The sequence below is a fragment of the Flagellimonas sp. 389 genome (assembly GCF_018449435.1).
In the GTDB taxonomy this organism is placed as follows: domain Bacteria; phylum Bacteroidota; class Bacteroidia; order Flavobacteriales; family Flavobacteriaceae; genus Flagellimonas.
On record NZ_JAHCMU010000007.1, the window covers coordinates 57,672 to 173,014 of the forward strand.

Sequence of the window (115,343 nt, forward strand, 5' to 3'; positions counted from 1 at the left end):
CTTTAAAACCGAGATTACCGTAAACTTCCCGTAGCTTGTTATTATTTATAACAATCAAAGAATCTACATTGGAACGTAATTTCTCGATTCCCAACTGGGCCTGCTTGTTTCGCATAGCGCCTTCAAACTGAAAGGGAATAGTAACGATACCCACCGTAAGAACATCCATTTCCCTAGCAATCTTTGCAATGACAGGAGCTGCGCCCGTTCCGGTTCCACCGCCCATACCAGCAGTGATAAAAACCATTTTTGTGGTACGCTCCATCATGGTCTTTAGATCCTCCATACTCTCTAGGGCAGCTTGTTCTCCAACTTCTGGATTAGCACCTGCACCAAGTCCTTCGGTAAGGGATACGCCCAATTGGATTTTATTGGGTACAGGACTATTCTGCAAGGCTTGCGAATCTGTATTACAGATTACAAAATCCACTCCATTGATACCGGCCTGAAACATGTGATTGATGGCATTGCTACCACCGCCACCAACGCCTATTACTTTTATTACGCTGCTATTGTTCTTCGGAAGATCAAAAGCTATATTGTCAAATTCGGTGCTCTTACTCATGATTGTTCTTATTACTTATTAGGGTATGCTCTATTTGGGGTCATTATTCTGCATTGTCCAAGAAGTCTTTCAACTTTTCCGACCATTTGTCAAAAATGGATTTTCTATCCTTGGCAGGAATGTTTGCTGATGTGCTGCTCACATGTTCTTGTCCTACCAAAACCTGTTCCTCTTCCTGAATATCTTCCTGTAAAACAGTATCCAAAGATGTAGTTTCCAGTGCATTCATTAAAAGACCAACGGCAGTTGCGTACAACGGACTTGCAATCTCTTCATCTGAATCCCCGGCCAAATGTTCGTTGGGGTATCCAATGCGTGTATCCATTCCGGTAATATATTCGACCAATTGCTTCAAATGTTTCAATTGGCTTCCACCTCCGGTAAGCACGATTCCGGCAATGAGTTTCTTCTTTTGCTCCTCGTGTCCATAATTCTTGATTTCCACATAAACCTGCTCAACGATCTCCACAACTCGGGCATGTATGATTTTTGATAGGTTCTTTAACGTGATTTCTTTTGGCTCCCTGCCTCTTAATCCAGGAATAGAGACAATCTCGTTATCTTTATTTTCTCCTGGCCAGGCCGAACCAAATTTTATTTTCAATAATTCCGCTTGCTTTTCAATGATGGAACAGCCTTCTTTAATATCCTCGGTGATTACATTACCACCAAAAGGTATTACAGATGTGTGACGGATAATACCATCTTTAAAAATGGCCAAATCCGTTGTTCCACCACCTATATCGATCAATGCAACACCTGCCTCTTTCTCTTCTTGGCTCAGTACCGCTTCTGCGGATGCTAAAGGTTCCAAGGTAATGTTGGAAAGGTCCAATCCTGCGCTTTTGATACATCTGCCAATATTCTTGATGGAAGACACTTGTCCGACCACAACATGGAAATTGGCTTCTAAACGGCCACCGTACATTCCTTTGGGCTCTTTGATTTCTGGCTGTCCGTCCACACGATATTCTTGTGGCAGAACATGGATAATCTCCTCACCCGGAAGCATGACCAATTTATAGACCTGGTTGCAAAGCTTTTCCAGATCATCATCATTGATAACTTCTTCTGAATCTGGTCTTGTGATATAATCGCTATGTTGTAAGCTTCTGATATGCTGTCCCGCAATACCAACTACAACGGAACCTATTTTTGTTCCAGAATTAACTTCTGCCTGTTCCACGGCTTGTTGAATTGAGGAAATAGTTTGGGTAATATTGTTGACCACACCACGGTGCACCCCTAAACTCTTGGATTTCCCAGTACCTAGAATCTCTATTTTACCATATTCATTTTCTTTACCGATAATCGCAACGATCTTGGTAGTTCCAATGTCCAATCCAACTGAATAATTACCTTGTTCCATATGTTATATTTTGGTGCAAACCACTTGATTGTCAAATTCTAGACTCACTATTGCATAGTTTTCCAAAGAATTGTCTTTGGCTGCCTTGGCGTAAAACGCCATAAAATTTTTAAACTTCTCATTCAGGTTATCAACTCCCCCCAAATTCACCACAAAATTTTCCAAGCGAAATCTAAGTTGATACTTCCCTTCTTCTTCAATATGTATGCCGATGACATTTTTCCTAAGAAAATCGTCCTCGTTGATATAATTTAAAATCGTGTAAGCATCTTCAAGACTATTACCCGTAATCTTACCTGTAATAATCGGAACCCTAGCCGAATGATTTTTGGACAAAGGCATGCGCTCTCCTAAATCATCCAAATAAAATTTAGAGACTCCCTCTATTCTTCCAATAGGCTTACGCTGAACAATTTTGGATATAAGCTCTCCATTTACAGTGAGATAGACCTGGGCGTTTTTAACCATATCGTTGGACAGAATGACTTCCTCTATGGTATTCAAAACTAATTCTTCTTTCGTCCTATTTTTTAGAGGTCCGTAATTTTGTATTAACAATTTATTAACTGCGGTCTCCGTAATGTATAGACTATTGTCTCCCAAAAAGTTGATAGAAATAGCATTCACCTTCTTATTCTTACTTCGATAATCAGCAAAACCATAGAGTCCCATTATCGCAACGGACAGAAATGATAGTTTTATGTAATTCCAATTAACTCGCATATGCCAATTCTTTTTTAATTTTTGGCACTTCCAATCCAATGTCACCCGCGCCCATTGTCACCAAAATTTTTGTTTTATTTTTTTTTATTTCACTGATTAAATCTGATTTGGGAATCAATTTCTTTTTTGGGTTATCGATTTTGTCCAATAACCATTCTGAGGTAATCCCTTTTATAGGTTCTTCTCGGGCAGGATAAATATCCAGCAGTAGGATAGCATCAAATTGAGACAAGCTGCATGCAAAATCCTCCGCGAAATCCTTAGTTCTTGAAAATAAATGGGGTTGAAAAACTGCTGTCACTTCTTCATTGGGATGCATTTCCCGTATGGCTTGATGAACTGCATTTATCTCTATAGGATGGTGTGCATAATCATCAATAAAAACAAAATCCTCTTCCTTGATTTGATAGGAAAACCTACGTTGTACTCCTTTAAAAGTGCCCAAAGCTTTGGCCAGATCCTTTGCAGCACAACCAGCCTTTTCCGCCATTGCAAAAGCGGCCAATCCATTAAGCAAATTATGCCTTCCAGGCTTATTGAAACGAACCTGTTTCAACACCTCTTTCGGGGTAATTAAATCGAATACATAAGTGCCTTGCTCAATCGAAATATTTTCAATAGAAAAATCAGAGTCATCTTCTATTCCAAAAGTTATGCCTTTAAGCGGCAACTCACTTTTTACAAATAAAACTCCTCCCGACTTTATTTTTTTGGTAAAATCCCTGAACGATTTTTGCAATTCCTCACCTGTCCCATAAATATCCAGATGATCGGCATCCATAGAGGTAATGCAAGCAATATTAGGGGATAGCTGCAAAAACGAACGATCAAACTCATCAGCCTCAACTACCGAATATTCCGTTCCCTCTAGCACAAAATTACTATTGAAATTTTCAGAAATACCCCCTAGGAAAGCTGTAAAGGGGACTTTACATTCTTGAAGCAAATGTGCCAGAATACAAGTGGTCGTAGTTTTTCCATGTGTTCCTGCTACCGCAAAACAAAATGTATCTTTTGTAATTATACCCAATACCTCGGAACGTTTTTTAATTTCATATCCATTCGCTTGGAAATAGTTCAACTCCGCATGTGTTGAAGGTACCGCCGGAGTATACACCACCAACGTATTTTCCTTGTTTTTGAAGTTTTCAGAAATTAAATGTATCGAATCTTCAAAGTGTATCGCAACTCCATTTTCAATAAGCTCATCCGTAATTGGGGAGCTTGTTCTATCATAGCCCGAAACTTCTTTACCAATATGTTTAAAATAACGGGCCAAAGCGGACATACCTATACCACCGATACCTATAAAATAGACGCTATGGATGTCCTTCAGTTTCATTTTAATAATTTTTCAATTTCGTCAGCTATGTGCTCGGTTGCTTTTGGCATGGCCAACTTTTTAATATTTGCGCTCAACTCGTTTTGTGTTACTTCAGTATTCATGAGTTCGGTGAACGTCTCTTCAAATGCTGCATCCAACTGGTTCTCTTTGAGCATTAATGCAGCATTTTCGGCTACTAACGCTTCCGCATTTTTAGTCTGATGGTCTTCCGCAACATTGGGAGATGGGATAAAAATTACCGGTTTGCCTACCAAACATAATTCTGACACCGAACCAGCGCCAGCCCTAGAAATAATGACATCCGCAGCGGTGTAAGCAAAATCCATCCGGTTTACGAACGCCAAGACTTTCACGGAATCAGCATTGCATTTTTTATATTCTTCAAAGTAGAGCTTACCACATTGCCATATAATCTGTACTTTTTGTTCTTTGAAAAAGTCTAGCTCTTTTTCAATCAATTGGTTTACCCTTCTTGCCCCCAAGCTTCCTCCTATGACCAATACGATTCTTTCCTTTGGCTCTAAATCAAAAAAACGGATTGCCTCCTCTTTTTCGACCCTTAAATCCACTAAATCCGAACGCACTGGGTTACCTGTTTTGACCACTTTTTCCTTAGGAAAAAACTTTTCCATTCCATCATAGGCAACACAAATACTTTTGGCTTTATTCGCTAGAAGTTTGTTGGTAATGCCCGCGAAAGAGTTTTGTTCCTGTAGCACATAAGATACCTTGGAACCTGCAGCCACTTTCAACAGTGGTCCACTGGCGAAGCCTCCCGTTCCGATGGCCACGTTTGGCTTAAATTGTCTCAATATTTTTCGTGCTCTCAACAAACTACTTATCAGTTTAAAGGGAAACATCAAATTTTTTAATGTCAGTTTCCTTTGCAATCCACTTATCCACAGGCCTTCTATTTTGTACCCAGCTTGCGGCACTTTTTCCATTTCCATTTTATCCTTTGCCCCAACAAACAAAAATTCGGCATTCGGATGCCTTTTTTTCAGTTCATTGGCAATTGCAATGGCAGGATAAATATGCCCTCCCGTGCCACCTCCAGAAAGTATGAATCTATAGTTGCCCACTCAATACTTCTAAAGGATTACTTTCATCTATGTCATAGGATTCCTCCTCTAAATTCTCTTTCTTATTGCTGGCACTTAGTATAATCCCAATGGCCATACAGGTCATCCAAATGGATGTTCCTCCCATACTGATCAACGGCAAGGGCTGACCTGTAACGGGAAACAATTGCACCACCACTGCCATATTTATAAAGGCTTGAAAAACGATGGGCAGACCCACACCAATCACCAATAATTTTGAAAAAATAGTCTTTGCCGAATTGGCAACGACCACAATACGGAACAGCAGCAACAGATAAAAAAACAACAAAGCACCGCCACCCAACAAACCATATTCTTCTATTATAATGGCAAAAATGAAATCTGATGTACTTTGCGATAGCATGTTTTTAATCACGCTTTTGCCCGCTCCCTTTCCTACGATTCCACCCTCAGCAATGGCGATTTTTGCCAGTGTTAGTTGATGCAAATCATCTTTTCCAGCTTTTTCCGGGCTCCAAAACGTTTCTATTCTAGATTTCCAAGTCCCTGCCCTTGAAGGCAAGACTTCTGGTGTTTTAAACAATACAAAAAGAAACATCCCAGATAGTACAATTCCCGTTGCAACCATTGCGAACAAATACTTTAATGGATATCCGCCCAAAAAACACAGCACTAAAACCAAAAAACAAACAATGGCTGCAGTGGAAAAATTTTCTGGTAAAATGAGCATAACGACCAAGGCCGTAGGTAACCACAACGGCAATATGCTTTCCTTAAAGGTGATGGCAACATCTTTTATCTTGGTCAAATAGCGTGCAATCCATATCATTAAAACAACAGATGCCAAGGTCGATGTTTGAAAATTGACGCCCACAAACGGAATCTTTATCCATCTGTTTGCCGTAACCCCTCCTATTCTGGTCTCTACCGTAAGCGTGTATGCCAAAAGAATCAAAACAATGGGCAGTGCTATAATGGAAAGCCCCTTAAAATAATGTGTAGGAATACGATGTACCGCATAGATGATACCAAACCCTAAAAATAATAGTACCGCGTGCTTGATGAGGTGCCCAAAAGTGGTACCATCATCATTTACATAAACAAGGTTTGTGCTTGCACTGTACACCGGTAAAAATGAGAAAAGCGCCAAAAGGGCCACTACGCCCCAAATAGCTTTATCACCTTTCAAATTTTTAAACACTGCCAACATTCCTATAAATTTTTTATAGCTCTTTTAAATTGATTCCCCCTATCCTCATAGTTTTCAAAAAGGTCAAAACTTGCACATGCGGGAGACAATAAAACCGAATCCCCTCGTTCTGAAATTTTATAAGCAACTTTTACCGCTTCTTCCATGGAGTACGTTTCTACCATTAATTCTATGACATTACCAAAGGCCTCTTTAAGTTTGGAGTTATCCATACCTAGACAGACGATGGCTTTCACTTTTTCCCGTACCATGGGCATTAGTTCTTTGTAATCATTGCCCTTATCAACACCACCTACTATCCAGACGATAGGCTTTTTAATTCCATCCAACGCGTAATACGTTGCGTTGACATTAGTTGCCTTGGAATCGTTGATGTATTCCACATGGTTTATTTTGAGTACTTTCTCCAACCTGTGCGGAACTCCCTGAAAGGTTTGGATACTCTGACGAATGGTCTCCTTCCTAACATTGACCAACATAGCGGCAAGACTTGCTGCCATGGTATTCTTTACATTATGCTGGCCTTCTAGGGCTAAGATATCTTTACTCATTTCCAAGGTTTTATTTTCAATGTTCATTTTTATTGTATCATTTTCGAGCCATGCTCCTTCATCTTGTTTTTCCCTTAATGAAAAGGGCACTAATTTGGATTGAACCGGATGTTTTTCCAACCATGCCGTAATTACGTTATCATCAGCATCGTAAATCAGGTAATCCTTCTCATCTTGATTCATTGCGATACGAAATTTTGAAGCGATATACTTTTCAAACTTGTAATCGTAGCGATCCAGATGATCTGGCGTTATATTGGTTATCATGGCGATATGCGGCTTAAAGTCCACAATTCCGTCCAACTGAAAACTGCTTATTTCCAAAGCATATTCATCATAACTTTGTTCGGCAACCATTTTAGCATAACTATCACCAATATTCCCTGCTACGCCAACATTTAAACCTCCTTGTTCTAACAAGTGATAGGTTAGCATTGTTGTTGTTGTCTTACCGTTGCTCCCTGTAATGCCAATAATCGTTGCATCGGTATATTTTGATGCAAATTCGATTTCGGAAATAACAGGAATTCCATCGGCCACCAATTTCTGCACTAACGGCACATTATCCGGAATACCCGGACTTTTCATGACTACGTCCGCATTTAAAATCTTAGCTTCTGTATGTCCACCTGACTCCCATTCAATCTCAAAATGTTCAAGAACCTTTTTATACTTTTCTTTTATTTCTCCTTTGTCAGAGACAAAGACTTCAAATCCTTTTTTTAGCCCTAAAATGGCCGTGCCTACACCACTTTCTCCACCACCAAGAATCACCAAACGATTCATTTACCTTACTTTTAGGGTCACGATACTTATAATGGCCAACATGATTCCGATAATCCAGAACCGGGTCACTATTTTACTTTCGTGATATAATTTTTTCTGATAATGATGATGTAATGGTGCCATTAGAAATATGCGTTTTCCTTCTCCATATTTCTTTTTTGTATGTTTAAAATATCCTACTTGAAGCATCACCGAAAGTGATTCTGCAAAAAAGATTCCACACAATAGCGGAATCAATAATTCCTTTCTCACAATAATTGCTATTACAGCGATAACCCCTCCAATAGTGAGACTCCCCGTATCTCCCATAAATACCTGTGCAGGATAGGCGTTGTACCATAAAAATCCCACCAAAGCCCCTACAAATGCAGCAATGAACACCAATAACTCTCCTACTCTGGGGATATAAAAAATATCGAGATAATCCGAAAATTGAATGTTACCGGAAACCAATGCAAAAATCCCCAAGGTCAGTACGATTATGGCAGATGACCCTGCCGCAAGACCATCTATTCCATCGGTTAGATTAGCACCGTTCGATACCGCGGTAACAATCAAAATAACTACGGGAATAAAAATCAGCCAAGCATATTTTTCAAGCCCTTCGCCTGCCCAAGAAATCCATTCTGTATAATCCAGCTCGTTATTTTTAAAGAAAGGGACATTGGTTCGTAAAGCCTTGGTTTCTTGTCCAAAAACCGTTTCCACCTTAAAGCTTTCCGTGATTCGGGTCGTGTCCTTTTCTTTTACGGTAACATCGGGATGAAAGTAAAGAACCGCTCCTACTATCAATCCCAAGACAACTTGACCTATAATTTTAAACCTTCCCTTTAGACCTTCTTTGTTTTTCTTGAAGATTTTGATATAGTCATCAATAAATCCTATAATGCCCATCCAAATCGTTGTGACTACAAGCAAAATGATGTAAATATTCATTATATCGGCAAACAATAGCACCGGTAAAAGCGTTGACATTATGATAATTAAACCACCCATTGTAGGCGTTCCCGCTTTTTGCTGCTGCCCTTCCAGACCAAGATTGCGGATACTTTCCCCAATCTGTTTTTTTTGCAAAAACAGAATAATCCGCTTTCCATAGACCATGGCAATCAGCAAGGAAAACAATACGGCCATCCCAGATCTAAACGTCTGGAACTGGAACAGTGATGCCCCAGGCAACTGATATTGATTTTCCAAATATTCGAACAAATAGTATAACATTCCTTTTATTAGATATAAGATTTGAGATATGAGAACTGAATCGTTAAAAATGAGTAGTCAGTCCTGAAGAATAGAATTTCCGAGAGCTGCTTGATCATTTTAATGTTTAACTTCATTCTTTGTTTTTTTTATTTTTCCAAGCTCATCAAAGCTTCTTTTACTTCCTTAAAATCATCAAAATCCACCCGTACACCATTCGTCTCTTGATAGGTCTCATGTCCTTTTCCCGCAACTAGAATGATATCATTGGCCATAGCCAACTTACACGCCGCTTTTATTGCTTGTTTTCTGTTCTCTACGGACAGAACTTTTCTTGTATTTTGTGCTTCTACGCCTTCCTCCATTTCTTCTATGATGACCGATGGAGATTCTGTACGCGGATTGTCCGAGGTAAAAATGGCCTGATCGCTCATTTCTGAAGCGATATGACCCATAACCGGACGCTTAGACCTATCTCTATCACCACCACACCCCACTACGGTGATGACTTTTTCATTTCCAGTCCTCAATGCATTGATAGTTACCAGTACATTTTTAAGTGCGTCCGGAGTATGGGCATAATCAACTATTGCCGTTATCTTTTCTTTGGATATAAAGTATTGAAATCTTCCGTCCACATTTTCGAGCTCACTGATAAGTTGAAGCGTCTCAAGCTTTTCTAGGCCCAGAATATCCGCTGTTGCATAAATTGCGAGGAGATTATATGCGTTAAAGTCCCCAATTAATTTAGACCATAGCTCATTGTCATCAATCTTCAACAACTGCCCATCAAACTGTTTTTCTAAAATCTGTGCCCTGTAATCTGCATAGGACTTAAGCGCATAGGTATATTTTTTGGCCTTGGTGTTCTGGAGCATCACCAATCCATTTTTATCATCAATATTAGTTAGGGCAAAGGCTGTTTTTGGCAAATCATCAAACAGTTTTTTCTTTGTATCCCTATATTCTGCAAATGTTTTATGGTAATCCAAATGATCATGGGAAAGGTTTGTGAAGATTGCTCCTGCAAAGTGTAATCCTTCGGACCTTTTTTGATGAATACCGTGGGAACTTACCTCCATAAAACAGTATTCCACTCCTTCCAAGTTCATATTGGACAAGTGTTGGTTTATGGTAAGTACATCTGGAGTAGTATGGGTAGCCTTATATTCCTTATTGTCTACCAAAACTTTGATAGTAGAAATCAATCCCACTTTAAAACCCGATTTTTTAAAAAGGTTGTATAGCAATGTGCTGACCGTTGTTTTACCATTGGTTCCTGTTATGCCCACCAATTTTAGGTTTTTTGAAGGGTTTTCATAATAATTGGCGGCAATATAGGCTAACGCACTATTGGCATTTGGAACTTTTAAATAGGTGATTCCGTTTACCAATAACTCTGGAAGCTCTTCGCATACGATTGCCTTAGCTCCAAGTTCCACCGCTTTTTGAATGTACTTATGCCCATCCGTAATCAATCCACGAATTGCTACGAACACATCATCCATTTCAACCTTACGAGAGTCAAAATGAACATGGTTGACCATTACGTTTGTATCTCCGCTAACAGCAGAAAGGCTTACACCGTACAATATGTCTTTCAATAATTTCATGAAAGTTCCAGTACTATTTTTTTTACTTTATCAATGGCAGTTCCTTGATCTATGGACTGCTTTTTCACTTTTCCATTTCCTTTTACTTCAACCTGTAACCCCAAATTTTCCAATAATGAAACGGCATCCATACCGCTCATTCCTCTTACGTTGGGCACTTCTGCATGCTTCTTCTGCACCTGCGCATAATAGCGCTCATAGTTTTGGTTCAATGTCTCATCATCAAAAGATTTTCCTTTCACTTCATTGATGATAGGGGAAGTGGCATAAATTTTTTGGGCCATGGATTTAAAAACGGGACCAGATACATCAGCACCATAATATCCAACACTCTTGTCCGGTTCGTGAATCACTACAATACATGAATACTTAGGGTTGTCCGCAGGAAAATATCCTGCAAAAGATGAAATGTAAGCTAGCTTATCGCGGTCTTTGGCCACATAGTTCTTTTGCGTTGTACCGGTTTTACCTGCCATGGAAAAACTCTTGGAATACATGCGATGCCCTGTTCCGTATTCTTTTTCTACAACATCCTTTAATAATTGCTGTGCTTTTTTAACTGTTTCCTTAGAGCAGATAGAAGAATTTAAGATTTCCTTATCAAACTTTTTTATCACTTTACTTCCTTCTCTAACGGACTTGATCAATCTTGGTTTTACCAATTCCCCATCGTTAGCAATAGCATTGTAAAAAGCCAATGTCTGTATGGGAGTAAGGGAGACTTCGTAACCATGAGACATCCATCCCAAAGAAATTCCGGACCATCCCTTGTCCCCGGGATATCTGATTACAGGGTCTCCTTCTCCAATGATAGGCAAATCCAGTTTTTTGTGAAGCCCCATATTCATGAGACGGTTTACAAATTTTCCCGGTTTTTCCTTATAGTTCTCATGAATCATTTTGGCAAAAGCCGTATTTGAAGAAACTGCAAAAGCTTTGGATAGTGATATTTTACCATAGCCGCCCCATTTCGTATCCTTTACGACTCTGTCATAAATTCTATACCTACCTTTTTCGGTATCAATTACGGTACTCGTATCCATGACTTTGTCTTCCAATGCGGCAACCATTGACATTAACTTGAACGTAGAACCAGGCTCGTGGGATTCCCCTACGGCATAGTTCAGCTTTTCATAGTAGTTGCCATTGGAGGTTATACCCAGATTTGAGATTGCCTTTATTTCACCGGTTTCGGTCTCCATGACCACGACGCATCCATGGTCGGCCTTATACTTTTCCAATTGAGCCAAAAGCTCGTGATGGGCAATATCCTGGATGTTGATATCGATGGTGGAAACTACATCTAGCCCATCTTGTGGCTCGACTATATTATCCAGGCCTACTGGTTTCCACTGGCCTTTTGCTATTTTTTGCTTTAGCCGTTTCCCTTCTTTTCCCCGCAGATATTGTTCACCAAAAGCACCGTCCAGACCTACTCTGGTGTAATATCCATTCTCGTCAACTTTTTCATAGCCGATGCTCCTAGCAGCCATTTTTCCCAAGGGATATTCGCGTACTACTCGATGTGTTTCTATAAAACCTCCTTTGTAAGGGCCCAACGAAAACAATGGGAATTGTTTTATGCGGACATAATCCAAATAATCCACATTACGGGCAACTAACTTATACCTGTTATTATTCGCTCTTGCTTTTCTAAAAAGTTGTCGGTAGTACGAAGAGGGCCTGTCAAAAAGTTTACCTAGAGAATCTGAAAGTGCAGCAACGTTGTTCTGAAAGTTTTCTTCTGAAACTGTCTTGGCATCAAAACGTATTTCATATTTGGGTACAGAAGCCGCCAATAAACTCCCATCATCAGAATATAGATTTCCCCTATTGGGCTCAATGGTGAACATTTTTTCCGTTTTGTTCAGGGCAAGCTCTTTATAATCTTCTCCCTTGATCATTTGAATGTCCACAAGCTTTACAATAACACAAATAGAGAAAACAACAAGACACCCCGCCACGAGGTATAGTCTGTTCATTATGTTTTTCTCCGTTATTGCCACTATTCTTCAGATTTTACTTTTATTTTTTGAGGAGGATTTTTTGACGGTACAATTCCCTCGTTGGCCACTATTTCCCTCAATGAGGATTCTAATTTTAATTGTTGTACCGTTGACCTGTGTTCAAAAAATTCACTCTTGAGTTTTCTGACCTCTTCGCTCAACGCTGCAATCTCATGCACTTTTTTATCGGCTCTGTGGCTACTGGAAATCATCATTGCAGCTAGAAAAGAAGCGAAAAATAAAAACATCCAATTCTTGGGGGCATCTCCGCTCACCAAGAATTTTCCTTTCAATATGTCCAACAACCCTTTTTTCATTACTTTGCTCTTTTCAACAACCTATATCCGTTCTGCAATACGGAGTTTTGCACTTCTCGCCCTATTGTTCTTAGCTATCTCATCAGCCGATGGAACAATTAACCCTCCTACTTTCTTGAGCGGCACATCAATATTTCCGTAAAAATCTTTCTCAGCTTCTCCTTCAAATCTCCCAGCTCTTATGAAGCGCTTCACCAATCTATCTTCCAAAGAATGATAACTGATCATACTCAATCTTCCACCTTTGTCCAAAACTTCTGGTGCTTGCAACAAAAATGCTTTCAGCACCTCTATTTCTTGATTTACCTCGATCCTGATTGCCTGATATATCTGGGCCAAGATTTTGTTCTCTTTCATCTTTGGCAAAAAACGCTTTAATACCACTTTCAATTCATCGGTGGTCTTTATGGGGGTTTCTAGCCTAGAGTCAATAATCGTCTTTGCCATGGCATTTGCATTCCGCAATTCACCATATTGAAACAAAACCGATGCTAAATTTTCTTGGGAGTATGTATTCACCACTTTAAACGCGGACAACTCATTGGTTCGGTTCATTCGCATATCCAAATCCGCATTGAAACGGATGGAAAAACCACGTTCTGCTTCATCAAACTGGTGGGAAGAAACTCCAAAATCTGCCAAAATTCCATCAACTTTCCGAATGCCATAGAACTTTAAAAATTGTTTGAGAAACTGAAAATTCTGATGAATCAATTGAAACCTTTCATCTTCAATTGTGTTGGCCAACGCATCTTCATCTTGGTCAAATGCAAACAGCTTACCATCTTTTCCCAGTCTTTTCAATATCTCTTTGGAGTGCCCTCCACCGCCAAAGGTGACATCTACATATACCCCATTTTCTTTTATGTTCAATCCGTCTACCGACTCTTTGAGCAATACCGGATTGTGATATGAGCTAGTCATCATCAGCAAAAATCTCTTCTGCCAAATCCGCATAGTCTTTTTCACTATCCGCCAAGACAGCCTCGTACTTGTCCTTGTTCCAAATTTCTATTTTATCAAAAACAGCATTTAGCACTACTTCTTTCCCAATCTCTGCATATTCCACAAGGTTTTTTGGTATCTGCAACCTCCCCGTATCACTATCTATACTTACTTCTTTCATCCCTGCAACAAAGTTTCTCACAAAGGCATCGTACTTTCTATTGATCTTACTTTTCTTAAGCACTTTTTGCATTAAAACATCAAACTCATTTTTTGGATAGAGTTCTAAGCACTGCTGAAAAACAGACCGCTTGATTACAAAACCTTCGTTCATTACGGGCAACAGCTGATTTTTCAAAGAGATAGGCAATATCACCCTTCCTTTGGCATCAGCTTTACAGTCATGTTGTCCTATAATATGTGTCACTAGAAATCAATTGGTTAGTAACTATAACTCAAATATATAGATTTTATTTCCACATTTCTCCACTTAAAAACACATTTGTTAATAAATTCTCCACTTTTGACTTAAAAAGTAAGTTTTTACCTTAAAAAATAGCCCAACTGTTCTTTTGGGTAGCGCAGCCAACTTTTGCAGACTTCGTAAAATCCTGATTTTTTGACGAAACAAACCTAAAATCCGTGTGGTATGAATTGCCTATATTTGCCCCTCTTAGTACCAACTAACATTTAGATGGAAGAGCAAATAATTAAAGAGGGCAAATACCGATATATTGAAATAGGTGAAGGTACGCCCATGATAATATTACACGGTCTTATGGGGGGTTTGAGCAATTTCCAAGGTGTCTCCGACTACTTTCCATCCAAAGGGTATAAAATCTTGATACCCGAGCTTCCGATTTATGATATGCCCATGCTGAAAACTACAGTCAAGAATTTTGCAAAGTTTCTTGAGGGCTTTATTGAATTTAAAGGATTGAAAGATGTGATTCTTCTCGGAAACTCGTTAGGAGGGCATATTGGCCTTTTACACACCAAAATGTTCCCAAATATGGTGAAGGCATTGGTAATTACCGGAAGTTCTGGTCTTTACGAAAGTGCAATGGGCGATGGCTACCCTAGGCGAGGTGATTACGAGTTTATTAAAAAGAAAGCTCAAAATGTTTTTTATGATCCGACTGTTGCAACAAAAGAGATTGTGGACGAAGTGTTCGCAACTGTAAACGATCGAATGAAATTGGTAAAGACCCTTGCCATAGCTAAAAGTGCCATTAGACATAACATGTCCAAAGATTTGCCCAAGATGAATACACCTGTATGTATAATCTGGGGCGAAAATGATACCGTAACCCCACCAGACGTAGCTAAAGAATTCCATGAATTACTTCCCGACTCAGATTTATTCTGGATGAAAAAATGTGGTCATGCCCCTATGATGGAACATCCAGAGGACTTTAATAAAATTCTGGAAGCTTGGCTTGAGAAAAGGGAATTCTGATTGTAGATACGAGATATTAGATTTGAGATTTCAGTTCTCAAAAATTTACCCTAAGCCATATAGATTACCAATAATTGACCATTATTTAATTTAAAATCTTGAAGTCCCGAGTTGACGCTTACCATATTTTAGTCGTCACTTTTTTACTTAAACCTGATATTTTTGTAGTGAAGTCTTTTGATATTAATCACAACTAGTAAAAACTCTAACATCTCAAATCTAACTTCTAAGCTCTTGAAACCATGAAAATATCTTCCGCCGAATTTGTAATGAGCAATTCCAATGTTGCAAAATGCCCAAATGAGCCATTGCCAGAATACGCATTTATAGGCCGCTCCAATGTTGGAAAATCTTCTTTGATCAACATGTTAATGGAGCGCAAAAGTTTAGCAAAAACTTCAGGAAGGCCGGGGAAAACCCAGCTCATAAATCACTTTAAAATAAATGGGAATTGGTTTTTGGTAGATTTACCAGGATATGGGTATGCTCGAGTTTCAAAAAAGGATAAAAAGGTTTTCCAGAAATACATCACCGAATATTTTGAGAAACGGAAACAGTTGGTCTGTGGTTTTGTTCTGGTAGATATTAGACTTGACCCACAACCTGTAGACCTGGAATTTATGGAGTGGTTGGGCACACACCAAATTCCTTTTGCCATAATTTTTACCAAAGCGGATAAATTAAAGCCCAATACCATTGAAAAACAGACCAAGACTTACCTTCAAAAGTTATTGGATGGTCTTTGGGAAGAAGCCCCATTGCATTTTGTCACATCTTCTGCAAGTCGCACAGGAAGGGAAGAACTATTGGATTACATCGAAGGCATCAACCAAGAGTTTTTTAAAGCAACCTCAAAATAATTGTCCGCAGTTAAAATTTGAAAAACTCAGGCATTTCGCTCTTTTAAAAGCCGAATCAGACCATGGGCAGTTTTTATGGTATTGAATTCTTCTGTAGGAACTAAAACTTCAAGTCCATTCTCACCTTCAATCAAAACAATGGGAAAGGTAAATTTATACCCAAATTTAGAAGCATACTTTTTGGTAAATTCATCCCTGTGCAAAAATACCATGTCATGCCGACTGTTTTGTCTAAACTTCTTCCATGTTCCATTTTCAGAGACAACCCCGTAAGTTATATCGCATAATTTACAATCGTAAGTAGAAGGTCTAAAAACTTTGTGCATACTGTCCAAGATAGCATTTCGCGCCCCGGAATCAGCATTATAGATAAAAAGGAGTTTTAACGCAGATTTCTTTTTCATAGTGTCACAAAAATACTTTTGTTTTGTCATTATTCAATAAAATAGCTTTTGCAAACAACCAAATGGTACTACAGATGAGACCAATATCTTTATATATATCTATTCTTATTTTGCTGAATTGTTACGGCACTAGTTTTGGACAATCCAAAGAAACCGTCCAATTTTCCGAGGAACTCCAAGAGCTACAAACATATTTTCATATTCCCGGAATTGCCGTACTGGTAGAAAAAAATGGTAAAACTGTATATGAGGATTATCTTGGTTACGCCAATATTGAAAATGAAACCAAGGTAGATTCTACTACACTTTTCCCCATCGCCTCATTGACCAAGATTTTTTCGGGAGTTCTTATCTTTAAACTTGCCGAAGAGGGTAAACTATCTTTAAACGACCCTATCAATAATTATCTCAACAAGAGGTCATTCAATGACTCAATTCAGATAAAACATATCCTATCCCATACATCCCAAGGGAAAATAGGGAAGAACTTTTATTATAGCTATCGTTTTGGGGCACTCACCCCTGTTATCGAAAAAGCATCGGGCCAGTCCTTCCAAGAATTCATGAGTTCCCAGATTTTCAAACCGCTCAATCTTAAAAATACTTCTCTTTTAAAGGACTCTCTTCAAATTGCACAGCACAAACTGGAAATTGCAACTCCTTATATTTTTGATGGCAATATTAAGCCGGGCTTTATTGATTTCGGTTATTCAACTTCAGCAGGAATTGTTTCCAATCTGAAGGATTTATTGATTTTCAGTAACGCTTTGGACAATAATCTTCTGATTTCTGAAGCTTCGAAGAAAACCATGTTATCGACTCCTAGTAAGCATCTACCCTATGGACACGGTATATTCAGTCAAGAGTTTGATGGAAGAAAAATACTTTGGGGCTACGGTCAGTATGATTGCTATTCAAGTTTACTTTTAAAAATTCCTGAGGAAAATCTGACCTTGATCTTACTTGCAAACAATAACTTAATGAGCGACCCTGCTCGATTGATATATGGGGACATAGGCACCTCATTATTTGCTTTGTCGTTTTTAAAGAACTATAGTTATGGACTAACACAAATACCATTATTGGAAAAGACCGAAACTCTTTATAAGAGTGATTTTATAGACTCTTTCTTTATACGGAAAAAATTTATGGCACAAGCGCTATCCGAATCGTTCCTGTCTCGTTTTGACACTGTGCACATAAACAGTAGCGCACGCTTTTTGGAAAAAGTTTTTGAAAAATTTCCAGATTATCTACAGTATTCCGATTTGAATCTTCTCCATAACCTAAGCTTCCTTAAGGATGTATCATTCTATAAGGAAATGGGAGATTTTACCATGTTCGATGATAAAATAATTGCAATTTCGAACAAGCTATTGACACAGGACAAGAGTAACCCCTATGCCAATATGTACTTAGCGACCTTTTATGATAGAAAAGGAAATATGTCAAAAGCCAGATATCATTTTGAAGCTATTGTCAATGCAAAAAACTTCTCTCCATTTTGGTACACTACCGAAGCTAATACATGGTTGAAAGAACACAAATGACATTGAAGGACTTCAACAACTAAAAATCTATTACACATTTAAAAATTTTATCTGTTAGATTCATTAGTTGTCTTTGTTCGTATATTACACCAGATAAATAATACGGTAAATGACCAATAACACTGGAAAACTCACGACAAGAATTTTCATTAAAACACTGATTATCATACACTTGTCATTAATAGCTGGGCCAATTGCATTTGCATGCTTTGCTTACTTTCAAACACAAGATGCAGTAATTGATTTCACCAATACGGATGATTCTTTTCTTCTGATTATTCCCATTTTCGCAATAGGCGCAATTTTCATGGGAAACCTTATTTATAAAAAACTTACTGCAGAAATTTCAAAAATAGCTGGGCTCAAACAAAAACTGATGCGTTTTCAGACAGCATCGCTTATCAAGTTTGCTTCAGTCGAAGCACCTGCACTTTTTTCTGTTGTTGCTTTCTATATGACAGGAAACATGGCTTTTCTATTGATATCCGTTGTTTTGATTTTCTATTTCTTTACGTTAAGACCTACTAAAGTCAAAATTGAAAATTCATTGACATTAAGAGGTGAAGAAAAAAATCAATTCAACAAACTGGACCAACCTATTTCTTAGCGAAATTTATTTCAACTCCAATTTTTCGGCAAAATAATCACAAAAATCTTTCATTGTCGCGGTCATTTTTTCATCTTGGGTAGCTTTCATAAAAGTATCGGACATGGTGACCAAAGTCTGGTGAAAAAAAATTTTCATTTCATCAACTGGCATATCTTTGGTCCATAAATCTATCTTGAGCGATTCCTTGTTTTTACTGTCCCATACCGATAGCATCATCGCCTTTGCTTCTTCATTTTCTATTCCCCCGTCTTGAGCGGACCAGTTCAATTCTTCCGGTACTCTGTTTTCGTCAAGTCCTACAACTAATTTAATTTCTGATGTATGTTCTACTGCCATCTACTTTCTAGGTTTGTAATTTGATTTTTTAAAAATTTCATCTGGGTCCAACTTTAAAAGTTGCTCTAATCTTTTAGTATTCTTGTCCATAAAGGCACGTACAATCTGCCACCCTATGTATCTACCCAACCTTCCCGGAGATTCACTATCCAATTCCAGTTGAAATTTAGAGAATGGTGCCGGGTCTAAAAATTGTCTATCCAATTTAGCATCGGTGCTATAAAGCAGTTCACGCTCTACAAAATAGCGCCAAATCTGCTCTTCGTTGGCCTTGGCCCATTCCATCTCATCTGTAGTATAGCCTATTTTTTGGGCATCAGAAATATTGGGAAGCAATTTGTCCTTAATATATAGTTCTTTACCATAATAAACCATTCTGGACAAGAAACTTCTATTTCTAGGATATTGCACTACTTTTTTGGAGAGCGCACTTGCTATATCAGAAGTCAAATATTGTTTGTCCAATCCAGCGGCAATATACTTTTGTATGCTTTTATAAAAATGATGGTCTTTTCCCAAATAATTATCCAACCCCAATAACAACAACGTGTCCGTAAGAATTACTCTATTGTTATAACCAACATCCGAAGTAACTGTTACCACATTGGGTATCTTAAATTTTGGGAAATAATACTTGATATGCTGAAACAAGGATTCAAGGTCTTCGGTTTCTTGTTCAAAATCGCCAAAGGCCTTATGCACTTCGTCTGATAATTCCGTCTGTATGGTGTCTGATAATTTGGCAATCCATAAACTATCCGGAAACTGTTCGGGAAACAGGTAGGGATACTGTAATTTTAATCTGGGAATATCTTCTGGGACGGCATTAGCAAACTCTCTATCGAATCTATTTACTTTTAAGTCAATAGCAATCTTAGAAATCTCTTCTGCTGTTTTATTTGTCTCTCCACAAGAGAAAAATGTTAGGATTATAAAGAAAAAAGAACAAGTAAATGCTGATAATCCAAAGTATTTTAACAACCTCTTCATTTTTAATACCGTAGCGTTTAAATTTACAGGGCACAAAGGTAATTTATACAATCTAAAAAAAATGCCATGAAAACTGAAAAGGTAATAACATATATTGTGGACTGGTTAAAGGACTACGCCACCAATGCAAATTGCAAGGGTTTTGTAATAGGGGTTTCCGGTGGGATAGATTCTGCGGTTACTTCTACACTTTGCGCCAAAACTGGACTGGAGTTGCTCTGCCTGGAAATGCCCATACACCAAGGTGAAAATCAAATGACCAGAGCGGATAAACATATAGATTGGCTCATAGAAAATTTTCCCAACGTTAAAAGACAACCCGTAAATCTCACTCCAGTGTTTGATGGTTTGGTCGCCGCCCTACCCAAAGTGGCAAATGAGGAAGAACGTTTTATGTCTTTGGCAAATACCCGAGCTAGATTACGTATGACAACATTATACTATTTTGCAGCACTAAACGGTTACTTGGTTGCGGGAACTGGAAACAAGGTTGAAGATTTTGGTGTAGGATTTTATACCAAGTATGGCGACGGCGGAGTAGATTTGAGTCCTATTGCCGATTTACTAAAAACCGAGGTTTATGCCCTAGGAAGTGTATTGGGCGTTAATAAAGATATTATGGATGCAGCCCCAACAGATGGGCTCTGGGGCGACAGTAGAACTGATGAAGACCAGATAGGTGCTTCTTATCCAGAATTGGAATGGGCCATGGAAATGGAAGAGCAGGGAAAAACGATTAAAGATTTTTCTGATAGAGAAAGAGAGGTCTTTGGTATATATAAAAAGTTGAATACCGCAAATAAACATAAGATGATTCCCATACCTATTTGTACCATACCAAGTGACTTAAAATGACCATTCAACGCAAAAAACCCAGTCTAAGACGAAAAAAAACCTAGAAATTCTAAGGTTTTAAGAAAAAAATCACAGTTTTACACTCTCAAATCATTAACTTGCCTCGTCGCGCCAAGTAAGTAATTAAGTACTAAACAAAGTAAAAATCAAATCAAATGATCAAAGTAATAATCGCTGACAATCATCCAATAGTTAGACTTGGCATTAAACAAGTCCTAGAAACCAGTTCAGATATTGAGGTTATTGCCGATGTTTCCGATACTTCGGAACTGTTTGAAACATTGGAGAAAGTCAGCCCAGATGTAGTAATCCTAGAAATGGACATTCCAGAAATAAATGGCATTGCTGCTCTTAGAAAACTAAAACAAGAATTTCCTAACGTTAAATCCTTAATGTTCAGTGGACAATCAGAAGATGTGTATGCATTAAGCACCATACGCGCAGGAGCATTTGGCTATTTATCCAAAACAGCAGATATCGATTACCTTGTATCTGCAGTGAAAAAAGTATCTGAAGGTAGTATGTTCATTACCAATGAATTGGCGCAACGTCTAGCATTTGATGAAGGTACACAGAAGCCAAGAAGATTCTTCAGAAAATTGTCCTCTAGAGAGGTTGAAGTGTTAAAACTTTTGGCAAGTGGAAAAAGGAACAAGGAAGTTGCCGAAGGTCTGAACTTAAATGAAAAGACCGTTAGTACATACAAGGCGCGTTTAATGAAAAAATTGAACGTAGATAATTTAGTTGACTTATTGCAACAAGCGAAAGCTTTGGAATTATATTAAATAACCAACGCAAACTGAAGAAAATCCCGAGCATTTAGTTGTTTGGGATTTTTTATGACAGGACCCGATTTAATTTGGCATTCAACAATTTGTTCAACTGCAAATAGTTCACAATTTCTTCGAGGACTTCAGAATTATCCTCTATACTTCCTTCGGTGCGTTCTTGTAGTTTCTGAATTCTGTTTTTTATCAAATAGCAACGAAGCGTAAGAATGGTCTCCCCTACCAATTGCGCAATACCCTGCCCTTTATCTTTGGGATAGATATCTTTTCGGGCCCAATCATCCAGTTTATACTTTTCCTCTTCCATTAAAATCGAGGATACCTCGCTTACCATTTCTTGGTCCAGACTAGACAGAAAGGTGTTTACAGTAAACTCTTCTGTCTCATTTAAATTCTCAATGAGTCTATAATAAATACTTCTAAACTGTTCGTTCGTTAGTTCAATCTCATCTTCTTGAAGGTCTAAATATACTTTTTCATATACCTTGGCCTCCGTAACCTCGGGTTCCAATACCAAGTCCCCTTTTTCATTCTCTTTAAGTACCAAATCTTCAAACTCTTGTTGCTGGCTCCCATAAAGAAGAAGCATTTCAATGATTTTTCGTTCCAATTCGTATTGAACATCTACCCGTTCTACGACCTGGTCATTTTTTACAACCTGAAAAGCTTTTTGTTCTTGCTTGAGTTTTTTGTTAGCATCTACAACTCCCTTTTTATCAATTTGCGCAAGGGTATTGTATAGCACTTCTTCAGATATCTGCATTATTTTTGCACACTCCTGAATGTAGATTTCCTTTTTTATTTGGTCTGGTATCTTGCTGATGCTATTTACAATATCCCTGACGGTATCAGCACGTTTTATTGGGTCATTAGCAGCTTCTTCTGCCAATAGCGAGGTTTTGAACTGGATAAAATCCTTTGCGTTCTCTTCCAGATAAAGTACCAAGTCCTCATACGTATTGTTTTTGGCAAAACTATCAGGGTCTTCGCCTTCTGGAAAGGTACAGACCTTTACGTTCATCCCCTGTTCCAGAATTAAGTCAATTCCCCTAAGTGAAGCACGCAAACCAGCTGCATCACCATCAAAAAGTACTGTAATATTTTTGGTAAGCCTGTTTATCAACCTAATCTGTTCTGGTGTCAATGCCGTACCACTGGAAGCCACTACGTTTTCGACCCCACGTTGGTACAATTGTATGACATCCGTATATCCCTCAACAAGAAAGCAGTTGTCTTCTTTGGCAATAGCCTGTTTGGCAAAGTAGATACCATAAAGCACTTTGCTCTTGTGATAGATATCGCTCTCTGGAGAGTTTAAATATTTAGCTGCTTTTTTATCATTGGTCAGAATTCGTCCGCCAAAGCCCAATACTCGTCCACTCATGGAATGTATGGGAAACAGTACACGTCCTTTAAAACGGTCGAACTTTCTGGATTCACCACCTGTTTGCTCTTTAACAATGGTCAAACCTGTCTTTTCCAAGAATTCCAGTTGATATCCTTTATCCAATGCTGTTTTGGTAAATGCATCCCACTCATCCAAACCATATCCCAGACCAAATTTCTTTATGGTTTCATCGGTAAACCCCCGTTCTTTAAAATAGGTCAGTCCAATTGCTTTTCCTGGTTGAGATTCCCAAAGGATTTCCGAGAAATATTTTTGGGCGTATTCAGAAACCAGATACATACTTTCCCTTTCATTGGCTTGCTCTTTCTGCTCATTGGTTTGCTCCGTTTCCTCAATTTCTATATTGTACTTTTTGGCGAGATACTTTATTGCTTCAGGGTAGGTAAAATGTTCGTGTTCCATTAAAAAAGCCACCACATTACCGCCTTTCCCACTACTAAAATCCTTCCAAATCTGCTTAACGGGAGATACCATAAAACTTGGGGTTCGCTCATCAGAAAAAGGACTCAGTCCCTTAAAATTGGAACCCGCTTTCTTTAATTGCACAAAATCCCCAATTACCTCCTCTAAACGAGCAGTTTCATATACTTGATCTATGGTGGACTTAGAAATCAATGCTTGAAATTAATTAGCCAGTAAAGGTAGCGAAAAAACAAAATTCTAGCTCAAAAGTGGCATCCGTCAACTGAAAAGGGGCATCCATCAAAACAACTCCTTGGATTTGAATGGATTGAACTACCTTTTTCATGAAAATTGGAGTCCAGAAACCAAAAAACGGGGCGGAACCGAAAAGCCATATGAGTAGGACAACCAACCAAATACACAGATATGAAATGGTATCTAAAAGCACTGAAACAATATGCAGATTTTAAAGGAAGGGCAAGAAGAAAGGAATATTGGATGTTTACCCTGTTCAATATAATTTTTGGCGGAATAGCCATGGCTTTGGATAATGTAACCGGTCTGGCAAAAATGGGAATTGGTCCAATCTATGGCCTATATGCCCTTGCCATGCTTATACCCAGCATTGCCGTTATCGTAAGACGCATGCATGATATTGGAAAAAAAGGATCTATGCTCTTCGTGGCGTTGATTCCCGCAATTGGATCGCTTTGGTTGCTTATCCTTTTGGTAAAGGATGGTGAGCCCACTGAAAACGATTATGGGATCAATCCTAAACTGGCAACTGCTTAATCGATTCATGCATCAACCTCTCTCCCTCCTTTTGCAACACAACCCTAAAACAACAGGAAATGGAATGGTATTTACAAGTTCTAAAAAACTACGCCAATTTTAAAGGTAGGGCCCGTAGGGCAGAATATTGGATGTTTACTTTGTTCTGCTTGTTCTTCAGCCTGTTTGCAATTGCATTGGACAACGTTTTTGAGATTACCATTGCAAATATCGGTTTTGGCCCACTTTATACAGTATATGCCCTAGTGGTTTTTCTCCCTGCCCTTTCAGCTACGGTAAGACGTTTACATGATGTTGGCAAAAGTGGTTGGACCCTTCTGATCCTATTTATTCCTATTGTTGGGGTGCTTTGGGTTTTTATCCAACTTATCGAAAACGGTATTATGGAAGAAAACCAATATGGTCCATGTCCTAAAAAAGATGTTTAAACCATCAAGTGCCCAAATAATTTGGAAAAGTATTAATTTCACTTAAAAATAAGATGATCCTCTTTTTCGGAATCAGACTGGCAAAAAAGAAACTAAAAGTTTACAAAATGTCGTTTGTCCGTATTGTTCCCAAACTGGAACTCTGATGGGAACCTCACAAGCTAACTATATTCACTTATTTTGGATTCCAATTTTTAAAATTGGTACATCTCGCTACGCTGAATGCACACATTGCAAACGCACTTGTTGCAAAGAAGAATTCACCCCTGAAATGGAAAGGGCTTCGCAATCTTAAAACCATGGGACATAGGGAGCGCAGTCGAGACATGAAACCATTCGACTGCGCCAGAACTATATTTTGGTCATAAATCAAACCGAAGGCCCAAAGAAATATTATTCTGTTCTACCGCTGCATTTTTAAATATGGGATTTAAATCATACTTGGCATACAATTGTATGTCATCAAAACCTACATAGGCACTTAATCCATATATTAAATCATTGGTATTATAATCTCTTTTAAGCTTATCCTTAACATCCTCTCCGTTTCGATTGTATTTTAACTTTTGGCGTGTTCCTAGATTAAATCCACCATAGCCGCCTATCCCTATGCGGAGCTTATTTTCGATGGAGTATCGAACACTTTTCTCAGTTTCACGGAAACGCGAAGGCCCAAACTCAAAATGTATGGGAAATACAAGGTTATCCATTCGCAACTTGGATTTATCCAAATCAAATTCAAATTCTTCTAAAGTGGTTTGATTTCCATTTTGGACAAAAATCTGATTGTTATCAGGCTTCAATCCATTAAATTGAAACGAGAAACCATAGTGAAAGCGCAACCAATTGGACCTTGGAAAAACCCGGGTTCGCCATTGCCATCCCATTTCAAAAAAACGACTACCTCCAATTTTATAGGGAGAATCATTTAGGGATTGCCCCTCGATTATGGCATTATTGAATCCAATGGCAAACACAAAATCCGAATAAGTTTTGCGGTCATATTTAATATCTTTTTTCCATTTTCGGGAGTTGAACAAAAAAGCTGGTTCGCCATCAATATTTATAGAAATACCCACACGATCACCATCAATGGAATCCATCTCTATTGCTGTTAGGGTATTGCCTTCATTCCGTTCCAAAAGCAGAATTTGATTGTTTACGATACTTAGTCTGTTTTCTATGTTCAGTGCTCTTTTTTTTGCGGCTTCCTCTTTTAAAATTCTTGCCTCTTCCCTGTTGATATTCCCGTTCTTTAGACGTTTATTAATTTCTTCAACTTCAAATTTTAGCGCTTCTTTCTCTTGCAGTGCAATCTTTTCTTTTCGTGCTTTTAAAGCCTCAATTTTCAATTCATATCGTTCCTGCCCAAAAGCATGCTGGGAAAGTAATGATAGTACTAATGCGGCTAAATACAGTGTAATTGTTCTCATGATTGTTGATGGATTTTTACACCCTTCCAACCTCCCCAATCAATGTATGATTGAAAGGGGAAAACTAGAAAAGGTCTTTTGATTGATGAATATTTTAATTGTTCCTATCGGCGACCGCAGTGCGTAATTTAAAGTACCCTTCTTTGAGCACATCAAAAATTTGGTCTCTAAATGTACCATCGAGCTCATCCTCTACTTCAGTAAGCAAGGCCATGGCATCAATGGTTCCGTCTTCTGCAAATAGTTGTTCCGAAAGAATCTGTCTTTGCGCGGTTCTTAAAAGCGAATCTATTTCTTCATCGCTAACCTCAGTATTTATGGTTTCCAAATATGTTACGCGATCAACGACTTCGTTTATTTTTTGTGCTATTAGGCTGTTCGATTTTTCTAAAAAACTATCTTGAAGGGAGTTTTTGAAAATATCTTCCGTAGCTTTTATTTCTTCTCGCGATACGGAAATTCTTGTTTGTTTTAACGGTTGATTGTCTGCCTTTTTGTCAACTACAGCTATCACTTCAGACTTTTCCAATTGGATTTTCTGGAAACTTTTATTTTCTTTTTCAGATGGAACGACCATTTCTGTAGTGTTAGTCTCTTTCACTATTTGAATTTGATGTTTATCAGGTTCTTCTGAATTTAAAAAGAACAGTGACATCAAAAGAATACCTATTAAACTTGCAGCCACAACATATGGATACCACACTTTTCGCTTCGCCTTTTTATCAACGGTTATCTGCGAAGAAATTTTGTTCCATGCTTGTGGTGAAGGGGAGATTTTCCGCTCTTCTAATTTTTCCTTGATATGTTTTTCCAATTTACCCATAACTCTTTTTTAATCACCAGACTTTGCTTTAGGTGACATCCCTTTTAAAGTCAAACCATCCTGAAGCATTTTTCTGGCCTTGAACAACTGTGATTTAGAAGTGCCAACGCTAATTCCCAGCATCTCCGAAATCTCATGATGCTTGTACCCTTCTATGGCATTTAATAAAAAAACCATTTTATAGCCTTCTGGAAGTTTATCTATCAATTGTTGTACATATTCAACATCTAACAGTGAGGTTTCATTATCCAGTTCTTTGTCTTTTTGCTCATAAACCTCATCATCATAAACTACAAACTGTCTTTTGCGGAGATAAGAAATACTCTCCCTAACCATAATCTTTCTAACCCACCCTTCAAAACTCCCTTTATGTTGAAAAGAGTCCAAATTTTGAAAAACTTTTACAAATCCTTTGATCATGGTATCCTCGGCAAACTGTAGATCTTTAACATACTGTCTGCAAATACCTAACATTTTTGGTGCATGCTTATCGTACATAAACTTCTGTGCTTGTGGGTTTCCAGCACTTGCTTTCTTTATCAAAAGCTTCTCATCAGTATACAAAGAGATAATCTTCAAAAGTGGTTGTCGGTTTGTTTTCTATAAAGATAGACGCACCATTTTTTAAAAAGGTTGCCCAGTGAAGTGTTTTTTTCTAAATATTTCTAGAAATATTTAAAATGAAGCCATATCAATATAGAATGAATCAGTGTTTTACTTGTTGCGATCTACCACATAATTTACCATAAGGGTCAGTGCGTCTTTATACTCAGAATCTGGATAGTTATCCAATAAGGCCAGAGCCTCGTCTTTAAAGGAAAGCATTTTTGTTATCGCATAATCAAGTCCACCCTTATCCTTCACATAGGCAATTACTTCCCTAACTCTTTTTTTATCCTTGTTATGGTTTTTAATAGAATTGACCAGCCAGCGTTTTTTGGTTTCATCGCTATTGTTCAATGCATAAATCAAAGGAAGCGTCATTTTCTGCTCCTTAATGTCAATACCTGTTGGCTTTCCTATTTTTTCTGAGCCATAATCAAATAGGTCATCCTTGATTTGGAATGCCATACCACAAAGCTCCCCAAACTTCCTAAAAGTTTCCACATGCTCTGAATCTGGCTTTACGGAACATGCACCCATACTGCAACAGGCAGCGATTAGGGTAGCTGTTTTTTGACGTATAATTTCATAGTAGACCTCTTCGGTAATATCCAAAAGTCGGGCTTTTTCAATCTGAAGCAATTCTCCTTCGCTCATATCCCTGACCGCATTGGAAATGATATGCAAGAGATCATAATCTTTATTCTCTAACGCTACTAAAACTCCCTTTGAGAAAAGAAAATCACCGACCAAAACCGCTATTTTATTTTTCCAAAGTGCATTTATCGAAAAGAACCCTCTTCTTTTATGGCTATCATCTACAACATCATCATGAACAAGGCTTGCCGTATGTATGAGCTCAATGATGGACGCACCACAGTACGTACGGTCATTAATGGAACCATCATTAATTAATTTGGCAGTAAGAAAAACGAACATGGGACGCATTTGCTTACCCTTTCTATTTACGATGTAGTATGTAATTCGATTGAACAAAGCAACTTTAGAAGACATGGACTTTAAGAACTTTTCTTCGAAAAGTTCCATTTCCCGTTCAATCGGTTCCCTAATTTGCGAAACTACTTTCAATATAGTCGTGCTTTGATAAATTCGGTTTTTAAAACGTTAAAAGTAGGGAAAATGACAGAGTTCGTCGATGGAAGCACAAACTTTTAAGACGGTTTTACAAAACGTTCGCTAATCTGTATCAAAACGAGGGTATAGTTATCAACTTTTATTCGCCAATTGGCCGCAAGCGGCATCGATATCTTTTCCACGAGACCTTCTTACGGTAACGGTTATGCCATTTCTTTCTAAAGTGTTCTTGTACATAGCTATCGCTGCATTGGAAGCTTGCTGGAATTCTCCATCATCTATGGGATTGTACTCTATCAAATTAACTTTTGAAGGTGCGAACTTGCAAAATTTGACCAGAGCTTCCACAGCATCTTTTGTATCGTTGATGCCTTCCCAAACAACATATTCATAGGTTATCCTATTTTTGGTTTTATTGTACCAATATTCTAGGGATTCTCTCAAATCCTTTAATGGAAACGTAGCATTGAACGGCATAATGGAGGTACGAACTTCATCTATCGCTGAATGTAGGGAAACGGCCAGACCAAATTTCACTTCTTCATCCGCCATCTTCTTTATCATTTTAGGAACACCCGAGGTAGAAACAATGATTCGTTTTGGTGACATTCCCAATCCTTCTGGGGACGTTATTTTATCGATGGCCTTAAGCACATTGTTATAATTCATCAAGGGTTCTCCCATACCCATAAAAACAATGTTGCTAAGTGGTCTATCAAAATATAATCGGCTTTCATTATCAATCGCGACTACTTGGTCATAAATCTCATCTGGATTTAAGTTGCGCATTCGTTTTAAACGGGAAGTAGCACAAAATCTACAGTCCAAACTACATCCTACCTGACTTGATACGCATGCAGTAGTTCTGGTATCTGTAGGAATAAGAACGGATTCTACCACTAAATCATCATGTAGCCTTACGGCGTTTTTAATGGTACCATCTGAACTACGCTGCATTTGATCTACCTTGATATGGTTGATCACGAAGTTCTCTTCCAACATGCTTCGGGTTTCCTTAGAGATATTGGTCATGGCATCAAAAGAATGTGCAGACTTTTGCCATAGCCATTCATACACCTGGTTACCGCGAAACGCTTTATCGCCATGGTCTGCAAAAAAAGCCCTTAGCTGTTCTTTCGTGAGTGCTCTTATATCCTTCTTTTTGATTTCCATAAGCTAAAGATAGTCAAGAAAAAATCCCACTTGTTCATAGAAACTAAACAAGTGGGATCAATGTATATTCTTATTTATTCTTAAAGAATCAACATGGCATCTCCGTAGGAATAAAAACGGTAGCCTTCCAATATTGCTTGTTTGTATGCTTTTTTCATAAGATCATGTCCCGTAAATGCAGATATCATCATTAACAATGTGGACTTAGGCAAATGGAAATTGGTCACCATGCAATTGGCAATGCTGAAATCATAAGGAGGGAATATAAATTTATTCGTCCATCCTTCAAAAGTGTTCAGCATATGATCGGATGAAACGGCACTCTCCAATCCTCGCATTACCGTAGTTCCCACAGCACAGATACGTCTTTTGTTTGCTTTGGCATTATTGATAATTTCGGTTGCCTTTTCATCAATGACCAATTCTTCACTATCCATTTTATGCTTGGACAGATCCTCTACCTCAACGGGATTGAATGTTCCCAATCCAACGTGCAAGGTTACTTCTGCAAAATCGACACCTTTGATTTCCAATCTTTTGAGCAAGTGTTTTGAAAAATGCAATCCTGCCGTTGGTGCTGCAACCGCTCCTTCATGTTTTGCATAGATGGTTTGATACCGTTTCTCATCTTCAGGCTCAACATCTCGCTTGATATATTTTGGAAGAGGCGTTTCGCCCAATTCACGTAATTTTCTTCTAAAATCCGTATAAGAACCGTCATAAAGAAAACGCAATGTTCTTCCTCTAGAAGTAGTATTATCGATAACCTCGGCTACCAAACTTTCATCATCACCAAAATAAAGTTTGTTTCCTATCCGTATTTTTCGAGCAGGGTCTACCAAAACATCCCAAAGGCGTTGTTCTTGATTGAGTTCGCGCAATAAGAAAACCTCGATACGCGCACCTGTTTTTTCTTTGTTTCCGTAAAGTCTGGCAGGAAATACTTTAGTATTGTTCAGTGCCATAACGTCACCTTCATCGAAATAATCAATAAGATCCTTGAACATCTTATGCTCAATTTTTCCAGTTTCTCTGTGAATCACCATTAATTTGGATTCATCCCTGTTTTCTGCAGGATATTCTGCCAATAATTCTTTTGGTAATTCAAAGTTGAAGTTTGATAATTTCATGTACGGTTGTTTTGGATTTTTAAAGAGGGCAAATATACAATCTCAACATAGGGGATGTCAAGTAATTTGTTTATTAAATAATGAATTAAAGTTCTTCTATTTCAAGACCAAGTTTTTTTAGGTCTTTCCAGAAGTCGGGATAGGATTTGGAAACTACCATGGCATCATTGATAACCATTGTTGTTTTTAAGCCTAAAGGTCCAAATGCCATCGCCATTCTATGGTCATGATAGGTATCTACGGTAACCCCTGAAGCTATATTTTCTGAAGGAAAAAGTGTAAGGCTTTCGGAATCGGTCTCGACTTTTGCACCAAATTTTGAAAGTTCTGTTTTCAATGCTGCCAAACGATCGGTCTCTTTTATTGGCAGGGTATGCAGTCCGGTCAAATGACAAGCTATTCCCAAACCAAAGCAAGTAACCGAAATTGTTTGCGCAATATCCGGTGCATTGGAAAGATCATAATCAACCTTAGAATTTTGACATTCGGCTATTTTAGAGATTCTAATTTCATTTTGAGAAAATGAGGTCTCAACGCCAAAATCCTTATAGATTTCTGTCAAAACGCTATCTCCTTGCAGTGAATCTTTCTTGTAGGAAGACAACTTGATTTCAGCACCTATTTCGCTCAATGCTGCTATGCTATAAAAATAACTGGCAGAACTCCAATCGGATTCTACCACTAGTGTCGTTTTTTCAACTTGATACTTTGGTTCGACTTTTATTTGGTTTCCTACAAACGAAGTAACAACACCTATCTCGTTTAAAAGTGCCAACGTCATTTTTATATAGGGTACTGAAGTGATTTTTCCTATAAGTTCCAGTTCTAATCCATTTTCCAAACTTGGCGCGATCAATAAGAGTGCCGATATGTATTGACTGCTAACATTTGCAGGTAGGGCTACTTTGTTTTTGATCAACTTTTTTCCCTTTATTCTTAGGGGCGGATAACCTTCTTTGGTTATATATATTATTTCTGCACCTAAATCATTCAATGCTTCCACCAAAACGCCGATAGGCCGTTCCTGCATTCGTTTAGAACCTGTTAGAACCACTTCTTTTCCTTCTTGTGACGCGAAATAGGCGGTTAAAAAACGCATCGCAGTTCCTGCATGATGGATATCCACTTCGCCTGAGACTTTTTCTAGCCCTTTTGCCATGACGGCGCCATCATCCGAATTGGATAGATTTTCAATGGTTATGTTTGGAAATAGTGCCTGTAAGAGTAAAGATCTATTGGTCTCACTTTTAGAGCCTGTAATTTGTATATCAGCTTTGATTACTTTTTTGGATGGATAGGAAAGTTGAAGTTTCAAACGTTCTATGCTTTATGACTTATCTAAAAAACAAAAGCCCAAATATAGTTTATTTAAGCTTTTCGTTGTTTTGGTGCCTATCGTGATCACGCTTTGTTTTTAGGTCCAATTTTTTATCAAAAGCATCTTGCAGATCTATACCGGTTTGGTTTGCCAAACAGAGTACCACAAAAAGTACATCGGCAAGCTCTTCACCTAAATCTTTGGATTTATCTGATTCTTTCTCGCTTTGTTCACCATACCGTCTGGCAATGATTCGCGCCACTTCGCCTACTTCTTCGGTAAGCTGTGCCATATTGGTAAGCTCGTTAAAATAACGGACACCATGGTTCTTGATCCATTCATCAACGGCTTTTTGTGCGTTTTCTATATTCATATTAAACTTTTGATAACACTAATTGCTCAGACTGTTTGGTGACAACTTGATTAAAAAACTCTTTTAGATAAGGATAATATAAAGGAGATATACTTGCACTGTTAATCTCAAAATTTACCATCAAACTAATCTTTCCTCCCAATGTAGAGATATTATATTTGAATACTCCAAGATTATCTGGTAAGCTTATAATTTTGACACTCGGTAAATATTTTACCTGATATCCTTCTGGTATTTTTATGTTGACCATGTAAATCTCTTTAAAAGGATATCCAAAATCGATTGGATATTCTCTTTTCTCTGATTTAAATGGGTTTTCAGAAATACTTAAAAAACTTAAGGGCTTTAAGTAAAAATCATTATTTATAACATCTGCGCCATAATCCTTGTAAAATTCAAATGATTCACTTACCATTCCCTCATAAACGTCTGCATTTTTAACTTCATAATTGTCAATTTCTATATCGGAATAATTACTTTCCATTTCACTAAGATAGATATCCATATCTTGGTTCTTGTAATTTTTTCTAAACCTAAGTGCGCTATGTTTATCATATCTTGATCTACATACTCCTTCTTGGGTTCCATCTTCATTTAGTGCTATATCCAGAGAATACATATTTGAAGATATTCCAGGAGATAAAATGTCTATTTGTTTCCAAACCTTTTTATTATTGTCTATCAGAATACCCTTCCAATTATAATCCTTTAAAGGCAGTATATTGAGATTACTGTATTCTTCCGTTGCATCCATGAAGTATTTTTTATCTCCAACCACGGCATAAGCCAAAACGTAGTTCAACCTATCTATAGTGGGAAATAAAGGAATTAAGTTGTCCTTTGTACTTATAATAACGGGATTAGCATCTATCCCTGCGTATCTAAGCATTGCCACCAACAAGAGATTTACATCGGCCGAGTTTCCTTTTTTCTCTTTCAGAGTTTTTTTCAATCCATTATAAAAATACTTACCATCTATTCCGTTCCACGTAATATTGTTCTTAACATATTCGAATATGGATTTAAGTTTATCCATATCACTTCCTTTTGCATCAATTAAATCATCAATTTCATCATCAAACGAATTCGTTTTATCAAGTTGATTTTTATAATCATCAGAACTCCCTATAGTTTTTGCAACATCACTCCATGAGCGTGAATAACTCTTAAAATATCCAGGATATTCTACAGACACCAACTCAAATAAAACTCCAGACCTATAGTTATAAATATTATCAACATAGCCCTCTTCTTTCATAGCAGGCATATTGTTTACATAATATTCATTCACGACAACTTCCATCCCAATGCGATTATCCAGTTTTTTGTATGTTTTGGGATATACGTTTATGTACCCCTTAAAAGTCTGTTTGTATTCAAACCCTTTCGGCGTTCTAAGTTCTGCCTTCATATACTTTACCGGGATGTCATACTGAAAGCGAAATTCATCTATATTCCAAATAAATGGAGAATTTATCTTATAGGAAAACTCTATAACAGAACCTTCTTTTACATTTGGCAAAGTGAACTTAACCTGGTTATAATAATAACTTGCTTCTGTTTTAAAAATCCCTTCTTTTTGTAATTCGGTTGCTACAATCTTATTATTTTCTAAATTGTAAGTAACCGCTTTAATCTTTCTTACTTGTTCGTTATCGTTTCTATTTTTAAATAGACTTATTTCTTCTGTAGCATAATCAAATCCTGCCTTGTCGTATATCTTTATTCGCTCATGTACCTCCGTAACCAATTCTGCATTTCCATTACTAAGGGTCAAATATGTATTTCTATGCTTGTAAAGTATAGCTGCGCTTGCTGACTTGTCATTTATATATTCTTTTTCCAATAATTCATCTTTGGAAATCTTTCCAAACTTAACTTCTTGTGAAATACTCTTGGTGGCCAAACAAAAAATTAGTAAAACAATAGTTAAATTCTTGAACATGTTATATCTTTTTAGTTAGTATTATTTTAGAATTATCTAATTTGGCTATGTTTCTTCTAAAAATTCTATAAGGATTGTAATCGGATTTTAGATACGTTCCCGATTTGATAAGTAATTTTCTAGTGACCTTTATTATATCTTCCCTTGTTTCAAAATTCAAAGAATATTCTCCAAACTTTGTCTCTATATGGCTATTCTCAGGAAGTGATTCCAACGTATAATTCCCAGGAATCTCTATTTCATACTCATCACAATCCAAAAAACCTCTTGAAATTTCAACTGGAAATACCCTATTTCTATTTCGTCGTGGAATAAATTGGGAATTATTGAAAGGGGTTGCTACAAATATTAAGTTATTGTTAGAGACACTTGCGTATCTGTCCGCCTTTACTTTTAGGCTTTCTTTAAACAAAACACTATCTCTGTTATTTTCAAAAACAAAACTCTTAATTTCTAAATTATTTATGTTTGACCAATAGCTTTTATAGTAATTTTCAATATCCAAATTTGGAAGATTTTCTAATTGAAAATGCTGGTCGTATTGTATTCCATTGGTAATAATTGTAATATCCCCAGAAATATCTCCCCTTTCATTGATAACATAGTTGCTCTTAGTTGTTTGCAAGTTCTGTTCATCTAAATAGCTTTCTGTCTTTACTATTTCCCCTCCATTTGGTTTAATCAATAATACTTTTCTATCATCAGTAAAGCTACCTATAAAGCCAAATGGGTGACTTTGTGATGTACAATCAATCCAAAAATATTTACCCTTGTGTGGTATGGCCAAAATAACGTGGTTACCTTGTCCTAATGAAGCGGTATCTTCTTCAAAATCAATTTTATCTTCACCTGCTTCTACATGAACATAATAAGACTCAACATCTACAGCTTTTAAAAGTGCTTTGGTATAATTTGTAAGCCCCTTACAGTCTCCGTATTTTAACCTATCAACTTCAACAGCACTTATTGGCCTTAAACCTCCAATGCCTACTTGGACACTAATATACCTTGTGTTTTCTTGAATATATCTATAGATTATTTTTGCTTTTTCAAGATTATCGTCTACACCCGCAACCAAATTTTTCATCATTGCAATGGTAGAAGCATTAAGATTATCCTGATCCTTCAACAAATTATTGTTCATCCAAAACCCTGCTTCCTTCCAATTATTTATGGTACCATCAAAACCTTCATAGTGAAAATTAACTGGACATACCATTAATCTTGGCAAAATCTTGTTCATGGAAGGTCTTAAATTCTCATCCTTGATGGCCTTAACATTTTTTAAAACGTAACTGATAGAATTGTTTGTTTCTTTTAAAGAGATACCATATTCTCCAAAGTTTTTCTCAAGTATTATTGGTTTCAGGGCAGTTTCAGCAAATTCTATAGTGTATTCGGTCGATTCTGTACTTACAAAGAAATCATCTAGAAAATACCAAGAAGGAATATTACCCGTATTCTTGGTCTTTGATTGGTAAGAAAATTTTATAGTATACGGATAATCTAATGGAAGATAGTTTGCATAAAGAACCCTAGAGTCAGAGTACAAAGTCCCACCGTCTACGGCGCTAACATCTAAAAAATCTTTTTTCTTGATTTTCTTGATAGATTTTCCTTCTTTATCAAAAATCTCTGCCGATATACGAGTTATATCTATACCGTTATTGTATCCAACCATTGTATTAGTATGCTTATTTCCTTTTTCATTCAGCACAGTAACAATTCTGGTATAATTAGCTTCTAAGCTGTATTTAGATAATAGCTTAACATATATACTATGGTCTCTAATTACAGCATTGGCACCGTAAATTAAATTTTCACTAATGTTTGAAGCAGATAGGGCGTCTTCCTGAGGATATACAATTTGTAATCCTAGAAAAATAAGGAATGAAAGAATTCGCATTAAAACGTAATTGGTTAAATTGGCTCTTACAAAATTCTTACAATTCTTACAAAGAAGAAAACTAAATTAGATGAAATTCTTTTATTCTCGAGCTTTAGTATCGATCAAAATAGTTACCGGACCGTCATTCAACAAATCAACTTTCATATCCGCCCCAAATATTCCAGCACCCACTTTTTTTCCCAACTCCTGCTCAACACACTTTATAAAATTCTCATAAACAGGGATAGCAATTTCTGGCTTTGAAGCTTTAATGTAAGAAGGTCGATTCCCTTTTTTGGTAGCTGCGTGGAGCGTAAATTGACTAACCACAATTATATTTCCATCCACATCCAAAACGGACCGATTCATCACTCCAGCTTCATCATTAAAAATACGAAGGTTCACTATTTTTTTTGATAACCACTCAATGTCCTCTTCCCCATCAGCATCTTCAACACCCAATAAAACCAATAGACCATGTTCAATTTTGGAAATTACTTTGTTATCTACTGTAACGCTTGCCCTAGTTACCCGCTGTACTACCGCCCTCATTGATTATTTATAAACATCAACTCTATAATTTTCATCTTCACCGGTAATCATCTGTACATAACTGCGATATCGACTCCACGATATTTCATCATTTTCCAAAGCCTCTTTTACAGCACATTTGGGTTCATCCAGATGTAAACAGTTATTAAACTTACATTGCGATTTCAGTTTAAAAAACTCTGGAAAATAATCCCCAATTTCATTCTGTTCCATGTCCACTATGCCAAAGCCCTTAATGCCTGGGGTATCTATAATCCTAGCACCAAAAGAAAGGTCGTACATTTCTGCAAAAGTGGTAGTATGCTGCCCTTGCAAGTGCTGTTCGGATATTTCCGCTGTTTTTAGTTCAAGCCCGGGTTCAATAGCATTGATGAGCGTGGACTTTCCAACACCAGAATGCCCAGAAAACATGCTTGTTTTATGTATCATCAATTCTTTGACAATCTCTACGTTCGTTCCAATTGCTGCGGCTATATCTACGCAATGGTATCCAATACTTTTATATAAAGCTACCAAATGTTCGATTTCTTCCATCTCATTCTCATCATAGATATCCATTTTATTGAACAGGATTACTACTGGAATTTCATAGGCTTCTGCGGTTATCAAAAATCGGTCAATAAAACTGGTAAAAGTCTGTGGATTATTTAAGGTAACCAATAAAAAGACTTGGTCTAGATTCGCAGCAATGATATGTGTCTGTTTGGAGAGGTTGACCGATTTTCGGATAATGTAATTCTTTCTATCTTTTATCTCAGTAATTACCGCAACCGTCTCATCACCAATCTCTTCAAGTTCAAACACTACATAATCACCTACAGCGACAGGGTTGGTACTCTTAATACCCTTAATACGGAATTTCCCTTTTATACGACATTCGTAAAAATCGCCTTCCTCCGATTTTACGGTATACCAACTCCCTGTAGATTTATAAATAGTGCCTTTCACAACTTTTTTAACATTTTCAATGCAAAGAAACAATAATACTCCAATTCAAACGTATATATGTGTTACACAGTTAAATCTTTCTAAATAATCAAATTAAAAACATGAAAAAAATCTTAATCATCGCGGTAATTGCGTTAGCCGCAACTCTTGAAACCAGCGCACAAAAATTTAAAGTCATCACTAGTGTTGAATCCATTGTTCCCAACGGATTGGGACGTTCTAGAATCGTAAATGCCCTTGAGGAAAAGGATTATAAAGAGTACACGAGTGTACAGACCGAAGATGACAACACACGTAACAAATCGAAAAGAGGAGAGATTCGAGTAAAGAATTTTGAAGAAACCAAATTATTGAACTTTTACAATATCGGTGGAATTCGTTTTCAGAATATTGCAGCCAACGATGCATTGTTGTCTTCAATGATCAATGACATGGTTGCCAATGGTTGGGAACTGGCTTTTGTCACTAGTGCTGTTGAAAGTGAAGGTGGAAAAGGTGATGGTAAAGGTATTTTTATTACAAGATATATTTTTAAAAAGTAAAGAACTTTTTTTTAATAATAAATAGGCCACTTGATGAAGTGGCCTATTTTTTTTAGCACTAATCCATAATGTAGACCCTTCCGCCTACAAAGGTATTTTTATACACTTTTTTGGGATTGCCATAAACATTTACGTCACCACCTGCTTTTACTTTAATATCGATTTGTTCAGAGGCAAATACCTCTGCTTCACCACCTGCGGAAATCTTTATATCAGTACTGGAAGTTCGGAGTTCACGTCCTTCAAAAATACCGCCTGTGTTTAGTACCACGGTCTGATTTTTTGCCAAGCCCGATGCCTCGACAATACCTCCCGTCACTGCTCTTATATCTGCATAATCCACATCCATTCCAATATGTATCTTGGCGCCTTCCTGTGCTCGAAGTTCGATTTTACTCTTTTTCACCATTTCGTTACACGTAATTTTAGCACCTTCATTGCCATCTATAATGTTTAAATCTGTATAGTAAACTTCGATAAGCGTATCTTCCCCCATAAACTTTTTATCCAATTGCATTCTTAGTTTTAGCACGCCCTTTTTGTTCATCCATTTAATGTCATCCACGTTCCTTCCTTTTATAACAATTCTATTGTCATCGGATTGAATGAGATTTACTTCAATCAAATCAAAAACCTTGATTTCATTAAAATCCCCAACTTCCGTATCGATCATACGTTGGGAAAAAATATTGGCAGAAATAAAAAGGACACAAAGCGTAAATATTTTTTTCATGATAGTATTATTTTCTGTTTACAAAGATGAGCAGTTTATAAAATTGTTACAGTTTTCTGAATAAAAAAAGTCATTTAAAACCTAGGGATACAAACCCATGGTTCTAGATGACCTTTAAAATATTTCACAAGCGTATGGCTACTTGTTGATAATCTTTTCCTGATGGTTAATTGATTCTTGGTGAATCGCCTTGAACATCCGCAAAACAAATTCTTCGCTCAATCCTTGGGATTCCCCTTCAAGAATCATTTTGCCCAGTATAGCATTCCATCTGTTGGATTGTAGTACAGCTACATTCCTTTGTTTTTTGAGCTTTCCAATACCATCAGAAACTTTCATACGTTTTCCCAAGGTATCTATCAGCTGATTGTCGATAACATCTATTTGCGCTCTTAGATTGTTCAACTTGCTATTGTATTCTGCCTCTTCATCGGTCTCTTTTCTAATACGAAGGTCATTCATAATCTGAACCAATGTTTGCGGAGTTACTTGTTGTGCGGCATCGCTCCATGCATTATCTGGATCATAATGCGTCTCGATCATCAGTCCATCAAAATTCAAATCCAAAGCAGTTTGGGATACGTCAAAAATCATATCACGTTTCCCTGTTATATGGCTTGGGTCATTGATTATGGGCAAATCTGGAAACTTGGACTGTAGTTCAATTGCCAACTGCCATTCAGGAATATTACGATATTTTGTCTTTTCATAAGTTGAAAAACCTCTATGGATTACGCCCAAATTTTTAATATCCGCAGAATACAAACGCTCCACAGCCCCTAACCAAAGTGATAAATCTGGATTGACCGGATTCTTTATAAGCACAATCTTATCCGTTCCTTCCAGTGCATCTGCAATCTCCTGAACTATAAAAGGACTTACAGTTGATCGTGCGCCAATCCATAACAAATCCACATCATGTTCCAATGCCAGATCTACATGTGCTCGATTGGCCACCTCTGTGGCAGTTTTTAAACCTGTCTCTTCCTTCACCTTTTGCAACCACTTTAATCCAATGGCACCTACTCCTTCAAAATTACCTGGTCGCGTTCTGGGTTTCCAGATTCCAGCACGGTAGTAATTGACATCTGTATCTTTTAAGTCATGTGCTATTTTTAATACTTGGTCTTCGGTCTCGGCACTACAAGGGCCTGCAATGACCAATGGATGGGGCAAAGCCATATCATCCAGCCATTTTCTCATTTCTTTTGAATTCTCCATTTGGTATATTATTCGTTGTTTGCTTCTACTGCGCTCAGCACTCGCTTTGTTCGTTGTTCGTTAAAAACCATCTTTTACTTTGTAAGCGGTATTCCTTTTAATATTTGTTTTATTCTATTGGTATTGTTCATTTCTTGATAAACGTTCTCAAAATCATTGTCCACTAGCAGTTTTTTGAATGTTTCCAGATTTTGAATGTACTCTTCCAAGGTTTCGATTACGTTCTCCCTGTTCTGTTCAAAAATCGGCGTCCACATATCCGGGGAACTTTTTGCCAAGCGAACTGTACTTTCAAAGCCACTACCTGCCATATCAAAAATATCACGCTCGTTCTTTTCTTTTTCGATTACAGTCTTGCCCAACATAAATGAACTAATGTGCGATAAATGGGATACATAAGCAATGTGCTTATCATGTGCATCTGGATTCATGTAACGGATACGCATCTTCATCTTTTGAAATATCTCCAAAGCCTTCTCTTGAAGCTTGAAAGCGGTTTTTTCCACTTCACATATTATGTTGGTCTTTCCTGCGTATAATCCATTTATAGCAGCTGACGGCCCTGAGAACTCTGTTCCTGCAATAGGGTGACAGGCCAAAAAATTTCTTCGCTTTGGATGCCCATCCACAGTCTTGCATATCAGTTTTTTGGTAGATCCTGCATCCATAACGAGCGTACCATCACCAACGGCATCCAAAATTCTTGGCAACTCTAGCATTAGGGCATTTACCGGAATACTTACGAAAACAATATCTGAAGTTGCTAAAGAATCATAATCCTTTATTTGATCTATAATTCCCAACTCCAATGCTTCATTAGCATTCGATTCATTCTTGTCAACACCTGTTACTTTTGAATCAGGATACAGTTCTTTAAAGTCTTTGGCAAAAGACCCTCCAATCAATCCGATACCAACAATCGTTACATTCATTTATCAGTGGTTTTAAATAATGAAACCGACATTAAAAACATGGTTTATGTACTCAATTCTAATATCTAATTACTCAAATCTCCTTATTGCTTCTTTTATTTTTTCTTCTTCCACACAAAGTGAGAATCGTATGTACCCTTCTCCATTGCTACCAAAAATAGTTCCCGGAGCGATAAAAACATGTTTATCATATAACACCTCATCAATAAAATCTTCGGAGGATTTTGACCCTTCGGGCAGTTTTGCCCAAATGAACATTCCGGCCGCATCTTTATCATAGGTAGTGCCAAGTTTATCGACTAATTGAAACATAAGCTTTCTACGCTTTCTGTAAACGTCATCCAATTTCTCAAACCAATCTCCACCACTTTCAAGGGCGGTAATCGCTCCTTTTTGAATTCCATAAAACATACCGGAATCCATATTGCTCTTAACCTTTAAAACTGCCGTAACGTGTTCTGAACTCCCCAGCACCATACCCACCCGCCAACCGGCCATGTTAAAGGTCTTGCTAAGGGAGTTCAATTCCAACGCAACTTCCTTTGCCCCTTCTACCTGTAAAATACTTGTAGGGCTATCATTGAGCACAAAACTGTACGGGTTATCATTGACAATGAGCAAATCGTTCGCTTCAGCAAAGGCAACCAATTCTTTCATTTTAACCTTATCTATCTTGGCACCAGTGGGCATATTGGGGTAGCTTATCCACATTAATTTCACCTTGGACAAGTCTGTTTTCTCCAATGCTTTTATATCTGGCAGCCATCCGTTCTTAGCCGTTAAATCGTACATAACTGGTTTTGCCCCGATTAAATTTGTAACGGAACTGTAGGTTGGATAACCCGGATTTGGTATTAAAACCTCATCGCCTACATTTAAAAATGCCAAGCTGATATGCATAATACCTTCTTTGGAACCCATCAACGGCAAGAGTTCGGTGTTGGCATCCACATGTACGTCAAAACGTGAAGCATAAAAATTGGCCATAGCTTCCCGTAGTTCCGGCAATCCTTGATAGCTTTGGTATTGATGCGCCTTACTATCCTCCAAAACTTCTTGCAGTGTACTTACCGCTTCTTTTGAAGGTGGCAAATCTGGACTACCAATGCCCATGTTTATAATTGGTTTTCCCTGATTAATTAAACCACGGACTTCCCTTAGTTTTTTTGAGAAGTAGTATTCTTGAACGCTATGTAATCTATCTGCTGTAACCATTATTGCAATGCATTTTTATATTCGCCCAATACTCTAAAATCCTCTGACATTATTTCCAGTAACGACTTGGCTTTTTTGAAAAAATCGTACTCGTCAAAAGTAACATCGACAAAAAATGCATATTTCCATGGTGTTTCAATGACCGGAAGAGACTGGATTTTGGTCAGGTTCAAATTACAATCGCTCATAACGTTAAGAACTGTGGCTAAACTCCCCCGTTTATGATCTGTTATAAATCGTAGCGATGCTTTGTTTATCTCTTCTTCTGGTAAAACCTTATTCTGTTTTTTTAAGATGATGAAACGTGTAGCATTATTTTTTATCGTCTGAATCTCATCGGCAATAATATCCAGACCATACAAATCCGCAGCAACTCTTGGAGCAATAGCAGCAATGTTTGCCAATTTATTTTCTTTTATCCGTTTTGCTGTTTCGGCAGTGTCTACATCTTCTACCAGTTTTATGTCTGGATACTTTTTAAAAAATTCTTTACACTGCAAAAGTGCCATAGGATGGGAATGTACTTCTTTAACATCCTCAAATGAACCTCCCTTTAAGACCATAAGGTTATGGTGAATGTTCAGATAGTGCTCACCAATGATGTGCACGTTATTGTGATATACCAAATTATAATTGGGGATTATGGAACCCGCAATGGAATTCTCGATCGCCATTATGCCTTTATCAATAGAACCGTTGCATAGGTGCTGTATAATAGCATCAAAAGAAAGGCATTCCACTAAATCAATTTCATCACCAAAAAAGTCTTTTGCGACTTGATGATGGTTAGATCCCCTGATTCCCTGTATTGCTACTTTTAAAGACATTCTTACTGTATTAAGACCCTTCGACTAGATTTCGAGTTGGCTAAATCACCGCCTCGGGGTCGTCCAGAACGAAAGTTCAGGACAAAAAAAATCCCGATTTGCATCGGGACCCTGTATTATATAGTTACTATATTTCAGAACAGTCCCTTGCTTCTCTTAAAAAAGAAGTAGAAATAAAAACCGTTCCAGAAATATGTGTTTGTCATTGTTTACTAAATCTTTGGCTAAGATAGGTATTCAGTTGAAAAACAAAAGCTAAAGCTAAAGTTTTCTTGATTTTTAGCTAAATCCCCAATTACGTTGCATATTTTTTTAAATACACCTCATTTTTTTAAGAATTTAAAATTTAAACTCGTTTTTCAAGATTTGATTTAATACTATAAATAACTCTCTTAGCTTTTCATATTACATATAACTTATTCATTGGGAAATCTAAAACTGTATTTTTGAAATTCAAAATAGCACCAAATGTCCATTGCAGTAAACAACATCACCAAAAGCTTCGGTAATCAAAAAGCATTGAACAATGTATCTTTTTCTATACAAAAAGGGGAAATTGTTGGTTTTTTAGGTCCTAACGGTGCTGGAAAATCTACTATGATGCGCATTTTGACTACGTATTATAAAGCTAACTCTGGCGAAGCTGAGGTCAATGGGCACAATGTTTTAACATCTGAACAGCGAGTACAAAAAAGTATTGGTTACTTACCAGAACACAATCCGCTTTATCTTGATATGTATGTAAAAGAATATCTCGCTTTTAACGCAGATGTATACCAAGTTGCCAAAAAACGGATTGATACCATAATCGAACAAACTGGCCTTACTGTTGAAGCACATAAAAAAATAGGGCAGTTATCCAAAGGATACCGACAACGTGTTGGCCTGGCGGCCGCCCTATTGCACGACCCAGAGGTACTCATCCTGGACGAACCCACAACGGGGCTTGATCCCAATCAATTAATTGAAATCAGAAAACTTATCAGGGAGATTGGAAAAGAGAAAACCATTTTACTTTCCACACATATTATGAAGGAGGTTGAAGCGGTCTGCGATAGGGTTATCATCATCAATAAAGGCGAGATTGTTGCCGACAAAAAACTAGAAGAACTACGTGAAGCAGAGGAACAGATCATAGAGGTTGAGTTTGATTACAGAGTTGAGGAAATGTTGCTCAATAAGTTACCAAACACCGTTCATGTTAAGAACATAGGAGGTTTTGTTTATGAGGTCACCTTCAATACCACAAAAGATATGCGACCAGCGGTTTTTGATTTTGCCCATGACAATGAGCTCAAAACATTACAATTGAGCAGGAAAAACAAGAATCTAGAAAGTCTTTTTACAGAGTTGACAAGTTAATTCCAACCTATTTGATTCTTCCCAAATTTTCATCTACATCCTTATTTTTAAATTTGGCCTTTTTGGTGTTTCCAAAATCATATTTTAACGAAAAAGCGACCTCCTGTGCATCTACAAAGTATACCCCTGCTGCTTCAACGCCGTTTATGGCATAACTTTCTTCAAAATTCATCGCCTTGGTGATATCGTTTAAACGAATGGCACAATGTAGTTTTTCAAAAAAGGTTTTTGTAATCGTTGCATCCAAAATCAACATACTGTTACGCTTAAAAATACCTTCTTGTCGTTCCGTTAGCAACCATCCGCCAAAGGCTATTGTAACATTTTTATTAATCTTGAATTGTTGGTTGGAGTAAGCATATATATACGGATTAGTGTTGCCCAGTGTTGCTGTGCTATCTTCAATTTTATTGTAATTGAGACTTATGGTATTTGTAGAAGTCCACTTTTTAAAGGAAAAAGGCAACGTCAATCCAACCGTATATCCTGATTCTTTTTCTAAATTTATCGTGGATAGAATAGCTCTTTCAAGTAGCTCATCATACCTGATGACAAAATTTACAGGATTTGTTTTTTGGTAATACGTTGCATTGATGGATTTATTTTTCCATTGAAAGTTTGCAGACACTTCATTAGTAAACGTTGGCAGCAGGTTTACTTCATTTATAGCTTCTAAAAAAGGATTAATGAATGTTCTAATGGTACTGGTTCCACTAAAACTTGGGCGTGTAATGCTTCGGGCAAAATTTAGCGATATTGTTTTAACACTATCAACTTTTAAATTCAAACCGGCTTTTGGAAATAGATTGGTATTCTCACGGTCAACGAGTGGTGAGGTTTCATTTTCAAGTTCGCTCCTAACCTTATTATATTCAACTCGCAATCCTACTTCATAATCTATTCCTTTTTTAAGGTTTCCTGACAAAGTGGTATATCCCGAATGCAATCGTTCCTCGTAATCAAAATCAAAAATGGTTGCGGAGTTATCGGATAGCTCCTGTATTTCGGTAAAAGCAGCTGCTCTCGCCTCATTAAAATTTACACCAAGTTCCCAGTTCAGATTATCAGAAATAGTATGTTCCAAATCTACTCGCAATGCCAAAGAGTTAATTTTATATTCCTGTCCTCTATCTTCATCTAAACTAAATCCATCACCGTTAAAATTATTTGAGATTTCTGTATCCAATGTTTGCTTATAAAAGGAGTATTGAAGCCCTGTAAAAAGATTGAGGGCTTTGGCCACTTTTTTACTGTAGTTAAAATTACTGCTGAAGTAGTCCTTAGCATTGTCATTTTCAGAATCTGAGACAATGTTATCTTCCCCTGCTTCACTTCGAACAAAAGTTTCCGTTTCTATTGGAGCAGCGTTGGTTTGCCTTCTGAAGGTAGTATTGAATGAAAAATAATCGTCTTTTTTTAAGGGATAGAAAAAGCCCAATCCACCATTTATTTCTTTACGCTCATTTAAATCTATCAGTACCAGATAATCTGAAAAAATATTTTCTTCGGGTATGTCAAATGCAAACCTATGGCTTTCCCATTGTCCCAAATCATTGTAGGCAAAATTTCCTTGAATTGTCCATTTTCCGTTTGAATAACTTCCGTTTGAGTTCAAATAATTATTAAAATTCCTCCGAAACGAAGCAGTCTCGCTAACGTTCATTTTTACACCTTTACTTGAATTTCGTTTTCTCGTAACCAACAGCACTGCCCTACCTTCCGCTTCATATTTTGCAGATGGATTTGCAATCAACTCAATGCTTTCGATATTGTTTACCGACAATGCTGTCAACTCGTCAAAAGTGATTCTTTGTCCTCCCATATAAATCAATGGATTCCCCTTTCCAATAATTGAAATGGATTCCCTATCTGCTGCAATCTGTACATTGGGTAATTTGGACAGTACATCAAGGGGGTCGGGAATCGACGAGAAGATAGGGTTTTGAACATCAATCTTTAGGTTACCGTTATTATTGGTTATGGGATTTTTGGCAGCTACTACCTCAACTTCTTCCAATTGTTCGGCACTTTCCGTTAAGGTAATCTTCAGTTCAATATTTTTATTGAGAAGAATGGGTGCTTCATAGTCTTGAAAACCCAATGCCGATATTTTCAGATAATAGTTGTTCCCTTCAATAGCATTAAAATCAAAAGTACCATCATACAGTTGTGTATATTTTATTAGGTTTTCTTGACTTTCATCAAAAAGAAGGACATCGCCTACGGGGATATCATTTCTATCTTCATCAATAACACTGCCCTTTACGGAATAGTGAACTTGACCAAAAATTGATGAAACGGTAAAACAAAAAACAAGAAAATACAAATGCTTCAAAACGTATATATTTTGAAACAAAGGAATAAGAGGAAATCATAAGAATGAAGAAATAGAGGTCTGATTTAGGTACTAGTACCCGTACTCTTTTGCAATAACTCCCGTCTATTGGATACATTCAGCTTACTGTAAATATTAGTGATATGGGTCTTTACGGTGCTAAGACTGATAAATAGTTCACCAGCTATTTCTTTATTGGTCTTTCCTTGAAGAATGAGGTTTTGAATAGTGGTTTCCTGTTTGCTCAGATCCGGAATAACAACAGTCTGTTTTTTCCTTTTTACCCTAAAAGTTATGTAGCCAAAAATCAATACGATGACAAACAATCCTAGATTGATCCATCTACTTTGTTGCAGTTCTTTTTCCAAAGCCACATTCGTAAGGTAAGCTAACTTCTTTTCCAAAAAGATATACGTTGTCGGATTCAAATCACTTTTTCGTAATTCTGAAAGCAGGTTTAAATAATACAATTCATTTTGTGCAATATCTTTATCCAACAATTGCTCTATTTCCAACTGTTTGATACCTATGAGCTTTACCATTAAAATTTGAAGTGAATCCTTGACAAAGCCTTTGCGTGATGCTATCTTCTCTTTTGCGGATTGATAGTGAGCGGACAGATTTGCCTCAAACTCATTGAATTTTTGCCATTCTTGTTGCGCTTTGTTGGTTGTTTCAAAATCGGCAAATAATTCTTTACCTCTCTTAAACTGAATAAATTCTTTATTGGAATGAATAAAATCAACTTCTGCTTTCACCGTATCGTTTATCATTTTTTTAATACGATTGATGGATAGTCGGTACAATTGGTCCGAGTCCGAGATATATTTTTTATTAAAGGAAAATGAGCCATCTTTTTTAATCTTTGCTATTGCTACTGGCTTTCCTTCAGTCTCACTTTTTAGATGGTCAATAGACAATTTACTTAGGTGTATATCCGTTTCCCAATCTCCGGGATTTTCTAGATTAACAAACCCCGAAACCGCATCTTGTGCCGAAATTTTTAGGACAGCACCTAATAACACTATAATTAAAACAAATCTATACATCACCGAAGCTTGAGTGATAAATTTACTGTATTTAGTATATTGAAACAACTGTATGTATCGTTTTCCTTAAGACAAACAATACAACTTTTTCTACTATTATTTTACCGCAAACATCATGTTATTCCAGTATTCAAATCGGTATTTTTGCATTTCTATATTGATTTGATACATGAAAAAGAACCTCGCTAGTTTGGAATTGTCAGAAGAAGAAATGAAAACCTATGGCCATCAAGTGATGAATGCCATTGTTACACATTTTAAAACACAAAACAGTGAATTGCCCGTAGCCATGGGTTCTAGGGAAGAGATGGATTCCTTGTTTTTAGAGGAGGCCCCAGAAAAAGGTTCAACACCAATTGATGTTCTCAATTTTGTACTTGAAAACGTGATGACGAAAAGCACCAACTTATCACATCCAAGAACGTATGCATTTGTTCCCGGACCAAGTAACTTTGTGAGCGTTATGGCCGATGCCCTTGCCACAGGCTACAATATCTTTTCTGGCGGATGGGCCGCATCGCCAGCAGCGGCCGAATTGGAAATCATAACCATACAATGGCTCTTAAAAATGTTTGGCCTTCCACAGAAAAAGGGTGGTGGCATTTTTACCAGTGGCGGTTCTATGGCGAACTTAACAGCACTGACAACAGCACGGAGGATTAAATGTGGAGAGGATTTTTCGAAAGCGATGATTTACCTATCCGATCAAGCACATTCATCCAACATTAAAGCAATTAGGGTGCTTGGGTTTAAAAAAGAACAAATCCGAATCATTCCTACGGATATCGAGTTCAAGTTTTCCATTAACAAACTCAAAAACTGTATTGCAAAGGATAGATTGAAAGGACTTCAACCTTTTTGTCTGATAGCGACTTCGGGCACTACAAATACGGGTACTGTGGACCAGTTACAAGAGTTAGCGAAAATTTGTAAAAAAGAGGACATCTGGTTTCATATTGATGGAGCTTACGGTGCAGCGGCCATATTGTCCAAAAAAGGCAAGCAGTTGATGAAGGGAATTGAAAAAGCAGATTCATTGACCGTAGATCCCCATAAATGGTTTTTTCAGCCTTATGAAATGGGCTGTCTTTTGGTACGAAACCACAAACACTTAAGCCATACATTCACAGAAAAACCTGAATACCTCAGGGACATTGAAGGAAATACATCAGAAATTAATTTTTATGACCACGGCATTCAATTGACACGTAGGTTTAGGGCATTAAAATTTTATATGTCCATTAAAACTTTTGGTCTAAAACAGTTCAGGGATGCCATCACATATAATATTGATCTTGCCGAAGAAGTAGAAAAAATTCTTAGGACCAGTAAAACATGGGAAGTTGTTTTCCCTGCCACCATGGCAATCATAAACTTTAGGTACAATCCAATTGGCAAAAAATACAACCAAAAGGAATTGGATGCCTTGAATCAATTTATTTCGGAAAAAGTGGTCGCCTCAAGAGAAGCACTTTTGGTAACCACACTATTACATGGTCAAGTAGTTCTAAGAATGTGTCTGATCAATCCAAGAACTACAATCGATGATATCAAAGAGACTTTGGTATTATGTCGAAAATTTGCCCATGAACATGAATTAAAAAGGCAAAAAGTAGTTCACTAATTAATGAAGTTGAGCAATATTCAACCCTAAAATACTACTATACACTTATTAGCCTTAAAATTTCAAAGCCAAGCCAACACCGTTTCTATTGCTTGTAGGCACCAACCTAAAAGTAGTTTTATTGTCGAATTGCCTGTTATAGGTTAGTATGGTATTTTTTCTATTCTGATTGGATAAATGCAAAAATACACCACCTAAAATTCCAAAACCTAGAGACCCAAGAGCCGGACCAAGAGCGTTACCGTCATCTTGAGATAGCTCATAACCGGACCAAACCGCAGTGCCTATTTGACCTACTAAAGCAACGAATGTTAAGGTAGAATTTAATTCGGCCTTTTTCCAATAGTTTGCAGCTTGATTGTTATTTTCAATCAGCTTTTTAAACTCTTTTTTTGATATTTGTTTATCGTCCCGATAGAACTCTGGTTCCCAAAAACCTTCAAAAATAGTGAGTTCTTGGGCATTCATTTTTATCATAAAGGTGGAGATGAAACAAAAAGCAAGTACTTGAGAAAACTTTTTCATTAAGGTATGTTTTAACTTCAAAAGTATTCTGGTTCTTTTTTATCACGCTTGTCAAAAAATCTTTTTTTAGAAACCAATCACCTGATTACTAAAAGTTCTATTCAAATCATCTTGCACTTTTGGATCTGAACAGTTTATCAAGATAGATACTACTATATTTTCATTTGGGTATATGAAAAAATTGGAATATGCCCCAACACTATTGCCAATATGCCCCACATAATTTCTACCTTCATCATCTTGGCTTACTTGAAATCCCAATCCATAATATGTTGGTTTTTCATTTACGCTTTGTGAAGCAAGTATCTCACTCAAAATATGCGGCTTTACCAATTTTTTGTTCAAAATGGCTTGTCCCATTTTAGCAATATCGCTACTGGTAGATAAATATCCCCCTCCAGCTAGCTTATAGAAATTGTTTACGGGTATCGCTTGCTTAAAACCTATTTTGGTTCTGGTATAGTTTCGACTTTGCTCAACTAACATTTCTTGGTCACTGAGTAGAGCCAAAGTGACTTTCTCCGGTATTGTGTTCCTCATTTCCAAAGGGTCGAGAACATTTTCTTTTACATAGGTTTCAAAAGGAATTCCACTTGCTTCTTGCATTGCAAGTGATAGTAAAACAAAGTTGAAACTATTGTACAAATATCCTTTTCCAGGTTCAAAAACCAATGGGTCGTTTTTGAAAATTTCAATGCCCTCTTTTATCGAATACGGTTTGTTCAACCCAAACTCTTTACCACGATATCCTCTTATTCCCGCAGTATGGCTTGCCAATTGGCGCAATGTAAAATCATACTTTTTTTTTGGATAATAGGGGACGTAGTTATAAAACGACCCATCTAAATCTACTATTCCTTCCTCTATCATCTTTGCAAGCGCAACACCCGTAATACATTTGGAAATACTCGCGATTCGAAATAGCGTTTTTTCAGGATTTACTTTTATCCTTCTTTCCAAATCGGCATAACCATATCCCTTTTTCAGTAAAATTTCACCTTCTCTTTTTATCGTGATGGCCATTCCAGGGATTTTATTTTCAACCGCTAGATTTTGGAAAATTGCATTTGCCAAGTCTAATCCCTTAAGTCCTTTTATAGATTTGGTCTTTGGTGATGACTGAAATAAATTTTGAAGGTATTCAAATAAGCTCATGGCATTATTGCTATGCTATCAATCCCTGAAAATCAATCGACCATTAAACAATTCTTCCACTTCGACCTCTGGTGGGCGGTTGTTGCATATGACATCTCCTACACCTCTTATTACACCGCTTATCCGTTGTTGTGGATTTACAAATGTATCATTTGACCCTCTATGGTTAATGCTCACATTTTGAGCAACGAGATTTTCCGCTTCAATTCTGGAGTCTCCCGCGGCAATAGTAATACTTAAATTGTTTGTAGTTCCACCTAATTTAAAGTAAGCTATGCCATTTGTTGTAATTCGAACAATTTCAGAATTCACGTTCAAATCAAAAGAGCCATCCGTTGTCTCAGCTTCCGAATCGGTAAAACTTTCAGATATTAAGGAAATGTTGGGGTAATTCAATATTCCTTCGCTGGAAATTAATAGTCCAGTACTGCTTCGTATCTCTTCAATATTTGGCGACGTCACATAGATTGTGGTCAAGCCATACTCCCTAAAAAAGTTGCAGCCATTGCTATTTTTTACAACAAGACGATTGCCCTCCACAACGGCGGATACTTCATTTCTAAGAAATTCTCCTGTTTCAATTTCAACTACCTGTTCTTCTCCTTGCCTTAGCACCAAATTGATATTTTCAAACACTGTGATATTCAAAAAATCAGAAACCTCAACAGGTTCGCGAATCAAATCACCTGCGTTCTGAAAACAGTCAGGGGCATTTTCTCCATTACAGGATACCAGCAAAGAAAAAAGACCAAAGAAAAAAGACTTGCGAACTGTATTCGCAACGGTTCTGTTTTTCCAATTTAAAAATCTTCTGTTCAACATCTATCTTCTATAATCTAATTCCAACTCCAAATTCAACAGTTTCTGCTTTTGCCGCGTGGGATTTTAGCGTTACTGCGCCAAAAACCTTGTCTCCAAAATAGCGTTTTAACCCTATCCGATTGTAAATCCTTCCTTCAAAATCAAAAGGACAGTAAACATAATATCCCAATTGAGCGATTACGCTCAATTTATTTACGAACAGCTCATGTCCCACAAAAACTCCAACACGTTTATAGTCTGTATCGGGAGCAACATCGAGCTCAGGAAATGAAATGGATTGATAACGAATCAATTCCTTTAAAAAATTGGAAAAAAACACATCTGTCCCAAATTGTATCGCACTTTTTCTTCCCAATCGTTTATCGGCATAAGCCGAAAGCATCCAAAATCCATAGCGCCCAGAATTAATGACATCACTAGTATTAGCACCCGCTCTTAAGGCAAAGTTGTAACGAATAGGTTCAGTTACTTTTTCATCCGTCTTACGCTGAACGAACTCAAATGATTCCTTTGCATTCAAATCATAGGTTAGTCCAAAATTAAAAGCCATCGTATTGGTGGACGTGTTAGGAGCTTTAAAATTGGCGTTTGAATAATGTAATAAAGAAATACCCGTTTTAAAACCTAAGCCAGCTATAAGATTCTCCTTATGATAATTGAGCATTACTAAGGTCGAAGCCAAAATATGGGAACCATACGCATTGTTCCTAAAATTATCGTTTTTATCATAAGGATTAGTGTTATATGCCAAACCCTGACCCACTCGAAATTGTAGATTACGTTTTAAAAAATAAAAATTGTAATGGGCATACAGTCCAAAATGATTTCCCAATGTTGGATTATTGGTATCCTGATAAACAAAAGAGAAACCCGTATCCGGATAGCCGAATTGTGACTCCCATTCTTCATTTCCATACCTTTTCCTATTGAAGCCTAGAATGACACCACCAGGATGTTCGGTAATCAAATGAGATATATCTGGATTATGCAAGAGAATGGAACCGTAGTATTGGCTGGCGTCTAGCACATACTTTTTAGCAATTTTCTTCTCTTGCGAAAATGCATTGCAACTGCACAGAATAACATACAAATAAAGTAGGCGCTTCATGAAACGCTAAAGTAGGAAATTAAAATATTGCTGCCGCAACCGCCTTAATATTATCTGATTTCCCCATAGAGTAATAATGTAATACGGGCACATTCGCCTCCTTTAATTCTTTTGATTGCTGAATGCACCAATCCACTCCTACCTGTCTAACTTCTTTGTTGTTTTTGCAATTTTCGACGGCATCAACCAAATCCTCAGGAATATCTACACGAAAAACCTGAGGCAATAATTGCAAATGTTTTTTTACTGCTAACGGTTTAATTCCAGGTATTATTGGAATATGAATTCCCATATCCCTTGCCGCATCAACAAATTCGAAGTACTTCTTATTGTCGAAGAACATTTGGGTAACCACGTAATCAGCACCTAATTCTACTTTTTCTTTTAAACGCTTTAAATCGGATTTTAAGGATGGTGCTTCCATATGTTTTTCAGGATAACCAGCTACACCGATACAGAAATCGGCGCAATTGTCCGTTTCAATAACCTCGTGCAAATAATTGCCACAGTTTAACTCTTGAATTTGTTGTACCAAACTCGATGCATAAGGGTGCCCTCCCTTTGTCGGCTCAAAATATTTTTCTTCACGCATAGCATCACCACGCAATGCCATTACATTATCAATCCCCAAATAATGACAATCTACCAATAAATATTCTGTTTCCTCTTTGGTAAATCCTCCACAAAGTACGTGAGGTACGGTATCAACGTTATACTTATGGGTTATTGAGGCACAAATTCCCAATGTCCCGGGACGCATTCTAGTCAGTTTTTTATCCAAAAGACCGTCACGGTCAATATAAACGTACTCTTCACGAGAAGTTGTTACATCTATAAAAGGTGGATTAAATTCCATCAGTGGGTCAATGTTATTGTACAACTCCTGAATACTTTTTCCTTTTACTGGAGGAATAATCTCAAAACTGAAAAGTGTTTCTCCTTTTGCTTTTTTTATATGGTCGGTTACTTTCATTTCATTGTTTGTTGTTCATTGCTCGTTAACAGTTGACGGTTGTATAATTAAACTAACAACCATAAACCAACAACTATCAACTATTTTATTCATCAACTAGATTAGGAGCCAACCATTTTTTGGCTTTTTCCAATTTAATTTCTCTTCGCTTGGCAAAATCAGCTACTTGATCTTCTTTTATTTTTCCCAATCCAAAATATTTTGCTTCCCGATTGCCAAAATAATATCCACTAACACTGGCTGCGGGCCACATTGCCAAACTTTCTGTTAGTTTTACCCCAATATTTTCTTCGACCTTTAACAGCTCCCAAATAGTGAGTTTTTCCAAATGGTCAGGACATGCAGGATAACCTGGGGCCGGGCGAATACCCCGATATTTTTCTTCGATCAAGTCTTCGTTGGATAAGGTTTCATTAACTGCATAGCCCCAATGTTTTGTTCTCACCTCTTTATGTAAATATTCTGCAAAGGCTTCCGCTAAGCGGTCTGCTATTGCTTTGATCATAATCGAGCTATAATCGTCCAAATTCTTTTCGTATTGGGTAGCTAATTCCGCAGTACCAAATCCAGTGGTGACACAGAAGCAGCCTATAAAATCCTGTTTTCCACTTTCTTTTGGAGCAATAAAATCTGCCAAGGCATAATCGGGAACACCTTCTCTGCGCTGTAATTGTTGACGTAGGGTTCTGAAAATCCCCCTCTGTCCTTTGGACATCTCTCCCATGTGGGGAGAATAAAGAACTTCTATATCATCGTGGTTTACTGTATTTGCTTCAAATAGGCCGAAAACTGCCTTGGCCTTTAATTGTTTTTCGGCCAGCACTTTTTTGAGCATAATTTGAGCATCCGCGAAGAGCTCGGTTGCTTGTTCTCCTACGACTTTATCCGTAAGGATATCTGGATACTTGCCATGTAGGTCCCAACTTCTGAAAAAGGGTGTCCAATCTATAAAATCCACTAATTTTTCCAATTCCAAATCGGCAATGATCTGAATGCCAAGTTGATTTGGTTTGACAATTTCAGCGCTCTTCCAATCAATTTGAAATTTATTTGCTCTTGCAGCTTCAATCGTTTTATATTCTTTTTTCTTGGTTCGACTCAAAAACTTATCACGGAATTCTTCGTAATCTAGTTTGATACCATTTTTATAGCCATCAGAAGTTTCCTTTTGAAGTAAATCGCCAACAACGGTTACCGCTCTGGAAGCATCGTTCACATGAACTACCGTATTACTGTATTGGGGATCAATTTTGACAGCTGTGTGTGCCTTGCTTGTTGTGGCCCCTCCAATCAAGAGAGGAACTTCAAAGTTTTGCCGTTCCATTTCTTTGGCCAAAAACACCATTTCATCTAGGGAAGGTGTTATCAATCCACTCAAACCGATTACATCTACATTATGTTCTATAGCAGCATTGATGATTTTTTCAGGGGGAACCATAACCCCTAAATCAACAATTTCATAATTATTACAGGCCAAAACTACACTCACAATGTTCTTTCCAATATCATGGACATCACCTTTTACGGTTGCCATGAGAATTTTTCCTGCAGCCCCCCCTGCCCCCAAAGGGGGAGTTTTTAATTCTTTATGTATTTTTTTTAGAACTATTTCGAGGTTTCCAAGCACTTCACTATTCGTAAATCTCATAACGCGATATCCTTCACTTTCTAACCAAGTTGTACGCTTCTTATCGCTTTTCTTATTTTCGGGTAGTTGATGAATCAGTCCATCAACCTCAATTATTAAACTTTCTTTCAAACATATAAAATCAGTAATATACTCACCTATAACATGTTGTCTCCTAAACTTATATCCATCTAAATTTTTATTACTTAACGCGTTCCAAAGCATTCTTTCTGCAGAAGTAGGCTGATGTCGCATTTTTTTCGCATACTCTTTTAACAAATTATATAAGATAGGGTTTGCCGTCTTCCAATGTTGCTCCCCCTTTGGGGGTGGGGGGGCATTTCTTTTTTTCTCTTCTTCTATATAAGGAAGTAAGTATGCTACTGCCTTTTTCATTACCCGTGCAGACTTTACTACTTGGGGAAGAAACATTTTTCCACTACCAAAGAGGTCACCAACTACATTCATTCCTGTCATCAGGTTTCCTTCGATCACTTCAATAGGTTTGTCCGCCACTTGCCTTGCTTCCTCAACATCTTCGATTATATATTGATCTATTCCCTTGACCAAAGCCCTCGTAATTCTACTTTGTAATGGCTCTTCACGCCATGATAAATCAACGGTATTCTCTTTGGCTTTACCAACAACAGTTTCTGCAAATTCCAGTAAACGTTCTGTAGCATCATCACGGCGATTCAAAATGACATCTTCTACATGTTCCAATAAATCCTTGGGAATATCATCATAGACTTCGAGCATCGTAGGGTTAACAATGCCCATATTCATACCGGCTTTTATGGCATGATATAAAAAAACAGAGTGCATGGCCTCACGAACGGGATTATTTCCCCTAAACGAAAATGAAACGTTGCTCACACCTCCACTAACACTGCAATATGGAAGGTTTTTACGAACCCAACGCGTACCTTCTATAAAATCTAGAGCATTCAATTTATGCTCATCCATTCCTGTAGCAACGGGAAAAATATTAAGATCAAAAATAATATCCTCTGCTGGAAAACCTACTTCATCCACCAATACACGATAAGAACGTTCAGCAATTTCTTTACGGCGTTCCAATGTATCGGCTTGCCCTACTTCATCAAAAGCCATTACGATGACCGCTGCTCCATAGCGTTTAATCAATTTGGCCTGACGGATAAATTCCGTTTCACCTTCTTTTAGGCTGATTGAATTCACAATACATTTACCCTGCACAACTTGTAGACCCGCTTCAATGATTTCCCACTTAGAACTATCGATCATAATGGGAACTCTTGCGATATCCGGTTCGGCAACAATTAAATTCAGAAACCTGACCATAGCTTCTTTGCCATCGATCAAGCCATCGTCCATATTGATATCGATGATTTGGGCGCCACCTTCAACTTGGTGTCGCGCAACTTCCAATGCCTCATCGAATTTTTCTTCTTTTATCAAGCGAAGAAACTTCTTTGAACCCGCTACATTCGTACGTTCACCTACGTTGATGAAGTTGCTTTCGGGAGTAATGACCAAGGGTTCCAGGCCAGAGAGTTTCAAAAAACGTTGTTCGTTTTTCGTTGTTTGTTGTTCGGTCATGCTCATACCTTTCTATGATAATTAATAAATCCGTTCAACAATTTTTTAACCCTTTCCACTTCGGTTAAAATGATATCAATATCAGTAGAAATATATTCCAAATCATTGGCTAGTATTAATTGTGTTTCAAGCTCGTAAAGAGAACCTCTTGCGATGTGTAAAAAATGTATAGCTTCTTTTGCTGTTTGTCTACCGGATGCTTCAGCGATATTTGAAGGAACCGAAACTGCACATCGTTGAACTTGAGAGATTAAAGAAAATTTTTCATCCTCAGGAAAAGATTTAGTGATCACATAAATTCCTTTGACCAATTTTCTTGCTTGTATCCAAACGTCTAATTCTTTATAATCCAATTCTAAATATTTAACATTCTACGAAAAACGGCTAACGAATAACGATCTAGGTTCATAATCTTTGACCAAATCGGCAATCGCAGTGATATGTTCTGGCGTTGTCCCGCAACAGCCGCCTACAATATTTACCAAACCTTTTTCTACATATTCTTTAATCTGTATGGCCATTTGCTCCGGTGTTTCATCATATTCCCCAAAGGCATTTGGCAAACCTGCATTTGGGTGTGCACTAATGGCATGTTCAGATTTTGCGGAAATGACTTCCAAATGTGGTACCAATTGTTTTGCTCCCAAAGCACAGTTAAATCCGACTGATAGTATAGGGATGTGGGATATGGATATCAAAAATGCTTCTGCAGTCTGTCCAGATAAGGTTCGGCCCGAAGCATCGGTTATAGTGCCACTTACCATTATAGGAACTTCAATACTTCGTTCGTCCTTTACCTCTTCAATAGCGAACAAGGCCGCTTTGGCATTAAGTGTATCAAAGATGGTCTCTACCAAAAGAATATCTGCACCACCATCCAATAAAGCTTCTACCTGTTGTTTGTAAGCTATTCGTAGCTCTTCAAAAGAAACTCCTCTGAAACCTGGGTCATTGACATCTGGCGACATACTTGCCGTTTTATTGGTAGGACCAATACTGCCAGCAACAAAACGAGGCTTATTTGGTTCTTTGACAGTAAACTCATCCGCTACTTTTTTCGCTATACGTGCCGATTCATAATTTAACTCATACACTAACCCTTCCATATGGTAATCGGCCATGGCTATAGTGGTACCAGAAAAGGTATTGGTCTCCACTATGTCGGCACCAGCTGCAAAATATTTACGGTGTACTTCTGAAATCGCTTCTGGCTGTGTCAGCGACAATAAATCATTGTTTCCCTGTAATGGATGCGCCCAATCTTTAAAACGTTCCCCTCTAAAATCAACTTCGGTGAATTTATAGCGTTGTAACATGGTACCCATGGCACCATCCAACACCAAGATTTTTTCTTGTAAAAGCTCTTCTATTTTGACCATATGTTAGTTACCTTATTTGTAAGGTATATTTTAAATCAAGAAAAATGAATAAGGGTAGACCTGTTGTCTTTATTCGGTTATCTCCCCACTTTAGCGGGTAGAACGTAGCACCTTCATAGTTCCCAATGGGCATTGGAATAAACTAAGGGTTGCTAAGGTTTCACAGGGTCTATTCCCTCCACCTTTCTTGATAACAATTTCAATTTTTTAATGAACTGTAAGCAAAGAAACATCACAAAACGTTCTAAACCAAAAAATGGTTTAAAAAAAGCCTCCATATGGAGGCTTTTCGCTAACTCAAATAGAAACTTGTAACTTCCTAAATGATACTCTGTACTACTTCTTTCTTCGCTTCTTTTTTAGAACCATCAAAACCTTCAACACCACCAACGGTGGTATATTTCATTACGAAGCGCTTATTTGGATTAATGATTTGGTATGCGTACTGGCACATTACCGCAGCTTCATGAAAACCGGAAAGAATCAATTTCAGTTTCCCTTCATAGGTATTGACATCACCTATAGCAAACACACCGGGAATATTGGTTTGATAGTCTTTGGAATTGTTGACCTTAATCGCGTTTTTCTCTATCTCTAATCCCCAACTTCCAATAGGTCCTAGTTTTGGAGAAAGTCCGAACAATGGAATGAAGTTATCTGCTTCCAAATACGTATCTTCCTTTTCTTTGTTGTTATGCTTTATAACTACTCCGCTCAAATCGTTGTTGCCATGCAACGCTGTTACCTGAGCTTCAGTGAATAGTTTGATTTTCCCCAATTTGGCCAATTCCGATGCTTTCTCTACTGAATCCAACGCTCCCCTAAATTCATTTCTTCTGTGTACCAATGAAACCTCAGCAGCTACATCTGCCAGATAAATGGACCAATCCAATGCGGAATCTCCACCACCGGCGATAACCACTTTTTTGTTACGATAAATTTCTGGGTCCTTTATGATATAGGAAACCCCTTTATCTTCATATTGGGCAATATTTTCCAATTGTGGTTTACGAGGTTCAAATGAGCCCAATCCACCTGCTATTACCACAACGGGGGCATGATGTTGGGTACCTTTATTTGTAGTGACCACAAAGGAACCATCTTCCAGTTTATCCAAAGTCTCTGCACGCTCTCCCAACGTAAAGCCGGGCTCAAAAGGTTTAACCTGTTCCAAGAGTCTATCCACTAAATCCCCTGCCAAAATCTCAGGATACGCAGGAATATCATAAATAGGTTTTTTAGGATAAATTTCTGAGCACTGACCTCCAGGTTGGGGAAGTGCATCTATTAAATGGGTTTTTAATTTTAACAACCCTGCCTCGAATACCGTGAACAGTCCAGTAGGGCCGGCTCCAATTATCAATATATCTGTCTTTATCATAGTATTTCTTTTTCTAATAAAACCAATGCTTTCTGATTGTACTCCTTTTGTATTTCCAACACTTTTTGTCTGTGATTTACCACCTCTCCAATAATAATAATTGCAGGATTGGATAACTGCTGCTCCTTTGCCTTGTTCTCAATTGAAGCAACAGTACCAATCCCTATTTTTTCGTTTTCTGTTGTACCGTTTTGAATAATGGCCACGGGCGTATTGGACTTTCCTTCCAACCGAAACAAATCCATAATTTCCTTCAACTTGGACATGCCCATTAATATTACAACCGTAGCACTGGACTTTGCGGCAAGGGCCACATCTTTGGACAGCTTATGTTCCTTGGTTGTTCCCGTGATCACCCAAAAACTTTCGGATGCACCCCTTTTGGTCACTGGTATGTTTTGAGAAGCGGGTACGGATACCGATGAGGAAATTCCGGGAACTATAGCGGTCTCAAGTCCATGCTTTGCAGCATATTCCATCTCCTCGGCACCCCTTCCAAAAACGAAAGGGTCTCCTCCCTTTAGGCGTACCACATGTCCTTTATCGTATGCACGTTGTACAATCAGTTCATTAATTTGTTCTTGTTGATAGGCGTAACATCCTTTTCGTTTGCCCACAAAGATTTGTTCTGCTTTTGAGGCATATTCCAATAATGCAGTATCTACTAAAGCATCGTAAAGAACAACATTGGCATCCTGTAATGCTTTAATCCCTTTTAGGGTTATTAAATCGATATCACCAGGGCCAGCTCCGACTACGGTAAGTTTTGGTCTATGCATTGGTAAGCTCTAATTTTCTATAGTTTTCCAATCGCTCCAAAACAGTTTTTGCATCTTCTATGTAACTAGCCGCAAAATCTTTTGATGGCCTATTTTGATTCAATTGTAAGGCCACTTCTTCAAAACTTTTAGCGAAGCTGATTTTTCCCGGTTCCACAAAAAGTCTGTCAAAATCCTTGATTATTGAAGCTTGGGTATTCGTCTTCACCTTTTCAGACGTAAGAAGTGCTTTTGCGGAGTTAACTATAGATTGATAGGAATAGTAAATACTGGCGGCCCATTTTTCTTGCTTCAGGGCTTCTTCGGCATTTTCAATTTTCTCCTGACTCTCATAAAAAAGTGTCGCCACCAAATCCACGATCACTCCTGCGCATTCACCAACACCTATTTCTTTCTTATACTTTTCCGCATTGCCCCAATCGATAAAATCGTCTTGGGTCAAGTTTTCTATATTGGTCAACGGTTTCAAAAATTCGTAAAAATAGTGCTCGCCTTTTTCTTGATAGTAATCAACAAAGGATACGCCATTACCATTTTTATTGAAATCGTCTAAAATCAATCGTAATGCTTGTGGTCCTCTTTTACTCGGAATTTTCACCACTTTATCTGCAAATCTCCCGTTACCATTACCAAAATTCCCCCCACCCAATAAAACCTGTAATGCTGGGGCAACCAATTTATCCTTGGTGCGTATAGACATTCCCTGAAAACCAATATTTGCCATGTTGTGCTGTCCACAGGCATTCATGCATCCGCTTATTTTTATAACAACGTCGGGGTTATTGATATACTCTGGATATTCTGCTTTTATCACGCGCTCCAATTCGGCAGCAATTCCTGTACTACTGGCTATTCCCAGATTACAAGTATCCGTGCCTGGGCAAGCAGTGATATCCAAAGCTTTATTGTAACCAGCTTCTACAAAACCAAGCTTTTTCAGTTCTGTGTAGAAAAATGGAACGGATTCTTCTTTTACATAAGGAATCAAAATGTTTTGTCTGAGTGACAACCTAATTTCACCTGCAGCAAAATTCTGTACTAAATACGCAAGTTTTCTAGCGTCAGTCGTATAAAAATCACCCAACAAGACTTTTATTCCAATTGCAACATATCCTTCTTGTTTTTGTGGTATGAGATTAGTGGATTTCCATTGTTCAAATGCGTCCTTATCCTCAATTCTAACTTTTGGAACGTTTGTTTTGGATATTGTTGGCTTGGGATACTTTTCAAAATCGATGGGATATGATTGGTGCGGAACTGCTAGTTGTTCTTTTTCCAAAAGTTCCTTGAATCCATCGAGTCCTAAATCTTTCAGTAAAAATTTCATTCTAGCTTTGGCTCGGCTCTTACGCTCTCCATACCTATCAAAAACACGGATTACACTCTCCATTAACGGAATTATCTTGTTTGATGGTAAAAAATCAAATAATACGTCCGCGTGCCGTGGCTGAGAACCTAGCCCACCTGCCAGCATTACTTTAAAGCCTCTTTCCCCATTTTTTATTTTTGCGATAAAGCCCAAGTCATGCATGTACGAAAGACCTGTATCGGAATCATTAGCCGAAAAAGAAACCTTAAATTTCCTCCCCATTTCCTGACCTATTGGGTTTCTTAAGAAATATTGAAAAAGCGCATGGGCATAAGGAGAAACATCAAATGGTTCATGAACATCTATTCCCGCTGTTTCACTTGCCGTAACATTTCGCACGGTATTCCCACAGGCCTCACGAAGTGTAACATCGTCTCTTTCCAATTGTGCCCATAGTTCTGGGGTTCGCTCCAAGTCCACATAATGTATCTGTATGTCTTGGCGCGTGGTGATGTGCAAACGTCCTCGTGAGTATTCATCGGACACATCACATATGCGAAGTAGTTGATTGGAAGTTACTTTTCCGTAGGGCAATTTGATACGTACCATCTGTACGCCGGGTTGGCGTTGGCCATAAACGCCCCTTGCCAGACGAAGGCTTCTGAATTTTTCTTCATCGACCTTACCTTCCTTGAACTGTCTGATTTTTTTATCCAGTTCTATAATATCTTTTTCAACGACTGGATTCTCTATTTCTGTTCTAAAACTTTGCATTTTTCAATATATCGTTATCTAGAAATTCTAGATAAATTAATTTACATATTTCCTATAGATTTAATAGGATTATTGATCAAAACAATTTCTATGTCTTCTGTCCTTAAGATTCCTTACTCTTAATCACCGATAAATCCTGCGCCTACGGTATTGTTTGTTTGCGTGTCTATTAAAATGAAAGAACCATTTGTTCTATGGTCTTTAAAGTTATCATAGAAAATAGGTTTGTTCAACTTAAAACTTACTTGGGCAATATCATTCATCGCCAAAACATTTGCCTCGGTATCGACTCCCGAATAGTCTGGAGCAATCTTATGATGAACTGTTTGCACTTTGGCCAATACTTTGTTAACTCCATGCTGCACCACGTATTTGTTACCAGGTACCAATTGTTTGGAATCCATCCACGAAATGGTCGCTGTAAATTCTTTTTCTATTGCTGGTAAATCGTCGGCCTTTACCAACATATCCCCCCTACTTAGGTTAATTTCATCTTCTAGGGTAATGGTAACCGATGAACGCCTTGCTGCTGTTTCATATTTTTGGTCGTAGAAGTAAATCTCCTTTATTCGAGACCTTGTTTGTGATGGTAAGGCAACTACCTCATCACCAACACTCAATTCACCACCATAGACCTTACCGGCAAACCCTCTAAAATCATGATGTTCTTCTGTTTTTGGACGTAACACATATTGTACAGGAAAACGTGGAGTACCTACATTAGAGACAGCGGCCATATCTAATGCCTCTAGGTGCCCCAATAGGGTATCACCGGCATACCAAGGCGTATTTTTCGATTTTTTCACTACGTTATCTCCCTTCAATGCACTGACTGGAATAAAGGTTATACGTTGCTCCTGATAATCGCGCTTTGACATTAATTCTTCAAAATCTGCTTTGATTTCATTGTATCGTTCCTCAGAAAAATCTACCAAGTCCATTTTATTGATAGCAACCACTACATCTTTGATCCGTAATAAATTATTGATAAAGAAATGTCTGTTTGTTTGTTCTATGACTCCTTTTCTAGCATCAATCAATATAATTGCCACCTGAGAGGTTGAGGCACCAGTGACCATATTCCTTGTATATTCCACATGACCTGGAGTATCAGCTATGATGTAACTCTTTTTTGGGGTGGAAAAATAAATGTGAGCTACGTCTATCGTAATTCCTTGTTCTCGCTCGGCCACAAGACCATCGGTTGCCAAAGAGAAGTCAAGATAGTCATACCCTTTTTGCTTACTTGTTTTTTCAATGGCCTCCAGCTTATCGGAAGTCAATGATTTTGTATCATATAACATTCTTCCGATAAGCGTGCTTTTGCCATCGTCTACACTTCCTGCAGTTGCTATTTTAAGTACTTCCATTTCTTGGTTGTTGGTTGTTCGATGGTGGTTTTTATTATCTCAAATCTACCATCAGCTACGAACAATTAACTATTTTTAAAAATATCCTTGTTGTTTTCTTTTTTCCATTGCAGCTTCTGAACGCTTGTCATCTATACGTGCTCCACGTTCAGATATAGATGAGTCCCTTATTTCGGATACTACTTTATCGATACTTATTGCATTAGATAAAACAGCAGCTGTACAAGACATGTCGCCAACCGTACGAAAACGTACCATACGTTCTTCCACCAACTCATCTTCTTCTCGGAAAACAATATTGTCATCTGCAGACCAAATCATACCGTCCCTTAGAAAAGTTTTACGTTTATGCGCAAAGTATATGGACGGAATTTCAATTTGTTCTTGTTGGATATAGGACCAAACATCCAACTCCGTCCAGTTTGATATTGGAAACACCCGTACGTTTTGTCCCAATTCGATTTGTCCGTTGAGCATATCGAACAATTCTGGACGTTGATTGCGCTCATCCCATTGACCAAAATCGTCACGTACCGAAAAAATACGCTCCTTCGCCCTTGCTTTTTCCTCATCCCTACGGGCACCACCGATACAGGCATCAAATTTAAACTCTTCGATTGCATCTAAGAGCGTGGTAGTCTGTAACGAATTTCGACTCGAATACCTTCCTGATTCTTCTTTTACTTTTCCTTGATCAATGGAGTCCTGAACATTTCTAATGATAAGTTCCACTCCCAATGCTTCAACTAATCTATCCCTAAACTCAATAGTTTCAGGAAAGTTGTGTCCTGTATCAATATGCATTAATGGAAAAGGAATCTTGGCAGGCCAAAATGCTTTTTGAGCTAACCTGACCAATGTAATGGAATCCTTTCCTCCTGAAAACAAGAGGACAGGTTTTTCGAACTGAGCCGCTACTTCCCTAAAGATATAAATAGCTTCATGCTCCAGCGCATTTGTCTGTAACTTTTGGGAACCCGAACTACTATTTAGCGTTTCTATTTCTTCTAGAAATGTATTCAAAATACTTTTTTTAATGGGTTAAGTATGCAATCCACATTCTCTGTTCTCAAGAACTTTAGTTGGATCAAAGTAATTATGCTCGTTTGGTAATTGATGCGTTTCAAGGTAGGCATCCAATTTTTCATCGTTCCAATGGTAAAAGGGGCTTACTTTTAGTATTCCGTCGTTGCTTAGACTAAGGATATCCAAAGAATCCCTATGTGCAGTTTGCCCTTTTCTCAAATTTGTGAACCAAACATCTGGCCTATGTTCTGCCATTGCTCTTCTAAAGGGTTCCAGTTTTACTTGTTCGGTAAATGTGGTATGGAGAGGGTCGTCTATCTGGGGAATTCCCATGACCACATCCCTGTAAGCCGATGTCTGCTTAGGTACATATAATCTAATGTTCAAACCCAAACGATCAATCAACTCTTCTGCGTGCTTATATGTAGGGTGAGTGTTATATCCCGTATCACACCAAATAACAGGAATAGCATTATCCACGTTCGTTATTGCATGAAGGATGGTTACCTCATAAGGACGAAAATTAGTAGTAACCACTGGTGTAGTGGCATTAGCCAAGGCCCAAGAAATAATTTCTTTAGGTTCGGCATCTTTAAATTGTAGATTTAAGTCTTGGATTTTTTCCTTTAAAACTATCATATCTGCATAACATTATTTACCCCAACCAATGCTGTTCCATAGTCTCTCGTGAAAAAAGTAGAGTATCATTTTGGTAACAAGTTCTATTAAGCCAATGGAAAATGCAAGTGATAAAGTACCGGTAACCACCCAGGATATGATGATGGTATCAAATGTTCCAACTATTCGCCAGCTTATGGATTTGGCCACACTACGCTTGGGGCTTTCTGAACTTTTGTCTTTTGCAAAAGTATCTTTGGTCTTTCTGTTATTTATCAGTAATTGGTTTGCAATCATAATAATTTTATTTTCCTATAGATTTAATAGGATAATCAAAAATAGAATTATTTATTAAAGTGAATCGTTAAAAGTCCAATAAAATTACTTTTATCCTATAGTTTTAATAGATTAACTTGATATAAACCTTATCGTTATAAAAATTTCAGGTAAAGTCAATTATAATTGAAGAATTCTAAATCAGGGAATGAGGTCGGCTAAAGTATTGTTCCGATAAACTTCAAGATTCGCATCACGCACCTTGAGCATTAGCTTATTTACCGAACATTGGTCTTGATTGGGACAATCCTCACATTTTTCGTAAAAATTCAAACTAACACAAGGAACCATGGCTATAGGGCCTTCCAAAACGCGCATTACGGTTGTCATCTGAATTTCATCTGGAGATTTTATAAGATAATATCCTCCACCTTTTCCTTTTTTCGAACCTAAAAAACCATTCCTGCGAAGGGTAAGCAGTATACTTTCCAAAAACTTTTGAGAGATGTTCTCATGTTTTGCGATTTCCGCAATTTGAACGGGCTCCTTACTATCCATTGAAGCAAGATAAGTAAGTGCTTTTAGACCATATTTCGTTTTTTTGGAGAGCATGCCACGAATATAGCGAAATTTAACAACTGCTTTTCCTGCTTTAGAAAAAGTGAGAAAAAATACTACTCTAGCGCTTGTGCGATATCTGCAATAATATCTTCGATATGTTCTAGCCCTACAGAAACACGAACCATTCCATCCGAGATACCGACAGATTCGCGTTCATCTTTGGTAAGTTTACTATGTGTAGTCGATGCGGGATGGGTCACAATACTTCTTGAATCTCCCAAATTGGCAGAAAGTGATAACAATTTTATAGCATCAAAGAATTTTTTCCCTTCTTCGAGCCCATCTTTTACTTCAAAAGCTACGACACAACCTCCCGCTTTCATTTGTTTTTTGGCTAATTCATATTTGGGATGGGATTTTAAAAAAGGATATTTGACCCAAGCCACTTTAGAATGGTTTTCTAAAAACTTAGCTAACCGTAAGGCATTTGAACAATGTCTATCCACTCGTATTCCCAATGTTTCCAAGCTTTTGGATAATACCCAAGCATTAAAGGGGGAAAGTGCAGGACCCGTAATCCTTGCGAAACGGTAGATTTTATCGATAAGCTCTGCATTCCCAACGGTGATTCCTGCAAGGACACGGCCTTGACCATCCATCAACTTTGTTCCAGAGTGAATGACCAAATCTGCTCCAAACTTGATAGGTTGTTGTAAATAGGGCGAAGCAAAACAATTATCAACAATAAGAATTAATCCATTTTTCTTCGCAATTTTACCAAGTGCCTCAAGGTCTAAAATATCTACTCCAGGGTTGGTAGGCGACTCGGCATAGATAACCTTGGTTTTGTTGGTTATCAGACTTTCTACTTCTTCCAAAGCATTAATATCAAAATAACTTGTGTCAATGTTCCATTTTGGAAAAAACTGTGTGAACAATGTATGCGTTGAACCAAAGATGCTCTTTGCAGAAATGATATGGTCACCACTTTCCAAGAGGGCAGCAAATGTTGAAAATACGGCAGCCATACCTGAAGCGAAGGCAAAACCTGCTTCGGCTCCTTCCATTTTGCAGACTTTCTCTATAAATTCTGACGAGTTTGGATTGGAATAGCGCGAATAAATATTCCGTTCTTTCTCTTCGGCAAACGAAGCCCTCATGTCTTCAGCATCATCAAATACAAAACTGGAAGTTAGATACATTGGTGTGGAGTGCTCCAAAAATTGGGTACGCTCCAGTTGTGTACGTATGGCTTCCGTTTCGAACTCAAATTTGTTTTTTTCTTTCATTTTACGCTTTCGTTGCTCATTTAATAGGCAATAGACCGTTATGCTTCAAGACGCTAGAACAAAGACTTTTTCGACTCACTACCGACTACCGACTACCGACTACCGACTAAAAAATCACTTTTTCTCCGCTATCCGTATAACATCTCCAAAAACACCTCTTGCGGTAACAGCAGCTCCTGCACCTGCACCTTGAATCACTAAAGGGTTTTCACCATAGGATTCTGTATAAATTTCAATAATCGAATCTGAACCATTTACTTGACCTAACGCACTTGATTTAGGAACGGATATTAATTTCACGTCCAAAATACCTTTTTCTTGTTGCAAATCGCCATGTAAATCCCCTACATATCGAAGTACGTACCCTTCTTGTTGGTTATTTTTTATTTTTGAAAAAACTTCATCCATTGACGCAATACTTTCCATAAAGTCTTCAAAACCTACATTTTGTAAGGTATCGGGAATCAAATTTTCTATATGGATATCAGAAAACTCGTTTTCCAAATCCAATTCACGGGCCAAAATCAATAATTTTCTTCCTACATCGTTTCCTGAAAGATCTTCACGAGGGTCAGGTTCGGTATATCCTTTTTCCATAGCTTTTTTTACAATCTCGGAAAGTGGTATTTCATCCTCGGAAAACGTATTGAAGATATAGCTCAACGAACCCGAAAAGACCCCTTTGATACGAGTTATGTTCTCCCCAGAAAGATGCAAGAGTTTTATAGTATCTATGAGTGGTAGTCCCGCTCCAACATTGGTTTCGTATAAATATTGCTTTTGATTTTTTTCAAGATGCGAACGTATTGTTTTGTAATAATCAAACCCCAACGTATTGGCAATTTTATTGGAAGATACCAAATCGAACCCATTGGCTATAAGGTCTTCATAATTGGATACAAAGGACTCGCTCGCTGTATTGTCAATGGCAATTAGGTTTTCAAGATGGTGCTTTTTAGCAAATTCTATAATGGATTTGGTCTGATGGAATGCATTCGCAGCTTCCAAATCATCTCGCCAAGAACTATGTACCCCTTCAACATTAAATAAGGTCTTTCTGGAGTTAGATACTGCGAAAATCCTTAAATCGATTCCTTTTCGTTTTTCGATACTTTTTTGTGAACTTAGTATCTGGTCTATCAATGTACCACCAACATTTCCATGACCAAAAATAGCCAGATTTACTCTTTTAGAGATTCCAAAAATCTGTCCATGAACCACATTTACGGCTTTGTGCAAATCAGCACTATTGACAACCAAACTCACGTTTTTCCCTGAAACTGTATTGTTGAAAAGTAAAGGAACAACCTGATTTTTTGCCAAGGCATTGAAAGGTTTGTGAAAAGCACTTAAATCCATTCCCACGATCGAGATAACGGCTACATCATCTACCACCGTAATCTGATTTACATCTTTATTGGAATAGTCGGTCTTAAATTCTATATCCAGTACTCGTTTGGCTTTTTGAGCTTGTTTGGAATCCACCACTAGACCTATGCCCCTTTCCGAAGAACCTTGGGAAATGATTCCTACGTTAATGTTGTTGAGGCCAAGAACGGTAAAGATTCTGGCATCGACCCCAACTTTGCCCAAAAGTCCTCTTCCCTCCAGATTTATTAGTGCCACATGCTCCAGAACCGATAAGGATTTTATGCCCCCATTTTCTGTTTCGGCACCGATCAGGGTACCTTCATTTTTTATATTGAACGTGTTCAGGATGCGTAATGGAATGTTTTTCTCCAATAAAGGGATTATCGTCTTGGCATGAAGAATAGTAGCACCAAAATTTGCAAGTTCGTTTGCTTCGGCATAAGAAATGTAACGTATCAACCTAGCTTCGGGAACCAAATCGGGATTCGCTGTAAAAATACCATCTACATGGGTATAGTTAACAAGTTCGCTGGCATCCAGAAAATTCGCCAGCAATGCTGCAGAGTAGTTGCTTCCATTTCTTCCCAATGTAGTAGTTTCACCTTCTTTGTTGGAAGCTATAAATCCAGTAATTATAGGCACAACATCAGCATCCAATGCTTGAAAATAACGGATAACATTTTCTTTGGAGACAAGTTCATCCACTTCAGCATCGTTGAATGTATCGTCCGTTTTTATCAATTTTCTGGAATCGACAAGTTGTGCTTTAACCCCAGATTCCACTAATATCGAGGTAATTACTTTTCCCGAAATCAATTCGCCGTAGGACAACAATTCATCCTTAATTTTTAGACTATAATCTCCTGTTAGCGAAACTCCTTTTAACAGTTTTGCAATATGATTCAATTCTTCTTTAAGCTCAATTTTTGAAAAGGCTCCTCTTTGATAGTCAGAAAAAGTTTGAAGTTCTTTACTGAAATCCTTCCCTTTAGCTGCCAGTTCGAGCATAGCTTCCAATTGGTCCGTTGCTTTACCTCTCGCTGAAAGGACTACCCCAAAATTTTCTCCTGCGTTAGCTCTTGTAGAAATAATCTCCAGTACATTTTGCAATCCTTTGCCATTAGCCAAGGATTTTCCACCAAACTTTAAAATCTTGATGCGCTCCTTTTTCCCATTTTTTTGAAAAATTGGCCCAAGCAGGTTTTCCAATTGTTGAAATTCAATCAAAAAGGCATCGTGACCGTGAAGCGATTGTACTTCTCCATAGGTGACATTAGCATTTGCCTGTGCTAAATTTCGAAATGTTTCCTTGTTTTCTTCTGCCGTAAAAAACAAATCTGAATTAACCCCAATGATATGAATCTTGGTATCGCTTTTCTGAATCAAATCAAAAGCATCCCCGCCATTTCTTGTGATGTCGATTGTCTTTAATAACTGATTCATCAACTTATACGCAGAGAGCTGAAAACGTTCTTGAAGCTTTTTCCCGTGGTGCATCAACCAACTTTCTACATTAAAAACCTTCAGTTCTTCATTGGTGCTTCGCTTAAATCTAGCTTTGAAAGACTCGGGAGTACGATAACATAACATGGCGTGCATACGCGCATCGTGCACGGGTTGTTTGGAATTTACCAAAAACTGTTCTTGAATCTGGCAATTGGCAATCAACCAATCTGTTGACTTCCAATCAGAAGCCACTGGAATTAAATGTTGGGTGATTTTAGGGTCAAGGGCTACCATTTCCCAAGCAATACCACCGCCCAAAGAACCGCCAATGACAGCAAATAGTTTCTCTACCTTTAGTTGTTCCAGCCCATTGAGAAAAATCTTGGCAATATCTCCTGCCACAAAATCCTTGTAATTATCGATTACGAAACTATCATAACCGTTTCCAGGAATGTTAAAGGCCAAAATGGTGTACCTTCCAGTATCGATACATTTGTTATCGCCAACGATATCAGTCCACCATCCGCCATCACCGGTTACGTTCGAATTTCCCGTTAGGGCATGGTTTACCAATACAATCGGGGCGGTATGCAATTCCTTCCCGAACAACTGGTAAGACAATTGTAAATCTTGGGTATTCCCAGATAGGGCAGTGAAATTTGGTATGTTGATGTGTTGGAGCATTTTATTTTTATTTGTAACTGTGGCTTCGCTACGCTCAGCCACCATATCAGGATTTCTTTTTAGAATCATTGTGATAGTTTGGCTACGCTCAGCCTCCGGGTAAAACTCATTTTATATCATGTTTAACTTAATCGGTCACTGAGCGTAGCCGAAGTGACAACTATGCTTCCTTGTAATATTTATAATGTGAATCATTCTTACATTCAGATAGGCCTGACAAAGTTTCGACTTTCCCTTTTATCAATGCTTCTTTTTTAGCCCTAGACCATCCTTGAATCTGCTTTTCACGGTAGAATGCCGAATCTATTCTCATGTACTCTTCAACATAAATTAATTTAACTGGTAGTCTCTTCTTTGTATGATTCGCTCCTTTACCTTCTTGATGCTCAACCAATCTTTTATCCAAATCTTTCGTACTACCCGTGTAATAACTGCCATCGGAACATTCTAAAATGTATACAAATCCTTTCATTCTCATCATTATTGTGGCTTCGACTACGCTCAGCCACCGTGTATAAATTATTTGAGACTAATCAGTAGTTTCGACTACGCTCAGCCACCGATTTTTAACCTCAATTGAAGTTAGTATAGGGTCACTGAGCGTAGCCGAAGTGGCTTTTACGCCAAAACTGATTTATCTATAGTTGCAAAGGCACTTTCCAAATCGGTTTTTAAGTCTTCAATATCTTCTAGACCCACGGACAAACGAATCAAATCTTTTGTAACTCCCGTTGATTCTTGGGCTGCATCATCCAATTGTTGGTGCGTTGTACTTGCAGGGTGAATGATCAACGACTTCGTATCGCCTATATTTGCCAATAAAGAGAAAACCTTGGTTTCATCAGCTATCTTTTTAGCAGATTCAAATCCACCTTTGACACCAAAGGTGACAATACCGCTCTGACCTTTTGGCAAATACGTCTTTACTTGTACATGGTATTTGCTCGATTGTAATCCAGGATAATTTACCCAAGCTACTTCTTCTCTGCATTCCAGCCATTCTGCTAAAGCCAGTGCATTTTCACTATGTTGCTTCATACGAATTGCCAAAGTTTCCAACCCTTGGATAATTTGCCATGCATTGTAGGGGCTGGCGGCTCCACCAAAATCCCTGAGACCTTCTATCCTGACCTTGGCGATAAAGGCAGCAGGACCTAATACCTCGTGGTATACCAATCCGTGATATCCGGGCGAAGGTTCGGTAAATTCGGGGAACTTTCCATTGCCATAATCAAATGTTCCTGCATCAATGATCACTCCTCCCAGCGATGTTCCGTTTCCGTTGATATACTTTGTCAATGAATGTATAACAATATTGGCCCCATGTTCAATGGGGTTTAACAGTGCTGGAGTTGCTACGGTATTATCTACAATAAATGGCACTTTAGCTGTTTTTGCTTCGGAGGAAATTGCTTTCAAATCCAACACATCCAGTTTTGGATTGCCTAAAGATTCCACAAAAATGGCTCTTGTATTTTCTTGTACTGCCTTTCCAAAATTAGAAGGTTCTTCCGGGTCAACGAAGGTTGTTGTTATCCCTAATCTTGGCAACGTATTCGCCAATAAATTATAGGTTCCGCCATATAGACTGCTAGACGCTACAATATGATCTCCAGTTCTCAGCAATACCAATAAGGCCGTGGAAATGGCAGCTGTTCCAGATGCAGTTGCTACAGAAGCAATACCACCCTCCAAAGCAGCCAAACGTTGTTCCAACACATCTGTGGTGGGATTGTTCAAACGGGTATAGATATACCCTGGCTCAGAGAGGTTAAAGAGATTTGCAGCATGGTCGGCATCGTTAAAAACATAGGCCGTACTTTGGTAAATTGGAACTGCTCGCGTTCCCCCATTTGCAGATACATCATGACCTGCGTGTAAAGCGTTTGTAGAAAATTTTTGATCACTCATGATTTTGTTTTTGTGCATCCATTCTTTTTTTGGATACTGGTTTTAAAAGATTTCATTTTAAACATATCCTTCGACTACGCTCAGGATACGAAATAGTAAAAGCCAAACCCTGTCCGCCGACTTTGCGGTTAGGTAAAATCAAAAAGTTATAAGAAAATGGAATCGAAAAATTTCGATGATTGTTATCCTTCCCAATGTTGGTCGAATTACTTCAACAGGTTCCAAGCCGTGCTTGGAAAGGGTAGAATTTAGCACCTTCTTAGTACAAGAGACTAAGGGTTGCTAAGGTTTCGCAGGGTCTAATCCCTCCACCTTTCTTGATAACTATTCAATACGTGTTTGAACTTATTAGGACAAATATAACGTCAGATTTTTTTAAAATCCTAATGATTATGGAAAATTTCACAAAAACCTAGTGTTTTTATAGGATACCTTATCATGACCAATACTTAGAATAGTACAAACAGCATCACAAGAAATAGTGTGACATGAGCTTCGCACCAATACGATAGAACTGGATGAGATTAACACATATACTCGGATTTTTCAAAAAACTTGATGAATTACAAATTGATTGTAATCCAATCAAAAAAATATGACAGCAACCCAACGTGATTTTTAATAGGCTAATTGGAATGCTGTTTCATTTTTCTGTGTGAAATACCTTCAAGCATTTTTACTTAAGGTATAGTATGTGCTTCTGATAAAGATAGGTTTCACTACCTAAAATAGTGTATATAATACGGTCTCAATGACACCTCCATAATCTATATTGTCAACAGATAACAACTTTTTTTCTTCCTTCATTTTTAAATGGAACGGTGTTGCCGTTAGCACGACCCCACTTTGCTTTTTTAAACGAATTCCCTGACCTGAAATCAATTCTTTATTGGGGATAAAACCTCCTTTAGGTACATGTTCCGTAAGCAAAAGATATTGGAAACCGTAGAGTTTATTTACAATGTTCAAAATTTCTGCATTGGACAAATGTTGCAATACCTGGCGCAAAATTGCACAATCACCCGATGGCAGTTCATCCTTGGCAATGTCCAAGCAACTGAACTCTAAATTTTGTTCCCTAAACTGTTCTTTATTATATGCTACCAAATCTGGAACAATATCAACGGCAATATAGTTTTTAGTGTGTTTGACCAATTCCTTTCCTATATTGAAATCTCCACAACCTAAATCACAAACGGTAATGGGGTGCTCAAAGGATTGTAAAAATGATGTAACTGCTTTTAGGTAAGGTGCCACAACATTGGGGTGATGGGAACCCTGTCCAGAATAGTAATGAGAACCGTTATCACCCCAAAGCTTTTTTTCATAAACCTGTTCCATTACCCTTTTTGTAGGCCAGGCTTTTTTGGAGGTTTTCATGAAGTGGACATGGCTTATTTCAATACAGAAAATTCTATACTTGAATCCGTAAAAACGGTATGTGTCTGAGTTTTAAAGTCCTCTTCATTGGCTTTAAAAATATTCTCCACATACGTCTGCGGATTTAAATCTATCAAAGGAAACCACGTACTTTGTACCTGTACCTGAAGCTTGTGCCCTTTTTTTATGGTATGAAAAACATCTTGCAATTTTATATTGACTTCAGTTTTTTGATTTGGTATGAAAGGTTCTGGATTGGTAAAGCTATTTCGGAAACGTCCTCGCATCACCTCACTTCTAACCATGAGATGATAGTTGCTCATCTTCAAATGGTCCTGCATTTCTTCGTTGGTTTCGGTATTGGAAGGGTGTACATCAATTACCTTCACAATCCAATCCGCAGCATCCCCCGTGGTCGAGACCTTTAACTTTGCCAAAATATCTCCTGCCAGCGTAAGATCATCTTCCATTACTTCAGTTTCAAATACTAAGACATCGGAACGCCTAGACGCAAAACGCTGGTCATCTGTCATGTATTTTCTTGGTGTGAACACCGACTTAACGTCTTCGGAATAAGGTACTGGCTTTTTGATATCACTGATAAACTGTATTCCCGAAACCTTGTTAGACTCAGATGCAAGTTCTTGATTTTCTGATAAAAACATTTCTTTCTTCTGTACGCCATTTGGTGGCCATGTATCGTATTGTTTCCATTCTTTACGACCTGAATCAAACACATATGCTTCGGGCAAACCCGAGTTTTTGTCACCTGCTCCTTTTAAAAAATGATGAAAAAACTTCGTTTCTATATTTTCTTGGTAGAATTCCGATATTTCATCTCCAAAGTAATAGTTGCCAACAACAGTGCGCCCATCTCTTTTGGACCATCTACCATGGTCCCAAGGACCAAAAACCATGGTATTGTAGTTCTCCGGATTGTATTTTTCAATGTTCTTGTAGGTTTCCAACGGACCATAAAGATCTTCAGCATCAAACCAACCGCCAACCACCATGGTTGCTACATGGGATTTCACATTTTTTAAATACTGAATAATTCCCTTACTTTGCCAAAGTTCATCATAATTAGGGTGTTCCTTTAATTCGTTCCAAAAGAAATCATCGGTCATAGCATCTGGGGCTATAGAGGCTCTATCCTTTATATCGTACTCAAAGAAAGAGTTCAAATTACTTAAAGGTCCTTTGTCCAAGAAAAATTGGTATTGATCTTCTGTACCAATATCAGGCAATGTGTACCATGCCGTATCTATAGGCTGGTCACCGTTTGGTCTTGGCGTTCCAAACAATGAAGTTGCCCTAAAATAGCTTAGCAGATAAGCCCCATTATGATGAAAATCATCAAAAAAGAAATCTCCTATGCTCGCTTGGGGAGAGGCCGCTTTTAATGCCGGATGAGCATCTACCGTAGCGTAGGTAGCATAAAATCCGGGATAAGAAATACCCCAGATGCCCACATTACCGTTGTTGTTTTCAACATTATTTACAAGCCACTCAATTGTATCATAAGTATCAGAACTTTCGTCCACGTCTGCATCCGAAGTTTTGTTTGGAATATATGCCCGCATATTCTCATAACTGCCTTCGCTAAGCCATCTACCCCGCACATCTTGATATACCACTATATATCCTTCTTCCATCATGTGTATATTGGGGGCAATTTTTTCTTTAAATTGATTCTCTCCATAGGGTCTAGAACTGTAAGGCGTACGCTGCATGATGATAGGATACGCTTTGGATGTATCCTTTGGGGAATAGATTGTCGTATGTAATTTTATGCCATCCCTCATGGGAATATCCACTTCTTTTTTAGTATAGTTGTCCGCAACGTAACTAGTTGAAACTTCAGTATCGGAAGAAGACTTCTTGGTTTTTGAGCAAGAGCCTAAGAGAATCGAGACAAATACAAGTGTAAGGAAAATTTTAAAATTGAATTTTGGCATAGCTATACTTTTAAGTTCTAAAACTAATAAAGTTGAATTAAGAATACGAAAAATAATCAGGGAAAATCCAAGTTGTCTGTTCTAACACAACCGAGAACTGAGCAAATCTAGATATCTCGTCTGTGGTCAATATGGTATAAAACCAAAAAAGGAACCGAATTCGGTTCCTTTTCAATATTGGGTTATACTGCCACTAAAGTCCAAAAGCGGTCTTTACATCGTCAACTTTATCCAATTTCTCCCATGTAAAGAGTTCCACTTCTTTTTCTATTCTTCCATTATAAGGCGATTCAAAAATCTTGTTGACGGTTTTGGGTTCTTTTCCCATATGTCCGTAAGCAGCCGTTTCCAAATAGATAGGGTTTCTCAGTTTTAAACGCTCTTCTATAGCAAAAGGGCGCATATCGAACAATTCTGATGCTTTTTTTGCTATTTCGCCATCGGACAAATCAACATTTGCTGTACCATAGGTATCCACAAAAATTGATGTTGGCTCCACCACTCCAATAGCGTAGCTGACCTGAACCAAAATTTCATCTGCTACTCCTGAAGCCACTAAATTTTTAGCGGCATGCCGTGCTGCATAAGCTGCACTTCTGTCCACTTTGCTTGGATCTTTTCCGCTAAAAGCTCCACCGCCATGCGCTCCCTTTCCACCATAAGTATCCACAATGATTTTACGTCCCGTAAGACCAGTATCGCCGTGAGGGCCTCCAATCACAAATTTCCCTGTGGGGTTGATATGATAGGTAATATCCTCCGTAAATAAATCCTGTATTTTTTTAGGTAACAAATTTTTTACCAAAGGAATTAGAATCTCTACAATGTCTTTCTTAATTTTTTCCAGCATTTTTTCATCAGAGTCAAACTCATCATGCTGGGTAGAGACCACTATTGTATCAATACGTTGCGGAACGTTATCATCAGAGTATTCTATGGTTACCTGAGCTTTGGCATCTGGTCGCAAATAATTGATTTTACTCCCATCTTTTCTTAATTTCGCCAAAACCTGAAGGATTTTATGGGAAATATCCAAGGCCAATGGCATATAGTTTTCTGTTTCTTTTGTGGCGTAACCGAACATCATTCCCTGATCTCCAGCACCTTGTTCTTCCTTAACTCCCCGGTCTACTCCTTGGTTAATATCTTGGGACTGTTCATGAATCAATGAAATCACTCCACAAGAATCGCCACTAAATTGATATTCGCCTTTGGTATAGCCTATTGTATTGATAACGTCCCTTGCTATATTTTGTACATCTAGGTAGGTACCACTTTTTACCTCACCGGCCAAAACCACTTGCCCTGTAGTTACCAAAGTTTCGCAAGCTACTTTGCTCTCGGGGTCAAAAGCCAAAAAATGGTCTAAAAGAGCGTCGCTAATTTGGTCTGAAACTTTATCTGGGTGTCCTTCACTTACAGATTCGGAAGTAAATAAATATGCCATTCTTTATTTTTATGGAAATATTGACCATCACATGTTGAAGAAGTTCAATCTCTGTCGGGAGAGATACCAAAATTAACCTGGTATGAACTGCTTTAGCATTTTTAGAGGTTGCAATCAGTCAAATCTATCCTCGTTATTGGAAAACAAAAATACATCTTTACCTTAAATTTCAAAACTTTATCGACATCCATCTTTTACTTTCATTTCAACCTATTTTTTTCTTCTAACTCGATATACTTTGTATATTGCAAGCTCCGACCATTTTAACAAATAGCTATAAAATACCACATAATGCATATTGCAGTTGCAGGAAATATTGGAGCAGGAAAAACCACGTTAACCACGCTACTTTCAAAACATTATAAATGGGAAGCCCACTTTGAGGATGTTGTGGATAATCCATATTTAGATGATTTCTATACCCAAATGGAGCGTTGGAGCTTTAACCTTCAAATTTATTTTTTAAATAGTAGGTACAGGCAAATTCTAAAAATTCGTGAGGGAGGCAAAAAGGTAATTCAGGATAGAACTATTTATGAGGATGCACATATTTTCGCACCCAACCTGCATGCCATGGGACTTATGACCAATCGTGATTTTGAGAATTACTCCAGTCTTTTTAATCTGATGGAGACTCTGGTACAACCACCTGATTTATTGATTTATTTACGTAGCTCTATTCCCAATTTAGTAAACCAAATCCATAAGCGTGGAAGGGATTATGAAAATAGCATCTCCATAGACTACTTAAGCCGTCTTAACGAACGTTATGAAGCTTGGGTGAATACCTATGAAAAGGGCAAACTCATAATTCTGGATGTAGACAACTTAAACTTTGTGGACAATCCTGAAGATTTAGGTTCCGTAATCAATAAAATTGATGCAGAAATACATGGTTTGTTTTAAATAGATTTCCGACCGCTTCGCTTTTAGAGCTAAGAATATATCAACTCCGACCACCCTTCGACAGGCTCAGGATGACAATATAATCTATCACTTAGTCTAAAGGGCTTTTTAAGTTTTTCCCTCAATCAGAAGGTGCGTTCACTCATTCTAACTTTTTAAGCACCTCATTTACAACTACTTTCATCTTGTAACTATAAAACAATTACGATGGAAGCAAAAAAGAATGAAAACCAAAAACTAGAAAAAAATAGCATCCTATATTTTTCTATGGGATTGACAGCTGTACTATTACTGGCCTATTTGGCTTTGGAATGGAAAACATACTCAGTGACAGAATGGGATAGTGCCCAACTAAATCTACAAGATGAACTTACAGAAGAGGCCCCCATAACTTTTCATAAATTACCGCCACCTCCACCCAAAATCCAAACTCCTCCTGTTATTGAAATTATTCCTGATGATCCGGATATTGATGATTCCCCAATTGCATCAACTGAGACAAACTATACCACAGAAATTATTCCTATAGATGATATACAAGTTGCTGAAGACGATACACCAGATGAGGTCTCATTTATTGTAATAGAAGACGTACCTGTTTTCCCAGGTTGCGAAGGTGCTAATGATAAACGAGCTTGCTTTCAGGAAATGATGCAAAAACATATTCGCAAAAACTTTCGTTATCCTGAGTTTGCCCAAGAAATGGGGCTACAGGGGCGTGTAAATCTTGTGTTTACAATTCAAAAAGATGGAAGTATAGCAGAAGTTAAAATGCGTGGGCCACATAAAATATTGGAAACCGAAGCCGCTAGAATCATCTCAAAACTACCAAAGATGACTCCGGGCAAGCAAAGGGGTACGGCCGTAAAAGTTCCCTTCGCCATACCCATAACCTTTAAACTACAGTAAGCACAATCAATGACCACAATTATGAAGAAGTCAATTATGTTTTACATTGTGAGCATCGTATTCTGCTCAACACTATTTGGACAAGATTGTTTGGACGTAAACTATAAACTTAGGGGATACTTTTATGTAGGAACAAGTCAAATAGATTCAACCGCATTGGGCGGCTTTTACGAAGCTATAAATATACCCAAGAAAATTGATTCAAAAATCAATACATTTTCTAAAAACAGAGCTTTTCAAATTATCGCGAAAGTTGATTCAATAGTGGAATACGCTAAAAATGTGAGCGGATTTAAAGTGTTTATCATAAATACATCGAACTCTAAAGTTGAACTTCCAGCACAAGACAGCAGAATCTATCTAAAACGCCAAGTCTTTCATGAAGGTAAATGGCAAGATATTGAGTATTTGCCCAATAGTTGGTGCGGTAATAGTTATCATAACGTCATTATAATGCCAAACGAGTACTGGGACTTACAAGCTCCATGCTTAAAGGGGAAAACAACCGCCAAATTCAGGTTTAAGCTACAAGTTGATGATGCGTTCAGTTCGTCATCGAGCAAGGATTCAAACATTTATTCCAATGAATTTTTTGGTAGTTTCAATAAAAGTCAGCTAGAGAAAGAGCAGGGACATACCCCATCAGGAATTATGGATCCTTACAACAATTAAAACAAAGGTTTGCTTAGATAAACTAAAAAAACCACGCTTAAGAAACGTGGTTTTTTTAGTTTATCTAAGAAACTTACGATTACTCTTTTTTATAAGCTTCTACAAGTTTTTGAACTTCTTCCTTAGTAGCTCCTACAAATTCCTTCACCTCTTCTTTTGCTTCACCAGCAACATTATAGGTTGATGTAACTACTGCTTTGTAGGCTCCATCCGTAGTGTTGCTCATTTCAACTCGGAACTGTTTTTCAACTTGTCTTGTTTCCTTCATTCCATCTTCGGTTATGGAAACTTTTGTACCATCTTCCTTCATCATACTAACTTCATCCGCAGGTGAAAGACTTACCAAACTTGGAGCGATTACCAAAGCAACCACCGACATCAATTTCAATAAAATATTTAAAGAAGGCCCTGAGGTATCCTTGAATGGATCTCCGACCGTATCACCAACTACAGCAGCTTTATGTGCATCGGTTCCTTTACGTCCATCACTTTCAATGGTTTTTTTAGCATTATCCCATGCACCACCGGCATTGGATTGGAAAATAGCCATTAAAACTCCACAAGTGGTTACGCCCGCAAGCAATCCTCCTAACATTTCGGCACCCCCAATAAATCCAACAGCAACCGGAACAGCAATTGCTAAAAGACCGGGCAACACCATTTCTTTAATGGAAGCCTGTGTAGAAATTGCCACACATTTATCGTATTCGGCAACACCGTCAGCAGCATCAAAAATAGCCCTGTCCTCAGGAGTTGCTTTTGAAATATCGGAATCATATTTACGCATTACCTCTAATGCGGCTTTTAATTGTGGAATATCCCTGAACTGACGACGTACTTCTTCAATCATAGCCATTGCAGCACGACCTACCGCATTCATTGATAATGCAGAGAACACAAATGGCAACATACCACCGATCAAAAGACCAGCCATTACCTTTGGTTTGGAAACATCTATTCCCGTAACGTTTGCCGTTTGCATAAAAGCTGCAAATAAGGCCAACGCCGTTAGAGCCGCAGAAGCAATCGCAAATCCTTTTCCAATGGCAGCAGTTGTATTACCAACAGCATCCAATTTATCGGTACGCTCACGAACTTCAGGTTCTAATTCCGCCATCTCGGCAATACCACCAGCGTTATCCGAGATTGGGCCATAAGCATCAACCGCTAACTGAATACCTGTATTTGCCAACATACCTACCGCTGCAATGGCGATACCGTACAAACCGGCAAAATGATGCGAAACCAAGATTGCGGCTGCAATCAATAAAATAGGGAACATGGTAGACATCATACCTACACCCAAACCTGCTATAATATTTGTGGCGGCACCAGTTTCGGATTGACGAACAATCGAATTTACAGGTTTTGTTCCTGTACCTGTATAATATTCGGTTACTTTACCTACTGCAAGACCAGCAACCAGACCAGCAATTACAGCAAAGAACACACCCATGGCACCATATTCAGTTCCACCAAAAGTCCAGCTTTCGGGCAGCATGTTTGTTATAATGAAATAAGAAGCAACCAGCATTAATCCCGCTGAACCAAATTCGCCAATATTCAATGCTGTTTGTGGATTGCCTCCATCTTTAACTTTTACAAAGAAAGTACCTATTATAGACATAATGATACCAATTGCCGCTAACACCAATGGCAAATAAACCGCTCCCAAGCCATCAAAAGAACTTTGAAAAGCTGGAATTTGTGTAAATGCAGCACCCAATACCATAGTACCTATTATAGAACCAACATAAGATTCAAAAAGGTCAGCTCCCATACCGGCAACATCACCAACATTATCACCAACATTATCTGCAATGGTCGCAGGGTTTAACGGGTGATCTTCTGGAATACCTGCTTCTACTTTACCTACCAAGTCGGCACCAACATCTGCAGCTTTGGTATAAATTCCACCTCCTACACGGGCAAAAAGCGCAATTGAAGAAGCTCCCAATGAAAATCCTGAAAGTACATTCAATACTTCGCCAAGCTCCCAACCTTGTCCACTATACAACATAAAAAGTCCACTAAGACCAAGAACACCAAGTCCAACAACTCCCAATCCCATTACAGCGCCACCGGCAAAAGCAACTTCAAGGGCTTTTCCTAGAGAAGTTCTTGCAGCATTTGTGGTACGCACGTTGGCTTTTGTAGCGACTTTCATTCCTATAAATCCTGCCAATGCAGAACAGATGGCACCAACAACAAATGATAGTGCTACCATACCATTAGACCCTTCTTCATTGCTTCCCTTAAAGAATAGAAGTATGGCAACGGCAATTACGAAGATGCTCAATATTTTGTATTCTGCTTTGAGGAAAGACATTGCCCCATCCGCGATATTTTTGGCAATTCTTGCCATTTTAGCATCGCCTACTTCTTGTTTGGATACCCATCCACTTTTGATAAAAACGTATAGGAGGGCCACAACACCAAATACGGGCAAAAACTTTACTATTAGTTCCATAGTTGTTTAGTTAATTTTTTTAGTTGTTTATGTTTTTTTAGTGCCAGCAAAAGTAGTAAAATACCGACTAATAAAAAAAATGCGCTTTTGGATATCAAAAGCGCATTTTTCTAACACGAACAGTAACTATATTGTAAAGGTCCGCTTCTTTTTATGTTCGCTTTCTTCGTACCTTTTAACACATTGGTGGTAAATTTCTACGGCTTCATTTACATCTCCCCATCCACCGGTATCCACTTTCTTTTCTTCTAAATCCTTATATACTTGAAAAAAGTGCTCAATTTCTTTTAACCTATGTGGATTTATATCACTGATATCATTTCTCTTGCTCCAAATAGGGTCGGAAATAGGAACGCAGATAATTTTCTCGTCGGGCCCTTTCTCATCGGTCATATGGAATACCCCAACAGGCTTTACTTCCATGACAACCATAGGATAAGTTGGTTCTGTACCCAAGACCAAAACATCCAGTGGATCTTTGTCCAATGCCAAGGTCTCTGGGATAAAGCCATAATCCCCAGGATACATCATCGAGGAAAAAAGTGTTCTGTCAAATCTAATTTTATTCAGGGTAAAATCGTATTCATACTTATTCCTACTTCCTTTTGGGATTTCTATAAGGACATCAAAAGTAACTTCTTCTTTTTTAGACATTTCAAAATTTTTATTTTGCAAAAGTAACGAGTATACGAAGAATAGGATAAAGAAATTGCTTCCTTAGTATTAATTAAAAATTAAATCCAAAGCTACCGGTAACACCAAAGGGACGAGCGTTTGGATTATCAAGATAATTTCCCCTAAAGTTGAAATCAATCCTAAAAATCTTGAAGATGTTACCTATACCAAAGGAATATTCCCAGTAAATCTGATCATCAGGAGCAATCAATGTTATATTCGTAGGTGAGTTTAATGCTATATTTTCGTCCGATAATTGGCCCCAAGCGCCCCGCAAACCAACAATCTCCCTTAAATTCAACTTCCGTAAAAAAGGTATTCTTGAAAATAGACGGCCATTGAAGTTGTGCTCCAAATGTACCGTTGCATAGGTATCCGTAACAAATTCATAAAAATCCAGGTTTGGAAATGTGTTGTACAATGAGAAAAGTGTTTGGTTCCCAGGCACAACACTCAACAGCCCCAAAGGAATCTCCCCAAAAGTTTTTCCCAACTCTATGCTACTTGTGAGCCTACCAAAACCACCTATTTGCCAAGGCTGTCTGTAGGAAAACTGAATTCGCTCATAGTCAAAATCACTTTCCAAAAATCCATCTATACCTTTGGTATAATTAAGAAGTAACGTACTGTAATCATCATTGATTTCATTCCGTTCTACTCCATACCCAATTGTCCTTCTACCGGGTGTATAGATCAATGTTGTATTAATATCAAATTGCTTTACTTCGGAAGAAATTCCATCTGGTGCATCTGGGTCCACGTAGTCCAGGACAAAAGCTTCCGGCAATGCGGAACTCAATGTTCTAAACGAACCTCCAACCCTAACCCTGAAATTTGTGGCAGGTTCCATTTCAAAATTTAAGGTGGAAAGATTAATATTGGTAAGGCGGTCATTGGCACCTACAGTAACCAATGCGGACGAAGCAATGCTCCTACCCAAAACATCGTTGGTACTGGTCAAGCTTATCCCCAGCTGTTCTATATCTCTTCGGTTACCACCGGACAGAATCAATCTTGTTTTTCTATCTAGGAGAAACTTGGCAGATAATCCATGTTTTGCTTTCTTATCTTTGAATCCGTAGGCCATATAGCCTTCAAGCCGCCACGTATCGTTCTGTCCAAAATAGGTTCTTGCCCCAAGCCTGGTCCGTATACCTTCTGCATCATTAAACCCAAAGACGCTGTAGATATTGCCAATATCAATGTTCCATTTGTCTATTTCAATATAACCCGAGCCCAAGATGCTTACAATATCATAGTACGTTCTAAATTTAGGAACGGTTTTTAGCGTATCGAGCATCGTGAATATTCCGGATTCATCTTCATTCAATCGTTCCAAACGGGCATTTTTCCAAAAAGTACTATCCCTTGTAAAAACCCTGGGATCATACGGGTCGGATTTTGCTTTGTAGAATTCTTCCGGACGCTTGGTATCGAATTCATAGTTATCGTAAACCGTAGTTCGTTTGCCATAAACGCCCCGGGAAGCTTCTTTTTTAGAGAAGCTAAAGTCACTTAACATATAATCCCTCTTAATCAAAAAAACCGAATCGTTTACAACGTCAAAATCTTGTTCTATGTAAATTTCCTTTACCCAATTTATATTAGCACTTTTAGTTACCTGAAGATTAATTTTTTTAATGGCATAGGTAGTATCGCTCACCCAAAAATCTCCTTTAAATGTCAATTCGTTTTTTCGCCTTGGGTAATAAATAATGTTATAGCACCATTTGTTGTCAATAAAAGTACTATCGGAAAGTACATAGTTATACGTGTCCACTCCTGTTTTTGAAAGTGGACTGGTGAAGCTCTTATCAAAGAACTTTAGGTAGTTATCATAGATATCATAATCGGAGTAAAGATCCTCAACAAAGGCGGCAACTGATTGATTCCCACTAAATCCAGCATTGTTATTACCCAGAACATCCTCTTTTTCTTCTTTTATGATATTATCGCCATAAATTCTGGAGAAACTCTCGTTCAAAAAAATAGGCAAGTAGGTCTTACCTGTTATTCTAGAGGTGTCCAAATCCTGAAACACAAATTCCAATCCTTTGAACAATTTGCTCTTTATCAACGCACTATCAATTGTATTTAAATCAAATTCCAGCTTTTCATATTTATCATATTGATATTGTTTGAATTGACGCACCCCATTCTGTCGCTTCTTCGCCCAAATTTTCTTTAAAATATCAATGGCAGGATTGTTCTTTTTGGACTGTTTTCCGGTATATACTACAACTTCTGCCAGTTGCTCGGTAGATTCCCGCAACGTAATTTCCATATTGTAGCTTACCTTTTGCTGTAAGGCAATCTCTTCATTTTCATATCCAATGAAAGACACCAAAAGTGTATCGTACGTTTCATCTGATTCAAGATAAAAACGACCATTGTCATTCGTAATGGTTCCTTCTGAAGAATTTTTAAAGATAATATTGGCGAAAGCTATCGGTTCGCCGGATTCGTCTTGTACTATACCACCAACTTTGGTTTGGGAGAAAGCTGAACAAAAGGTTAGAAGAAGAAAAATTTGGAGGAATCTATTCATCTTTTGGTATCTGGAGCATACAAAAAACCCTAGTAAAGGATTTTAAAAATACATCGATTTGGTTTTAAAGTAGTTTTTTTATCAAATACCGTTCCTTAAAAAAAGCCTCGTCAACTTAAGTTGAAGAGGCTAATGTGTCTTACAAATATAAGTAAGTTATTTATATAGTACTTTCTTGACCGCTTTGATCACATCATTATGATTTGGCAACCATTCTGCCAATAAAACAGGTGAATACGGGGCTGGTGTGTCTGCCGTATTTAATTTTACCACAGGCGCATCCAAATAATCAAAAGCTTTGTCCTGAACGTGATAGATAATCTCTGTTGCCACGTTACCAAAAGGCCATGCTTCTTCAAGAATTACCAGTCTATTTGTTTTTTTAACTGATTTCAAAATAGCTTCGTAATCCATTGGGCGTACTGTACGCAAATCGATTATTTCACAGCTTATGCCATCTTTTTCCAATTCATCGGCAGCTATATAAGCTTCCTTTATGATTTTACCAAAAGACACTATGGTTACATCTGTTCCTTCTCTTTTAATATCGGCAACACCTAACGGAATGGTAAATTCTCCTTCTGGCACCTCTCCTTTATCACCATACATCTGCTCGGACTCCATAAAAATAACCGGATCATCGTCGCGTATGGCCGATTTCAATAATCCTTTCGCATCTGCTGGATTGGATGGCACTACAACTTTTAATCCAGGACAGTTTGCAAACCAACTTTCAAAAGCTTGTGAATGCGTAGCTGCCAGTTGACCCGCAGAAGCTGTTGGGCCCCTAAAAACTATTGGACAGGGAAACTGACCCGCCGACATTTGTCTGATTTTAGCTGCATTATTGATAATTTGATCAATCCCCACTAAAGAAAAGTTGAAGGTCATAAATTCAATGATCGGGCGGTTACCTATCATCGCAGAACCAACACCAATACCCGAAAAGCCTAATTCGGAAATAGGCGTATCTATAACACGTTCTGGACCAAACTCATCCAACATACCTTTAGAAGCCTTGTAGGCTCCGTTATATTCAGCAACCTCCTCACCCATTAAATATATGGTATCATCTTTTCGCATCTCCTCGGACATTGCCTCTTGGATAGCTTGTCTAAACTGTAGTGTTTTCATCAATAGTACTAATTAAACTTAGTTGGTGCATTAAAAATGCAAGCAAAAATAGGAAAATATACAGGAATAACGGAGCGTCAAAAACTAAAAAAAAGAACAAAATTTATTATGCATGCATAATAAATTTTGTATTTTTATAGCTATCTTTGAAATGTTAAACCTAAAGAGTATATGAAGATTTTAGTTTGCATTAGCAACGTACCGGATACCACTTCAAAAATCAATTTTACTGAAGGGGACACCAAGTTTGATACCAACGGAGTTCAATTTGTAATCAACCCAAATGATGAGTTTGGATTGACCCGTGCCATGTGGTTCAAGGAAAAGCAAGCAGCAACAGTACATGTGGTAACCGTAGGTGGTGCACAAACAGAGCCCACCATACGCAAAGCACTCGCCATAGGTGCCGATGAGGCTATACGAATAAATGCCGAACCAACAGATGGTTTTTTTGTCGCAAGACAATTGGCCGAAGTTGTTAAAAATGGAGGATATGACCTTGTAATAGCAGGCAGGGAATCAATTGATTACAACGGCGGTATGGTTCCAGGTATTTTGGCTACACTACTTGATATGAATTTTGTAAATACCTGTATCAGTCTAGAAATTGATGGTACCAATGCAATCGCAATGCGGGAAATTGATGGTGGGAAGGAAAAAATAAGCACCACCCTTCCTCTTGTTATAGGAGGTCAAAAAGGATTGGTAGAAGAAAGTGATTTACGTATTCCAAACATGCGTGGCATAATGATGGCAAGAAAGAAGGCGTTGAACGTGGTAGAACCCGTTGAAGCCCCAAAACCGACGGAAGACCAAAAATTTGAAAAACCGGCTGCCAAAGGCCCTGTAAAGCTTGTTGATGCTGAGAATATTGACGAATTGGTCAATCTATTACATAACGAAGCTAAAGTCATTTAAGAATCAGAATCAAAAAAATATGTCAGTATTAGTTTATACCGAATCAGATAAGGGGAAATTTAAAAAGAATGCTTTCGAAGTGGCTTCTTACGCCTATAAGGTTGCACAGGAACTGGGCGAAACGGTTACCGCTATTTCCATAAATTCCGACAATGAGGATTCATTGGGAACTTACGGTGTTTCCAAAGTTGTAAAGGTGACCAATGAACAATTGGGTACTTTTAACGCAAAGGCTTATGCAAACGCAATAGCCCAAGTTGCCGAAGCAGAAAGTGCTAAGGTCATCATTATAAGTTCCAGTGCGGACACCAAATTTTTGGCCCCCATTCTAACAGCTAAATTGAACGCAGGTTATGTGCCCAATGTTGTTGCTGCACCAGAGAGCACTTCACCCTTTGTGGTCAAGAGAACAGCATTCAGCAATAAAGGTTTTGCTCATACTGCAATTAGCTCCGAAATTAAAATAATCGGTGTTTCCAATAACGCTTACGGTGCTCATGAAAATACCGTTTCAGCTTCAGTTGAGGATTTCAGTCCTTCATTGAGCGACTCGGATTTCGCCACCAAATCGGTTGAAGTGGATAAAGTTGTTGGAAAGGCTACCATTGCCGATGCCGATGTCGTTGTTTCTGGTGGACGAGGCCTAAAAGGTCCAGAAAACTGGGGAATGATAGAAGAATTGGCAGATGTATTGGGTGCAGCTACGGCATGTTCCAAACCTGTTTCCGACCTGGGATGGCGCTCACATGGCGAACATGTTGGTCAAACAGGCAAACCGGTCGCCAGTAATCTTTATATCGCCATAGGTATTTCTGGAGCCATTCAGCATTTAGCGGGAGTAAGTGCATCCAAAACCAAAGTGGTCATCAACAATGACCCCGAAGCGCCCTTCTTTAAGGCTGCGGATTATGGAATAGTTGGTGATGCCTTCGAGGTAGTTCCGAAACTCATCGAAAAATTAAAGGAATTTAAAGCCCAGAACGCTTAATTTTTGTTAATTTGCCCATTGCAAGGGGCTGTTCAGATAACTGGTGTTGCCACTTATTTGAACAGCCTTATTTGGTTTTAGGAAGATGATATGAGCTTAGTACGATTAAAAATAAAGGGGATATCTTATAGCCAGACACAAAATGGTGCATATGCCCTTATTTTGAATGAAGTTGATGGAGATAGAAAACTCCCAATCGTTATCGGTGCTTTTGAAGCACAATCCATAGCAATTGCCTTGGAAAAAGAAATAAAACCTCCAAGACCTCTTACGCACGATCTTTTTAAGAATTTTGCAGATCGCTTTGCCATTGTGGTAAAACAGGTCATCATCCATAAACTTGTGGATGGCGTATTTTATTCAAGTATTATTTGTGAGAGAGATAAGGTAGAGGAAATCGTAGATGCCCGTACAAGCGATGCAATTGCATTGGCCTTACGATTCGATGCCCCCATCTTCACCTACAAAACCATCTTGGACAAAGCAGGTATCTTCTTAAAATTCTCCTCAAAAGAAAACGAAGAAAATGATGATGACAGCATCGTAGTGGATGAAATACTTCAGGAAGGGGAAACCGTGGAAATTGAATCCGGGGCATCATCACAAGGATATCGAGAGCTTACATTGGAAGAGCTTCACAAAGAACTGGACAAAGCAGTTGCCAACGAAGACTACGAAAAGGCTGCAAAAGTAAGAGACGAAATTTCCAAGCGCAAATAGACCATTTACATGGGGAATGAAACCAAAGGTTTTTTACTACTTTTATTATTGGTCTGTGCCACCTCTTTCGCACAAAATACGATTTCTGGCGACTCGTTGAACTTGACTCCAGACACGACTATCATAAATGACATTTTATCAGAAGAACCTACACAATTAATACCTAACCAAGGTTTTACCGTAAATACTTTGCTACGGGGACTTTTGGGTATGGTTGTTTTGATTTTGATTTCGTTTCTTTTCAGTTCCAACCGAAAGGCAATCAACTGGAAAACGGTTGGTATTGGGCTTTCACTGCAACTACTGATTGCTTTTGGCGTACTTAAAGTTCCGTTGGTTCAATATGGATTTGAAAAAATTGGTCAGATTTTCGTCAGTATTCTGGATTTCACCCGTTCTGGAAGTCAGTTTCTTTTTGAAGGGCTAGTTGTTGATATGGATACGTTTGGTTTCATTTTTGCCTTTCAGGTATTGCCAACCATTATTTTCTTTTCTGCTTTAACCTCGGTTTTATTTTATTTGGGAATCATCCAAAAATTGGTCAGAGCTTTGGCTTGGTTACTTTCTAAGGCTCTCGGCATCTCGGGCGCAGAAAGTCTTTCCGTTGCCGGAAACATTTTTTTAGGTCAAACTGAAGCACCGCTACTCATAAAAGCCTATTTGGAAAAAATGAACAAGTCCGAAATCCTCTTGGTCATGATAGGCGGTATGGCAACAGTGGCCGGTGCAGTTCTAGCTGCCTACATTGGATTTTTAGGGGGTGACGACCCTGTTCTACGATTGGTTTTTGCCAAACATTTATTGGCAGCTTCGGTAATGGCAGCTCCTGGTGCTATTGTCATATCTAAAATTCTATACCCACAGACCGAGAAGGTTAATACCGATGTAAAAGTTTCTGCAGAAAAAATAGGTTCCAATATTCTGGATGCTATCGCCAATGGAACTACCGAAGGGCTAAAACTTGCCGTTAACGTAGGTGCTATGTTATTGGTCTTTATAGCGTTTATCGCCATGATCAATGGCATCTTGGGTTGGGTCGGCGATTTTACAACCTTGAACACTTGGATTGCGGCTAATTCCCCTTATGATACTTTTTCTCTTGAAGCCATTTTAGGAACTGTTTTCGCCCCGCTCATGTGGCTAATTGGTGTCGCAAATGAAGATATCATGCTTATGGGCCAGCTCTTGGGCATTAAACTTGCCGCCAGTGAATTTGTGGGATACATTCAGTTAGCGGAATTAAAGACCATGACCAACGATCTACATTTTACCTATAACAAGTCGGTCATTATGGCGACGTATATGCTGTGCGGTTTTGCCAATTTTGCTTCTATAGGCATCCAAATCGGTGGAATCGGGTCACTTGCACCTGGTCAACGAAAAACATTGTCGGAGTTTGGGATGAAAGCTGTTCTAGGCGGTTCGTTAGCTTCACTTTTATCTGCTACTATTGCAGGGATGATTCTTGGATAATTGGGCAAAGGGTTTTGCTGGGTCAAGGGTGAAGGGTACATAGATCAAATGCTTTAGGTGAAAGCTTTTTGGGTAAAATAAATATCAACCTCTAATTTTTAAAACGATAATCGTGATGAGAAATTTTAGAGAGCTAGAGGTTTGGAAAGAAGCAAGGGTATTGGTCAAAAAAATCTACAGTTTGACCGCAACACTTCCAGAAATCGAAAAATATGGCCTTTCTTCACAAATAAACCGATGTGCAGTTTCCATTCCAGCCAACATTGCCGAAGGTTGTGGAAAAAACTCCAATAAAAACTTTGCCAGATTTCTTCAAATAAGCCTGGGGGCATCCTATGAATTGGAAACCCATTTGATCCTTTGTGAAGACTTACGATTTATAGCACCAGAACAGACAAAATCCATCATCAACAGCATCCAACTTTTGCAACGTAGAATCACATCGTTAATAAAATATAATAACACATCTAAATAACGCTTTGACCTTTCCACTTCACCTTTTACCTTTAACCCCATTATGAAACAATACCACGACTTACTACACCACGTTTTGGAACACGGGAACCAAAAAGGTGACCGAACGGGAACAGGAACTATCAGCGTTTTTGGCTATCAAATGCGTTTCGACCTTTCGGAGGGATTCCCTATGGTGACGACCAAGAAACTACATTTAAAATCTATTGTGCACGAGCTGTTATGGTTTTTAAAAGGGGATACCAATGTAAAATACCTTCAAGAAAATGGAGTTCGTATCTGGAACGAGTGGGCCGATGAAAATGGTGATTTGGGACCCGTTTACGGACACCAGTGGCGCAATTGGAACGGAGAGGAAATCGACCAGATCAAGGAAATCGTGGCTACCTTAAAGAGCAACCCCAATAGCCGTAGGATGTTGGTCTCAGCATGGAATCCGAGCGTATTGCCCGATACTTCCGTTTCCTTCTCCGAAAATGTGGCACAGGGCAAAGCGGCCTTACCCCCATGCCATGCCTTTTTTCAGTTTTATGTGGCGGATGGCAAACTGTCCTGCCAATTGTACCAACGTAGTGCGGATATCTTTTTGGGCGTACCCTTTAATATTGCTTCTTATGCCTTATTTACGATGATGATGGCGCAGGTTTGTGGCTACCACCCCGGTGATTTTATCCACACCTTTGGTGATGCCCATATCTATAACAACCATATGGAGCAGGTGAAACTGCAATTGAGCCGTGAGCCAAGGCCTTTGCCCAAGATGAAACTGAACCCTGCAGTAAAGGATATTTTTGGCTTTACTTTTGATGATTTTGAGTTGATGGACTACAACCCTCATCCACATATTAAAGGGGTTGTAGCCGTGTAATAAAAGTGAAAGTTGCTATTTCTGATTCTCTGAATATTTGAACCATTTTTATATCTCACATAAATTGGTAAACAAATACTTGAATGAGGTACAATCTAACTAAGTATAAAATATTTTCGAAAGCAGCTATCATCAAAATCTCAAAAAATATTACATGTAAAAATAAATACAAGTAGTCAATCTCTCAAAACACCAACCACCCCTCTCATCGCTGCCACCACATTTTGGACATCTTTCTTTTCAAAAGCATCTTCCTCTAAATAGAAAAGCATTTCAATTCCTAAATCCAGTACATCTGAAAATTGTGAAGCTGTACCATAGCTTTCTTTGATTAAACTCTCCAATTGCCTTATCTGTTTTTCTTTTAGCATTATAGTACTATATATAGGTCTATAAATGTAAACAAAAAATGTCATTTTGGCCCCATGACAAAAATTAGAGATGATAACTATCTGAAAAGCCTTGGTAAAAGAATTAAGGATATCAGAACCCAAAAAAACATCTCGACGTATGAGCTATCTTATGAATCCAATGTATCACGGAGTCAGATAAATTCCATTGAAAAAGGCTCCATTAATACCACTATTAGTACTTTAAAAGCTATTGCTACAGCCCTAGACATAGAGCTTAAAGATTTGTTTGACTTCTGAGATAGATTGCTTGTTGAATTATTTAAATGCATTGTAACTTTATAAAGTTCCAAAGCAAACGCTTTAAAAACTCATATAATGGCTAGTCTAAAACCACTCCTATACTACCTTATCATTTTATTTGTAGCTATAAGCTGTAAAAAAGAAGAAACAAAAAATTCCACTGAACTAGCAGATGAAGTAACTATCATTGCCCAAGAGAAAGAGGCCATTTTGAAAACACTGAACAACGAGACCAAAGCTGCCTTTCAAAGAGATTACGACGCTTGGCAAGAAAAATGGGTTCATGACCCTGATATCACTAAGATATACCTTGACTTTCCGGAAAATACACTTTCCGAATCCGTGGGTTGGGAGGAAATCAGCGGATTTGTAAAAACTTTTTTTAAGGAAAATCCAGAACCAGAACCCGTTCCAAAATTATTGGATAGTATTGACGTGCGGCTATACGGAAACGGTGCGTGGGTCACCTACGAGCAGCAAGATTCGTTACGTGGGCGCAAACGTGAGACCCGACTCATGGAAAAAGTGAACGGCGAATGGAAAATCGCAGGGATGCAAACTACCATTTATGGGTTTAAAAATGTTAACGAAACATCCAAATAAATCGATTCAATACTATTTGTGAGGTAGCTTGAGAAAGAAAACACCAATTTCACATAGTAGAATACCAGTGATGAACTAATTGCCATACTACAAAATCAATTGCAAAATCAAGAAGACCAAAGAAAATAGCGAACATTATACTTGGGGAGATGGCTGCAGCGGATGGTATTTGGTAAAATCCCAAAGTTTGAGTGTTATAGAGGAATTGATGCCTCCGGGCACATCGGAACAAAAACACTATCACGAGTTTTCGCAACAATTCTTTAGAATCTTAAAGGGAACGGCCACTTTTGAAATTGAAGATAGCATCATTGAAGTTGAAGCAGGAAACGGTATACACATTCCACCAAAAACAAAGCATTGTATTAAAAATGACCAACCAGAAAATCTGGAATTTCTGGTCATTTCCGAGCCAACCACCCGAGGCGATAGACACGAAGAACCTTTTGCACAAGAATATTAAAATGAAAACTATTTCCTGGAAAATACATCTAATTGCCAACCCCAAAAGGATTTTTGATTTACTGACCACTCCCGAAGGCAGAAAAAGTTTTTGGGCCGAAAGTGCAGAAGAAAATAATGGCATTATACATTTTGTTTTCCCTAATGGAGAAACTTATGATAGTGAGATTTTAAAAATCAATCCTAATGAGGAATTTCACATCGACTACTTTGATTCGCTTGTAAAGTTTAACATTGAACCTATTGAAAATAGAGGCTCTGATTTGTCATTGATCAATGAAGCAGTACCTGAAAACGATTACAACGAAGTGCATGCCGGATGGGTTTCGGTTCTTATGAACTTAAAAGCTGTTGCCGACTTTAATTGTGATTTAAGAAATCATGACCCTAAAAGAACTTGGAATCAAGGCTATGTGGACAATTGAAGAAATGACTAATAATAAAAAAGAAAAACACCCAAGCTTTCACTTGGGTGTTCTCTTAGAAACAATTAAACAAAAAACCACTCATTTTCTTTTTCATACTTGTTTAATGCTCTTTAATTCTTGTTACCCTTATAGAGTTGGAGACGGCATAGTTACCTTCTAAACCGGACAACAGATTACTACCAGCTTCAAGTCCTACCAGTCCTTCTTCGTAAGTAATATGCCAGATGAGGCAAATTCCTTCTCCAGCTTCATCAAAATCAACACCCTCAACAGCTTCAAGGGTTGGTGGCAAGCCTAAAATATTGTTTTTATCATCCGTAATGACCCATCGTTGAATACTTCCATTGAGTTTGGTATCATCCAATCTGATGCCGCTTACCATATCTGGAATCCCATCGACATTGAATGTGTATGGCCCACCGAAAATCTTCCCAGCATGCAATGGATTTCTATTGACCGTTACAAAGTTGGACAGTGCAAAATTACCCGATAGATTGTTCAGGTTCTGTCCACCTTCCAGTCCGGACAATTCTCCAGAGTAGGTTAAATGGAAAATATAGCAAGAGCCTACACCGGCACCATCAAAATCAACGCCTTTTACGGCATCTAACGTCGGAGGAATCCCCAAGATGTTCTTGGCATCATCTGTAATGACGTAAGTTTGCGCATCGCCTGTAAGTTCCGAAGCGTCCAATGCAATTGCACTGACCATATCCGGTGTGCCATCCACAACAAAATTATAGGGACCACCTGAAAGAACACCTGCATTCAACTCATTTCTATTGACTACTACAAAATTGGAAAGCGCAAAATTGCCTGATAAATCGTTCAAGTTCTGTCCACCTTCCAAACCTGATAGTTCCCCAGAATAGGTCAAATGGAAGATATAGCAAGAGCCCACACCGGCACCATCAAAATCAACGCCTTTTACTGCTTCCAAAGTTGGAGGAATCCCCAAGATATTCTTGGCATCATCTGTAATAACGTAAGTTTGCGCATCGCCCGTTAGTTCTGAAGCGTCCAATGCAATTGCACTGACCATATCCGGTGTGCCATCCACAACAAAATTATAGGGACCACCTGAAAGAACACCTGCATTCAACCCATTTCTATTGACTACTACAAAATTGGAAAGCGCAAAATTGCCTGATAAATCGTTCAGGTTCTGTCCACCTTCCAGTCCGGACAATTCCCCAGAATAGGTCAAATGGAAGATATAGCAAGAACCTACACCAGCACCATCAAAATCAACACCCATAACAGCTTCTAACGTTGGTGGGATTCCCAAAATATTCTTTGCATCATCCGTGATTACATACGTTTGAGTATCACCAGTAAGCAACGCATCATCCAACGCAATAGCACTGACCATGTCTGGTGCCCCGTCCACAATAAATTCGTATGGACCTCCCGTTAGCACACCTGCGTTCAAACCGTTCCTAGTAACAGTCAATGAATTAGATAGGTCATACTGCCCAGATAGACCACTGGTATTTGAACCAACTTCCAATCCTTGAAGACCATCTTCATAGACAATATGCCAAATAAGGCATATTCCAGCACCGGCTTCATCAAAATCTACGCCTTCAACCGCTTCCAATGTTGGTGGTAATCCCAAAATTGTTCCCGCATCGTCCGTAATTACATAACCCCTGTTACTGCCAACTATAGCATTGGCATCCAAAGTAATTCCACTTACCATATCCGGAATTCCATCAACAGTAAAAGTAAAGGGGCCTCCTGAAAGGACTCCCGCATCCAGTACAATTGGGTTGTCATCGTCGGTTTCCCCCTTACAGGAAACCAATAAAACACCGACACCCAATAGCATCAATAAAGATTTTAAGTTTTTCATTTTCTTTTTGTTTTTAAATTGTTCAACAAAAGAAGAGTGAAGTTGTTGCAGAATTATCACATCAACATCATAATTCATTACACATTGATTGCCAAATATTTACATCAAAATCAATGTTATTTTGTAAAGATTTGATGCAAAAACAGACTTTTTAAGAAGTATCCCGTTAAAAGTTTATATAGAACAGTGAACTTTTCGTGATATTTTACCCTTTAATTCGTTGTATTATGAAAAAAGTATTGATTGTTGAAGATGATATTGAGATCATTCGTCTTTTAGAGATACACCTTAAGGACCTGGGCTGTAATATTCTTACAGCGACCAGAGGAGACATAGGACTTAGAAAGGCAATCAATGAAAATCCCGACCTTATTATTTTGGATGTAATGCTTCCGGAAATGGATGGTATTGAAATCTGTCAAAAAATACGGGCCAATAACATAAAATCACCAATATTGATGCTTACCGCCCGTTCCGAAGAAATAGATAAGGTGTTGGGGTTGGAAGTGGGTGCAGATGATTACTTGACCAAACCATTCAGTGTTAGGGAGTTTATAGCAAGGGTAAAGGCCATTTTTAGAAGGCAGAAAATGGATATTGTGGAAAATACTTCGGACGAAAATCCAAAGCTGATGGAATTTGATGCGCTGTCCATAAATATTGATATGCGCAAAGTGCTCCTAAATGGAAAAAAAATAGAACTATCTCCCAAAGAATTTGAACTTTTAGTGCTTTTATCCTCCAACCCGGGAAAAAGCTATGACCGCACCAAATTATTGAACATGATTTGGGGCTACGACTTTAAAGGATACGAACACACTGTAAACTCCCATATTAACCGACTCCGCGCCAAAATTGAACCGGACATGAGCAATCCAAAATTTATATTGACCACTTGGGGCGTTGGGTATAAATTTAATGAAGAGCTTATAGGGGCATAACCAAATCATCATATATGAAAAACAACATACTATCGGTTAGATTCATACTAAAGCTCACCATTTCTTTTTTGGCAATTCTCCTATTGGCCGGTATAGGGTATACGATTACTTCCATCTATCTTTCCAATAAATACTTTTATGAGACCACACAGCGTTTACATGCCAATCTTGCCCAGGACCTTATAGACGAAAAGTTTAAGGATACGCATCCTTTTGATTCTACTGGAACGGTAAACAAGGCTTTGTTTGGAGATATTATGCACGACATGATGGCCGTAAACCGTGCCATTGAGGTTTATCTGTTGGATAAGGATGGAAACGTACTTTATTCCGTTGTTCTAGATCACGATGCACCAGAGACCAAACAAAAGAAAGTGAATCTTGCCCCCATAAAGCAATTCATCAATGAAAAAGGAAGTAATTATGTGTTGGGCGATGATCCCAAAGATGTATCCAAACAAACTATTTTTTCAGCAGCTCAATTCAACAAAGACGGGCATGAGGGCTACGTCTACATTATTCTTGCAGGTGAAGATTTTTTAGCTACGCGCAGTGACCTGTTCAATAGCTACTTCATGCGGTTAGGGTTGGGCGGTTCCCTACTGACCTTGGTTTTCGCCACTTTATTGGGAATTCTTGCCATTTGGTACCTTACCCGCAGTTTGCGAAAAATTATATATGCTGCAAAACGCTTTCAACAAGGTGATCTGCAATACCGCATAGAAAACGCAGAGAAAACAGATTTGGCAAATGTCGCCAGCACCTATAACAGCATGGCCGATACTATTTTGTCCGATATTGAAAAAATAAAGTCCGTGGAACAGCTTCGGCAAGAATTGATAGCCAATATTTCTCACGACCTTAGAACCCCGCTTTCGGTAATACAGGGTTATATTGAAACATTGCATATGAAAGATGCAGAACTTTCTGCTGAAGAGCGCGGGGAATACTTAAAAATCATTTCAAGAAGTAGTGAACGGCTTTCCAAACTAATTTCCCAGTTGTTCGAATATTCCAAACTGGAAGCCAACCAAATTCAGCCAGAAAAAGAGCCTTTTTTGATCAGTGAGCTTGCCAATGACATCCATGGAAACTATTCCATATTGGCAGAACAGAAAAATATTGACCTAAAATTATCCATGGATACCAATGTACCTTTGGTATTTGCCGATATTTCCCTAGTGGAGCGTGCCATTCAAAATTTAATGGACAATGCTTTAAAGTTCACTCCGGAAGGAGGTGAGGTTATCGTAAAAATTAAAACGGACGATGACCATGTTGAAATAACCATAAAAGATTCAGGCCCCGGAATTCAAAAAGATAATCAAGCTCTAATTTTTGAGCGTTACAGACAGACCAAAGCAGGTAAAGAAAAAGAGGGAACTGGTTTAGGTCTTGCCATCGTTAAGAAAATAATGGAGATACACGATAGCAGTATAACGGTCTTAAGCAAACCAAACGAGGGCACTTCCTTTAGTTTTAGCCTTCCGGTTTATTCGGTCAACTAATCCATATTTTTTATCTTTAGAGAGTAAAACACTGCTATGATTCTTACCGATTCCCTTTTGGATCTCTTTTTGGAGACCCGAAAGCACTCTGAGGATATCTGTCAACCTTTGGAAATTGAAGATTATGTCGTCCAGCCCGTGGTAGATGTAAGTCCACCCAAATGGCATTTAGGCCACACTACCTGGTTCTTTGAGGAATTTATCCTGAAACCACATGCAACCAATTACACCTTATTCGATGAAGACTTCTCTTTTGTCTTTAACAGTTACTATGAAACCGTTGGAAAACGAGTGGTACGTTCGGATAGAGGTAATTTGTCCAGACCATCCGTAAAAAAGGTCTATGAGTACCGAAATTATGTTACAGCGGGAATCAAAAAGTTTTTTGAAACCAATCGGACGGATGAGATCAATTCACTATTGGAAATTGGTATTCACCATGAAAAACAACACCAAGAGTTGTTGTTGACCGATATCAAGTATATTTTGGGCAACAATCCATTATTGCCCGTATATTCCAACACCTTTAACGACCACCCCATAGAAACCCACCAACAGGATTGGATTACGATAGAAGATGGCCTTTATGAGATAGGACATAATTCCGATGATTTTTGTTATGACAATGAATTGGGCAGGCACAAAGTGTATCTTCCTGCTTTTGAAATCTCCAACAAGTTGGTCACCAATGGGGAATATATCGAGTTCATAAAAGCTGGTGGTTACCAACGTTTTGATATTTGGCATGCCGAGGGATGGGATTGGGTGAATCAAAACAATGTTGCTTCACCTTTGTATTGGCACAATATTGAAGGGGAATGGCACAATTATACGGCGCAAGGCCTTCAAACAATTAAAAATGAAGCTCCTTTGACGCATATTTCTTATTTTGAAGCTTTTGCCTATGCGCAATGGAAAGGATACCGTATCCCCACGGAGTTTGAGTGGGAAGCCGCGCAATCTTTCTTTCCTTGGGGCAAGCGATGGGAATGGACCGAAAGCGCCTATCTGCCCTACCCCAATTATGAAAAAGCCGATGGTGCGCTCGGTGAATACAATGGGAAATTTATGGTAAGCCAGAAAGTACTTAGAGGAAGCTCTGTGGCAACACCAAAAAAACATACAAGACACACTTATAGAAATTTTTTCCACCCCCAATTAAGATGGCAGTTTACCGGTTTAAGGTTGGCCAAATAATCACGACATACTATTTATGCAAGACAACGAAGCAACTACGTTTACCTCAACTTTTGAGCAGGAAGTCCATGAAGGTTTAACGGCACATCCAAAACATTTATCCTCCAAATATTTTTATGACGAAGTCGGCGATAAGCTGTTCCAAGATATTATGGCAATGCCCGAGTATTATCTAACCGATTGTGAGTTTAACATTCTGGAAGAGAACAAAGCTGAGATTGCGGAGCTTTTTGGTAAAAATGGAGTGCCTTTTAGTTTGTTTGAACTGGGAGCAGGCGATGGTAAAAAGACGAAGATATTACTTCATCATTTTATTGAAAAGAATATTCCTTTTGACTATCGGCCGATCGATATTAGCCAGAATGCACTGGACCAATTGGAAAAATCTTTAAAAGAAGAGATTCCGCAGATTGAGATAAATACGTTACAAGGCACTTATTTTGATACGTTACGGGATATTGGAAATACCAACGGAAGAAGAAAAATCATTCTCTTTCTAGGCTCTAACATTGGAAATCTCTTACATCCGCAAGCGGTTGATTTCTTAAAGAATATGAGAGATTCCATCAATGAAGGAGATTTGATATTTATGGGGTTTGACCAAAAGAAAAATCCACAGACCATACTTAACGCCTACAACGATAAGGCAGGTATTACCGAAGCCTTCAACAAGAACATTCTAGCCCGCATTAATAAAGAAATGGGAGCAGATTTTGATTTGGACAAGTTTTTACACTGGGAGGTTTATGACCCAGAAACAGGAACTGCAAAAAGTTATTTGGTATCAAAAGAAGAACAGGAAATCCTTATTGAAAGTTTGGAGTTGAAAGTTCGTCTTAAACCTTGGGAAACCATTCATACAGAAATCTCACAAAAATATGATGATGCTGTCGTGGCATGGTTGGCCAGAAAAGCGGGACTTAAAATACTAACAGAATTCACGGATTCTGAAAAGAACTACAAAAACTACGTTTTTAAAAAATAATCTATGAAAGCAATTTGGAACAATACAGTTATAGCTGAAAGTAATGATACGGTAGTTATTGAAAACAATCACTACTTTCCAGAGGAAAGTATAAAAAAAGAGTTTTTTAAATCTAGCGATACGCACACCACATGTCCGTGGAAAGGTATTGCCTCTTACTATACGATAACCGTGGACGGAAAGGAAAATGCGGACGCCGCATGGTTTTATCCAGAAACCAGTGAACTCGCTAAATCCATAAAAGGAAAAGTGGCCTTTTGGAAAGGAGTCACCATTGAAGCATAGTGCTTCAATGGCAACGCTATTGTTTTATACTTCTAGAACCGCATTTTCCGCTCCAGCATAATCGTTCCATTGGAAACGGTCTGCTTCGGAGTCGTTGACATACGCTCCATCTACCAAGTATCTAAACTCGTACGTGTTCTCTTTTGGAAGTTCAAAAGTTCCTTTAAAGGTTCCATTTTTTAGTTTTCTCAAAGTACTCCCCTTAGGGTTCCAATTGTTGAAATCTCCAACAACGGCAACTTTTTTTGCTTCTTCGGCAGGCACTGTAAATGTCACTTTACAGACCGGCTTGCTTTTCAGGTATTGTTTCTTTATTGCCATGGTATTATTCTTTACATTATAATTAAACGCAAAACAATAGATAAAACTCCTTATTTACAATAAGTTAAAGTCGATTTATCATATTGATAAAATGCACCTAACTATAAGATTACTTTTACAAAAGTAACAGATGATTTTTCAAAAAAATGATTTTTAACACTTAGGGTTTAAGCATATCCATAATGGCATCTATCTCATTTTCGGTGTTATAGAAGTGAAAACTTAAACGAATTCCGTTTCCGCGCAATGCACAGATTACATTTCCTTGTTCCAACTTCTCAAAAAGCTCCCTATCGCCTTTTATATTGAAAATAGTACTGTGTTGATTTCTATTCACAACGCGTTCCTCCAACAATCCCAATGATCTGAAGCCTATTTTTGCTTTAGCCGACAGTTTTTCCAACTGGGCCGTAATATGTTCCATACCAATATTTGCCAAAAAGTTGAGGGAGAATTGAAGGCTGCCAAAATTAAGGGAATCCAAGTGTCCAGGTTCCAAATGTTTACAGAAAGAGATATCCGTTTTCTTGTCTACGTCCCAATCCGCGGAACCGTAACCGATACTTTTAAAATTGAAGTGTGGTTTCGCTTCATCCTTTACCAAAACAAAGCCGTTGCCATAACCTGATAAAAGCCATTTATACGTACTGGTCACTAAAATATCAATTCCCGAATCCTGAAAATCGAATTCTTGTGTGCCACAAAATTGGGTGCCATCGGCCAATATCAGAAGGTCTTGGAATTCTTTTTTTAGTTTTTTCAGAAAGTTAAGGTCTATTTTAATACCATTCACCCACTGTATCAAACTCAGTGCGAGGACATCAATTGTTCCTGTTTTCACCTTTTCGTAAATACGATCTTCTAGGCGTTCGTTGATATCGATATACTCAACCTTAAAATCCCTGGTTTCAAAGGGCCAATTTAAAGATGGATAATCTTCTCTTAGCAAAAGAACATTTTTTTCTCCCTGCAATCCATCCAATACCATATTCAGGCCCAATGTGAAACTTGGTACTAAAGCAATATTTTCTTGTTTGCAATGAAAAAACTTACCAACTGTTTCCTTGACCCCTAACATAACATCAAAACTTTTCATTTTCATATCGCTACCACCTATTAGATAATCAAGGTCGTGCTCTTGGCGCCATTCCATCAAATCTTCATACAACAATCCTGTTGCAGCGGTATTGGCATAGATACATTGGTTTAAGACGGGAAATTTTTTTCTTAGGTTTTGCATTACTACTATTTTGAGCCCATTTGGATTATATTTGTTTATAAAGATAGCCATTCAATGTTATCAAGAAAGAAGCGGAAAGATACAGTTGATTTAGAACAGCATGAATTTCTGGAATATGCTCAAAAACGTGTACGACAAAAAAAGCGACTGTTCTCACATTTTGTTATTTTCCTTATCGGATGTGTGTTTTTGGTTATTGCCAATAAAGTACTTAACTATGGTGACCCCTATGATTGGTCTATCTGGGCTATACTTTTATGGGCGTTTTTGTTCGCTATCCATACATTCAATGTTTTTGTTACCCATAAGTTCATGGGGCAAAACTGGGAGCGAAAGCAACGGGAAAAATTAGTGGCAAAGCAAAAGCAACGCATTACCGAAATTCAAAAAGAAATAGAAACCGATTTTCCGCTATCCAAAATCAATAAAAAAAAAGACCTTTGAAGCAATTGACCATTATTGCAGCGGCTGGGGAAAACAATGCCCTGGGAATAAACAACGACCTTCCTTGGCATTTACCTGATGATTTTAAGCGATTTAAAGCCTTGACCACCGGACATAAAATCATCATGGGGCGCAAAACCCTGGAAAGTTTTCCTAAAGCTTTACCGAACAGGGAACATATCGTAATTACGAGAGATAAAGCATATACCCCTAAATTCCCATGCACATTAGTACACTCCATTACCGATGCCATTGCATTGACAGCTAATACACAACAAGCATTTATCATAGGGGGCGGTGAAATCTATAAGCAAGCTATGGAATTTGCGACAACTATTGAATTGACACGAATCCATGCGTCTTTTGAGGCAGACACTTTTTTTCCGGAAATTGATGAAAGTATTTGGGCTCTCGTCAAAAAGGAACATCACCCAAAGGATGAGAAGCACAATTATGAGTTTACCTATTTGACCTATAGTAAGCGACAGGTTTAAAAATCTTTATACGCTACGGTAACATTATCACCATTTACAAGGTTTTGAAGCACCTCAACATTTGAATTGGAATAAAAGAAATGCTGTACTGTTCCCTTAACTTTTGCCTGTATTTCATTTTGGATCAAAACCGCTTGTGTCTGTCTTGCAACAGCTTCTCCCGAATCTATGATATGAACGTCACTAGGAAGAAAATCTTGTAACAACGGCACTAAATAAGGGTAATGGGTACACCCCAAAACAAGACAGTCAATATTTTTTTGAAGCATTGGACTTATATACTTCCTCAGTAGTTCTTTGGTTTTTTCAGAATTGACCTTACCTGTTTCTATCAACTCTACCAAGCCTGTACCTTCTTGTTCAATTATGGTAATTCCTTCGGTAAATAGTTTTGATGTGTTATGAAATAAACTACTTGAAAGCGTTCCTTTTGTTGCCAAAACACCAACATTCTTGGTCTTTGTTTGCAACGCTGCCGGTTTTATGGCAGGCTCGATTCCAATAAAAGGCACATTGTAATTCTCCCTTAAATAATCAATAGCATTCGTGGTTGCGGTATTACAGGCCACAACAATTAACTTGCAATCCGCTTTTAGAAGAAGTTCTGTATTCTTAATACACAATTTAACTATTTCTTCTTTTGATTTTGTTCCGTATGGTGCATTTTTACTATCTGCTAAGTATATACTATGCTCATTAGGAAGGAGCTTATTTAGTTCTCTCCATATTGAGGTCCCTCCTACACCAGAATCAAAAATACCTATAGGTTTGAGCATCTTCAAATATATGCTTTAGCTATTGAAACAAAAAAACCGCTTTTCCATAGAAAAAGCGGTTTATAAATTTTTATTCAAAAGTTTAAAAACCTAATTCCTGCTTTACTGCCGGAAGCAAATCTTGACCTTTCGCTACTATTAAGCTTAAGCCAGGACTAGCATCGATTACGTATTCAAAACCTTGTGCCGCAGCAACTTTTTCGATAGCTTGTTTTGCCTTGTCCGAAATAGGAGCAAACAATTCTTGTTGCTTCTTTTGCATCTCTTGTACTGCAGCCTGCTCAGCTTCTTGTATATTTTTCTCAAATCCTTGCAACTCTACTGCCCTTTTCTGATTCTCTTCTTCAGATTTAGAAGTGGCCTCATTGGAATATTGAGTATATTTATTCTTAAGCTCAGTCATAGAGCTCTCTATATCTGCCTTATACGTTTCTTGTAATTTTTTAAGCTCAGCTTGAGCAGCTTTCATCTCTGGCATTTCCGATAGCAATTGCTGCACGTTTATGTGTGCTGTCTTGCTTTGCGCATTTACAAAACCAGTAGCTGCAACAAATAAAATTATGGCTACAGCAATCTTCTTTACATTTTTCATGATCTAAGTTACTATTTGAGTATTAATTTAATTTTTATGATTTAATCGAATCCTTTGGTTGTTCTTGTACTTTTTTTCGTTCTTCCAATTTAGCTTTTCTCTTGGCTTCGCGCTCTTCCAATAATTTCTTTCTTCTTTCCTCGTACGCTTTTTTACGTTCTTCTCTCAATTTCAACTGTTCCGCTCTTCTATCTTCTGCCTCTTTAGCTTTCTCTCCCTGTGCTTGTTCGGCTTTTGCCTGTCGCTCTTTTAAAGCTTCACTTATTTCCTTATCCTCTGCAGCTTCCTCATCCCTAAATTTATCCAAACGGTTTTTTTCCTTCTCTTTCCTATTGGATTTACTAACCTTTCTTGTCCTCCCTATCTCTCTTAAAACCAAGTCACTGATATCGTGCCTTTTTTCGGAGTACAACATTACGACATCTGCTGATTTATCAAAAATAAAATCGTATCTTTTATTACCTCCTATTTTTTGGACTTCATTAAAAACTTGATCTTGAATAGGCTGAATCAAAAGTTGCTTTTGCAAAACCAAGTCCCCTTGAGGGCCGAAACGATTTTGTTGGTAATCCAACATTTCAGTTTCCAAAACCTGAATTTCCTCTTCGCGTTCTACAATCAATTCATCTGTTAGAAGAACTTTTTCAGCCATTAAATCCTTCTTCATCTGCTCTACAACGCTTTGCTTTAGCTCAATTTCCTGTTTCCATTTCTGAGCTTTTGTGTTTAGTTGCTCAGTTGCATCCCTATATTCTTCAACATTTTCCAAGATATATTCCATATCCACATAACCAATACGTACTCCTCGTTGAGCAAATCCATGCAAGGACATCATAAAAACTAATAATGGCAAAAGAACTTTGGTATTCATTTTTGATTCCGTTTTGTTACATAGAAAATATCGTGCCAAAATAACTAAATAATTTAAAATGAATTACTTAGAAGCTACAAAAAATTATATTTTCTTTAGGTTAAAACTGCTGCCCAATGATGAAGTGTGTTTCCCAGCCATTTGGACCGACAGAAGTTGGATTTGCATCTGAATCGAAGCCATACCCAAAATCAATGCCCAAAAGACCAAATGCCGGCATAAAAATACGCACCCCCACTCCGGCAGATCTTTTTAATTCAAACGGATTAAAATCAGTAAAATTGTTAAAAGCATTACCAGCCTCTAAAAATGAAAGCGCATAAATTGACGCTGATGGCTTTAAGGTAAGTGGATAGCGCAACTCCATAGAGAACTTGTTATATATTGTACCTCCATCCCTTTCTTGGGTACCTGTAATTGGATTGGTACTAAAAGGTGTTAATGAACTGTTCTCATATCCCCTTAATTGAATGATATCCCTACCATCTAAAGTAAAGTTTCCTAAACCATCTCCCCCTACAAAAAATCGCTCAAAGGGTACATCTCCAATATCGTTGTTGTAGCTACCTAAGAAACCAAATTCCGCATTGGTACGTAATACCAATTTATCTACCAGTCTAGTATACCAATCCCCTTTAAACTTTATCTTGTAAAACTCCAATAATTTAAAGCGTTCCTCTTCCAATCTTTCCAATTCATTACTAAGGTCTACAAACTCACTCTGTTCTTCAATAGAAGTAGAATTAGTACCAATTTCAAAAAGTCTTTCGGTAGCCTCATCTATTCTACTTCTTATCTGTTTGAAGTCTTTACTTCCAAAGAGTGAATAAGGCGGTGTAAATTTTGCAGTGAGCTCAAAATTTGAACCTGATAATGGGAAAATTCGATTTGGCCCTTGGGAACTTCTAGAGATTCCTAACGTATAACTTAAGGAATTTGAACTCCCATTACCAAAATTGAATAGGCCATTATTAAAGTCGTCAAATTGATAAAGTTGATAACTTAACGAATGTGAAATGGTAAAAAAATCGTCTGGCCATTGTACTCTTTTTGCAAGACCTGTGGAGATACCGGTAATTGAAAAGCCTCTGTCCGGATCACGATCAATTCTGCCTCTCTCATCAAAGGAAGTTGCAAACTGCTGGGTTCTTGATAAGGAGAGATTAAAACGTACCGGTTTTTTACCTCCTAACCATGGTTCCGAAAAGTTTAAACTATAAACCCGGAAGGTTCTACTAGCTTGCAAACGCAAAGCCATGGTTTGGCCATCTCCCATAGGAACGGGCTTATAGGCTTCTCCGTTAAAAAGATTTCGTAAGGAAAAATTATTGAACGATAGACCAAGTGTACCGATAAATCCGCCACCACCGATACCTCCTTGCAATTCTATCTGACTAGATCCAGCTTCTACCAAACTATATGCAATATCTACAGTACCAGCATTAGGGTCCGGATTTACAATGTCCGGTACAATCTGTTCCGCATCAAAAAAGCCTAATTGACCAAGTTCCCTGATACTACGTACTATATTGTCTTTACTATATTTTTGACCCGGTCTCGTACGCAGTTCCCTAAAGATTACATGATCATTGGTTTTATCGTTTCCAGAAACCGTAATATGATTCAGGAACGTCTCTTTACCTTCTATAATCCTTATCTCAAAATTTATGGTGTCATTTACCGCAGATACTTCTACAGGGTTAATACTTGAGAAAAGGTAGCCGTTATTTTGATACAAGTTCGTAAGATCTTGTCCGTCTGGTTTGGAATCATCGGCAATTCGTTTTTTGAGTAGCACTCCATTATAGGTGGCACCTTTTCGAATGCCCAATACTTGACTTAATTGTCTATCTGTATAAACCGAGTTTCCAACAAAATTAATATCTCCAAAGTAATATTTATCGCCTTCTTCAACAGTTATTTTTAAATCGATGTTCTTATCGTTCACCTTAACAAAGGTGTCCGATAAAACTCTAGCATCCCTATATCCTCTTTCCGCATAAGCATCGACCAAACTAGAAAGATCTTCTTTATAATCGTCCTTTATATATTTGGATTTCTTCCAAAAACGATAGATTTTTTTCTTTTTGGTTTTCTTTAAAGACTTTGCAAGCCTCTTATCAGAAAGTTTTTCATTGCCTTCAAATTCTATCTTTCTAATTTTTACCTTATCCCCTTTTTTTACGTTGACCACCATACTCTGAGTATTAGTGCCCGTAGTATCTGGAGCAGTGGCTATCGTAACCTTAGCATTGAGGAATCCTTGCTTTTTATATTTGTTCTGTAGGTAGTTTTTAGTATTGGCGATTAAACTTTCGGTTATTTTCTTTCCTTTTTTGAGGTCTGTATCATTAATGATATCCTCTACTTTTCGCTTTTTAACACCAAATACCGTTACCTTGGAAAGCGTGGGGCGTTCTGTAATATTCAACTCTAAGAATATTTTATCACCTTCGATTTTTGTATAGTACATGTCCACATTACTGAACAATTCCAAGCTCCATAATTTTTTTATAACCGCACTTATCTCATCACCAGGAACCGTAATAGGCTGTCCCACACGTAGACCTGTGTAGGTGACAACAGTCTGTTCATTGTAACTTTGAAGTCCAGTTACCGACAATCCACCTAAAATATACTTTTTCCCATCCTCAAAAGATGTCTCTTGTGAGAAACTTTGGGCGGTAAAAAGAAGTAGGAGTAGTAGTTTTAGGTATAGTTTAATAGGATTTTGGTTATCCTTAATTGAGTTGTTCGCTAGTTTTTCCAAATCGTCGTTCTCTATTTTGGTAACTTAATATTGCCTCTACCAAATGATGCTCTCTAAAATCGGGCCAAAATACATCAATAAAATATAATTCGGCGTATGCAATCTGCCAAAGTAAAAAATTGCTTATTCTATGTTCTCCGCTGGTACGGATAAGCAAGTCTACGTCTGGCAAAAAATGCGTGTAAAGATGAGTATTTATAACGGCTTCATCAATATTATCAGGTGAAATTATATTATTTTTAACTTTGATAGCAATCTCTTTTACAGCAAGTTCAATCTCTTCCCTAGAGCCATAACTCAAAGCTAAAGTGAGGGTCATTCCTGTATTTTCACTTGTTTTTGAAATAACTTCTGCAAGTTCTTTTTGTGCTTTGGACGGCAAAGAATTTATATTACCTATAGCACTTAGTTTTATATTATTCTTGTCAAGAGTTTTTAACTCTTTTCTAAGAGAAGAAACCAAAAGCTTCATTAATGTTTCTACCTCAATTTTAGGTCGCTTCCAATTTTCGGTAGAAAAAGCATATAAGGTTAAAAACTGTATTTGGAGCTTAGCACAGTTTTCAACCGTTTTTCTTACGGCTTCCACACCATTCTGATGCCCAAAAACCCTAAGTTTTCCACGTTGCTTGGCCCATCTGCCGTTACCATCCATGATAACTGCAACATGCTTTGGAAGCTTGTCTGCGTTTACGTCTTTTAAGGTATTCATTTATTCAAAACAATCCTGGCAAGGTTTACGCCCAAAGGTATACGTTAATGTAATACCTGAGAAGACGTACCAGTCATCGCTTAAAATATTCCCAAATCTAAATTGCTGAAAATTGGAACCTTCAGGATTGCTTCCGTCCAAATTGTCCGTAAACGTATACCTTGCCCCAATCTCTGCACCAAGAATCAAGAATTGATTTAACCGATACTTTGCACCCACCGTCATTGGAATTGCAAAACTACCTTCTTTTTGGTTAATATCCTGCACTTGGTTGGCATCAAAATAATTAAAATCATACCTAAAGTATGTAACACCCGTGTATAGATAAGGTGTAAAGGCAGGTCCGAGCTTATGAAGATTGTACTCTACAAAGTTAAATTCTATGCCAGCAGAGGCTTCTAGAACAGAATTATCGATAACATATCCACGTTGTTCTCTTGAAGATTTACTCGATTTTGAATCATCTGCAGTAAAACTTCCGTACGTCACGCTTCCACGCCACGCATATCTTTTGCTCTTGTTCCATTTAAAAATACCACCAAAAGCAGGTCCCGAAGGCAATATGTAATTTGTTCTCCCTACATCACCGATTACATTGGCACCACCAGCAAAAACACCAATCTCATAAGTTTGAGCATTGACCTTAAACGCGAAGCACAATAAAACAGCCAAAACTATTCGCATACTATCTATAAATTATACATATTAGGGTAAAGGAAGGTCTATAGGGTACGATGTTATAAAAGTTCTCTTTTGTTAAACAGATTTTAGCTTCTTTTATTGTTTTTGAAAGGGTCAATTACGTTTATCTTGACCCCAAAGCAATTTGTTCCGAAGTGTTTTTAAAAAACTTTCCGATTTGTATTCAATCATTTTAATAGTGAAACCTGATTTTTGTACTTTAATTTCCTTTCCATTGGGTATACTTGCTATTCTGGAATCCAAAGAAACCAAATGATGCTCTTCTCTTCCGGACACCCTTAATCTAATCTCGGTATCGTCTGAAATAACCAAAGGTCGGGCATTTAAATTATGAGGGGCAATAGGGGTTAAAACCAATGATCTTGCAGAGGGCTCTATAACGGGGCCGCCACAACTTAAAGAGTAGCCCGTAGAACCCGTTGGAGTAGAAATAATTAAGCCATCCGCCCAGTACGAAGTTAGATATTCATCGTTCAAATAGGTCTCAACGGTTATCATGGAAGTCGTATCCTTTCGACTGACCGTAATTTCGTTCAAGGCAAAATTAAGCTCTCCAAATTCAGTCAAATCTGAACTTAGTACAACTTCTATTAAACTTCGTTCCTCGATTTTGTAATGGTCCGCAACGAATTCCTTCACCACTTTACGTACATCTTCTTTTTTAAAAGTGGACAAAAACCCTAATCTTCCTGTATTAACACCAACAATTGGAATCCCTAAATCCTTCACATAGGTTACGGCCCTGAGCATGGTACCATCACCACCAAAACTCACGAACATATCAAAAGAATCATCCAAACCAGAGGTTTGCGTAAATGTTCCATAACCTGGTTCTAGATTATGTTCAGCTACCAATTGGCTAAACTCTTCTTCAATGTAAACGGAGGATTCTACTCCCTTGAGCTCATCCAAAAGCTCCATAACACAGGTCTTGTCCTGTTCATGAAAGGTCTGACCGTAGATAGCGACTTTCATGTTATACGTTAAGGTATTTCTCTAGGTAGTCGGAGCGTTGTTTAAGATCCTCAAGGAATTGGTCATCACTGTTACCAAAAATTATGGTGTAGTTGTAACGCCTAAAGGTTTGGGCTACTTCATTTAGATTTAAAGTTCCTACTTTTAACGTAATCTGTACCACATCATTCCTTGAATCAGTAATAAATGCTCCCAACAAACGGGCATTATTGCTTTCAACTATTTGGGCGATTTCACTGAATGAGTAATCTTTTATTCCTGTTGCCACCACTAAAATTCCGCCAGGTTCTCTAAAAAAAGGAGTATCGATAAAGACCGAAACAATATCTTCCAAGTCGTAATATCCTATAATAATATTATCGTCATCCAATACGGGGAGGACATTAGCCTCATTTCTTGAAAACAATTCCAAAAGATCTAACCAAGCTGTTTGTTTTGTAACAAAAAAAGTTTCCAGCTCAACCCTAAAGTCTTCAATTTTTTTATCTGGCTCAAAGCATGCCAGATCATTATCGGACAGTACGCCAAGGTAAACCCCATTCTCCGTAACCGCTACATGGGAAAATGTAGTTTCTTCAAAAAACTGAATGACCTCTTCCAAAGTCTCGGTGACCTCAAAAATGGGTATTGTTGTTATTATTTGATCTTGAATCTGCATTATGCTCGTATTATGTGCAAAATAGTAATTTAAAATCGCAAAAGGTATGCCTAATTCTTATTTTTGACGTTCTAAATTTGTATTCATGACAAAACTAAGCGTTAACATCAATAAACTGGCAACGCTGCGAAATTCTAGAGGGGGCAATATGCCAAACCTGATAAAATCCGCAACAGATATTGAATCCTTTGGCGCACAAGGAATAACCATACATCCAAGACCCGATGAAAGACATATTCACTACCAAGATGCTCATGATTTAAAGAACGTAGTCACTACAGAATTCAATATAGAGGGAAATCCAATTCCCAAGTTTATAGATATGGTATTGGCCATAAAGCCCACTCAGGTAACCTTGGTGCCAGACGCGGAAGATGCAATAACGTCCAACGCGGGTTGGGACACCATAAAACATAAAGATTTTTTGATTGAAGTCATCAAAACTTTCAAGGAGAATGGAATTCGGACTTCCATTTTTGTAGACCCTGATGCGGATATGGTCGAAGGAGCCTTTAAAGTTGGAACCGATAGAATTGAACTGTACACCGAGAGTTTTGCAAAAGAATTTTCTGAAGGAAAAAAAACAGAAAGCATTCAATCTTTTATCGCTGCAGCAGAAAAAGCAAACAAATTAGGATTGGGCATTAACGCAGGACATGATTTAAATCTGGACAACATTAAGTTTTTTAAAGAACATATCCCAAATTTGTTGGAAGTATCCATTGGTCATGCGCTTATATGTGAGTCGATCTATCTTGGACTGGAAAATGTCATCAACATGTACTTACACCGATTAAAATAATGGAACTGCTACATTCAAAGATACTGGGAGAAGGAAAACCTTTGTTGATTCTACATGGTTTTTTGGGGATGTCCGATAATTGGAAAACGCTAGGAAATCAATATGCTGAAAATGGCTACCAAGTCCATCTTATAGACCAACGAAATCATGGAAAAAGCTTCCACTCCATTCATTTTGATTATGATGTGATGAGTGAAGATTTGATAAGTTACATGAATCATCTTCAGATTGATAAAGCTGCCGTTATTGGACATTCCATGGGCGGAAAAACAGCCATGCAACTCGCAACGTCCAAACCAAAATTGGTATCAAAACTGATTGTTGCCGACATTTCGCCAAAATACTACCCTCCGCATCACCAACCTATTCTTGATGCATTACAAGAATTGGACTTTAATAAAATCACAAGCAGAAAAGAAGCGGACGAAGTGCTTTCCAAAAACATAACAGATTTTGGAACCCGCCAATTTCTATTGAAGAACCTTTACTGGGTAGCACAAAAAAAGCTTGGACTTCGCTTTAATATGGAAGTCCTAAAAGATAAAATGGACGAAATAGGGGAAAATATCAGTTCTACAGCTAATTATGAAGGTCCTACCCTATTTCTCCGCGGAGATCGTTCCGAATATATTCAGGCTAGTGACTTTCCAGAAATTAAAAAACACTTTCCAAATGCTTTAATTGAAATGGTTGAAAATGCAGGTCACTGGCTACATGCAGAAAACCCAAAACAGTTTTTTCAATTTACGGTCAAGTTTCTAAATTCATAAAAATTGACCGTTTTTATTATGCATGCATAATTTTTTTACCCATTTAATTGGCTGTATAACAAATTTAATATAGATTTGGTTAATTCTGGTTTAACCATAATTTAACATAAGTTAACTCTAACAGCTACTTAACATGAAAAAAATTTATGCCTTATTCCCTCTATTAGGTTTGTTCCTAATCGCATGTAGTGATGATGACACTGATGGAACCACTGTTGACCCAACTCCACCGGACCCGATTGTTTATACTTCGGGAACTGCAGACTTTTCAAATTATGTTGCGGTAGGAAATTCACTTACGGCAGGTTTTTCGGATAATGCCTTGTTTAGGGCAGGCCAAGAAGCTTCGTTCCCAAATATGCTTGCTACGAATTTTGCCTTAGCAGGTGGTGGTGCTTTCGAAATACCATTTATGGCAGACAATCTTGGTGGTGCAACGATAAACGGCTCCCCAGAAATTCCCAACAGGTTCATTTTGCTTTTTACGGCGAATGGTCCTGTACCCACAGTAAAAGCTGGTGTAGGAACTACCGAAATAACGGATAAATTATCAGGCACATTTAATAATATGGGAGTTCCAGGCTCTAAAAGTTACGAATTATTGGCACCAGGCTATGGTAGTTTGGCTGGTCTAGCCGTAGATGCTGCCAACCCTTACTTTGTACGATTTTCATCTGGAGAGGCTGCTACTGTAATTGGTGATGCTGCCGATCAAAACCCAAGCTTTTTCTCTTTATGGACAGGTTCCAATGATATCCTCTTGTACGCAACCAGTGGTGGCACAGGAACTTTTCAAGCTGATCCTATGGTGAGTCCAATGGATTATGCCAGAAACGATATTACCAACCCAACAGTATTTGCAGGTGTTATAAATAGTGCGTTAGAAGCGTTGACTGCTGGTGGGGCAGATGGAGTAATCGCCAATTTGCCCAATGTTACCGATATACCGTTCTTTACAACGGTTCCTTTTGCTCCTTTAGACCCAACCAATCCTGCATTTGGGGCACAAATCCCTGCGCTTAACGCTCAATTTGCTGGATTGAATTTAGTTTTCCAGGCACTTATGGTTCCCGAAAGACAGTTTATCTTTTCAGAAA

General features: G+C 38.1%; 110 protein-coding genes and 2 riboswitches (2 of these 112 cut by a window edge). Of the genes, 35 read left to right on the forward strand and 75 right to left on the reverse strand.

Annotated elements, in window-relative coordinates:
- From ftsZ to mraZ, 13 genes are all read right to left on the reverse strand, one after another.
- Positions 1–565 carry the 5' portion of a cell division protein FtsZ gene (gene ftsZ / locus KIM67_RS07530; protein ID WP_213830732.1) on the reverse strand. 1,394 nt of this gene lie to the left of the window's left edge, so 565 of the gene's 1,959 nt are visible here — the first part of the coding sequence; the start codon lies at positions 563–565; its stop codon lies off the left edge, out of view.
- Between the two features lie 43 nt (positions 566–608).
- Positions 609–1,934, reverse strand: coding sequence for a cell division protein FtsA (gene ftsA / locus KIM67_RS07535; protein WP_213830733.1), 1,326 nt, complete (start codon positions 1,932–1,934; stop codon positions 609–611).
- Positions 1,935–1,937: 3 nt separating this feature from the next.
- Positions 1,938–2,657: a cell division protein FtsQ/DivIB gene (locus KIM67_RS07540; RefSeq protein ID WP_213830734.1), complete on the reverse strand. Its 720-nt coding sequence runs from the start codon at positions 2,655–2,657 to the stop codon at positions 1,938–1,940.
- Entirely contained in the window at positions 2,647–3,999 is a 1,353-nt protein-coding gene (gene murC, locus KIM67_RS07545) for a UDP-N-acetylmuramate--L-alanine ligase (protein ID WP_213830735.1), read from the reverse strand. Before murC ends, KIM67_RS07540 begins: the two co-directional genes overlap by 11 nt.
- Entirely contained in the window at positions 3,996–5,084 is a 1,089-nt protein-coding gene (gene murG, locus KIM67_RS07550; protein ID WP_213830736.1) for an undecaprenyldiphospho-muramoylpentapeptide beta-N-acetylglucosaminyltransferase, read from the reverse strand. Before murG ends, murC begins: the two co-directional genes overlap by 4 nt.
- Positions 5,071–6,276 carry an FtsW/RodA/SpoVE family cell cycle protein gene (locus KIM67_RS07555; RefSeq protein ID WP_213830737.1) on the reverse strand — a complete coding sequence of 402 codons (1,206 nt, stop codon included), beginning with the start codon at positions 6,274–6,276 and terminating at the stop codon, positions 5,071–5,073. The genes murG and KIM67_RS07555 overlap by 14 nt, the downstream gene beginning before the upstream one ends.
- A 2-nt stretch (positions 6,277–6,278) precedes the next feature.
- Positions 6,279–7,613 (reverse strand): UDP-N-acetylmuramoyl-L-alanine--D-glutamate ligase, encoded by a 1,335-nt coding sequence (gene murD, locus KIM67_RS07560; RefSeq protein WP_213830738.1) that lies wholly within the window; start codon positions 7,611–7,613, stop codon positions 6,279–6,281.
- Positions 7,614–8,834: a phospho-N-acetylmuramoyl-pentapeptide-transferase gene (gene mraY / locus KIM67_RS07565; RefSeq protein ID WP_213830739.1), complete on the reverse strand. Its 1,221-nt coding sequence runs from the start codon at positions 8,832–8,834 to the stop codon at positions 7,614–7,616.
- Positions 8,835–8,962: 128 nt separating this feature from the next.
- Complete coding sequence (locus tag KIM67_RS07570; protein ID WP_213830740.1) at positions 8,963–10,426, reverse strand: UDP-N-acetylmuramoyl-L-alanyl-D-glutamate--2,6-diaminopimelate ligase; 1,464 nt, start codon at positions 10,424–10,426, stop codon at positions 8,963–8,965.
- Positions 10,423–12,432 carry a penicillin-binding protein gene (locus KIM67_RS07575; protein ID WP_213830741.1) on the reverse strand — a complete coding sequence of 670 codons (2,010 nt, stop codon included), beginning with the start codon at positions 12,430–12,432 and terminating at the stop codon, positions 10,423–10,425. The genes KIM67_RS07570 and KIM67_RS07575 overlap by 4 nt, the downstream gene beginning before the upstream one ends.
- On the reverse strand, positions 12,432–12,749 hold the full coding sequence (locus KIM67_RS07580) for an FtsL-like putative cell division protein (RefSeq protein WP_163416359.1): 318 nt from the start codon (positions 12,747–12,749) through the stop codon (positions 12,432–12,434). Before KIM67_RS07580 ends, KIM67_RS07575 begins: the two co-directional genes overlap by 1 nt.
- 21 nt (positions 12,750–12,770) lie before the next feature.
- Entirely contained in the window at positions 12,771–13,673 is a 903-nt protein-coding gene (rsmH, locus tag KIM67_RS07585) for a 16S rRNA (cytosine(1402)-N(4))-methyltransferase RsmH (protein ID WP_213830844.1), read from the reverse strand.
- Positions 13,666–14,121 (reverse strand): division/cell wall cluster transcriptional repressor MraZ, encoded by a 456-nt coding sequence (gene mraZ / locus KIM67_RS07590; protein ID WP_163416360.1) that lies wholly within the window; start codon positions 14,119–14,121, stop codon positions 13,666–13,668. Before mraZ ends, rsmH begins: the two co-directional genes overlap by 8 nt.
- Positions 14,122–14,388: 267 nt before the next feature.
- Here mraZ and KIM67_RS07595 point away from each other — a divergent pair, with 267 nt between their 5' ends.
- Positions 14,389–15,153, forward strand: coding sequence for an alpha/beta fold hydrolase (locus KIM67_RS07595; RefSeq protein WP_213830742.1), 765 nt, complete (start codon positions 14,389–14,391; stop codon positions 15,151–15,153).
- A 242-nt stretch (positions 15,154–15,395) separates the two neighbouring features.
- Positions 15,396–16,013, forward strand: a complete 618-nt coding sequence (gene yihA, locus KIM67_RS07600) for a ribosome biogenesis GTP-binding protein YihA/YsxC (protein ID WP_213830743.1) — start codon at positions 15,396–15,398, stop codon at positions 16,011–16,013.
- Between the two features lie 26 nt (positions 16,014–16,039).
- Here the strand turns inward: yihA and KIM67_RS07605 are convergent, their stop codons facing one another.
- Positions 16,040–16,417: a GTPase gene (locus KIM67_RS07605; protein WP_213830744.1), complete on the reverse strand. Its 378-nt coding sequence runs from the start codon at positions 16,415–16,417 to the stop codon at positions 16,040–16,042.
- 74 nt (positions 16,418–16,491) lie between these two features.
- Here KIM67_RS07605 and KIM67_RS07610 point away from each other — a divergent pair, with 74 nt between their 5' ends.
- Together KIM67_RS07610 and KIM67_RS07615 are read left to right on the forward strand one after the other, a co-directional pair.
- A complete protein-coding gene (locus KIM67_RS07610; protein WP_213830745.1) occupies positions 16,492–17,967 on the forward strand; it encodes a serine hydrolase in 1,476 nt (491 codons plus the stop codon).
- 109 nt (positions 17,968–18,076) lie between these two features.
- Entirely contained in the window at positions 18,077–18,574 is a 498-nt protein-coding gene (locus tag KIM67_RS07615; RefSeq protein ID WP_213830746.1) for a hypothetical protein, read from the forward strand.
- Positions 18,575–18,580: 6 nt separating this feature from the next.
- Here the strand turns inward: KIM67_RS07615 and gldC are convergent, their stop codons facing one another.
- The gene (gene gldC, locus KIM67_RS07620) at positions 18,581–18,913 is read right to left on the reverse strand and encodes a gliding motility protein GldC (RefSeq protein ID WP_213830747.1); all 333 of its coding nucleotides are present in this window, start codon (positions 18,911–18,913) and stop codon (positions 18,581–18,583) included.
- Positions 18,914–19,903 carry a gliding motility lipoprotein GldB gene (gene gldB, locus KIM67_RS07625; protein ID WP_213830748.1) on the reverse strand — a complete coding sequence of 330 codons (990 nt, stop codon included), beginning with the start codon at positions 19,901–19,903 and terminating at the stop codon, positions 18,914–18,916.
- A gap of 66 nt (positions 19,904–19,969) precedes the next feature.
- On the opposite strand from gldB, the gene nadE reads away from it, so the two are divergent.
- Positions 19,970–20,758 carry an NAD(+) synthase gene (nadE, locus tag KIM67_RS07630; RefSeq protein WP_213830749.1) on the forward strand — a complete coding sequence of 263 codons (789 nt, stop codon included), beginning with the start codon at positions 19,970–19,972 and terminating at the stop codon, positions 20,756–20,758.
- 155 nt (positions 20,759–20,913) lie between these two features.
- A complete protein-coding gene (locus KIM67_RS07635) occupies positions 20,914–21,543 on the forward strand; it encodes a response regulator transcription factor (RefSeq protein WP_213830750.1) in 630 nt (209 codons plus the stop codon).
- A 52-nt stretch (positions 21,544–21,595) separates the two neighbouring features.
- Here KIM67_RS07635 and dnaG read toward each other — a convergent pair whose 3' ends face one another.
- Positions 21,596–23,569 (reverse strand): DNA primase, encoded by a 1,974-nt coding sequence (dnaG, locus tag KIM67_RS07640; RefSeq protein ID WP_213830751.1) that lies wholly within the window; start codon positions 23,567–23,569, stop codon positions 21,596–21,598.
- A gap of 213 nt (positions 23,570–23,782) precedes the next feature.
- Between dnaG and KIM67_RS07645 the strand changes: the two genes are divergently transcribed.
- The 3 genes from KIM67_RS07645 (at position 23,783) to KIM67_RS18590 (ending at position 24,871) form a co-directional block, all read left to right on the forward strand.
- Positions 23,783–24,148: a DUF805 domain-containing protein gene (locus KIM67_RS07645; RefSeq protein ID WP_213830752.1), complete on the forward strand. Its 366-nt coding sequence runs from the start codon at positions 23,783–23,785 to the stop codon at positions 24,146–24,148.
- Positions 24,149–24,207: 59 nt separating this feature from the next.
- Positions 24,208–24,576 (forward strand): DUF805 domain-containing protein, encoded by a 369-nt coding sequence (locus tag KIM67_RS07650; RefSeq protein WP_213830753.1) that lies wholly within the window; start codon positions 24,208–24,210, stop codon positions 24,574–24,576.
- A gap of 145 nt (positions 24,577–24,721) precedes the next feature.
- Positions 24,722–24,871, forward strand: a complete 150-nt coding sequence (locus tag KIM67_RS18590) for a hypothetical protein (RefSeq protein WP_250149195.1) — start codon at positions 24,722–24,724, stop codon at positions 24,869–24,871.
- A 67-nt stretch (positions 24,872–24,938) separates the two neighbouring features.
- Here the strand turns inward: KIM67_RS18590 and KIM67_RS07660 are convergent, their stop codons facing one another.
- The 12 genes from KIM67_RS07660 to rsgA all read right to left on the reverse strand — a co-directional run bounded on the left by KIM67_RS07660 (position 24,939) and on the right by rsgA (position 37,857).
- Positions 24,939–26,009, reverse strand: coding sequence for a hypothetical protein (locus KIM67_RS07660; protein WP_213830754.1), 1,071 nt, complete (start codon positions 26,007–26,009; stop codon positions 24,939–24,941).
- Between the two features lie 94 nt (positions 26,010–26,103).
- The gene (locus tag KIM67_RS07665; protein ID WP_213830755.1) at positions 26,104–26,832 is read right to left on the reverse strand and encodes a hypothetical protein; all 729 of its coding nucleotides are present in this window, start codon (positions 26,830–26,832) and stop codon (positions 26,104–26,106) included.
- Positions 26,833–26,841: 9 nt separating this feature from the next.
- The gene (locus tag KIM67_RS07670) at positions 26,842–27,411 is read right to left on the reverse strand and encodes an RNA polymerase sigma factor (protein ID WP_213830756.1); all 570 of its coding nucleotides are present in this window, start codon (positions 27,409–27,411) and stop codon (positions 26,842–26,844) included.
- Between the two features lie 135 nt (positions 27,412–27,546).
- Entirely contained in the window at positions 27,547–28,524 is a 978-nt protein-coding gene (locus tag KIM67_RS07675; RefSeq protein WP_213830757.1) for a polyprenyl synthetase family protein, read from the reverse strand.
- Between the two features lie 138 nt (positions 28,525–28,662).
- Complete coding sequence (rlmN, locus tag KIM67_RS07680; RefSeq protein WP_213830758.1) at positions 28,663–29,703, reverse strand: 23S rRNA (adenine(2503)-C(2))-methyltransferase RlmN; 1,041 nt, start codon at positions 29,701–29,703, stop codon at positions 28,663–28,665.
- 80 nt (positions 29,704–29,783) lie between these two features.
- On the reverse strand, positions 29,784–30,833 hold the full coding sequence (gene queA / locus KIM67_RS07685) for a tRNA preQ1(34) S-adenosylmethionine ribosyltransferase-isomerase QueA (protein WP_213830759.1): 1,050 nt from the start codon (positions 30,831–30,833) through the stop codon (positions 29,784–29,786).
- 85 nt (positions 30,834–30,918) lie between these two features.
- Positions 30,919–32,148, reverse strand: coding sequence for a 3-phosphoshikimate 1-carboxyvinyltransferase (locus KIM67_RS07690; RefSeq protein WP_213830760.1), 1,230 nt, complete (start codon positions 32,146–32,148; stop codon positions 30,919–30,921).
- A gap of 49 nt (positions 32,149–32,197) precedes the next feature.
- On the reverse strand, positions 32,198–32,524 hold the full coding sequence (locus KIM67_RS07695; RefSeq protein ID WP_163416380.1) for a nucleotide pyrophosphohydrolase: 327 nt from the start codon (positions 32,522–32,524) through the stop codon (positions 32,198–32,200).
- A gap of 1 nt (position 32,525) precedes the next feature.
- Positions 32,526–34,469: a transglutaminase domain-containing protein gene (locus KIM67_RS07700; RefSeq protein ID WP_213830761.1), complete on the reverse strand. Its 1,944-nt coding sequence runs from the start codon at positions 34,467–34,469 to the stop codon at positions 32,526–32,528.
- 1 nt (position 34,470) lies between these two features.
- Positions 34,471–36,375 (reverse strand): DUF3857 domain-containing protein, encoded by a 1,905-nt coding sequence (locus tag KIM67_RS07705; protein ID WP_213830762.1) that lies wholly within the window; start codon positions 36,373–36,375, stop codon positions 34,471–34,473.
- A gap of 81 nt (positions 36,376–36,456) precedes the next feature.
- The gene (gene dtd, locus KIM67_RS07710) at positions 36,457–36,909 is read right to left on the reverse strand and encodes a D-aminoacyl-tRNA deacylase (protein WP_213830763.1); all 453 of its coding nucleotides are present in this window, start codon (positions 36,907–36,909) and stop codon (positions 36,457–36,459) included.
- Positions 36,910–36,912: 3 nt separating this feature from the next.
- The gene (rsgA, locus tag KIM67_RS07715) at positions 36,913–37,857 is read right to left on the reverse strand and encodes a ribosome small subunit-dependent GTPase A (RefSeq protein ID WP_213830764.1); all 945 of its coding nucleotides are present in this window, start codon (positions 37,855–37,857) and stop codon (positions 36,913–36,915) included.
- A gap of 101 nt (positions 37,858–37,958) precedes the next feature.
- Between rsgA and KIM67_RS07720 the strand changes: the two genes are divergently transcribed.
- Positions 37,959–38,399, forward strand: coding sequence for a hypothetical protein (locus KIM67_RS07720; RefSeq protein ID WP_213830765.1), 441 nt, complete (start codon positions 37,959–37,961; stop codon positions 38,397–38,399).
- Positions 38,400–38,457: 58 nt separating this feature from the next.
- Here KIM67_RS07720 and KIM67_RS07725 read toward each other — a convergent pair whose 3' ends face one another.
- The 5 genes from KIM67_RS07725 to KIM67_RS07745 all read right to left on the reverse strand — a co-directional run bounded on the left by KIM67_RS07725 (position 38,458) and on the right by KIM67_RS07745 (position 43,327).
- The gene (locus KIM67_RS07725) at positions 38,458–39,132 is read right to left on the reverse strand and encodes a head GIN domain-containing protein (RefSeq protein ID WP_213830766.1); all 675 of its coding nucleotides are present in this window, start codon (positions 39,130–39,132) and stop codon (positions 38,458–38,460) included.
- A gap of 138 nt (positions 39,133–39,270) precedes the next feature.
- Positions 39,271–40,353, reverse strand: coding sequence for a bifunctional 3-deoxy-7-phosphoheptulonate synthase/chorismate mutase type II (locus KIM67_RS07730; RefSeq protein WP_213830767.1), 1,083 nt, complete (start codon positions 40,351–40,353; stop codon positions 39,271–39,273).
- A 74-nt stretch (positions 40,354–40,427) separates the two neighbouring features.
- Complete coding sequence (locus KIM67_RS07735; RefSeq protein ID WP_213830768.1) at positions 40,428–41,285, reverse strand: prephenate dehydrogenase; 858 nt, start codon at positions 41,283–41,285, stop codon at positions 40,428–40,430.
- A 69-nt stretch (positions 41,286–41,354) separates the two neighbouring features.
- The gene (locus tag KIM67_RS07740; protein ID WP_213830845.1) at positions 41,355–42,503 is read right to left on the reverse strand and encodes an aminotransferase class I/II-fold pyridoxal phosphate-dependent enzyme; all 1,149 of its coding nucleotides are present in this window, start codon (positions 42,501–42,503) and stop codon (positions 41,355–41,357) included.
- Positions 42,500–43,327, reverse strand: a complete 828-nt coding sequence (locus KIM67_RS07745; RefSeq protein WP_213830769.1) for a prephenate dehydratase — start codon at positions 43,325–43,327, stop codon at positions 42,500–42,502. Before KIM67_RS07745 ends, KIM67_RS07740 begins: the two co-directional genes overlap by 4 nt.
- A 468-nt stretch (positions 43,328–43,795) precedes the next feature.
- On the opposite strand from KIM67_RS07745, the gene gldA reads away from it, so the two are divergent.
- A complete protein-coding gene (gene gldA / locus KIM67_RS07750) occupies positions 43,796–44,689 on the forward strand; it encodes a gliding motility-associated ABC transporter ATP-binding subunit GldA (protein ID WP_213830770.1) in 894 nt (297 codons plus the stop codon).
- A gap of 7 nt (positions 44,690–44,696) precedes the next feature.
- Here gldA and KIM67_RS07755 read toward each other — a convergent pair whose 3' ends face one another.
- On the reverse strand, positions 44,697–47,024 hold the full coding sequence (locus KIM67_RS07755) for an outer membrane beta-barrel family protein (protein ID WP_213830771.1): 2,328 nt from the start codon (positions 47,022–47,024) through the stop codon (positions 44,697–44,699).
- Between the two features lie 65 nt (positions 47,025–47,089).
- A complete protein-coding gene (locus KIM67_RS18725; protein WP_298868440.1) occupies positions 47,090–48,073 on the reverse strand; it encodes a response regulator transcription factor in 984 nt (327 codons plus the stop codon).
- Between the two features lie 169 nt (positions 48,074–48,242).
- On the opposite strand from KIM67_RS18725, the gene KIM67_RS07765 reads away from it, so the two are divergent.
- Positions 48,243–49,697 (forward strand): aminotransferase class V-fold PLP-dependent enzyme, encoded by a 1,455-nt coding sequence (locus KIM67_RS07765; protein ID WP_213830772.1) that lies wholly within the window; start codon positions 48,243–48,245, stop codon positions 49,695–49,697.
- Between the two features lie 54 nt (positions 49,698–49,751).
- Here the strand turns inward: KIM67_RS07765 and KIM67_RS07770 are convergent, their stop codons facing one another.
- From KIM67_RS07770 to metK, 23 genes are all read right to left on the reverse strand, one after another.
- Complete coding sequence (locus KIM67_RS07770) at positions 49,752–50,222, reverse strand: hypothetical protein (RefSeq protein WP_213830773.1); 471 nt, start codon at positions 50,220–50,222, stop codon at positions 49,752–49,754.
- A 66-nt stretch (positions 50,223–50,288) separates the two neighbouring features.
- Entirely contained in the window at positions 50,289–51,377 is a 1,089-nt protein-coding gene (locus KIM67_RS07775; RefSeq protein WP_213830774.1) for a serine hydrolase, read from the reverse strand.
- Between the two features lie 18 nt (positions 51,378–51,395).
- Positions 51,396–52,199: a head GIN domain-containing protein gene (locus tag KIM67_RS07780; RefSeq protein WP_213830775.1), complete on the reverse strand. Its 804-nt coding sequence runs from the start codon at positions 52,197–52,199 to the stop codon at positions 51,396–51,398.
- A 7-nt stretch (positions 52,200–52,206) separates the two neighbouring features.
- The gene (locus tag KIM67_RS07785; RefSeq protein WP_213830776.1) at positions 52,207–53,307 is read right to left on the reverse strand and encodes an acyloxyacyl hydrolase; all 1,101 of its coding nucleotides are present in this window, start codon (positions 53,305–53,307) and stop codon (positions 52,207–52,209) included.
- A gap of 19 nt (positions 53,308–53,326) precedes the next feature.
- Positions 53,327–54,280: a methylenetetrahydrofolate reductase [NAD(P)H] gene (gene metF / locus KIM67_RS07790; protein WP_213830777.1), complete on the reverse strand. Its 954-nt coding sequence runs from the start codon at positions 54,278–54,280 to the stop codon at positions 53,327–53,329.
- Between the two features lie 85 nt (positions 54,281–54,365).
- On the reverse strand, positions 54,366–57,488 hold the full coding sequence (locus KIM67_RS07795; protein ID WP_371815695.1) for a vitamin B12 dependent-methionine synthase activation domain-containing protein: 3,123 nt from the start codon (positions 57,486–57,488) through the stop codon (positions 54,366–54,368).
- Positions 57,489–57,490: 2 nt separating this feature from the next.
- Positions 57,491–57,841 carry a four helix bundle protein gene (locus tag KIM67_RS07800; protein WP_213830779.1) on the reverse strand — a complete coding sequence of 117 codons (351 nt, stop codon included), beginning with the start codon at positions 57,839–57,841 and terminating at the stop codon, positions 57,491–57,493.
- An 18-nt stretch (positions 57,842–57,859) separates the two neighbouring features.
- Positions 57,860–58,867: a homocysteine S-methyltransferase family protein gene (locus tag KIM67_RS07805; protein WP_213830780.1), complete on the reverse strand. Its 1,008-nt coding sequence runs from the start codon at positions 58,865–58,867 to the stop codon at positions 57,860–57,862.
- A gap of 74 nt (positions 58,868–58,941) precedes the next feature.
- Positions 58,942–59,064: riboswitch (SAM riboswitch) on the reverse strand.
- Positions 59,065–59,186: 122 nt separating this feature from the next.
- Entirely contained in the window at positions 59,187–60,248 is a 1,062-nt protein-coding gene (locus tag KIM67_RS07810; protein ID WP_213830781.1) for an NAD(P)/FAD-dependent oxidoreductase, read from the reverse strand.
- Positions 60,245–61,027 carry a uroporphyrinogen-III C-methyltransferase gene (gene cobA, locus KIM67_RS07815; protein ID WP_213830782.1) on the reverse strand — a complete coding sequence of 261 codons (783 nt, stop codon included), beginning with the start codon at positions 61,025–61,027 and terminating at the stop codon, positions 60,245–60,247. Before cobA ends, KIM67_RS07810 begins: the two co-directional genes overlap by 4 nt.
- Positions 61,020–63,110 (reverse strand): HEPN domain-containing protein, encoded by a 2,091-nt coding sequence (locus tag KIM67_RS07820; RefSeq protein ID WP_213830783.1) that lies wholly within the window; start codon positions 63,108–63,110, stop codon positions 61,020–61,022. The genes cobA and KIM67_RS07820 overlap by 8 nt, the downstream gene beginning before the upstream one ends.
- Before the next feature lie 119 nt (positions 63,111–63,229).
- Complete coding sequence (locus KIM67_RS07825) at positions 63,230–64,480, reverse strand: sulfate adenylyltransferase subunit 1 (RefSeq protein ID WP_213830784.1); 1,251 nt, start codon at positions 64,478–64,480, stop codon at positions 63,230–63,232.
- Between the two features lie 75 nt (positions 64,481–64,555).
- Positions 64,556–65,482 (reverse strand): sulfate adenylyltransferase subunit CysD, encoded by a 927-nt coding sequence (gene cysD, locus KIM67_RS07830; protein WP_213830847.1) that lies wholly within the window; start codon positions 65,480–65,482, stop codon positions 64,556–64,558.
- A 39-nt stretch (positions 65,483–65,521) separates the two neighbouring features.
- A complete protein-coding gene (locus KIM67_RS07835; RefSeq protein ID WP_213830785.1) occupies positions 65,522–66,145 on the reverse strand; it encodes a phosphoadenosine phosphosulfate reductase family protein in 624 nt (207 codons plus the stop codon).
- 12 nt (positions 66,146–66,157) lie between these two features.
- Positions 66,158–66,421 carry a DUF2061 domain-containing protein gene (locus KIM67_RS07840; RefSeq protein ID WP_213830786.1) on the reverse strand — a complete coding sequence of 88 codons (264 nt, stop codon included), beginning with the start codon at positions 66,419–66,421 and terminating at the stop codon, positions 66,158–66,160.
- 180 nt (positions 66,422–66,601) lie between these two features.
- Positions 66,602–67,012, reverse strand: coding sequence for an Rrf2 family transcriptional regulator (locus KIM67_RS07845; RefSeq protein ID WP_213830787.1), 411 nt, complete (start codon positions 67,010–67,012; stop codon positions 66,602–66,604).
- Positions 67,013–67,074: 62 nt separating this feature from the next.
- On the reverse strand, positions 67,075–68,250 hold the full coding sequence (locus KIM67_RS07850; protein ID WP_213830788.1) for a PLP-dependent aspartate aminotransferase family protein: 1,176 nt from the start codon (positions 68,248–68,250) through the stop codon (positions 67,075–67,077).
- Between the two features lie 114 nt (positions 68,251–68,364).
- A complete protein-coding gene (thrA, locus tag KIM67_RS07855; RefSeq protein WP_213830848.1) occupies positions 68,365–71,751 on the reverse strand; it encodes a bifunctional aspartate kinase/homoserine dehydrogenase I in 3,387 nt (1,128 codons plus the stop codon).
- 160 nt (positions 71,752–71,911) lie between these two features.
- The gene (locus KIM67_RS07860) at positions 71,912–72,223 is read right to left on the reverse strand and encodes a GIY-YIG nuclease family protein (protein WP_250149199.1); all 312 of its coding nucleotides are present in this window, start codon (positions 72,221–72,223) and stop codon (positions 71,912–71,914) included.
- Between the two features lie 146 nt (positions 72,224–72,369).
- Positions 72,370–73,662 carry an O-acetylhomoserine aminocarboxypropyltransferase/cysteine synthase family protein gene (locus KIM67_RS07865; RefSeq protein WP_213830789.1) on the reverse strand — a complete coding sequence of 431 codons (1,293 nt, stop codon included), beginning with the start codon at positions 73,660–73,662 and terminating at the stop codon, positions 72,370–72,372.
- 179 nt (positions 73,663–73,841) lie between these two features.
- Positions 73,842–73,989: riboswitch (SAM riboswitch) on the reverse strand.
- Positions 73,990–74,385: 396 nt separating this feature from the next.
- A complete protein-coding gene (locus KIM67_RS07870; RefSeq protein WP_213830790.1) occupies positions 74,386–75,042 on the reverse strand; it encodes a class I SAM-dependent methyltransferase in 657 nt (218 codons plus the stop codon).
- A gap of 14 nt (positions 75,043–75,056) precedes the next feature.
- On the reverse strand, positions 75,057–77,000 hold the full coding sequence (locus tag KIM67_RS07875) for a CocE/NonD family hydrolase (RefSeq protein WP_213830791.1): 1,944 nt from the start codon (positions 76,998–77,000) through the stop codon (positions 75,057–75,059).
- A 193-nt stretch (positions 77,001–77,193) separates the two neighbouring features.
- On the reverse strand, positions 77,194–78,447 hold the full coding sequence (metK, locus tag KIM67_RS07880) for a methionine adenosyltransferase (RefSeq protein WP_213830792.1): 1,254 nt from the start codon (positions 78,445–78,447) through the stop codon (positions 77,194–77,196).
- Positions 78,448–78,738: 291 nt separating this feature from the next.
- On the opposite strand from metK, the gene KIM67_RS07885 reads away from it, so the two are divergent.
- The 3 genes from KIM67_RS07885 (at position 78,739) to KIM67_RS07895 (ending at position 80,934) form a co-directional block, all read left to right on the forward strand.
- Positions 78,739–79,353 carry a deoxynucleoside kinase gene (locus KIM67_RS07885; protein WP_213830793.1) on the forward strand — a complete coding sequence of 205 codons (615 nt, stop codon included), beginning with the start codon at positions 78,739–78,741 and terminating at the stop codon, positions 79,351–79,353.
- A 207-nt stretch (positions 79,354–79,560) separates the two neighbouring features.
- The gene (locus KIM67_RS07890) at positions 79,561–80,262 is read left to right on the forward strand and encodes an energy transducer TonB (RefSeq protein ID WP_213830794.1); all 702 of its coding nucleotides are present in this window, start codon (positions 79,561–79,563) and stop codon (positions 80,260–80,262) included.
- 21 nt (positions 80,263–80,283) lie between these two features.
- The gene (locus KIM67_RS07895) at positions 80,284–80,934 is read left to right on the forward strand and encodes a hypothetical protein (RefSeq protein ID WP_213830795.1); all 651 of its coding nucleotides are present in this window, start codon (positions 80,284–80,286) and stop codon (positions 80,932–80,934) included.
- Positions 80,935–81,013: 79 nt separating this feature from the next.
- Here the strand turns inward: KIM67_RS07895 and KIM67_RS07900 are convergent, their stop codons facing one another.
- The 4 genes from KIM67_RS07900 to KIM67_RS07915 form a co-directional block, all read right to left on the reverse strand.
- A complete protein-coding gene (locus KIM67_RS07900) occupies positions 81,014–83,404 on the reverse strand; it encodes a sodium-translocating pyrophosphatase (protein WP_213830796.1) in 2,391 nt (796 codons plus the stop codon).
- Positions 83,405–83,530: 126 nt separating this feature from the next.
- Positions 83,531–84,058 (reverse strand): inorganic diphosphatase, encoded by a 528-nt coding sequence (locus KIM67_RS07905; protein WP_213830797.1) that lies wholly within the window; start codon positions 84,056–84,058, stop codon positions 83,531–83,533.
- A 73-nt stretch (positions 84,059–84,131) separates the two neighbouring features.
- Positions 84,132–86,627, reverse strand: a complete 2,496-nt coding sequence (locus tag KIM67_RS07910) for a DUF5686 family protein (protein WP_213830798.1) — start codon at positions 86,625–86,627, stop codon at positions 84,132–84,134.
- A gap of 156 nt (positions 86,628–86,783) precedes the next feature.
- Positions 86,784–87,761, reverse strand: a complete 978-nt coding sequence (locus KIM67_RS07915) for a pyruvate dehydrogenase complex E1 component subunit beta (protein ID WP_213830799.1) — start codon at positions 87,759–87,761, stop codon at positions 86,784–86,786.
- A gap of 171 nt (positions 87,762–87,932) precedes the next feature.
- Here KIM67_RS07915 and KIM67_RS07920 point away from each other — a divergent pair, with 171 nt between their 5' ends.
- From KIM67_RS07920 to KIM67_RS07945, 6 genes are all read left to right on the forward strand, one after another.
- Positions 87,933–88,679, forward strand: coding sequence for an electron transfer flavoprotein subunit beta/FixA family protein (locus tag KIM67_RS07920; protein ID WP_213830800.1), 747 nt, complete (start codon positions 87,933–87,935; stop codon positions 88,677–88,679).
- Positions 88,680–88,698: 19 nt separating this feature from the next.
- The gene (locus KIM67_RS07925) at positions 88,699–89,667 is read left to right on the forward strand and encodes an electron transfer flavoprotein subunit alpha/FixB family protein (RefSeq protein ID WP_213830801.1); all 969 of its coding nucleotides are present in this window, start codon (positions 88,699–88,701) and stop codon (positions 89,665–89,667) included.
- A gap of 90 nt (positions 89,668–89,757) precedes the next feature.
- Positions 89,758–90,387, forward strand: a complete 630-nt coding sequence (locus KIM67_RS07930) for a bifunctional nuclease family protein (RefSeq protein WP_213830802.1) — start codon at positions 89,758–89,760, stop codon at positions 90,385–90,387.
- Between the two features lie 9 nt (positions 90,388–90,396).
- Complete coding sequence (locus tag KIM67_RS07935; protein WP_213830803.1) at positions 90,397–91,860, forward strand: NupC/NupG family nucleoside CNT transporter; 1,464 nt, start codon at positions 90,397–90,399, stop codon at positions 91,858–91,860.
- A gap of 115 nt (positions 91,861–91,975) precedes the next feature.
- Positions 91,976–92,335 (forward strand): four helix bundle protein, encoded by a 360-nt coding sequence (locus tag KIM67_RS07940; protein ID WP_213830804.1) that lies wholly within the window; start codon positions 91,976–91,978, stop codon positions 92,333–92,335.
- A 42-nt stretch (positions 92,336–92,377) separates the two neighbouring features.
- Entirely contained in the window at positions 92,378–93,202 is an 825-nt protein-coding gene (locus KIM67_RS07945) for a thymidylate synthase (protein WP_213830805.1), read from the forward strand.
- A gap of 176 nt (positions 93,203–93,378) precedes the next feature.
- Here KIM67_RS07945 and KIM67_RS07950 read toward each other — a convergent pair whose 3' ends face one another.
- A complete protein-coding gene (locus KIM67_RS07950; RefSeq protein ID WP_213830853.1) occupies positions 93,379–93,573 on the reverse strand; it encodes a hypothetical protein in 195 nt (64 codons plus the stop codon).
- 54 nt (positions 93,574–93,627) lie between these two features.
- On the opposite strand from KIM67_RS07950, the gene KIM67_RS07955 reads away from it, so the two are divergent.
- The 4 genes from KIM67_RS07955 (at position 93,628) to KIM67_RS07970 (ending at position 95,345) form a co-directional block, all read left to right on the forward strand.
- Positions 93,628–93,852 carry a helix-turn-helix domain-containing protein gene (locus tag KIM67_RS07955; RefSeq protein WP_213830806.1) on the forward strand — a complete coding sequence of 75 codons (225 nt, stop codon included), beginning with the start codon at positions 93,628–93,630 and terminating at the stop codon, positions 93,850–93,852.
- Between the two features lie 78 nt (positions 93,853–93,930).
- A complete protein-coding gene (locus KIM67_RS07960) occupies positions 93,931–94,458 on the forward strand; it encodes a nuclear transport factor 2 family protein (RefSeq protein ID WP_213830807.1) in 528 nt (175 codons plus the stop codon).
- Between the two features lie 79 nt (positions 94,459–94,537).
- A complete protein-coding gene (locus tag KIM67_RS07965) occupies positions 94,538–94,921 on the forward strand; it encodes a cupin domain-containing protein (protein WP_250149200.1) in 384 nt (127 codons plus the stop codon).
- 1 nt (position 94,922) lies between these two features.
- Positions 94,923–95,345, forward strand: coding sequence for an SRPBCC domain-containing protein (locus KIM67_RS07970; protein ID WP_213830808.1), 423 nt, complete (start codon positions 94,923–94,925; stop codon positions 95,343–95,345).
- A 103-nt stretch (positions 95,346–95,448) separates the two neighbouring features.
- Here the strand turns inward: KIM67_RS07970 and KIM67_RS07975 are convergent, their stop codons facing one another.
- Positions 95,449–97,203 carry a hypothetical protein gene (locus KIM67_RS07975; protein WP_250149201.1) on the reverse strand — a complete coding sequence of 585 codons (1,755 nt, stop codon included), beginning with the start codon at positions 97,201–97,203 and terminating at the stop codon, positions 95,449–95,451.
- Between the two features lie 227 nt (positions 97,204–97,430).
- On the opposite strand from KIM67_RS07975, the gene KIM67_RS07980 reads away from it, so the two are divergent.
- The 5 genes from KIM67_RS07980 to KIM67_RS08000 are packed head-to-tail and all read left to right on the forward strand — an operon-like array spanning position 97,431 to position 102,119.
- Positions 97,431–98,144, forward strand: a complete 714-nt coding sequence (locus KIM67_RS07980; protein ID WP_213830809.1) for a response regulator transcription factor — start codon at positions 97,431–97,433, stop codon at positions 98,142–98,144.
- A gap of 14 nt (positions 98,145–98,158) precedes the next feature.
- Complete coding sequence (locus tag KIM67_RS07985; protein ID WP_213830810.1) at positions 98,159–99,652, forward strand: HAMP domain-containing sensor histidine kinase; 1,494 nt, start codon at positions 98,159–98,161, stop codon at positions 99,650–99,652.
- Between the two features lie 36 nt (positions 99,653–99,688).
- A complete protein-coding gene (gene egtB, locus KIM67_RS07990) occupies positions 99,689–100,849 on the forward strand; it encodes an ergothioneine biosynthesis protein EgtB (protein WP_213830811.1) in 1,161 nt (386 codons plus the stop codon).
- 16 nt (positions 100,850–100,865) lie between these two features.
- Positions 100,866–101,834, forward strand: coding sequence for an L-histidine N(alpha)-methyltransferase (egtD, locus tag KIM67_RS07995; RefSeq protein WP_213830812.1), 969 nt, complete (start codon positions 100,866–100,868; stop codon positions 101,832–101,834).
- A 3-nt stretch (positions 101,835–101,837) separates the two neighbouring features.
- Complete coding sequence (locus KIM67_RS08000; RefSeq protein ID WP_213830813.1) at positions 101,838–102,119, forward strand: DUF427 domain-containing protein; 282 nt, start codon at positions 101,838–101,840, stop codon at positions 102,117–102,119.
- A gap of 24 nt (positions 102,120–102,143) precedes the next feature.
- Here the strand turns inward: KIM67_RS08000 and KIM67_RS08005 are convergent, their stop codons facing one another.
- Together KIM67_RS08005 and KIM67_RS08010 are read right to left on the reverse strand one after the other, a co-directional pair.
- Positions 102,144–102,440 (reverse strand): isoamylase early set domain-containing protein, encoded by a 297-nt coding sequence (locus tag KIM67_RS08005; RefSeq protein WP_163416439.1) that lies wholly within the window; start codon positions 102,438–102,440, stop codon positions 102,144–102,146.
- A gap of 160 nt (positions 102,441–102,600) precedes the next feature.
- Positions 102,601–103,680 (reverse strand): aminotransferase class V-fold PLP-dependent enzyme, encoded by a 1,080-nt coding sequence (locus KIM67_RS08010; RefSeq protein WP_213830814.1) that lies wholly within the window; start codon positions 103,678–103,680, stop codon positions 102,601–102,603.
- A gap of 54 nt (positions 103,681–103,734) precedes the next feature.
- Between KIM67_RS08010 and KIM67_RS08015 the strand changes: the two genes are divergently transcribed.
- Positions 103,735–104,124: a 2TM domain-containing protein gene (locus tag KIM67_RS08015; protein WP_213830815.1), complete on the forward strand. Its 390-nt coding sequence runs from the start codon at positions 103,735–103,737 to the stop codon at positions 104,122–104,124.
- On the forward strand, positions 104,121–104,618 hold the full coding sequence (locus tag KIM67_RS08020; RefSeq protein WP_213830816.1) for a dihydrofolate reductase: 498 nt from the start codon (positions 104,121–104,123) through the stop codon (positions 104,616–104,618). Before KIM67_RS08015 ends, KIM67_RS08020 begins: the two co-directional genes overlap by 4 nt.
- Here KIM67_RS08020 and murI read toward each other — a convergent pair.
- The 8 genes from murI to KIM67_RS08060 all read right to left on the reverse strand — a co-directional run bounded on the left by murI (position 104,615) and on the right by KIM67_RS08060 (position 112,674).
- Positions 104,615–105,394 carry a glutamate racemase gene (gene murI / locus KIM67_RS08025; protein WP_213830817.1) on the reverse strand — a complete coding sequence of 260 codons (780 nt, stop codon included), beginning with the start codon at positions 105,392–105,394 and terminating at the stop codon, positions 104,615–104,617. The two genes, KIM67_RS08020 and murI, sit on opposite strands and share 4 nt — an antisense overlap.
- 82 nt (positions 105,395–105,476) lie before the next feature.
- Positions 105,477–105,986 carry an OmpH family outer membrane protein gene (locus KIM67_RS08030; protein ID WP_213830818.1) on the reverse strand — a complete coding sequence of 170 codons (510 nt, stop codon included), beginning with the start codon at positions 105,984–105,986 and terminating at the stop codon, positions 105,477–105,479.
- A 34-nt stretch (positions 105,987–106,020) separates the two neighbouring features.
- On the reverse strand, positions 106,021–106,857 hold the full coding sequence (locus KIM67_RS08035) for an OmpH family outer membrane protein (protein ID WP_213830819.1): 837 nt from the start codon (positions 106,855–106,857) through the stop codon (positions 106,021–106,023).
- A 100-nt stretch (positions 106,858–106,957) separates the two neighbouring features.
- Entirely contained in the window at positions 106,958–109,627 is a 2,670-nt protein-coding gene (locus tag KIM67_RS08040) for an outer membrane protein assembly factor (RefSeq protein ID WP_213830820.1), read from the reverse strand.
- A complete protein-coding gene (locus KIM67_RS08045) occupies positions 109,599–110,339 on the reverse strand; it encodes an isoprenyl transferase (RefSeq protein ID WP_213830821.1) in 741 nt (246 codons plus the stop codon). Before KIM67_RS08045 ends, KIM67_RS08040 begins: the two co-directional genes overlap by 29 nt.
- Positions 110,340–111,023 carry a DUF6089 family protein gene (locus tag KIM67_RS08050; protein ID WP_213830822.1) on the reverse strand — a complete coding sequence of 228 codons (684 nt, stop codon included), beginning with the start codon at positions 111,021–111,023 and terminating at the stop codon, positions 110,340–110,342.
- Positions 111,024–111,134: 111 nt separating this feature from the next.
- Positions 111,135–112,016 carry an NAD kinase gene (locus tag KIM67_RS08055; protein ID WP_213830823.1) on the reverse strand — a complete coding sequence of 294 codons (882 nt, stop codon included), beginning with the start codon at positions 112,014–112,016 and terminating at the stop codon, positions 111,135–111,137.
- A 1-nt stretch (position 112,017) separates the two neighbouring features.
- Positions 112,018–112,674, reverse strand: coding sequence for a CBS domain-containing protein (locus KIM67_RS08060; protein ID WP_213830824.1), 657 nt, complete (start codon positions 112,672–112,674; stop codon positions 112,018–112,020).
- A gap of 85 nt (positions 112,675–112,759) precedes the next feature.
- Here KIM67_RS08060 and KIM67_RS08065 point away from each other — a divergent pair, with 85 nt between their 5' ends.
- The 3 genes from KIM67_RS08065 to KIM67_RS08075 all read left to right on the forward strand — a co-directional run.
- Entirely contained in the window at positions 112,760–113,476 is a 717-nt protein-coding gene (locus KIM67_RS08065) for a pyridoxine 5'-phosphate synthase (RefSeq protein ID WP_213830825.1), read from the forward strand.
- Positions 113,476–114,246: an alpha/beta fold hydrolase gene (locus KIM67_RS08070; RefSeq protein WP_213830826.1), complete on the forward strand. Its 771-nt coding sequence runs from the start codon at positions 113,476–113,478 to the stop codon at positions 114,244–114,246. The genes KIM67_RS08065 and KIM67_RS08070 overlap by 1 nt, the downstream gene beginning before the upstream one ends.
- Before the next feature lie 133 nt (positions 114,247–114,379).
- Positions 114,380–115,343 carry the 5' portion of an SGNH/GDSL hydrolase family protein gene (locus KIM67_RS08075; RefSeq protein ID WP_213830827.1) on the forward strand. Its footprint extends 626 nt past the window's final position, so the window shows 964 of its 1,590 coding nt (coding positions 1–964); the start codon lies at positions 114,380–114,382; the stop codon falls past the right edge of the window.

Coding starts and splice junctions, on each gene's coding strand:
- ftsA (WP_213830733.1), bottom strand. CDS start 1,934: ATGGAACAAGGTAATTATTCAGTTGGATTGGACATTGGAACTACCAAG.
- KIM67_RS07540 (WP_213830734.1), bottom strand. CDS start 2,657: ATGCGAGTTAATTGGAATTACATAAAACTATCATTTCTGTCCGTTGCG.
- murC (WP_213830735.1), bottom strand. CDS start 3,999: ATGAAACTGAAGGACATCCATAGCGTCTATTTTATAGGTATCGGTGGT.
- KIM67_RS07555 (WP_213830737.1), bottom strand. CDS start 6,276: ATGTTGGCAGTGTTTAAAAATTTGAAAGGTGATAAAGCTATTTGGGGC.
- murD (WP_213830738.1), bottom strand. CDS start 7,613: ATGAATCGTTTGGTGATTCTTGGTGGTGGAGAAAGTGGTGTAGGCACG.
- mraY (WP_213830739.1), bottom strand. CDS start 8,834: ATGTTATACTATTTGTTCGAATATTTGGAAAATCAATATCAGTTGCCT.
- KIM67_RS07570 (WP_213830740.1), bottom strand. CDS start 10,426: ATGAAATTATTGAAAGACATATTGTACGGTGTAAGCCTTTCTGCTGTT.
- KIM67_RS07580 (WP_163416359.1), bottom strand. CDS start 12,749: ATGAAAAAAGGGTTGTTGGACATATTGAAAGGAAAATTCTTGGTGAGC.
- rsmH (WP_213830844.1), bottom strand. CDS start 13,673: ATGACTAGCTCATATCACAATCCGGTATTGCTCAAAGAGTCGGTAGAC.
- KIM67_RS07595 (WP_213830742.1), top strand. CDS start 14,389: ATGGAAGAGCAAATAATTAAAGAGGGCAAATACCGATATATTGAAATA.
- yihA (WP_213830743.1), top strand. CDS start 15,396: ATGAAAATATCTTCCGCCGAATTTGTAATGAGCAATTCCAATGTTGCA.
- KIM67_RS07605 (WP_213830744.1), bottom strand. CDS start 16,417: ATGAAAAAGAAATCTGCGTTAAAACTCCTTTTTATCTATAATGCTGAT.
- KIM67_RS07610 (WP_213830745.1), top strand. CDS start 16,492: ATGAGACCAATATCTTTATATATATCTATTCTTATTTTGCTGAATTGT.
- KIM67_RS07615 (WP_213830746.1), top strand. CDS start 18,077: ATGACCAATAACACTGGAAAACTCACGACAAGAATTTTCATTAAAACA.
- gldC (WP_213830747.1), bottom strand. CDS start 18,913: ATGGCAGTAGAACATACATCAGAAATTAAATTAGTTGTAGGACTTGAC.
- gldB (WP_213830748.1), bottom strand. CDS start 19,903: ATGAAGAGGTTGTTAAAATACTTTGGATTATCAGCATTTACTTGTTCT.
- nadE (WP_213830749.1), top strand. CDS start 19,970: ATGAAAACTGAAAAGGTAATAACATATATTGTGGACTGGTTAAAGGAC.
- KIM67_RS07635 (WP_213830750.1), top strand. CDS start 20,914: ATGATCAAAGTAATAATCGCTGACAATCATCCAATAGTTAGACTTGGC.
- KIM67_RS07645 (WP_213830752.1), top strand. CDS start 23,783: ATGAAATGGTATCTAAAAGCACTGAAACAATATGCAGATTTTAAAGGA.
- KIM67_RS07650 (WP_213830753.1), top strand. CDS start 24,208: ATGGAATGGTATTTACAAGTTCTAAAAAACTACGCCAATTTTAAAGGT.
- KIM67_RS18590 (WP_250149195.1), top strand. CDS start 24,722: ATGGGAACCTCACAAGCTAACTATATTCACTTATTTTGGATTCCAATT.
- KIM67_RS07660 (WP_213830754.1), bottom strand. CDS start 26,009: ATGAGAACAATTACACTGTATTTAGCCGCATTAGTACTATCATTACTT.
- KIM67_RS07665 (WP_213830755.1), bottom strand. CDS start 26,832: ATGGGTAAATTGGAAAAACATATCAAGGAAAAATTAGAAGAGCGGAAA.
- rlmN (WP_213830758.1), bottom strand. CDS start 29,703: ATGGAAATCAAAAAGAAGGATATAAGAGCACTCACGAAAGAACAGCTA.
- queA (WP_213830759.1), bottom strand. CDS start 30,833: ATGAAATTATCAAACTTCAACTTTGAATTACCAAAAGAATTATTGGCA.
- KIM67_RS07695 (WP_163416380.1), bottom strand. CDS start 32,524: ATGAATATAGAAAACGCACAAAAAGCCGTTGATGAATGGATCAAGAAC.
- KIM67_RS07700 (WP_213830761.1), bottom strand. CDS start 34,469: ATGTTCAAGAATTTAACTATTGTTTTACTAATTTTTTGTTTGGCCACC.
- KIM67_RS07705 (WP_213830762.1), bottom strand. CDS start 36,375: ATGCGAATTCTTTCATTCCTTATTTTTCTAGGATTACAAATTGTATAT.
- dtd (WP_213830763.1), bottom strand. CDS start 36,909: ATGAGGGCGGTAGTACAGCGGGTAACTAGGGCAAGCGTTACAGTAGAT.
- KIM67_RS07720 (WP_213830765.1), top strand. CDS start 37,959: ATGAAAAAAATCTTAATCATCGCGGTAATTGCGTTAGCCGCAACTCTT.
- KIM67_RS07725 (WP_213830766.1), bottom strand. CDS start 39,132: ATGAAAAAAATATTTACGCTTTGTGTCCTTTTTATTTCTGCCAATATT.
- KIM67_RS07730 (WP_213830767.1), bottom strand. CDS start 40,353: ATGGAGAATTCAAAAGAAATGAGAAAATGGCTGGATGATATGGCTTTG.
- KIM67_RS07735 (WP_213830768.1), bottom strand. CDS start 41,285: ATGAATGTAACGATTGTTGGTATCGGATTGATTGGAGGGTCTTTTGCC.
- KIM67_RS07745 (WP_213830769.1), bottom strand. CDS start 43,327: ATGTCTTTAAAAGTAGCAATACAGGGAATCAGGGGATCTAACCATCAT.
- gldA (WP_213830770.1), top strand. CDS start 43,796: ATGTCCATTGCAGTAAACAACATCACCAAAAGCTTCGGTAATCAAAAA.
- KIM67_RS18725 (WP_298868440.1), bottom strand. CDS start 48,073: ATGTATAGATTTGTTTTAATTATAGTGTTATTAGGTGCTGTCCTAAAA.
- KIM67_RS07765 (WP_213830772.1), top strand. CDS start 48,243: ATGAAAAAGAACCTCGCTAGTTTGGAATTGTCAGAAGAAGAAATGAAA.
- KIM67_RS07770 (WP_213830773.1), bottom strand. CDS start 50,222: ATGAAAAAGTTTTCTCAAGTACTTGCTTTTTGTTTCATCTCCACCTTT.
- KIM67_RS07775 (WP_213830774.1), bottom strand. CDS start 51,377: ATGAGCTTATTTGAATACCTTCAAAATTTATTTCAGTCATCACCAAAG.
- KIM67_RS07780 (WP_213830775.1), bottom strand. CDS start 52,199: ATGTTGAACAGAAGATTTTTAAATTGGAAAAACAGAACCGTTGCGAAT.
- KIM67_RS07785 (WP_213830776.1), bottom strand. CDS start 53,307: ATGAAGCGCCTACTTTATTTGTATGTTATTCTGTGCAGTTGCAATGCA.
- metF (WP_213830777.1), bottom strand. CDS start 54,280: ATGAAAGTAACCGACCATATAAAAAAAGCAAAAGGAGAAACACTTTTC.
- KIM67_RS07795 (WP_371815695.1), bottom strand. CDS start 57,488: ATGACCGAACAACAAACAACGAAAAACGAACAACGTTTTTTGAAACTC.
- KIM67_RS07805 (WP_213830780.1), bottom strand. CDS start 58,867: ATGGTCAAAATAGAAGAGCTTTTACAAGAAAAAATCTTGGTGTTGGAT.
- KIM67_RS07810 (WP_213830781.1), bottom strand. CDS start 60,248: ATGATAAAGACAGATATATTGATAATTGGAGCCGGCCCTACTGGACTG.
- cobA (WP_213830782.1), bottom strand. CDS start 61,027: ATGCATAGACCAAAACTTACCGTAGTCGGAGCTGGCCCTGGTGATATC.
- KIM67_RS07820 (WP_213830783.1), bottom strand. CDS start 63,110: ATGCAAAGTTTTAGAACAGAAATAGAGAATCCAGTCGTTGAAAAAGAT.
- KIM67_RS07825 (WP_213830784.1), bottom strand. CDS start 64,480: ATGGAAGTACTTAAAATAGCAACTGCAGGAAGTGTAGACGATGGCAAA.
- KIM67_RS07835 (WP_213830785.1), bottom strand. CDS start 66,145: ATGATAGTTTTAAAGGAAAAAATCCAAGACTTAAATCTACAATTTAAA.
- KIM67_RS07840 (WP_213830786.1), bottom strand. CDS start 66,421: ATGATTGCAAACCAATTACTGATAAATAACAGAAAGACCAAAGATACT.
- KIM67_RS07845 (WP_213830787.1), bottom strand. CDS start 67,012: ATGCTCTCCAAAAAAACGAAATATGGTCTAAAAGCACTTACTTATCTT.
- KIM67_RS07850 (WP_213830788.1), bottom strand. CDS start 68,250: ATGAAAGAAAAAAACAAATTTGAGTTCGAAACGGAAGCCATACGTACA.
- thrA (WP_213830848.1), bottom strand. CDS start 71,751: ATGCTCCAACACATCAACATACCAAATTTCACTGCCCTATCTGGGAAT.
- KIM67_RS07860 (WP_250149199.1), bottom strand. CDS start 72,223: ATGAAAGGATTTGTATACATTTTAGAATGTTCCGATGGCAGTTATTAC.
- KIM67_RS07865 (WP_213830789.1), bottom strand. CDS start 73,662: ATGAGTGATCAAAAATTTTCTACAAACGCTTTACACGCAGGTCATGAT.
- KIM67_RS07870 (WP_213830790.1), bottom strand. CDS start 75,042: ATGAAAACCTCCAAAAAAGCCTGGCCTACAAAAAGGGTAATGGAACAG.
- KIM67_RS07875 (WP_213830791.1), bottom strand. CDS start 77,000: ATGCCAAAATTCAATTTTAAAATTTTCCTTACACTTGTATTTGTCTCG.
- metK (WP_213830792.1), bottom strand. CDS start 78,447: ATGGCATATTTATTTACTTCCGAATCTGTAAGTGAAGGACACCCAGAT.
- KIM67_RS07885 (WP_213830793.1), top strand. CDS start 78,739: ATGCATATTGCAGTTGCAGGAAATATTGGAGCAGGAAAAACCACGTTA.
- KIM67_RS07890 (WP_213830794.1), top strand. CDS start 79,561: ATGGAAGCAAAAAAGAATGAAAACCAAAAACTAGAAAAAAATAGCATC.
- KIM67_RS07895 (WP_213830795.1), top strand. CDS start 80,284: ATGAAGAAGTCAATTATGTTTTACATTGTGAGCATCGTATTCTGCTCA.
- KIM67_RS07900 (WP_213830796.1), bottom strand. CDS start 83,404: ATGGAACTAATAGTAAAGTTTTTGCCCGTATTTGGTGTTGTGGCCCTC.
- KIM67_RS07905 (WP_213830797.1), bottom strand. CDS start 84,058: ATGTCTAAAAAAGAAGAAGTTACTTTTGATGTCCTTATAGAAATCCCA.
- KIM67_RS07910 (WP_213830798.1), bottom strand. CDS start 86,627: ATGAATAGATTCCTCCAAATTTTTCTTCTTCTAACCTTTTGTTCAGCT.
- KIM67_RS07915 (WP_213830799.1), bottom strand. CDS start 87,761: ATGAAAACACTACAGTTTAGACAAGCTATCCAAGAGGCAATGTCCGAG.
- KIM67_RS07920 (WP_213830800.1), top strand. CDS start 87,933: ATGAAGATTTTAGTTTGCATTAGCAACGTACCGGATACCACTTCAAAA.
- KIM67_RS07925 (WP_213830801.1), top strand. CDS start 88,699: ATGTCAGTATTAGTTTATACCGAATCAGATAAGGGGAAATTTAAAAAG.
- KIM67_RS07930 (WP_213830802.1), top strand. CDS start 89,758: ATGAGCTTAGTACGATTAAAAATAAAGGGGATATCTTATAGCCAGACA.
- KIM67_RS07935 (WP_213830803.1), top strand. CDS start 90,397: ATGGGGAATGAAACCAAAGGTTTTTTACTACTTTTATTATTGGTCTGT.
- KIM67_RS07940 (WP_213830804.1), top strand. CDS start 91,976: ATGAGAAATTTTAGAGAGCTAGAGGTTTGGAAAGAAGCAAGGGTATTG.
- KIM67_RS07945 (WP_213830805.1), top strand. CDS start 92,378: ATGAAACAATACCACGACTTACTACACCACGTTTTGGAACACGGGAAC.
- KIM67_RS07950 (WP_213830853.1), bottom strand. CDS start 93,573: ATGCTAAAAGAAAAACAGATAAGGCAATTGGAGAGTTTAATCAAAGAA.
- KIM67_RS07955 (WP_213830806.1), top strand. CDS start 93,628: ATGACAAAAATTAGAGATGATAACTATCTGAAAAGCCTTGGTAAAAGA.
- KIM67_RS07960 (WP_213830807.1), top strand. CDS start 93,931: ATGGCTAGTCTAAAACCACTCCTATACTACCTTATCATTTTATTTGTA.
- KIM67_RS07970 (WP_213830808.1), top strand. CDS start 94,923: ATGAAAACTATTTCCTGGAAAATACATCTAATTGCCAACCCCAAAAGG.
- KIM67_RS07975 (WP_250149201.1), bottom strand. CDS start 97,203: ATGAAAAACTTAAAATCTTTATTGATGCTATTGGGTGTCGGTGTTTTA.
- KIM67_RS07980 (WP_213830809.1), top strand. CDS start 97,431: ATGAAAAAAGTATTGATTGTTGAAGATGATATTGAGATCATTCGTCTT.
- KIM67_RS07985 (WP_213830810.1), top strand. CDS start 98,159: ATGAAAAACAACATACTATCGGTTAGATTCATACTAAAGCTCACCATT.
- egtB (WP_213830811.1), top strand. CDS start 99,689: ATGATTCTTACCGATTCCCTTTTGGATCTCTTTTTGGAGACCCGAAAG.
- egtD (WP_213830812.1), top strand. CDS start 100,866: ATGCAAGACAACGAAGCAACTACGTTTACCTCAACTTTTGAGCAGGAA.
- KIM67_RS08000 (WP_213830813.1), top strand. CDS start 101,838: ATGAAAGCAATTTGGAACAATACAGTTATAGCTGAAAGTAATGATACG.
- KIM67_RS08005 (WP_163416439.1), bottom strand. CDS start 102,440: ATGGCAATAAAGAAACAATACCTGAAAAGCAAGCCGGTCTGTAAAGTG.
- KIM67_RS08010 (WP_213830814.1), bottom strand. CDS start 103,680: ATGCAAAACCTAAGAAAAAAATTTCCCGTCTTAAACCAATGTATCTAT.
- KIM67_RS08015 (WP_213830815.1), top strand. CDS start 103,735: ATGTTATCAAGAAAGAAGCGGAAAGATACAGTTGATTTAGAACAGCAT.
- murI (WP_213830817.1), bottom strand. CDS start 105,394: ATGCTCAAACCTATAGGTATTTTTGATTCTGGTGTAGGAGGGACCTCA.
- KIM67_RS08030 (WP_213830818.1), bottom strand. CDS start 105,986: ATGAAAAATGTAAAGAAGATTGCTGTAGCCATAATTTTATTTGTTGCA.
- KIM67_RS08035 (WP_213830819.1), bottom strand. CDS start 106,857: ATGAATACCAAAGTTCTTTTGCCATTATTAGTTTTTATGATGTCCTTG.
- KIM67_RS08045 (WP_213830821.1), bottom strand. CDS start 110,339: ATGAATACCTTAAAAGACGTAAACGCAGACAAGCTTCCAAAGCATGTT.
- KIM67_RS08050 (WP_213830822.1), bottom strand. CDS start 111,023: ATGCGAATAGTTTTGGCTGTTTTATTGTGCTTCGCGTTTAAGGTCAAT.
- KIM67_RS08055 (WP_213830823.1), bottom strand. CDS start 112,016: ATGAAAGTCGCTATCTACGGTCAGACCTTTCATGAACAGGACAAGACC.
- KIM67_RS08060 (WP_213830824.1), bottom strand. CDS start 112,674: ATGCAGATTCAAGATCAAATAATAACAACAATACCCATTTTTGAGGTC.
- KIM67_RS08065 (WP_213830825.1), top strand. CDS start 112,760: ATGACAAAACTAAGCGTTAACATCAATAAACTGGCAACGCTGCGAAAT.
- KIM67_RS08070 (WP_213830826.1), top strand. CDS start 113,476: ATGGAACTGCTACATTCAAAGATACTGGGAGAAGGAAAACCTTTGTTG.